This window comes from Paenibacillus qinlingensis, assembly GCF_031455095.1.
Lineage (GTDB): Bacteria > Bacillota > Bacilli > Paenibacillales > NBRC-103111 > Paenibacillus_E > Paenibacillus_E qinlingensis_A.
This window is the reverse complement of the sequence record NZ_JAVDSB010000001.1, coordinates 518,498-633,840: the sequence shown is the minus strand read 5'-3', so window position 1 is coordinate 633,840 and position 115,343 is coordinate 518,498. Positions and strand designations below refer to the sequence as shown.

General features: G+C 45.0%; 106 protein-coding genes and 1 pseudogene (2 of these 107 running past the window's edge). 22 read left to right on the top strand and 85 right to left on the bottom strand.

The features are described from left to right. The 17 genes from xseA to J2736_RS02605 form a co-directional block, all read right to left on the bottom strand. Positions 1-447, bottom strand: partial view of an exodeoxyribonuclease VII large subunit gene (xseA, locus tag J2736_RS02685; RefSeq protein ID WP_310223282.1) — the 5' end (the start) only. It extends 924 nt beyond the left edge of the window; 447 of the gene's 1,371 nt are visible here — the first part of the coding sequence; the start codon lies at positions 445-447; its stop codon lies off the left edge, out of view. 7 nt (positions 448-454) lie between these two features. Beyond that, positions 455-1,321 (bottom strand): bifunctional methylenetetrahydrofolate dehydrogenase/methenyltetrahydrofolate cyclohydrolase FolD, encoded by an 867-nt coding sequence (folD, locus tag J2736_RS02680; RefSeq protein WP_310223280.1) that lies wholly within the window; start codon positions 1,319-1,321, stop codon positions 455-457. 68 nt (positions 1,322-1,389) lie between these two features. Beyond that, positions 1,390-1,851: a transcription antitermination factor NusB gene (nusB, locus tag J2736_RS02675; protein ID WP_310223278.1), complete on the bottom strand. Its 462-nt coding sequence runs from the start codon at positions 1,849-1,851 to the stop codon at positions 1,390-1,392. 120 nt (positions 1,852-1,971) lie between these two features. Further along, the gene (locus tag J2736_RS02670) at positions 1,972-2,199 is read right to left on the bottom strand and encodes a DUF2273 domain-containing protein (protein ID WP_310223276.1); all 228 of its coding nucleotides are present in this window, start codon (positions 2,197-2,199) and stop codon (positions 1,972-1,974) included. 14 nt (positions 2,200-2,213) lie between these two features. Then, entirely contained in the window at positions 2,214-2,774 is a 561-nt protein-coding gene (gene amaP, locus J2736_RS02665) for an alkaline shock response membrane anchor protein AmaP (protein WP_310223274.1), read from the bottom strand. An 85-nt stretch (positions 2,775-2,859) separates the two neighbouring features. Further along, a complete protein-coding gene (locus J2736_RS02660; RefSeq protein WP_310223273.1) occupies positions 2,860-3,273 on the bottom strand; it encodes an Asp23/Gls24 family envelope stress response protein in 414 nt (137 codons plus the stop codon). 147 nt (positions 3,274-3,420) lie between these two features. Beyond that, positions 3,421-4,779 carry an acetyl-CoA carboxylase biotin carboxylase subunit gene (accC, locus tag J2736_RS02655; protein WP_310223271.1) on the bottom strand — a complete coding sequence of 453 codons (1,359 nt, stop codon included), beginning with the start codon at positions 4,777-4,779 and terminating at the stop codon, positions 3,421-3,423. 66 nt (positions 4,780-4,845) lie between these two features. Further along, on the bottom strand, positions 4,846-5,343 hold the full coding sequence (accB, locus tag J2736_RS02650) for an acetyl-CoA carboxylase biotin carboxyl carrier protein (RefSeq protein WP_310223269.1): 498 nt from the start codon (positions 5,341-5,343) through the stop codon (positions 4,846-4,848). Between the two features lie 157 nt (positions 5,344-5,500). Then, positions 5,501-6,244 (bottom strand): SpoIIIAH-like family protein, encoded by a 744-nt coding sequence (locus J2736_RS02645; protein WP_310223267.1) that lies wholly within the window; start codon positions 6,242-6,244, stop codon positions 5,501-5,503. An 82-nt stretch (positions 6,245-6,326) separates the two neighbouring features. After that, the gene (gene spoIIIAG, locus J2736_RS02640; protein ID WP_310223265.1) at positions 6,327-6,968 is read right to left on the bottom strand and encodes a stage III sporulation protein AG; all 642 of its coding nucleotides are present in this window, start codon (positions 6,966-6,968) and stop codon (positions 6,327-6,329) included. A gap of 4 nt (positions 6,969-6,972) precedes the next feature. Then, positions 6,973-7,719, bottom strand: a complete 747-nt coding sequence (gene spoIIIAF, locus J2736_RS02635) for a stage III sporulation protein AF (RefSeq protein ID WP_310223263.1) — start codon at positions 7,717-7,719, stop codon at positions 6,973-6,975. Between the two features lie 13 nt (positions 7,720-7,732). Further along, positions 7,733-8,932, bottom strand: coding sequence for a stage III sporulation protein AE (gene spoIIIAE, locus J2736_RS02630; RefSeq protein ID WP_397340153.1), 1,200 nt, complete (start codon positions 8,930-8,932; stop codon positions 7,733-7,735). 25 nt (positions 8,933-8,957) lie between these two features. After that, a complete protein-coding gene (gene spoIIIAD, locus J2736_RS02625; RefSeq protein WP_310223261.1) occupies positions 8,958-9,347 on the bottom strand; it encodes a stage III sporulation protein AD in 390 nt (129 codons plus the stop codon). A gap of 9 nt (positions 9,348-9,356) precedes the next feature. Continuing rightward, positions 9,357-9,560, bottom strand: coding sequence for a stage III sporulation protein AC (gene spoIIIAC / locus J2736_RS02620; RefSeq protein WP_056614718.1), 204 nt, complete (start codon positions 9,558-9,560; stop codon positions 9,357-9,359). A gap of 56 nt (positions 9,561-9,616) precedes the next feature. Continuing rightward, on the bottom strand, positions 9,617-10,141 hold the full coding sequence (gene spoIIIAB / locus J2736_RS02615; protein WP_310223257.1) for a stage III sporulation protein SpoIIIAB: 525 nt from the start codon (positions 10,139-10,141) through the stop codon (positions 9,617-9,619). Between the two features lie 15 nt (positions 10,142-10,156). Continuing rightward, the gene (gene spoIIIAA / locus J2736_RS02610) at positions 10,157-11,125 is read right to left on the bottom strand and encodes a stage III sporulation protein AA (RefSeq protein WP_310223255.1); all 969 of its coding nucleotides are present in this window, start codon (positions 11,123-11,125) and stop codon (positions 10,157-10,159) included. A 72-nt stretch (positions 11,126-11,197) separates the two neighbouring features. Next, positions 11,198-11,461 carry a YqhV family protein gene (locus J2736_RS02605; RefSeq protein WP_310223253.1) on the bottom strand — a complete coding sequence of 88 codons (264 nt, stop codon included), beginning with the start codon at positions 11,459-11,461 and terminating at the stop codon, positions 11,198-11,200. Positions 11,462-11,593: 132 nt separating this feature from the next. On the opposite strand from J2736_RS02605, the gene comA reads away from it, so the two are divergent. The 3 genes from comA to J2736_RS02590 all read left to right on the top strand — a co-directional run bounded on the left by comA (position 11,594) and on the right by J2736_RS02590 (position 13,662). Further along, the gene (gene comA, locus J2736_RS02600) at positions 11,594-12,397 is read left to right on the top strand and encodes a phosphosulfolactate synthase (RefSeq protein ID WP_310223250.1); all 804 of its coding nucleotides are present in this window, start codon (positions 11,594-11,596) and stop codon (positions 12,395-12,397) included. Between the two features lie 3 nt (positions 12,398-12,400). Continuing rightward, the gene (locus tag J2736_RS02595) at positions 12,401-13,120 is read left to right on the top strand and encodes a 2-phosphosulfolactate phosphatase (RefSeq protein WP_310223247.1); all 720 of its coding nucleotides are present in this window, start codon (positions 12,401-12,403) and stop codon (positions 13,118-13,120) included. 77 nt (positions 13,121-13,197) lie between these two features. Next, positions 13,198-13,662: a DUF441 domain-containing protein gene (locus J2736_RS02590; protein ID WP_310223245.1), complete on the top strand. Its 465-nt coding sequence runs from the start codon at positions 13,198-13,200 to the stop codon at positions 13,660-13,662. A 9-nt stretch (positions 13,663-13,671) separates the two neighbouring features. Here the strand turns inward: J2736_RS02590 and J2736_RS02585 are convergent, their stop codons facing one another. From J2736_RS02585 to J2736_RS02565, 5 genes are all read right to left on the bottom strand, one after another. Next, complete coding sequence (locus tag J2736_RS02585) at positions 13,672-14,928, bottom strand: aspartate kinase (protein WP_310223243.1); 1,257 nt, start codon at positions 14,926-14,928, stop codon at positions 13,672-13,674. Between the two features lie 132 nt (positions 14,929-15,060). Beyond that, the gene (gene efp, locus J2736_RS02580; RefSeq protein WP_171630165.1) at positions 15,061-15,624 is read right to left on the bottom strand and encodes an elongation factor P; all 564 of its coding nucleotides are present in this window, start codon (positions 15,622-15,624) and stop codon (positions 15,061-15,063) included. 15 nt (positions 15,625-15,639) lie between these two features. Then, positions 15,640-16,713: a M24 family metallopeptidase gene (locus tag J2736_RS02575; RefSeq protein ID WP_310223240.1), complete on the bottom strand. Its 1,074-nt coding sequence runs from the start codon at positions 16,711-16,713 to the stop codon at positions 15,640-15,642. Between the two features lie 60 nt (positions 16,714-16,773). Beyond that, complete coding sequence (gene aroQ / locus J2736_RS02570; protein WP_310223238.1) at positions 16,774-17,205, bottom strand: type II 3-dehydroquinate dehydratase; 432 nt, start codon at positions 17,203-17,205, stop codon at positions 16,774-16,776. A gap of 79 nt (positions 17,206-17,284) precedes the next feature. After that, positions 17,285-17,818, bottom strand: a complete 534-nt coding sequence (locus tag J2736_RS02565; protein WP_310223236.1) for a YqhR family membrane protein — start codon at positions 17,816-17,818, stop codon at positions 17,285-17,287. 157 nt (positions 17,819-17,975) lie between these two features. Here J2736_RS02565 and J2736_RS02560 point away from each other — a divergent pair, with 157 nt between their 5' ends. Next, complete coding sequence (locus tag J2736_RS02560) at positions 17,976-18,866, top strand: DUF1385 domain-containing protein (protein ID WP_310225162.1); 891 nt, start codon at positions 17,976-17,978, stop codon at positions 18,864-18,866. Continuing rightward, positions 18,863-19,120: a hypothetical protein gene (locus J2736_RS02555; protein ID WP_310223235.1), complete on the top strand. Its 258-nt coding sequence runs from the start codon at positions 18,863-18,865 to the stop codon at positions 19,118-19,120. Before J2736_RS02560 ends, J2736_RS02555 begins: the two co-directional genes overlap by 4 nt. Before the next feature lie 2 nt (positions 19,121-19,122). Here J2736_RS02555 and J2736_RS02550 read toward each other — a convergent pair whose 3' ends face one another. Next, positions 19,123-20,097: a patatin-like phospholipase family protein gene (locus J2736_RS02550; RefSeq protein WP_310223234.1), complete on the bottom strand. Its 975-nt coding sequence runs from the start codon at positions 20,095-20,097 to the stop codon at positions 19,123-19,125. A 108-nt stretch (positions 20,098-20,205) separates the two neighbouring features. Further along, positions 20,206-20,631: a transcriptional regulator MntR gene (gene mntR, locus J2736_RS02545; protein WP_068668379.1), complete on the bottom strand. Its 426-nt coding sequence runs from the start codon at positions 20,629-20,631 to the stop codon at positions 20,206-20,208. 158 nt (positions 20,632-20,789) lie between these two features. On the opposite strand from mntR, the gene splB reads away from it, so the two are divergent. Continuing rightward, positions 20,790-21,851: a spore photoproduct lyase gene (gene splB, locus J2736_RS02540; protein ID WP_310223231.1), complete on the top strand. Its 1,062-nt coding sequence runs from the start codon at positions 20,790-20,792 to the stop codon at positions 21,849-21,851. A 3-nt stretch (positions 21,852-21,854) separates the two neighbouring features. Here splB and J2736_RS02535 read toward each other — a convergent pair whose 3' ends face one another. The 8 genes from J2736_RS02535 to J2736_RS02500 form a co-directional block, all read right to left on the bottom strand. Then, positions 21,855-22,568: a cytochrome c biogenesis CcdA family protein gene (locus tag J2736_RS02535; protein WP_310223229.1), complete on the bottom strand. Its 714-nt coding sequence runs from the start codon at positions 22,566-22,568 to the stop codon at positions 21,855-21,857. A gap of 3 nt (positions 22,569-22,571) precedes the next feature. Continuing rightward, the gene (locus tag J2736_RS02530) at positions 22,572-23,372 is read right to left on the bottom strand and encodes a metal ABC transporter permease (RefSeq protein WP_310223227.1); all 801 of its coding nucleotides are present in this window, start codon (positions 23,370-23,372) and stop codon (positions 22,572-22,574) included. A gap of 53 nt (positions 23,373-23,425) precedes the next feature. Continuing rightward, complete coding sequence (locus tag J2736_RS02525) at positions 23,426-24,205, bottom strand: metal ABC transporter ATP-binding protein (RefSeq protein WP_310223224.1); 780 nt, start codon at positions 24,203-24,205, stop codon at positions 23,426-23,428. A 23-nt stretch (positions 24,206-24,228) separates the two neighbouring features. Continuing rightward, positions 24,229-25,143, bottom strand: coding sequence for a metal ABC transporter substrate-binding protein (locus J2736_RS02520; RefSeq protein ID WP_310223222.1), 915 nt, complete (start codon positions 25,141-25,143; stop codon positions 24,229-24,231). Positions 25,144-25,314: 171 nt separating this feature from the next. Continuing rightward, positions 25,315-25,737 carry a hypothetical protein gene (locus J2736_RS02515; RefSeq protein ID WP_310223220.1) on the bottom strand — a complete coding sequence of 141 codons (423 nt, stop codon included), beginning with the start codon at positions 25,735-25,737 and terminating at the stop codon, positions 25,315-25,317. Positions 25,738-25,857: 120 nt separating this feature from the next. After that, a complete protein-coding gene (gene metG / locus J2736_RS02510) occupies positions 25,858-27,861 on the bottom strand; it encodes a methionine--tRNA ligase (protein WP_310223218.1) in 2,004 nt (667 codons plus the stop codon). A 406-nt stretch (positions 27,862-28,267) separates the two neighbouring features. Further along, the gene (gene yidD, locus J2736_RS02505) at positions 28,268-28,492 is read right to left on the bottom strand and encodes a membrane protein insertion efficiency factor YidD (protein WP_310223216.1); all 225 of its coding nucleotides are present in this window, start codon (positions 28,490-28,492) and stop codon (positions 28,268-28,270) included. Positions 28,493-28,583: 91 nt separating this feature from the next. Further along, a complete protein-coding gene (locus J2736_RS02500) occupies positions 28,584-29,168 on the bottom strand; it encodes a transposase (protein ID WP_310223215.1) in 585 nt (194 codons plus the stop codon). A gap of 605 nt (positions 29,169-29,773) precedes the next feature. Here J2736_RS02500 and J2736_RS02495 point away from each other — a divergent pair. From J2736_RS02495 to J2736_RS02485, 3 genes are all read left to right on the top strand, one after another. Continuing rightward, a complete protein-coding gene (locus J2736_RS02495; protein WP_310223212.1) occupies positions 29,774-30,415 on the top strand; it encodes a DsbA family oxidoreductase in 642 nt (213 codons plus the stop codon). 75 nt (positions 30,416-30,490) lie between these two features. After that, a complete protein-coding gene (locus J2736_RS02490) occupies positions 30,491-32,584 on the top strand; it encodes an LTA synthase family protein (RefSeq protein ID WP_310223210.1) in 2,094 nt (697 codons plus the stop codon). A 60-nt stretch (positions 32,585-32,644) separates the two neighbouring features. Then, complete coding sequence (locus J2736_RS02485) at positions 32,645-33,022, top strand: YmaF family protein (RefSeq protein WP_310223208.1); 378 nt, start codon at positions 32,645-32,647, stop codon at positions 33,020-33,022. A 1-nt stretch (position 33,023) separates the two neighbouring features. Here the strand turns inward: J2736_RS02485 and J2736_RS02480 are convergent, their stop codons facing one another. Beyond that, entirely contained in the window at positions 33,024-34,001 is a 978-nt protein-coding gene (locus J2736_RS02480; RefSeq protein ID WP_310223206.1) for an aldose 1-epimerase, read from the bottom strand. A gap of 13 nt (positions 34,002-34,014) precedes the next feature. After that, complete coding sequence (locus tag J2736_RS02475) at positions 34,015-34,938, bottom strand: CPBP family intramembrane glutamic endopeptidase (RefSeq protein WP_310223204.1); 924 nt, start codon at positions 34,936-34,938, stop codon at positions 34,015-34,017. A 146-nt stretch (positions 34,939-35,084) separates the two neighbouring features. On the opposite strand from J2736_RS02475, the gene J2736_RS02470 reads away from it, so the two are divergent. Together J2736_RS02470 and J2736_RS02465 are read left to right on the top strand one after the other, a co-directional pair. Beyond that, positions 35,085-36,434, top strand: coding sequence for a sensor histidine kinase (locus tag J2736_RS02470; protein WP_310223202.1), 1,350 nt, complete (start codon positions 35,085-35,087; stop codon positions 36,432-36,434). Between the two features lie 26 nt (positions 36,435-36,460). Next, complete coding sequence (locus tag J2736_RS02465; protein ID WP_310223200.1) at positions 36,461-37,150, top strand: response regulator transcription factor; 690 nt, start codon at positions 36,461-36,463, stop codon at positions 37,148-37,150. A 30-nt stretch (positions 37,151-37,180) separates the two neighbouring features. Here the strand turns inward: J2736_RS02465 and J2736_RS02460 are convergent, their stop codons facing one another. Then, positions 37,181-38,026, bottom strand: coding sequence for a YitT family protein (locus J2736_RS02460; RefSeq protein ID WP_397340210.1), 846 nt, complete (start codon positions 38,024-38,026; stop codon positions 37,181-37,183). 231 nt (positions 38,027-38,257) lie between these two features. On the opposite strand from J2736_RS02460, the gene J2736_RS02455 reads away from it, so the two are divergent. Continuing rightward, entirely contained in the window at positions 38,258-40,375 is a 2,118-nt protein-coding gene (locus tag J2736_RS02455) for an LTA synthase family protein (RefSeq protein WP_310223198.1), read from the top strand. Positions 40,376-40,448: 73 nt separating this feature from the next. Here J2736_RS02455 and J2736_RS02450 read toward each other — a convergent pair whose 3' ends face one another. Then, positions 40,449-41,468: a Gfo/Idh/MocA family protein gene (locus J2736_RS02450; protein WP_310223196.1), complete on the bottom strand. Its 1,020-nt coding sequence runs from the start codon at positions 41,466-41,468 to the stop codon at positions 40,449-40,451. A gap of 57 nt (positions 41,469-41,525) precedes the next feature. Next, positions 41,526-42,296, bottom strand: a complete 771-nt coding sequence (locus tag J2736_RS02445; protein ID WP_310223194.1) for a sugar phosphate isomerase/epimerase family protein — start codon at positions 42,294-42,296, stop codon at positions 41,526-41,528. Positions 42,297-42,426: 130 nt separating this feature from the next. Between J2736_RS02445 and J2736_RS02440 the strand changes: the two genes are divergently transcribed. Both J2736_RS02440 and J2736_RS02435 read left to right on the top strand, forming a co-directional pair. Then, positions 42,427-43,221 (top strand): AraC family transcriptional regulator, encoded by a 795-nt coding sequence (locus J2736_RS02440; protein WP_310223193.1) that lies wholly within the window; start codon positions 42,427-42,429, stop codon positions 43,219-43,221. 204 nt (positions 43,222-43,425) lie between these two features. Continuing rightward, the gene (locus J2736_RS02435; protein WP_028554145.1) at positions 43,426-43,653 is read left to right on the top strand and encodes a hypothetical protein; all 228 of its coding nucleotides are present in this window, start codon (positions 43,426-43,428) and stop codon (positions 43,651-43,653) included. A 55-nt stretch (positions 43,654-43,708) separates the two neighbouring features. On the opposite strand, the gene J2736_RS02430 is transcribed toward J2736_RS02435, so the two are convergent. From J2736_RS02430 to J2736_RS02395, 8 genes are all read right to left on the bottom strand, one after another. Then, positions 43,709-44,221, bottom strand: a complete 513-nt coding sequence (locus tag J2736_RS02430) for a DinB family protein (RefSeq protein WP_310223188.1) — start codon at positions 44,219-44,221, stop codon at positions 43,709-43,711. A gap of 827 nt (positions 44,222-45,048) precedes the next feature. Next, positions 45,049-47,244, bottom strand: a complete 2,196-nt coding sequence (locus J2736_RS02425) for an alpha-galactosidase (protein ID WP_310223186.1) — start codon at positions 47,242-47,244, stop codon at positions 45,049-45,051. Positions 47,245-47,390: 146 nt separating this feature from the next. Beyond that, entirely contained in the window at positions 47,391-47,678 is a 288-nt protein-coding gene (locus J2736_RS02420; RefSeq protein ID WP_028554142.1) for a ferredoxin family protein, read from the bottom strand. Beyond that, positions 47,675-48,985 carry an FAD-dependent oxidoreductase gene (locus tag J2736_RS02415; RefSeq protein ID WP_310223183.1) on the bottom strand — a complete coding sequence of 437 codons (1,311 nt, stop codon included), beginning with the start codon at positions 48,983-48,985 and terminating at the stop codon, positions 47,675-47,677. The genes J2736_RS02420 and J2736_RS02415 overlap by 4 nt, the downstream gene beginning before the upstream one ends. After that, positions 48,982-50,100, bottom strand: a complete 1,119-nt coding sequence (locus tag J2736_RS02410) for an electron transfer flavoprotein subunit alpha/FixB family protein (protein WP_310223181.1) — start codon at positions 50,098-50,100, stop codon at positions 48,982-48,984. Before J2736_RS02410 ends, J2736_RS02415 begins: the two co-directional genes overlap by 4 nt. A 24-nt stretch (positions 50,101-50,124) precedes the next feature. After that, positions 50,125-50,958 (bottom strand): electron transfer flavoprotein subunit beta/FixA family protein, encoded by an 834-nt coding sequence (locus tag J2736_RS02405; protein ID WP_310223180.1) that lies wholly within the window; start codon positions 50,956-50,958, stop codon positions 50,125-50,127. A gap of 299 nt (positions 50,959-51,257) precedes the next feature. Next, positions 51,258-52,931, bottom strand: a complete 1,674-nt coding sequence (locus J2736_RS02400; RefSeq protein ID WP_310223178.1) for a DUF4091 domain-containing protein — start codon at positions 52,929-52,931, stop codon at positions 51,258-51,260. 38 nt (positions 52,932-52,969) lie between these two features. Beyond that, positions 52,970-54,103, bottom strand: a complete 1,134-nt coding sequence (locus J2736_RS02395) for a Gfo/Idh/MocA family protein (RefSeq protein WP_310223176.1) — start codon at positions 54,101-54,103, stop codon at positions 52,970-52,972. 146 nt (positions 54,104-54,249) lie between these two features. Here J2736_RS02395 and J2736_RS02390 point away from each other — a divergent pair, with 146 nt between their 5' ends. Further along, positions 54,250-55,146, top strand: a complete 897-nt coding sequence (locus J2736_RS02390; RefSeq protein WP_310223174.1) for an AraC family transcriptional regulator — start codon at positions 54,250-54,252, stop codon at positions 55,144-55,146. A gap of 84 nt (positions 55,147-55,230) precedes the next feature. On the opposite strand, the gene J2736_RS02385 is transcribed toward J2736_RS02390, so the two are convergent. The 9 genes and pseudogenes from J2736_RS02385 to J2736_RS02345 form a co-directional block, all read right to left on the bottom strand. Next, positions 55,231-55,668 carry a GNAT family N-acetyltransferase gene (locus J2736_RS02385; protein ID WP_310223172.1) on the bottom strand — a complete coding sequence of 146 codons (438 nt, stop codon included), beginning with the start codon at positions 55,666-55,668 and terminating at the stop codon, positions 55,231-55,233. A 44-nt stretch (positions 55,669-55,712) separates the two neighbouring features. After that, the gene (locus J2736_RS02380) at positions 55,713-57,332 is read right to left on the bottom strand and encodes a beta-galactosidase (RefSeq protein ID WP_310223170.1); all 1,620 of its coding nucleotides are present in this window, start codon (positions 57,330-57,332) and stop codon (positions 55,713-55,715) included. A 5-nt stretch (positions 57,333-57,337) separates the two neighbouring features. Beyond that, entirely contained in the window at positions 57,338-59,368 is a 2,031-nt protein-coding gene (locus tag J2736_RS02375; RefSeq protein ID WP_310223168.1) for a beta-galactosidase, read from the bottom strand. Positions 59,369-59,385: 17 nt separating this feature from the next. After that, positions 59,386-60,963, bottom strand: a complete 1,578-nt coding sequence (locus tag J2736_RS02370) for a response regulator (RefSeq protein ID WP_310223166.1) — start codon at positions 60,961-60,963, stop codon at positions 59,386-59,388. Beyond that, positions 60,956-62,737 (bottom strand): sensor histidine kinase, encoded by a 1,782-nt coding sequence (locus J2736_RS02365; protein ID WP_310223164.1) that lies wholly within the window; start codon positions 62,735-62,737, stop codon positions 60,956-60,958. Before J2736_RS02365 ends, J2736_RS02370 begins: the two co-directional genes overlap by 8 nt. A 149-nt stretch (positions 62,738-62,886) precedes the next feature. Next, positions 62,887-64,617 (bottom strand): extracellular solute-binding protein, encoded by a 1,731-nt coding sequence (locus J2736_RS02360; RefSeq protein ID WP_310223162.1) that lies wholly within the window; start codon positions 64,615-64,617, stop codon positions 62,887-62,889. Between the two features lie 84 nt (positions 64,618-64,701). Next, on the bottom strand, positions 64,702-65,592 hold the full coding sequence (locus J2736_RS02355; protein WP_310223160.1) for a carbohydrate ABC transporter permease: 891 nt from the start codon (positions 65,590-65,592) through the stop codon (positions 64,702-64,704). Positions 65,593-65,633: 41 nt separating this feature from the next. Then, complete coding sequence (locus tag J2736_RS02350; protein ID WP_310223158.1) at positions 65,634-66,599, bottom strand: ABC transporter permease; 966 nt, start codon at positions 66,597-66,599, stop codon at positions 65,634-65,636. A 176-nt stretch (positions 66,600-66,775) separates the two neighbouring features. Further along, positions 66,776-68,101: pseudogene (locus tag J2736_RS02345) on the bottom strand (MFS transporter). A 186-nt stretch (positions 68,102-68,287) separates the two neighbouring features. Here J2736_RS02345 and J2736_RS02340 point away from each other — a divergent pair. The 4 genes from J2736_RS02340 (at position 68,288) to J2736_RS02325 (ending at position 71,666) form a co-directional block, all read left to right on the top strand. Then, complete coding sequence (locus tag J2736_RS02340; protein ID WP_310223156.1) at positions 68,288-69,052, top strand: sulfite exporter TauE/SafE family protein; 765 nt, start codon at positions 68,288-68,290, stop codon at positions 69,050-69,052. A 188-nt stretch (positions 69,053-69,240) separates the two neighbouring features. Further along, positions 69,241-69,642, top strand: a complete 402-nt coding sequence (gene panD / locus J2736_RS02335) for an aspartate 1-decarboxylase (protein WP_310223154.1) — start codon at positions 69,241-69,243, stop codon at positions 69,640-69,642. Further along, positions 69,635-70,387, top strand: a complete 753-nt coding sequence (locus J2736_RS02330) for a YheC/YheD family protein (RefSeq protein WP_310223151.1) — start codon at positions 69,635-69,637, stop codon at positions 70,385-70,387. The genes panD and J2736_RS02330 overlap by 8 nt, the downstream gene beginning before the upstream one ends. A gap of 34 nt (positions 70,388-70,421) precedes the next feature. Then, positions 70,422-71,666 (top strand): threonine synthase, encoded by a 1,245-nt coding sequence (locus J2736_RS02325; RefSeq protein WP_310223149.1) that lies wholly within the window; start codon positions 70,422-70,424, stop codon positions 71,664-71,666. A gap of 116 nt (positions 71,667-71,782) precedes the next feature. Here the strand turns inward: J2736_RS02325 and J2736_RS02320 are convergent, their stop codons facing one another. The 5 genes from J2736_RS02320 to J2736_RS02300 form a co-directional block, all read right to left on the bottom strand. Continuing rightward, entirely contained in the window at positions 71,783-72,421 is a 639-nt protein-coding gene (locus J2736_RS02320; protein ID WP_310223147.1) for a hypothetical protein, read from the bottom strand. A gap of 108 nt (positions 72,422-72,529) precedes the next feature. Further along, positions 72,530-73,396, bottom strand: coding sequence for a DMT family transporter (locus J2736_RS02315; RefSeq protein WP_310223145.1), 867 nt, complete (start codon positions 73,394-73,396; stop codon positions 72,530-72,532). Between the two features lie 36 nt (positions 73,397-73,432). Beyond that, entirely contained in the window at positions 73,433-75,649 is a 2,217-nt protein-coding gene (locus tag J2736_RS02310) for a GDYXXLXY domain-containing protein (RefSeq protein WP_310223143.1), read from the bottom strand. Between the two features lie 85 nt (positions 75,650-75,734). After that, the gene (locus J2736_RS02305) at positions 75,735-77,555 is read right to left on the bottom strand and encodes an ABC transporter ATP-binding protein (protein WP_310223141.1); all 1,821 of its coding nucleotides are present in this window, start codon (positions 77,553-77,555) and stop codon (positions 75,735-75,737) included. Continuing rightward, complete coding sequence (locus J2736_RS02300) at positions 77,521-79,293, bottom strand: ABC transporter ATP-binding protein (protein ID WP_310223139.1); 1,773 nt, start codon at positions 79,291-79,293, stop codon at positions 77,521-77,523. The genes J2736_RS02305 and J2736_RS02300 overlap by 35 nt, the downstream gene beginning before the upstream one ends. A gap of 182 nt (positions 79,294-79,475) precedes the next feature. Here J2736_RS02300 and J2736_RS02295 point away from each other — a divergent pair, with 182 nt between their 5' ends. Continuing rightward, positions 79,476-79,682, top strand: coding sequence for a YrzA family protein (locus J2736_RS02295; RefSeq protein WP_310223138.1), 207 nt, complete (start codon positions 79,476-79,478; stop codon positions 79,680-79,682). A 1-nt stretch (position 79,683) separates the two neighbouring features. Next, the gene (locus J2736_RS02290; protein WP_310223136.1) at positions 79,684-80,598 is read left to right on the top strand and encodes an AraC family transcriptional regulator; all 915 of its coding nucleotides are present in this window, start codon (positions 79,684-79,686) and stop codon (positions 80,596-80,598) included. A gap of 22 nt (positions 80,599-80,620) precedes the next feature. Here J2736_RS02290 and J2736_RS02285 read toward each other — a convergent pair whose 3' ends face one another. The 25 genes from J2736_RS02285 to J2736_RS02165 all read right to left on the bottom strand — a co-directional run bounded on the left by J2736_RS02285 (position 80,621) and on the right by J2736_RS02165 (position 112,848). Further along, positions 80,621-81,580, bottom strand: coding sequence for an acetylxylan esterase (locus tag J2736_RS02285; RefSeq protein ID WP_310223134.1), 960 nt, complete (start codon positions 81,578-81,580; stop codon positions 80,621-80,623). A 33-nt stretch (positions 81,581-81,613) separates the two neighbouring features. Further along, positions 81,614-83,260 carry an AGE family epimerase/isomerase gene (locus J2736_RS02280; RefSeq protein ID WP_310223132.1) on the bottom strand — a complete coding sequence of 549 codons (1,647 nt, stop codon included), beginning with the start codon at positions 83,258-83,260 and terminating at the stop codon, positions 81,614-81,616. A gap of 206 nt (positions 83,261-83,466) precedes the next feature. Next, positions 83,467-84,582: an alanine dehydrogenase gene (ald, locus tag J2736_RS02275; protein ID WP_310223130.1), complete on the bottom strand. Its 1,116-nt coding sequence runs from the start codon at positions 84,580-84,582 to the stop codon at positions 83,467-83,469. Positions 84,583-84,704: 122 nt separating this feature from the next. Then, a complete protein-coding gene (locus tag J2736_RS02270) occupies positions 84,705-86,360 on the bottom strand; it encodes a PucR family transcriptional regulator (RefSeq protein WP_310223128.1) in 1,656 nt (551 codons plus the stop codon). Between the two features lie 219 nt (positions 86,361-86,579). Further along, positions 86,580-87,857, bottom strand: a complete 1,278-nt coding sequence (locus J2736_RS02265) for a hypothetical protein (protein WP_310223126.1) — start codon at positions 87,855-87,857, stop codon at positions 86,580-86,582. A 102-nt stretch (positions 87,858-87,959) separates the two neighbouring features. Next, complete coding sequence (locus tag J2736_RS02260) at positions 87,960-90,824, bottom strand: Ig-like domain-containing protein (protein WP_310223124.1); 2,865 nt, start codon at positions 90,822-90,824, stop codon at positions 87,960-87,962. Positions 90,825-91,084: 260 nt separating this feature from the next. Further along, complete coding sequence (locus J2736_RS02255) at positions 91,085-92,245, bottom strand: DUF2264 domain-containing protein (protein WP_310223122.1); 1,161 nt, start codon at positions 92,243-92,245, stop codon at positions 91,085-91,087. Continuing rightward, positions 92,238-93,359: a glycoside hydrolase family 88 protein gene (locus tag J2736_RS02250; RefSeq protein WP_310223120.1), complete on the bottom strand. Its 1,122-nt coding sequence runs from the start codon at positions 93,357-93,359 to the stop codon at positions 92,238-92,240. Before J2736_RS02250 ends, J2736_RS02255 begins: the two co-directional genes overlap by 8 nt. A 457-nt stretch (positions 93,360-93,816) precedes the next feature. Further along, a complete protein-coding gene (locus tag J2736_RS02245; RefSeq protein ID WP_310223118.1) occupies positions 93,817-94,599 on the bottom strand; it encodes an SDR family NAD(P)-dependent oxidoreductase in 783 nt (260 codons plus the stop codon). Positions 94,600-94,751: 152 nt separating this feature from the next. Beyond that, on the bottom strand, positions 94,752-95,837 hold the full coding sequence (locus J2736_RS02240; RefSeq protein WP_310223116.1) for a Gfo/Idh/MocA family protein: 1,086 nt from the start codon (positions 95,835-95,837) through the stop codon (positions 94,752-94,754). Between the two features lie 179 nt (positions 95,838-96,016). Then, positions 96,017-96,682 carry a hypothetical protein gene (locus J2736_RS02235; protein WP_310223113.1) on the bottom strand — a complete coding sequence of 222 codons (666 nt, stop codon included), beginning with the start codon at positions 96,680-96,682 and terminating at the stop codon, positions 96,017-96,019. 99 nt (positions 96,683-96,781) lie between these two features. After that, positions 96,782-97,747, bottom strand: a complete 966-nt coding sequence (glpX, locus tag J2736_RS02230) for a class II fructose-bisphosphatase (RefSeq protein WP_310223111.1) — start codon at positions 97,745-97,747, stop codon at positions 96,782-96,784. A gap of 46 nt (positions 97,748-97,793) precedes the next feature. Beyond that, the gene (locus J2736_RS02225) at positions 97,794-98,597 is read right to left on the bottom strand and encodes a pyruvate, water dikinase regulatory protein (RefSeq protein ID WP_310223109.1); all 804 of its coding nucleotides are present in this window, start codon (positions 98,595-98,597) and stop codon (positions 97,794-97,796) included. Positions 98,598-98,613: 16 nt separating this feature from the next. Continuing rightward, entirely contained in the window at positions 98,614-99,249 is a 636-nt protein-coding gene (locus tag J2736_RS02220; protein WP_310225158.1) for a helix-turn-helix transcriptional regulator, read from the bottom strand. A 210-nt stretch (positions 99,250-99,459) separates the two neighbouring features. After that, complete coding sequence (locus J2736_RS02215; RefSeq protein ID WP_310223107.1) at positions 99,460-100,002, bottom strand: chromate transporter; 543 nt, start codon at positions 100,000-100,002, stop codon at positions 99,460-99,462. Between the two features lie 18 nt (positions 100,003-100,020). After that, on the bottom strand, positions 100,021-100,665 hold the full coding sequence (locus tag J2736_RS02210; RefSeq protein ID WP_310223104.1) for a chromate transporter: 645 nt from the start codon (positions 100,663-100,665) through the stop codon (positions 100,021-100,023). Between the two features lie 145 nt (positions 100,666-100,810). Then, positions 100,811-101,725: a DMT family transporter gene (locus J2736_RS02205; protein ID WP_310223102.1), complete on the bottom strand. Its 915-nt coding sequence runs from the start codon at positions 101,723-101,725 to the stop codon at positions 100,811-100,813. A gap of 80 nt (positions 101,726-101,805) precedes the next feature. Then, positions 101,806-102,309, bottom strand: a complete 504-nt coding sequence (locus tag J2736_RS02200; RefSeq protein WP_310223100.1) for a hypothetical protein — start codon at positions 102,307-102,309, stop codon at positions 101,806-101,808. A gap of 232 nt (positions 102,310-102,541) precedes the next feature. Beyond that, the gene (locus J2736_RS02195; protein ID WP_310223099.1) at positions 102,542-104,092 is read right to left on the bottom strand and encodes an ABC transporter substrate-binding protein; all 1,551 of its coding nucleotides are present in this window, start codon (positions 104,090-104,092) and stop codon (positions 102,542-102,544) included. 80 nt (positions 104,093-104,172) lie between these two features. Further along, positions 104,173-105,072 carry a carbohydrate ABC transporter permease gene (locus J2736_RS02190; RefSeq protein ID WP_310223097.1) on the bottom strand — a complete coding sequence of 300 codons (900 nt, stop codon included), beginning with the start codon at positions 105,070-105,072 and terminating at the stop codon, positions 104,173-104,175. Between the two features lie 23 nt (positions 105,073-105,095). Beyond that, on the bottom strand, positions 105,096-106,040 hold the full coding sequence (locus J2736_RS02185) for an ABC transporter permease subunit (protein WP_310223095.1): 945 nt from the start codon (positions 106,038-106,040) through the stop codon (positions 105,096-105,098). Positions 106,041-106,232: 192 nt separating this feature from the next. Beyond that, positions 106,233-108,569 carry a helix-turn-helix domain-containing protein gene (locus J2736_RS02180; protein WP_310223093.1) on the bottom strand — a complete coding sequence of 779 codons (2,337 nt, stop codon included), beginning with the start codon at positions 108,567-108,569 and terminating at the stop codon, positions 106,233-106,235. Positions 108,570-108,600: 31 nt separating this feature from the next. Beyond that, on the bottom strand, positions 108,601-110,682 hold the full coding sequence (locus tag J2736_RS02175; protein ID WP_310223091.1) for a right-handed parallel beta-helix repeat-containing protein: 2,082 nt from the start codon (positions 110,680-110,682) through the stop codon (positions 108,601-108,603). Between the two features lie 108 nt (positions 110,683-110,790). Further along, positions 110,791-111,936 (bottom strand): glycerate kinase, encoded by a 1,146-nt coding sequence (locus J2736_RS02170; RefSeq protein ID WP_310223089.1) that lies wholly within the window; start codon positions 111,934-111,936, stop codon positions 110,791-110,793. A 30-nt stretch (positions 111,937-111,966) separates the two neighbouring features. Then, a complete protein-coding gene (locus J2736_RS02165; protein ID WP_310223087.1) occupies positions 111,967-112,848 on the bottom strand; it encodes an NAD(P)-dependent oxidoreductase in 882 nt (293 codons plus the stop codon). A 184-nt stretch (positions 112,849-113,032) separates the two neighbouring features. Here J2736_RS02165 and J2736_RS02160 point away from each other — a divergent pair, with 184 nt between their 5' ends. Beyond that, positions 113,033-114,565: an MDR family MFS transporter gene (locus tag J2736_RS02160; protein ID WP_310223085.1), complete on the top strand. Its 1,533-nt coding sequence runs from the start codon at positions 113,033-113,035 to the stop codon at positions 114,563-114,565. Positions 114,566-114,625: 60 nt separating this feature from the next. Here J2736_RS02160 and lacZ read toward each other — a convergent pair whose 3' ends face one another. Beyond that, a protein-coding gene (gene lacZ / locus J2736_RS02155) for a beta-galactosidase, LacZ type (RefSeq protein ID WP_310223083.1) crosses the window boundary here: on the bottom strand, positions 114,626-115,343 show its end. Its footprint extends 2,435 nt past the window's final position; only the last 718 of its 3,153 coding nucleotides appear in the window; the start codon falls outside the window, past its right edge — the gene reads right to left on this strand; it ends in the stop codon at positions 114,626-114,628.

Genomic DNA, 115,343 nt, shown 5'->3' with positions numbered 1-115,343 from the left:
CGGAGACGTGATCACGCCAATCGCGCGCGGAAACCGTGGAATCGGTTTCTTGCGCTCTGGCGCGAACAGCCCCTCGCCTTCGAGCTTCTTCTTTAGCTGCTCGAAAGCCAAATACAAGCTGCCGATGCCGTCCGGTTGCATCGCCGTCACATAAAATTGATAAGCACCGTCTCGCTCATAGACAGAAATGTTCCCCCGAGCAATGACTTTAGTGCCCTCTTTCGGAATAAATCCCAGCTTCTGATTATGCGAAGCAAACATGATGCTTTTCAGCCGGCCATCCGCATCCTTTAAAGTAAAATACATATGACCACTAGAATGATGCGTGAAGTTAGATATTTCACCCCGCACCCACACATCCTGGAGACGTGAATCTCCTTCCAGCAATAGCTTAATATAACGATTTAAGTCCTTAACGGATAAAATCTTCGTCTCATTTCTAGCCATAAGCTGACTATACGCTCACATTCGCATGAGCTGCACGGCTAGCCGCATCAACGGTATTGCGAAGGAGCATCGTAATCGTCATTGGCCCCACACAACCTGGAACAGGTGTAATGGCACTTGCAATCTCTTTCACAGCTTCAAAATCAACATCACCCGTTAACTTACCATCAGCAGGGCGGTTCATCCCCACATCAATTACGACAGCACCCGGTTTCACGTGATGTGCTTTAATCAAATGTGCTTTACCAACCGCGACAACGAGAATATCTGCTTGTTTGGTAATCTCTTCCATGTTAGGCGTGCGGGAATGTACGACAGATACCGTTGCATGCTCACGAAGCAACAACATCGCCATCGGTTTCCCTACGATATTACTTCTGCCCACAACAACCGCATGCTTACCAGCGATTTCAACACCCGTCCGCTTGAGGATTTCAATGACACCATGTGGCGTACAAGGCTTCATGCCGTCTTTACCGATCATGAGGTTGCCCACATTCACCGGATGGAAGCAATCCACATCCTTCGTTGGATCAATTTCATCTACAACCGCTTCTTCATTGATATGCTTTGGTAATGGTGATTGAACAAGAATGCCGTTAATGCGAGGATTGTTGTTAAAACCATGGATGAGTGCAATTAATTCTTCCTGTGTCGTCTGTTCAGGCAGGCGGTGTACTTCGGAATAGATGCCGACATCATCGCAAGCTTTCGCTTTGTTTCTCACATAAACTTGTGAGGCTGCGTCTTCACCAACAATAACAACGACAAGACCTGGTTGGTTTCCCTGCGCTGTAAGCTGCGCTGCATCAGATCTGATTTCTTCACGAATAGAGCTCACGAGTTCTTTCCCATTAATAACTTGTGCTGACATGTTATTTCCCCCTTAGCCATTTAAGCCATACCTATATGAAAAGTGAAGTACTACTTGCTTCGATTAACTCACTGTGTTCGCAAAACCTTTTCTTTCAGTTCATCAATTTCTTTCAGCATCTTCCCGAGCACACCGTTAACGAATTTCCCTGATTCATCCGTGCCATAATGCTTAGCCAAATCAATCGCTTCATTGACAACAACCTTTGGCGGCACATCATCACGATACAACATTTCATAAGCACCAAGGCGCAGCACTTCCCGATCAATCCGAGACAACCTGTCCATTGCCCATCCTTTGAGGTACTCCTCCAACAACTCATCGATACTTACTTTATTCTTGTAAGTTCCTTCAACAAGCTCAACAATATAGACCGGATCTATCTTATCTCCGGAGAAATCCAACTCCGATTCATTATCATGCTCAGCTTCATGAATCGCGATTTGAACAGCCTCCTGAGGAGTAGCCTCATTCATTTGGATTTGGTATAAGCTTTGTATAGCAATTTCACGTGCAACTCTGCGTTTCATTCTGTTCCTCCTAAGCGTCTCGCTCGTGCAAAACGACCTTCTCCTAAAAAACTCTTTATCCTAGTATACGTCAAAATAGAGCCAATCCAAACAAAAAAATCCATGGTTGAACCAGGGATTTTAGCGAAACATTCTCCATTTTTGTGTGAGATAGCGCCAAATGTCTTCCAGCATGACGAAACTTTCCTTGCGATCCAACTTATTTCCAACATAAAAACCGATAAGAACAATAAATCCAAAGATCAGCATATCCCAAAATCCGAAGAATAAATAAATAAAACCGAAGAATATTCCTGCTGTCACTCCGATTACTTTGCCCCTATGGAACTCCCATAGTTCATTCCACATATGTGGATTCACCTCTATTCGACCCGGCTTTTAAACGTTGGGGCAGATTGCACGATGTTCGCTACAAATACGGTTACGGAAGCTACAGGAATACCGGTAATATCTTCTATGTAACTTTTCACTGTACCTTGCATGTCTTCAGTCAATTCCGGTATCGAGCTTTCTCCATCTACAATGGTTCGAATCGTAATTTCTAACCCAGATTGATTCACTCTCACGCGTGCACGCAGATCCTTCGCACCTTTCGTACGACCAGCCGCTTTCAATGAAAGGTTTTCAACCGTCTCGATGGAAATTCGAATATCCCCAAAATCAGTGCGTTGATCAATCGATGGCGCTTGCGAGCGTCCGCGGCGAAGCGTTACGATTAGGAAACGAACAGAAATTAGCAGCATAACCAAACTAATGATAATGCCCGGATAAGCATAGCTCTTCTCGTAATAAAAATGGCTAAGCGTACTACTTGCTTGATCAAGTGGGATCCAGCTAGATGCTGTGAACAATACAAAGATCGATGCGACGAAAATAATCAGGCTATAGAAAAGTAGTAAGAGCCTGTCCACAATTTTACCCACTACGCTTGTCCCCTTCCTAAGTTAGAGGAAACCCCCTGCAACCTGTAGGGGGTTTCAATTGATCCATATGGCTCAGCATTACCGCCTATTTTACACGATGGGTAGCCGCTGGTTCTTCGTCAACCGGTTTATCCGCCTGCTTAAAATGCACATCATGAATATGAACGTTAACCTCAACAACATTAAGACCCGTCATTGATTCAATGGCCATTTTCACATTATTCTGAATATCACTCGCAACTTCAGGAATACGATTTCCATACTCAATAATGATGGAGACGTCAATGGCAGCTTCACGTTGTCCGACCTCTACCTTTACGCCTTTGGACAAATTCTTGCGCCCAAGTAATTCAGCAATGCCGCCAGCTAATCCGCCACTCATCCCCGCTACACCTTGCACTTCCACCGTTGCCAAACCGGCAATGATTTCGATAACCTCGGGGGCAATCTGGATGCTGCCCATGTCTGTCTTGACGTAATCCGGAGCGATTGTGCTCATTGTGGCACCTCCTAAAAATTTGTGGAGCAAATTTAGTTATATAAGCTAAAAAGTTTGGGCCAGCTCATGCTGGCTTTGAAATAAATGGGATAAGCCATCTTAATTTATTAGTATAACATTTCGGTAAAAATATGACAAATGATTGTCTTACGATTCTGGATCGTTCACATCGTGCTCTTCTAAGAACTTAATATCATGGTCACCTTTGATAAATTTCTTATGTTCAAGCAACTTCAAATGAAACGGTATCGTCGTATTCACACCATCAACTGCGAACTCATTAAGCGCTCTTTTCATACGGTTAATGGCTTCTTCACGTGTGCTTCCCCAAACGATCAACTTCGCGATCATGGAATCATAATGCGGCGGAATCGTATACCCTGGGTACACCGCGCTATCCACGCGAACACCGAATCCACCAGGCGGCAAATAAAATTTCACTTGGCCAGCGGATGGCATGAAGTTCCGATTCGGATCTTCTGCATTGACACGGCATTCGATTGCCCATCCATTAATGCGAACGTCCTCTTGTGCGAATGACAACGGATTGCCTTCAGCCACGCGAATCATTTCTTGAATAATATCGATCCCCGTAATCATCTCGGTTACTGGGTGTTCTACCTGAATCCGGGTATTCATTTCCATGAAGTAGAAATTACCATCTGGACCCAACAAGAATTCCAGCGTTCCCGCACCAGAATAATTCACAGCTTTCGCCGCACGTACCGCTGCTTGCCCCATCGCTTTACGTGTTTCTTCCGTTAGAATCGGACAAGGCGCTTCTTCAACAAGCTTTTGTCTACGACGTTGTACGGAGCAATCACGCTCGCCTAAGTGGACGACATTGCCGTGTTTATCAGCTAAGATCTGGATTTCTACATGCTTCATGCCGGTTAAATACTTCTCCAAGTAGATACCTGCATTTCCGAATGCGTTCTGAGCTTCTTGTTGAGCAGCTGTAATCTGCTGTACAAGCGTTTCCTCGTTCTCCGCAATACGGATACCTTTACCCCCGCCGCCAGCTGTTGCTTTAATAATAATTGGATAGCCGATATCACGTGCAATGACAACAGCATCCTCAATATCCTCAACTAAGCCATCGGAACCCGGAATAATCGGAACTCTCGCTTCTTTCATCGTTTGCTTCGCAACCGCTTTATCCCCCATACGAGAAATCGCATCTGGCGATGGACCAATAAACGTGATGTTGCAGCTTTCACAAATTTCTGCGAAGTCCGCATTTTCAGCTAGGAAGCCATATCCTGGATGAATAGCATCACATTCCGTCAACGTTGCTACGCTCATCAAGTTAGTGAAGTTCAAATAGCTGTCTTTGGATGCTGTAGGCCCAATACAATAGGCTTCATCCGCCAATCGAACATGCAGGGCATCTCGATCAGCTTCTGAGTATACAGCTACCGTATAGATGCCAAGTTCACGGCATGCACGGATAATACGAACTGCGATTTCTCCACGGTTCGCTATAAGAATTTTATGAAATTTCATGATTTGCCCTCCTAAGAGCTCTTCGTGCGAAAAGCTTACGCTGTCAGCATAAGCTTGCACACGCAACTACTCCGGTCTAACCAAAAATAAAGGTTGTCCATACTCTACTAGCTGTCCGTTCTCAACGAGAATCTCAACGATCTCGCCTTTCACTTCAGCTTCTATTTCGTTCATTAATTTCATAGCTTCCACGATACATACAACACTTTTATCCGTTACTTTAGAGCCAATGCTTACGAATGGCGCGGATCCTGGAGATGCAGACTGATAGAAAGTCCCTACCATCGGAGATACAATCTTATGTAAAGATGAATCCTCTTGTTTGGCTTGTCCGTTCGCATGAACTGGTGCTTCAAGAGCAGCAGATGCTGGCGCCGGGTTAGCATAGTTAGGTTGACCAATCGGTGCGTATGTGTGTTGAACTGGGGCGGATACATAAAGAGGCTCCGCTTTATTCGGCTTACGAATAGAAAGGCGTGCACCTTCATTTTCAATTTCAAGTTCTTGTAAAGAGGATTGATCGACGAGTTTAATTAACTCTTTGATTTCACTCAATTTAAACATTCAAGTCACTCCTTTAGACGTTGGTGAATCCTTTAAAAATGCGTTTTCATAGCCGCAACGTATGTATTATACCCATAAACGCACGAAATGGAAAGAGTCCAGTTTATCCGGACCCTTTCCATTGGCAATTTGAGAAGCGAAAACTTCACTAAAATCCCTACGGACGAACGTATTGGATCTTGATGTTTTCTGGCGTTGCTCCTAGTTCTTTCACAACCATATCCACGATGGAAACACCTTGACTTTTCTCCAATTTATCAGCTTGAACAGTTACTTTCCATTTACTTCCATCTTGATTAATGACCGCTTGCGGGAAGTCTTGAATGAGCATATCTTGCAGATTTTCGATTTTCTCTTGCAGATCTGTTAGAGCTGACAAATCGTTCGTTGCTTTTGCTACGGCTTCAGGCGTTTTCTTGGAATCCAAAATGATGTTCATTAAGTCTGTCGAAACTTTGCTGAAGTAGTTATTTTGTTTGACTTGTTCATTCGTGAAATAGTCGTTAGCTGATGTTGTTTTGGCTTGCTCCTCAACTTGTTTCAATACTTGATCGTCTGTTTTGGATGTCGTAGTCGTTGTTTTTGTCGCGTCTTTTGTCGTAGTTTTGGAGCTATCTTGTGTCGTTGTTGCCTTCGTATCTGTTTTTGTTGAAGTTTGCGGCGTTGTTGCTTTCGTGTCGGATTGTGTCGTTGTAGCATTTGTTGCTTTAACATCTGTTTTGGCACCTGTGACCGGATCCAATTGCGTCATATCAATTTTTACTTCTTGTGACTTTGAAACCGTCTCCGTTGATGCTAGGTCTAGTTTGTTAACATCTTCAGTGAACAGATAATACGCGGAGAGTACCACCATCAAGCTAAGCATAGAAACGAGCCAAATTGTTTGTCTTTTTGCATTCATTGTTTATTCCTCCTCAAAGTTTTTCGCCAGAAAACTGGCAGCGTAAGCATAAGCTTTAGAATAGTTGAATGATTTCCTGCTCTTATTCCCCTGTTTTGCGTGGTAAAATCGAAATTTTACTCGCTTGAACGTCCATTCCTCGCTCAACGGCTTCCATAATCATCTTCTTCACCGTGAGATTTTCTGCCCCTTTTGCAACAACGATGACACCTCTAATTTTCGGTTTAATGTATTTGAGCACAAGCGGCTTCTGGTCACCTGACACTTGATATATAACGACTTCACCGCTTCGCGTTACCTGGGATATATTGCGCGTTGCCCCGCCATTGTCGCGTTCTGTCGTCATGGATTGATTATCGTTATAATTTTTGTCAACGGTCATTTCCTCCGTAGATTCAATGGTAACGAGTACTTCCACCTCACCGACACCCACAATCTTTTGTAGGATGCTTTTCAATTGGTCTCCATAAGCTTGTTCGTAATCATGAAAGCTTGCGTTTTCCTTTGATGAGCTTCCCGCAAATGTTTCTTTAGTCTCTACTGGTGGAGACGCCCTGCCTGTGCCAATGGGATCCAGATCTTTTACATTTATAAAGGCATTGATTATCATTAGCGCGGCTCCTAAAAGCCCAACCATGATGATCCACAGCAACGTATTTTTACGTTTAGGTCCACCTGGTCCGCCGCCGAATTTGTGCTCCATCCATTGCAGCAATGTTCCCATCGATTCACCTCGCCATCCATCCTTTGCTTTGTGCTGCTGCGATCTCGATTTTGGCAGGATCAACTAGCCAATTGCGTGAAATCCCTTGCTTGAGTCGATCCTTCTCTTGCTCACTTGGCGTTACTGCTGAGCTTGCCTGTGTATCGCCCTGTGTACTTGCCATACGATCTTGCCCACTCGCTGCAGATCCGATTTTAATTGGATCTACGGGCTTAACAGGTTCCATGGCAGCTATGCTTTTACTTCCGGTTACCGGTTGTTGTCTTTTCGCTTCTATATCATCAAGGGTCACCTTCACACTTAAAATGCTGGGCTTCCCGTTATTGTCTACCTGCACTTGCACTTGTACATTCTCGATTGGCCATTCCGTTTGTTTCTGAACGTCTTCTTTGATCAATGCTGCTAATTGGGTCTGAACCACTTGCTGTGTTTTCTTTTGCTCGGCATCTTGAATTTTAGATGCATCCTTTGTAATAGCTTCTAGCGACTTCATCTGTGTCTGACTTCCAAAGCCTCCAGCCAACATCGTTTTCTCATTCTGCGATTTCTCTGCTTGGCTTAACAGCTGATCCATGTTCCATTCCTTCTGGAACAGCTGAAGCACTGGGGTAAGCAGCGTTAAGAGAATAAAAAGACTCAAAACCGTCTTCACGTAGCGCTGCATCGTATTGCTTGGGAGCAGAAGATCAACAAACGTCGCGAGCATAATGACCATAATGACGGTTTTCAGCCATCCTGCTAACCAATCCATCGCCTGGCTCCTTTCATCTCATCATGACGGAGACATTGCTAATCGTGATCATGATGGTCAGGGCAAGAAAGAACATTAAACTTACTGCCGCTAATGCTGCAAAAACGTAAATTAAGCTTTTACCAATGGTCTGTAGACAAGCTATGATCGGACTGTCGCCTAAAGGCTGCATCAGTGCCGCTGATAAGTTGTAGATGAAGGCCAGGGTTAAGATCTTAATAGCTGGGAAGGCGCATAGGAGAACGAGGATGACAACTCCTACAAGTCCTATCGCATTTTTGACTAATAAAGATGCTCCGATCACGGTTTCTGAAGCATCCGAGAACAGTCGCCCCACGACCGGCACGAAATTCCCGGTGATGTATTTAGCCGTTCGTATCGCAACCCCATCTCTTACAGCTCCTGCCGTGCCTTGAATGGAAATGACGCCAAGGAAGACAGTTACGAATACGCCTAGCATGCTTAAACTGACGGTACGGAGTAGATTAGCCAACTGTGTGACCTTAAACTTATCGCTGAGTGAACTGACAATGTGCAGCACAGCTGAGAAAAACAAGAGTGGGAAAACAAAGACATAAATGGCTGTTCCGACCGAGTGGATCATGAACACGATCAGCGGATGCAGGATCGCTACTGAAGTCACATTCCCCATGGAAGCTAATAAAGTCAGTAACAAAGGCATTATGGCGAACATGAACTGAATCATGGATGAGATCGCTGCCTTCGCATATCCGATAGCAACACTGAAGCTGTTGATGGCAATGATAATGAGTACCATATAGGTAATCGTGTAACCTAATTTACTAACCGTATTTCGTTCAAAGGAGCTTTGCAGTGTTTCAAGAATCATACTGAATACGGTCAAGACGACGATGGAAGCAAGTAATTTGCCATTGATAATTATTTCATGGAACACATAACTCAGAAGGCCTTTGAAAATACTCTTCATGCTGATGCCTTTGGTCCCCATGAGCAGCTCCATGAAGGTTGGCGGCTTGTTTTCAGGGAAATAGCCTCCATATTCCTTCATCAGCTTATCCCAATATTGCTCGACCGGTTCCGTATTTAAGCGGTTGGCTTGCTCTTGGATAATGAGATCCGTAGGCGATTCAGCAGTTAACGAACCCGAAAGTCCGAGCCAGAGGCCCATTGTTAAAATAAATAATAAGATCCACCGGTTGTTCAGCTTCTGCTGCGAATAAAGTAGGGGCATTCGTGTCACTCCTTAGGTGAATCTTCTAAGCAGGGAGCAATTTAACCACAGTCTCGATGATCACTGTTATGATGGGAATGGCCATGACCATGATGAGCACTTTACCTGATAGCTCAATTTTGGAGGCGATAGAGTCTTGACCTGCATCTCGAACGATCTGTGCGCCAAATTCGGCGATATAGGCGACGCCTATTATTTTCAGTATCGTTTTGAGGAACACGATGTTCACGTTCGACTTCACTGCTATATCCTCAAGGACTTGGATAACCGCTGAAATTTTGCCAATTAAGAACAAAAAAATCACAATGCCTGTAAAGGCGGCTAATAAAAAGGCAAACATCGGTTTCTGTTCCTTGATAATGAGTGTCAGTATCGTAACGATGAGTCCTAGTCCTACGATTTGGATGATTTCCATCAGACCACCTCATTGGAATAGGAAAATAGTTTTGATTTCTTTAAACAAGTTATCTAACATACTGACGACCATAAAAAGCACGACCACAAAGCCAATGACCGTGACCCAGTGTGCCATATCCTCTTTTCCCATTTGCTTCAACACCGAATGGATCATAGCAATGATGATTCCGATGCCGGCGATTTGGAAAATGGCATTCACATCTACATTCATTCCTGGCACCTCACTCCGCCTTCAAGGAACTTGTCATGCACGGATAAATGACCCTACTAATACATTAAAATCACGACTAACGCGCCAATTAGGACACCAAGGCTTTTCCACATTTTCTCGTAGCGTTGCTGCTCGTCTCTAGCATCCGATTCTTCGGATTGAAGTTGGCTGATCGCAAGTCGCAAGTGCTTGATTTGGTCACTACGATCTGAAAGCCCCAGCACTGGCCCCAGTTGAAGAATAACTTCTTGTTCGGCTTGTCGCATGGAGGTTCTCGCCCAGACTTCCTTCACCGTCTTTTGCCACAAGTCTTTGGTCGACTCACCTTCACTTCCTAATAACCGTTCCGACATTAATCGGAATAAGGTAGAAAGCGGCTCAGTTACTTGCTTGCTTAAGGAAGCAAACGCTTCTGGGAGAGGCGTAAGCGCGTATGCAATTTCGGTTTCCATTCGGCCAAGTGCTCCGATAAGAGCGCGGATTTGCTTGGGACGTCTTACATAATGGGCAGCCTGCAAAAAGCCATACATGGAAGCTGCACTAAAGATTAGAACTCCACCTATAAATTTCAGCATCTCCATCGTCCTTTGCTTTCGTCATCCATCCCCCATTGCCTTACCTTGTTGATCCAGGATCCGAAAGGAAGCTGAACCACCTCTTCTTCTCTGGAGGATCACATATTTCATAAACACACCCTCCTCCATCAATTGGCGAAGTACGGGGCGTCTACGGATATCCTCATAGTTGGCGCCATGTGCGGTTGCTAGAACACGAATCCCCGTGTGCAGGGCTTCATGGATCGCATCAGCATCCTCAGATCGACCAATCTCATCCACGATGAGGACTTCGGGTGATAGGGATCGAATCATCATCATCATGCCTTCCGCCTTCGGACAACCGTCTAACACATCTGTTCGAGGGCCTAAATCGAATCTCGGCACTCCTTTGACACAAGCAGCGAGCTCGGAGCGTTCATCAACGATTCCTACTTTTTTACCTGAGAGCGAGCTATTTCTAACTCCCCACTCCCCCCGGCTAATCAGTCTAGCCAGATCACGAAGCAATGTGGTTTTGCCTTGTTGCGGCGGCGAAATGATCAGGGTGTGATGAATGTTTCCCATGTTCTGATCAACCAGTTGCGGTAAGATCTCCTGACCAACACCTTGAATCTCGCGCGCGATTCGAATGTTAAAGGAGCTGACATCTCGGATTTGCTTCACTTGGCCTTGGTCAAGAATCGTTCGCCCAGCCAGTCCAACTCGATGACCGCCTGAAACGGTGATATATCCTCTTCGCAATTCTTCTTCAAAGGTGTAGAGTGAATGATTCGTCAGCATCTCAAGTAAGGTTAGGCAATCTTGCCTCGTCGGTTTGTAAGCCAATGCTTCTTGCGTGATCATTTGCCCACGCTCGCTTACGAAGGCATAGCGGTCAGCCCAACTGATTTCAAGGGGACGCAACTCTCTCACCCTGATTTCTTCTACGCTAGCTTGTACGTTCGGCGGGAGTTCGCTAAGCATGAATCGGATGTTCTGTGGCAACAAGTGTGAAATACTCGCTAGCATGGGTAGACAGCCCTCCAAGTTGTCCAGTCTTCTATATTTATTTCTATGCTTACTAGAAAGAAATATGACCGATTACTTTTTAATAATCCCAATAAACAGACAACTGACACCAGCAATGATCCATAACATCTTTCCATATGATAGTTTTTCAGCTATGCCTACTAATCCAATCGTTGTGGTAGTTAATAGTACTAGAGGGCCTACTAGTGCTAGAGCCGAATTCACCAGCAACGCTTTCTCAATCGTAGCCAGCCGGAGCATGAGTATGGCTGCAATGATTTCGATAGTTCCCGACATCATACGTAAGGAAGCCATCGTAAGTACGATTTTGTTCATGAACAAACACCTCCTTTTTCCCTACCTTATGCGAGCTCGTCTCATTTTAGGCATGCTGGGCACCTCCATTTGCGCTCATGCATATGCTGTACACATAATTGATCCTTCGAAGGACAGTGAGGAGAAATACCGATGGAAGTGACCTCTCAATTAAAATGGAACCCCGTTCTAGCCGACCCTACAGGAAGAAGGCAACTGAAACCAAGAACGTTGGGGAAAACGATGGTGATGGATAAAGGGCTCGGCATGCTTGCCTTTCAGGATTTACTTCATACCTCTCATGCACATGTCGATATGATCAAGCTTGGTTTCGGTACATCACCGCTCTATCCACAAGCTGTACTGCGAAGCAAAATAAACCTGGCCAAAGAGAATAACATCCTTATTTATCCGGGGGGTACTTTTCTGGAAGTAGCCGTGCGCCAGGACGCGGTAGATTCTTTTTTTTGCATGATACGTGCGCTCGGCTTTAATAGCGTTGAAATATCTGACGGTACCATTCAAATGGATCGTAGAACGCGAAATGAGCTGATTATCCGAGGATTAGACGAAGGATTGGAAGTCATTACGGAGTATGGAAAAAAAGGTTGGGGCTCGTCCATTGAATTATCTGAATTAATAGAGACTGTTCTCATCGATACAGAATTAGGTGCTTCCCTTGTAACGATTGAAGCGCGTGAATCGGGTATGGGGGTTGGCATTTTTGATGGGCAGGGGAAATGTAAGGATGAAGAGCTGAATCGTGTGCTTACATCTATTTCAGGAGATCAGCTCTTGTGGGAGGCGCCGCTCAAATCGCAGCAGGTTCACCTGATTAACTCCCTTGGACCTGATATTCATTTGGGCAATATATCACCTGATGAGGTCATCGCGTTAGAAGCTTTGAGGAGAGGACTGCGTTCTGACACGTTGTTCTTAGGTACCAGAAAGGATTAACACATGCATATCGAGGTGATCGCAACTATCTGCGAAGCAAGAAGTGACGAGTTTCTTCATAAGACCGTCATTGTCGTTGATGTCTTACGTGCGACAAGTACAATCATTACCGCATTGATGAATGGCTGCAAGGGCGTAGTCCCTGTTGAAACTGTAATAAAAGCAAAGGAATTAGCTCGTGAGGGCGATTTACTCGGCGGGGAACGCTATTGCAAGAAAATTCCAGGTTTTGATTTTGGCAATTCGCCTCTGGAATACTCTAGGGAAGCCGTACAGGGCAAACGTGTCATTTTGACGACCACAAATGGCACAAGAGGGATTCAAAAAGCGACGAAAGCCGATCGTGTGCTCGCTGGGGCCCTAATCAATGCTAAAGCCGTTGCTGAAGCAGCCATCGACTTGAAACGGGACACCGTGATCGTCTGTGCGGGTACGCAAGATGTATTCTCATTGGAGGACGGCATCTGTGCCGGTCTCATCTTGGATGAAATCGCAGCCATCCTTGGTGAGAGTCAGATGATGACGAATGATTTTGGCTTAGCCATGCGCGGCAGTTATCTGGAAGCCAAAGACCGACTATTAGCAACCTTGCTTGCCTGTACGAATGGTAAAAAAATGAAAAAGTCCGGCTTCCTCGCGGACGTCGAACTTTGTGCCAAAGTCAATACAACGGATTGTGTGCCCGTTCTTGAACATGATCAGATGGTGCTCTATCAACGATAGACGGCCCATTCGTTCTAAATACAAGCCCCCTTCATAGACTAGATTGACGACACTGAAGACGACGAGGGGTTTTGCTTATGAACGGTGATTTGCTATTGGTGATTCTAATTATCATAGGTCTGATAGGTCGCTCGCCAATTATTACAACCGCAGCTTGTCTTTTACTTGCCGTTAAACTAATTGGTCTTCAGCGTTATTTCCCAACCATGGAGCGCAAAGGACTAGAGCTTGGCTTGCTGTTCCTGACAATTGGTGTGTTGATTCCTTTTGCCAGTGATCGTATTTCAATGAAAGATATTCTCTCCGTCTTTACGACTTGGCCCGGAATCATTGCCCTGCTTGGCGGCGCGATTGCGACTTATATGAACGGAAAAGGTTTGGAACTACTAAAAGTAGACCCACAATTAATTGTGGGTCTTGTCCTTGGTTCTATATTTGGCATCTTATTTATGCGCGGCATTCCGGTAGGTCCACTAATGGCTGCTGGAATAACGGCATTTTTATTGAAGCTTGCTTATTTTATTGCGGACAAGTTCCACTAGTTGTCAGAATTATCTACGATCTTCTGGACCACCAACGAAAGCTTGCTCTGCAGTGTCTAGGCCATATGCTGTGTGAAGCGCACGAATGACATCTGTTAATCTCGAATTGTCAATTACGCATGACATTTTGATCTCGGACGTGCTTACCAAAGAGATCGTTATCCCAAGATCGGAAATGACTTTGAACATGGTTGCAGCAACACCTGGTGAACTTACCATGCCTGCACCAACAATGGATACTTTGACAAGATCAACTTCGGAAGTCACTTCACGGTAACCAACTTCAGCGCGAAGTTGCTCAAGAACGTCCAGAGCTTTCTCACGATCCGCTAGGTTCGTTGTGAAAGAGAAGTCGGCAGATCCGTTAATCACACCGCTTTGAACGATGATATCAACGTCAATTTGCACTTCAGCAAGTGCTAGGAAAACCTTCGCAAGTTGGCCTGGCTTCTCAGGAACACCCAGAATACTAATTCTTGCTACATTTTTGTCATAAGCGATGCCACGAACGACGATTCCTTGCTCCATCACTGCTTCCTCCTTCACATTGGTGCCTTCATTGTAATTAAAGCTTGAACGTACCACGAGGGTCACGTTGTAATTTTTTGCATATTCAACTGCACGAGGATGAAGGACTGCAGCCCCTAGGTTGGCTAGCTCCAACATCTCATCATAGGAAATTTCGGCAAGCTTTCTGGCTACTTTGACAATACGAGGATCCGTAGAATAAATGCCATCAACATCCGTATAAATTTCGCAAAGATCTGCTTTTATCGCTGCTGCAAGAGCAACAGCTGTTGTATCTGAGCCGCCGCGGCCCAGCGTCGTAATTTCACCAGCTTCTGTCATGCCTTGGAAACCAGCTACGATGACGACATTTCCTTGTTCAATCGCATTCAGAACGCGCTGTGGTTGAATATCTGTAATCCTTGCTTTACCATGAACAGGCTCCGTAAAAATGCCACTTTGCCACCCGGTGTACGAAACCGCTTGTTCACCAAGATTATGTATGGCCATTGATAAAAGCGCTACGGAAACTTGCTCGCCCGTCGTCAACAACATATCCATTTCACGAGCCGGAGGGGCTCCATCGTAAATTTGCTTGGACAAGTCGATTAAATCATCCGTTGTATCTCCCATCGCAGATACGACTACAACACAGCTGTGTCCAGCTTGTTTACGCTCTACGATTCTTTTTGCAACTCGTTTCATTCGCTCCGCATCACCGACAGAGCTACCGCCAAATTTCATCACTATAAGAGACAAAGCTGACCCACTCCTAACACATACTAGTGCATAACAATTCAATATTATAGCATATAATTGGCGGACTGTGGTAAGAAAAGAAAAAAAGCCTTTCGAACTCATACGAGTCAGAAAGGCTTTGTTGATTAATGATTAGTTGCTCGCGCGGGAAAGGTATTTACCGTCATCTGTATCAACGGAAAGAACATCGCCTTCGTTAATGAACAGCGGCACCATCACATTAAGACCTGTTTCCACTTTCGCATTTTTCAAAGCACCTTGTGCAGTGTTTCCTTTGACACTTGCATCTGTTTCAACAACTTTCAAGTCAACGCTCTTCGGAAGGTTAATCCCTAGAATTTCACCTTGATAGCTCATGATTTTGATGTTCATGTTTTCTTTCAGGAAATTCAATTCCCATTTCAATTGCTCATGAGCAAGGGAAATTTGATCGTAAGTCTCCGTATCCATGAACGTGTACTCGTCGCCAGCAGCGTACAAGTATTGCATTTCGCGGTTCTCGATGTGAGCACGTCCAACGTTCTCACCAGCACGGAAAGTACGTTCAACCGTGTTGCCGTTACGAAGGTTTTTCAGCTTGGAGCGCACGAATGCTGCGCCTTTACCTGGTTTTACGTGTTGGAAATCTAGAACTGTAAAAATGTCATGCTCAACTTCAATCGTAAGACCTGTTTTAAAATCGTTTACTGATATCACTTGTAAATCCCTCCGCTAGTCAATGATAAGAAAATCTTTGGTAGAATGTGTAAGTATTTTAATGCCTGTCTCAGTAATTACAACGTCATCCTCAATTCGAACTCCACCAAAATCAGGGAGATAAATACCAGGCTCGACGGTAACAACCATACCAGGTGCTAAAATCGTTTCTTCGGTTTTCGACACGCGAGGTGATTCGTGAACCTCCATCCCTAACCCGTGTCCGGTCCCGTGACCGAAATAATCGCCATAGCCGCGCTTTACAATGACATCGCGAGCGAAAGCATCGCCTTCTCTGCCTGTAATGCCCGGTTTGAGGTTAGCCAAGCAATGCAATTGCGCTTCTAGGACAATATCATATATCTCTCTATGCTTGTCTGTCGGCTTTCCTAGCATAACCGTTCTTGTGATGTCAGAGCAATAACCTTTATAATACGCTCCAAAATCCAATTTGACAAATTCGTTTATTTGGAGAATACGATCACTTGCTTTACCATGCGGTAATGCAGAACGTTCGCCAGACGCCACAATTGTCTCGAAAGAAGTTGAGGTTCCTCCATTTTTACGAATGAACACTTCAATTTCAAGCGCGATGTCTAACTCTTTGACACCTGGTTTAATAAAGTTAAGGATATGTGAAAAGGTTTGATCGGCCAAATCTGCCGCTTCTTGCATCACTTGCAGCTCAGCTTCATCCTTCACCATACGAATCAATTCAACAAGACGGGACGTCGGAACAAACTCGATGCCTGGCAGACCTTGTTGATAGTTCAAGAAATCACCGTAAGACACATCGCTTTGTTCGAAGCCTAATTTCGTGATACCTTGCTTCTGCAAGAGCTCAGTAACTGTCTCGATCGCCTTTGCCTTATGTTCAACCACTTCAAACAGTTTGGCTTGCTGCGGCGCTTGTGTCATATAACGGAAATCTGTTAATAAAATGGCACGGTCTAACGTTATAAGTACATAGCCAGAAGAGCCTGTGAAACCAGATACATATGTACGGTTATATGCGTTCGTGATGAGTAGCGCCGGTAAATCCTGCTGTTGCATAACCTCGCGAAGACGTTCAATACGTTTCTCCTGCATCCAAATCACCATTCCTTCTTAAAGTTTTGCTAGAGCAAAACGATCTTCGTAAGCAAATGCTTACAGATGGGGTAGTAAAGCTCTTAGGCCAAGCGCATAACTGTCAGCGCCAAATCCACAAATTTGACCAATCACAACGGGTGCGATGACCGAATGATGACGGAATTCTTCGCGTTTATGAATATTCGAAATATGAACCTCTACCGTCGGCAATTGAACTGTAGATAAAGCATCACGGATAGCATAGCTGTAGTGAGTGAAGGCACCAGGATTAATCAGTATACCGTCCTTCGTACCGTACGCTTCATGAATTTTATCAATAATCTCGCCTTCATGGTTAGATTGGAAGCTCTCTAATTCAAGTGAAAGCTCTGTTCCAAGCTCGTGCAAACCCTCGATGATTGAGGAAAGTGTTACCGTTCCATATACGCCAGGTTCACGTATGCCAAGCATATTCAAATTCGGACCATTCAAAACTAGAATCCTTTTCAATTGGAAATCCTCCCGCAACAATCGTCATTGACAATTAGCCCGTTTCAGCTAATTAACCTTTGATATTTTACCATAAGTTTCATGTCTTGGGTATAGCCTCTGAAGATCTAACGCTTGTATATTCAATAGCAATGGAATACCCAATAAACATCCCCCATACGAGGAATAAACAAACTTCGCTTATTATCGTATTTAGGTCTAACTCTGTTATCCAAAACACCATTCCAGTAATTGGACCTACGATTAAATAAATAATCGCCCACCAGAGCGCCCCATAGCCTATTCCCCAGAAAGGACTGCGCAGTTTCCACATGGTCACCATATATAGGAAGGCCGCAACTATTGAAAATAGCGCAAACGCAATCCACCCCGTAAACAATCCCATCCACGTGTTAAAGAAATCATGTTTGAAAAAAGGTTCAACAAGAAAACCAATACCTATCGTTGTAAACTTAAAATAATTTTCGACAATTTTGAGAGCACCCCAAATTAGCCCAGCAAAAAAACCGATATATAACACAAATACCCAGCGATTTGTCTGCTTTCTCTTTGCGGCATGCGCACTGCTCATCTGCGATCTTCCTTTCTCTACCGATACGGCTTGTCTGATCATTGGCAATCATAGTATGTTCTGTCGCTATCGGTAGCATTCAACACCTGAATCCGTTACAATAAGAAAGTGAGTAACTGAATTCGAGAAAGATGAGAAGGTGAATCTTGTGGCAGAACAAAACAATATATACGGAGGACAAGCCGTCATCGAGGGCGTCATGTTCGCAGGAAGAAATGTGCATGTAACCGCTGTGCGCAAAAAGGACGGTTCTCTTGATTTTCTAGAAGTACCTAAGAAAGTGATTCCATGGGTTCAAGCACTTAAGAAAATTCCTTTTATCCGAGGAATTGTAGGAATTGTTGAGTCCAGTGCCAAAGGTGCGCAGCATCTGAATTTCTCCGCCGAGTCATTCGCCGAACAAGAAGGTGATGCTGAAGCGACGAAGAAGGAAGAGAAATCAGGCATCTTCTCTAACATATCTATGTTTTTAGGCGTAGCCTTCGTTGGTGTCCTGTCTTTTCTGTTTGGAAAATTTATTTTCACCTTAGTTCCGGCTATTATTGAACAGTTTTTGTTTCAAAACGTATTTAGCAATCAAATTCTTCATAATCTTATAGAAGGTGTAATCAAAATTATTTTGTTGGTGGGGTACATTTACTTCATCTCACTTACACCTATGATTCGCAGATTGTTCCAATATCATGGCGCAGAACATAAGGTCATCAGCGCTTATGAAGCTGGCATGGAATTAACCGTCAGCAACGTTCAAAAATTCAACACACTTCATTATCGATGCGGCAGCAGCTTTATCGTTTTCACCGTTTTAATCGGGGTTGTTATTTACTCGTTCCTACACTATGACGGAATGGTCGAGCGCATTGTACAACGTCTAATCTTGTTGCCACTGGTTATCGGTGTTTCTTATGAGGTATTACGATTCACAAATTCACTACGTGAAGTACCTGTTCTTCGCTATTTAGGCTATCCTGGCCTTTGGCTGCAATTGCTTACAACCAAAGAGCCTGAAGACAGTCAAGTTGAGGTGTCCATTGCATCATTTAACCGCATGCTAGAAGCGGAAAAACGAATTATGGAGGGACGGGTATGAGAAGAAAGTTTTCCCCGATTGAAATTGCTATAGGAATTCTGATTGCCATAGGCTTAATCGTTAGTCTGCGTGTATTATTCATTCCTATTCTTGTGCTTGGGGCAATTTTTCTATTGTACAAATTCCCACCTTCCCGCTGGAAGAAACCATCCATGCCCCGCGGGGCTGCTAAAGGCAAAACAAAAAACGCGAAATTCCGCGTCATCAATGGCACGAAAGATGCCGATAAAGATGATTTACCAAAATATCACTAAAATTACGATTTTTTAAGTGGCGGACGCATGACAAACTTAGCGTAATTTTCTTCATAAGTGCTGGCGGACCAGCCTTTGAAGTAAGCATTAGCTGCTAGGTAGCCCGATTCATACAGCGACATGCTTAACTCTTTCGAAATGTTAAACTGCGTGTTGCCTACACCTAGCGTTGGAATTTTGACCGTGCGGAAGCGATTCTTCTGCTCAATGTAACGTTCATCATGCGCGCTCAGCATCGTACTAAAAAGCGCCTCTAACATCGTAATCGGTCCCCGGATCGTATGTGTAGGCGTATCGCTCTTCCCAACAAGTTGGAAACCAATGACGGGCACTAACTTCGTGGTAGACATTTGCTTGTCGAACACCCATAACGGAAAGTTGCTTAGCAATCCACCATCCACGATATAATTAAACTGCTCTGAGAAAGGCTTAGCCTTCTCGGAGCTTTTTATATTTCGGCGAATTCGCACAGGATCGAAGAAATAGGGAATGCTCGTGCTCATTCTCACCGCCTTGGAAACCGATAGTTTCCCAGGCTCGATACCATATTGGGCAATATCATTAGGCAGTACTAGCAGCTTGCCTTGTGTAATGTCAGAAGCAATAATTCGGAGCTGATTAGGTGCCAAATCTCCAAAAGTGCGAATACCTTTCGCCGCTAGCTGTTGATTTACCCAGTGTTCCAGGGCTTCACCCGAATAGAGACCTTTCTTAATCAACAAACGTGCCGCAGGGCCAATTATCTTCGTATTGAATATAGGGGAGCGCTGCATAAACGATTTAAAAGGTGCTCGCAGGATCAACTCCCTCATCTCTTCGCCCGTGTATCCTGCCGCCAAGAAGGCGGCTACAATCGCCCCAGAGCTTGTACCGGCGACTTCATGAAAGGTATATCCTTGCTCGTTGGCTGCACTGACACCTCCGGCCAAAGCAATCCCTTTGACACCACCACCTTCAAACACACCGTTAATCTTCATCCGCTGCATCCTCCCCTAACTCTCATTCATAGGGCTTCTTAGGTATGTATGCAGGAGCAGTTTGTTTCTATGCGCAAAAAAAAGACAGAGCCCGTAAACGGACCCTGCCTAATTCTCAGCCTCTAATTCTTTTCGAACATTCATAAGTTCATCCGCGCGATTTGGATCTCTTCGGAAGTATTCCAATAAGGTTTCAATGCAAGTAATTGAATCCCAGCTCAAGTGGTGCTCAATACCTTCGACATCCTTATATATATTGTCCTCATGGACACCAATTGTCGTAAGAAAATTTTCCAACAGCTCATGCCGATCCATCAAACGCTTCCCCATCTTCTTCCCTTTTGGCGTAAGGATGAGGCCGCGATACTTTTCATAGATTAAATAATTATCTTTATCTAATTTTTGAATCATTTTAGTTACGGAGGAGGGGTGCACTTCAAGCCCTTCAGCAATGTCGGAAACACGAGCGTAACCTTTCTCATCGATAAGCTTGTATATTCTCTCCAAATAATCTTCCATACTTGGCGTAGCCATTGCTATATTTCCCCCTGCTGTGCATATTTCTAAGCCATACTGCTTTCCTATCATAATCCATCTACCCAGATGCGGTCAAATCTCCCATGTTTCCTTAGCACATCTCTTTGGCACACTAAAATAATAGTTTGTTATCCAGCAATGTGAAGGAGGCCCTTATGGCTACAGAATTGCTTACGAGACCTCAACCCAGTACGACCATTTTCGTACCAGAGCTTGTTTATTTTGAACCAGATGCCTTGAATTATCCGAAAGGTAAGCAGATTTATGAATGGGCGAAGCAAGAAGGCCTCGAGATTCATATGACGACGTCCCATAATCAAATCCGCGATTTGCCTGGCGAAACTGAACTAGATAAATATCGGATTGCTAAGCGAACGTTAGTCGTCGGTATACGAAAAACTTTAAAATTCGAGACTTCCAAGCCGTCTGCCGAGTATGCAATTCCTATTGCTACAGGCTGTATGGGACATTGCCATTATTGCTATTTACAAACAACCATGGGTGCCAAGCCTTATATCCGTGTCTATGTCAACATCGACGATATCCTCGGGGCAGCTAAGCGTTATATTGAAGAACGGGAGCCAGAAATCACACGTTTCGAAGCCGCGTGCACCTCAGACCCTGTAGGGCTTGAACATATTTCAGGCTCGCTAAAACAATTAATCGAGTTTATGGGTGAGCAAGAGCACGGTCGTCTACGGTTTGTCACGAAGTATCATCATGTTGAGCCTTTGTTAGATGCAAAACATAACAAGCATACCCGTTTTCGCTTTAGTGTGAATGCCGACTATGTTATTAAAAACTTCGAGCCCGGCACGTCTCGATTTCATGAGAGAATTGAAGCGGCAGGCAAAGTAGCCAAGGCCGGATATCCGCTTGGTTTTATCATTGCTCCAATCATTTGGCATGAAGGCTGGGAAGATGGCTACGCTACGTTACTTGAGAAGCTGTACAATACCCTTCCAACAGAAGCTACGGAAGATCTTACCTTTGAAATGATTCAGCATCGATTCACGAAAACAGCGAAGAATATTATCGAGAAGCGTTACCCGAAGACGAAGCTAGAAATGGATGAAGAGAAACGAAAATACAAATGGGGTAAATACGGGAAAGGTAAATATGTATACAAAGATGAACAAGCTATCGCATTGAGAGAATTTATCACGGAACAAATTTTCGAAAAATTCCCTCAAGCGAAAATTGAATACTTTACTTGATTCTTAAAATTTCAAGAAATCCGGTGTTATGGAATTCAACCAAAGTGTAATTTGTGTCATTTTACCACTATAGAGAAGAATAGCGATAACGATCATCAACCCGCCACCGATTTTCATCAGCAGGTTAGAGTAACGTAGAATCCATTTGGTTGAACCGATGAAAAAGGAGAGAACGAAGAAAGGAATTGCAAATCCGAGTGAATAGGCTGTGGTTAGTTGAACCCACGTTCCTGGCTCTGTTGCCGCTAAAGCAAGAATAGCTGAAAGAATTGGACCAACGCAAGGAGACCAGCCGGCAGCAAAGCCCATCCCTACAAAGACTGAGCCCACGTAGCCGGCTGGACGAAATTTAATCGCCAATTTGCGTTCTTTCATTAACCATTGCGGTTGAAAAATACCGAGTAAAAAAAGTCCCATTACGAATATTAAAAGGGCAGCGATTTGGCGAAGCAAGTCACGATAGTCAATAAAGAAGCTGCCAACAAAGCCTGCAGTCAACCCTAGTGCGTAAAAAATGATTGAGAACCCCACAATAAAACTTAACGTGTGCAGCATCGTTTGACGTCTAACTTGTGCAGTAGTTCTCCCTGACTTCAGTTCACTGACAGAAATACCTGTTATGTAGGATAAGAACGATGGGTATAACGGCAAACAACAAGGTGAAATGAAAGAAGCTATTCCCGCCCAAAGGGCGATCCATACATTTACGGAATCCATGCTTTATATCCTCAATCCTCTTTTTAAGATAATCCCTATTAAAATAGCGATGAGGCTCAGTACAACCGTCCCTCCTGGTGCTAGATCCCATACCCCAGCAACAACTAGACCAACGATTACGGCAATTTCAGAGAACAAAATCGCTAAGAAAACGGAATGTTTGAAACTACGAGCAAGTAATAAGCTGCATGCAACCGGAATCGTTAACAAAGAAGACACTAATAGTGCTCCTACAATTTTGATTGCAACAGAAATAACAAGCGCCGTCAGCATCGTAATCATCATATTATAAAACTTCAAAGGAAGTCCACTTACGCTCGCTGCATCCTCGTCAAAAAACATCAAGAAAAACTCTTTGAAATGAAAAGCAATGACACCGATAACTAGCACACAAACCACTAAGACCACCCATAAATCCGTGGAATCAAGCGTGTAGATACTGCCGAACAAGTAACTCATTACATTCATATTAAAGCCTTTGCCTAAGGTAAAAAGAAGCGTAGCCAGCGCGACGCCGCCAGACATGATAATGGCTATGGAAAGCTCTGCATAGGTTTTATAAGCCTTGCGTAGTCGCTCAATAGCAAATGAGGCAAGTAAAGCAAAGACAAGTCCTACCCCTAACGGGTACACATTGATTAAAAAGCCTAATGCTACACCAGCGATTGAAACATGTGCGAGCGTGTCCCCAATCATAGATAACCGTCTTAGAACAAGAAAAACGCCCATTAATGGCGCTGTTAGCCCGATCAATATCCCACCAATTAATGCACGTTGAAAAAAATACTCTGTAAATATGTCCAAATTGTCCGCTCCTTAAAGTTTTCCAAAGGAAAACTGACTTCGTAAGCATAACCTTACTGAACTCCGATCATCTCTCGAATCTGGCCGAGTGAATGCGTTAAATTCGTCTCACGGCAATCCTCGGGATCATGGGTATGCTTCACATAAAACTTGATGCCGCCACTTAATTGTTGGGGCTCTGTTCCCAGATATGACTGAATCATGTCCATATCATGAGATACCATAATGAAGGTCATATGATGATGTTGATGCATATGTTTAATCATTCGAAAGAAACCGATCTGCGTTTCAGCATCAATCCCTACCGTAGGCTCATCTAGGATGAGCAGCTCAGGATTGTTCACAATAGCGCGAGCTAAGAAGGCTCGCTGCTGCTGGCCACCAGAGAGCTGACCTATACGCCGGTCAGCTAAATCCTCGATGCGCATTGCCAGCATCGCGTCTTCTGCTTTTTGCTGATCAGCTTTAGATAATCGGCGATAGACGTTTTTCTTCGTATACATGCCAGAAAGCACGACTTCCCTTACAGTCGCAGGGAATAATGGATTAAAGGCATTCTTTTGTGGAACGTAGCCGATCCGCTCCCAGTCCTTGAATTGACTCAAAGGCCGGTCAAACAAACGGATTTCACCACTTGTTGGTTTCAACAAGCCAACCAGCATTTTCAGAAGTGTCGTTTTACCAGCGCCATTGGAACCAATCACGCCAACAAAATCACGTTCAGACACATCAAACTGAAGATTGTTAATCACGGTCTTATTTTCGTAGGCAAATGATACTTGATCGATTGAAACAATCTTCTGATGGCATAACATACTTTTATTAATCTCCATCTGGGTTACTCCTGACTAACTAATTATTGTAATGCGAGGACTAGATTTTTCAAATTTTTGTCCATAATCGAGATATAATCTTCTCCCGCTTCTTGCTGTTCTTTCGTAAGACCCTCAAGCGGATTAAGTACTAACGTACCGACCTTTGCATCTTTCGCTAACGTCTTTGCCAACTTATCCGATACAAGCTCTTCAAAGAAAATATACTTGAGATTATGATCTCTTATAAAGGTATTGATTTGCTTTAGATCCTGTGCCGTTGGCTCGGCCTCTGGTGATAAACCCATGATAGACATTTGAGTCAAGCCGTAGTCTCTACATAGATATGCAAATGCATGGTGAGATACAGCAATTTCTTTTTTAGCCGTTTGAGCAAGTTCTTTTTTGAATCTTCCATCTAATTCTGATAGTTTAGCGCTATAAGTCTGATAGTTTTTCTCATACGCTTCTTTGTGCGCAGGGTCCGCTTCAATTAAAGCTGTTTTAATATTATTAGCCATTTTCTGTGCATTTAACGGGCTTAACCAAGCATGTGGGTCAAATTCTTTTTTATTTTCATCTGTTGTGATCAAATTAGCACCTTGACTCGCTTCCACGACACGAACAGTCGCTTGGCTTGAAAGGCTTCCAAGAAAATCTTTCACCCAACCTTCAAAGCCAGCACCTTGGTAGACAAAGATTTGAGCACCCGACATATTTTTAATATCTCTGCTCTTTGGAGACCAATCATGTGGTTCAACACCTGCAGGGACAAGATTAATAACATTGACATAATCGCCGCCAATTTGCTTCGTGAAATCATACAAGGGATAAAAACTAGTTACCACGTTCACTTTACCTTCTACTAATCCCTGCTTCGAGCTACTACATCCCGCGATGCAACAAGCAACGATCACCAATAAAACTATGTAGATAAAATGCTTAGCATGTTTTTTCATGATACTAACACCCACTCTAAATCGTAATTTTTTTTATTAACGTTTTGATTATACGAGGTGAGTTTATCTAAGTCAATATATCTAGAAAGGAAAGTCAAAAAAGCCTGCTGCATTGTTCACAGCATGGCCATTTCTAAATTGACTATGATTTTTTACAAGACCTAGCATGTGTTATTCCTCTTCAGAGCCCCCAGAATCCCCTGAACCACCTGATTCATCAGAACCTTGAGAATCGTCGTTTGTTGAGCCTGAATCATCTGAGCCGTCTTGTTCTTTTTTAGCTTCCTTGGCTTTCTGCTTTTCCTCTCCGCTACCTTTTGTTGGCTTGTCTGCCTGTTCTTTCAACTTTTTATAACGCTCTTCCGACTCCTTGATGAGTTTCACATCTTGCGCTTTTTGGTATTCGATGACTTCATTATACATCTGATACTGTTTTTTCAGTTCTTGATCAATCACACTTTCTTTACTTTTAGCTTCAGCCTCTTTCTTCTCTTCTTCCTTTTTCTTCGCGCCTCCACCGAATAACGAACAAGCAGTCAAAGTGATGATCAATATTGCTAAAGTTATCCCTTTTCCTATACGTCGTATAAGCATCTCATTCACTCCGTGGGTTAGTTTCCTTTAGCTTGCCCTTAGTTTATAAAAATACCCTCAACCACAAAAGACCCCTTCCCTAAAATAAAGGGAAAGGGTCATTCTTATGCGTTGGGGCTATTATTTGACAATTGCACCGTTCGGCATGGAATCCGGAACGGTTGCAAGCGTAAGCTGATCGCCATGTGAAGCGGCGAGAATCATCCCTTGCGACAGCTCGCCGCGCAGCTTGGCGGGCTTCAAGTTCGTGACGCAAATAACTTTGCGTCCTGCAAGATCATCCGGCGAGTAAAACTTCGCGATGCCGGATACGACTTGACGCTGCTCGTAGCCGAGATCGAGCTGCAGCTTGAGAAGCTTGTCGGCGCCTTTCACAGGCTCCGCCGAAATCACTTGTGCAACGCGCAGCTCCACCTTAGCGAAATCGTCGATGCCGATTTCTTCTTTGGGCTCCGGCGCGGGCACAGTTGCACTCGCAGCAGCCACGGCAGCTGCTGGCGCTTTAGGCTCGTCGGTGCTTTCAGCAGCACCGCCGCCCATTGCCTCGACGATATAGGCGACTTCTGCCGCTACGTCGAGTCTTGGGAACATCGGCTCTCCCTTTTGCACCTTGGTGCCGGTAGGGAGATGCCCGAAGGTCTGAACGCTCTCCCACGCAGTCAGGCGAGGTAAATCTTCCGTCGCAAGGCCAAGCTGCGCCCAGATTAGTTCTGGCGTCTTCGTCAAGAATGGACGAAGAAGTACAGATGAGATGCGCTGAGATTCAGCCAGCACATACATGACGGAGCCTAGCGTATCGCGCTTGGCTTCATCTTTCACCATCGACCACGGCTGCGTTTCGTCGATATATTTATTCGTGCGGCTGATCAACTGCCACACCGCGGAAAGCGCGATGGAGAACTCCATTTTCTCCATCGATTCTTCGTACTTCGTTACTGTCGTACGAACCGTCTCCAGAAGACTTTCATCAAACTCAGTAGCGCCAGGGACATAAGCTGGGATGTTACCAGCAAAATACTTATCGATCATCACAATCGTACGATTCAACAAATTGCCCAAATCATTAGCCAAGTCATGATTCACACGTTCCACGAAACTCTCTGGCGTAAACGTGCCGTCAGCTCCAAATGGTACTTCTCTCATCAAGTAATAGCGAAGCGCATCCAAACCATATCGGTCAATAAGCGTTACAGGATCTACAACATTACCTTTGGATTTGGACATTTTGCCATCCTTCATGAGCAGCCACCCATGCGCAAACACCTTTTTAGGTAATGGCAAATCTAACGCCATCAACATAATTGGCCAATAAATCGTATGGAAACGAACAATTTCTTTACTCATCAAGTGAACATCTGCTGGCCAGTATCTTTTAAAAATTGACTCATCATCTGACCCATAGCCAAGTGCAGTAATATAATTAGAAAGCGCATCGATCCAAACATAAATGACATGTTTCGGATCGCCAGGAACCTTAATACCCCAATCAAACGTCGTTCGTGAAACAGCCAAATCCTCTAAGCCTGGCTTTATAAAGTTATTGAGCATTTCATTCTTCCGTGATTCCGGTTGAATGAAGTCAGGGTTTTCTTCATAATACTGAACCAGTCTATCTGCATACTTGCTCATCCGGAAGAAATACGTTTGTTCCTTCATCTTCTCAACAGGACGACCACAATCCGGACATTTCCCATCAACTAATTTACTCTCAAGAAAAAACGATTCATCAGGAATACAATACCAACCTTCATACTCCCCTAAATATATATCCCCCTGATCAAGTAATCGCTGAAAAATCTTAGCAACTGCATCTTTATGACGATCCTCCGTTGTACGGATAAAATCATCATAGGAAATATCAAGTTTCGCCCACAGCTCTTTGATGCCGGACACGATATTATCAACAAAAGCTTGTGGCGTTGTACCTTTTTCTTGTGCTTTACGTTCAATTTTTTGTCCATGCTCGTCTGTACCCGTTAAATATCTAACATCATAACCTTGCAAACGTTTGTATCGAGCCATGGCATCACCAGCAACCGTTGAATACGCATGACCAATATGAAGCTTATCACTCGGGTAATAAATCGGCGTGGTAATGTAAAACGTTTTGGATTGTTCAGACATGATCCATTCCTCCATAACTATTAATAGAAAACACAAAAAACCCTCATCCATCTTGGGACGAGAGTTGAACTCACGCGGTACCACCCAGGTTCCCCCGCCTTTCACAAGCTCGGGGCTCAGTAAGTCTATTACGACTTGCCCATTAACGCTGGGACACGAGACCAGCTTACTCTCCGCATCATGGGTGTGAGATATACAAAACACACATGTACCGAGTAGCTCGAAGGTCTATTCTCCGGGACCATATTCCACACATGTTCCTATACCGGCTTTCACCTCACCCGGCTCTCTGTTCATAGGCATCTGAATGTACTTATCCGTTCATCGAAATCAACAATATTTAGCATCTTTAAGCACAATATATCGAAAAAAAGAGTCGCATGTCAAGCGGACAGATTTCTCTAAATTAATTTTTCTTCTTCACAGGCACATGGTCCACACCACCTGGATGAAAAGGATGGCATTTGCAAATTCGTTTTGCCGATAACCAAGAACCTTTCATAGGCCCGTGTACTTCAATTGCCTCAAGCGCATATTGTGAACAGGTTGGATAAAATCGACATGTAGGAGGCTTCAGTGGGGAAATAAACTTACGATAAAAATGGATGGGTGCAAGAAGTACCCGCTTCATCTGTAATCTCCTAATTCTTAAGTAAAATAGTTTCACTAACTATCTTGCCTGAAAATAGGAAACACGTCAAATGCAGCCCTTCCTTATTCCTTCATAACTGAAAACACTTTAAAAACGTCGTATATAAATGAATCGACACCAAGGACTTCAATAATAACTTCCTATTTATTTCAGATATTCTAGAAGCTAAATAAGTTGAGAACTCAAACTGATCCCGTATATTAACTTTAACGTTCGGAACAGAAATCTTAGGCTTCACCTCTTCAGATCTCGCAGCTTTTAGCTTACGAAAAGCCAGTAATCGATTTTCCTCAACTTGGAGTGCATAAGAAATCTTCTGGAGTAGCAGCTTCGCACTCCTATAGTTAATTTGTAAAGTTGCGGATAGAGCATACGCTGTAACTTCCGCTCCAAATTCAAACAGCATCTGAATTGCTCTGAACCACGTTAACAAAGGTAATTTAGATTTATGCATAATCGTGCCGGCTGTAGTCGAAATTTGCATTCTGCACTCTTTGCACTCTAATAATCTGCGTGTTTGTATTTGAAAAGCTTCATGATGATCGCACCGCGGGCAGTGAAATCCATTTGACCATCGTATTTTCATGAGAAGCTCTTCACATTCTACTTCCGTATGACAAGCTGATGCTTCATTTACGATGGATTCAAATTTCATTTTCTCACCCTCCGCTCAGAACTTATGTTCTGTTTTTATTATAACAAACATATGTTCTATTGTAAATGTTTTTTCTATTTTTAGTATTTTTATCCAGACTCATTCAGAGACATCATTACGTTTCAGATTAAAATCTGTGACATATACAAGTCGGTTCTCTAGAACTGAAATTGTCCAAATGTCAAAACAAACATTGTAACAATTTCATGTGCATGATTATTCTTGGAGGGTTCCCCCCTTAAGAACAAGGCAGTCTTGTTTTAAGCAATTTGAGATAATCGGAAGTAAATGTTTCCAAAATCGCGACTTGTAGATATCACAGAAAATTGGGTTTCACGATGTACACCAACTCATTTGGAATATAATGTAAACTCCCTGAGGCTATAAATTTATAAACTGATAGAGTTAGGGTTGGGTTGGGTTGGGTTGGGTTGGGTTGCGTTGCGTTGGGTTGGGTTGGGTTGGGTTGCGTTGGGTTGCGTTGGGTTGCGTTGGACCGGTCGTAGTGACATTGAGCAGGTTTAGGTTATAATGTTGAATGGAGATGAATTGAGCAATTTGGACATTATTTTACTTTTATTTTGGATTGAAGGAGTTTATTCGAGATGAGAATTGAGATATTTCAGGACTTAGTGTGTCCTTGGTGCCGCATTGGGAAGAAGAATTTGATGGATGCCCTACAAAACTTCACTGCCGAACCTGTAGAGATTCATTATCGCGCTTATCAACTTGATCCTTACACACCGGCAGAAGGTGTGGATTTTGAGACGCTCATGCGTACTAAGTTTCGTGCGGATGAAGATAAACTGCAAGCGATGCTTCAACAAGTAACGCAGGCTGGACAAGCATCGGGATTACATTTTGATTTTTCAAAAGTTGCCAAAATGCCAAACACTTTAAAGGCGCACCAGCTTATTGCTATTGCTCCTAACGAAGTCAAAAAGGAGCTTGTTGACGAGCTGTTCAAAGCTTATTTTGAAGATGGAAAAGATATCGGTGATGTGGACTTCCTGCTAGAAGTTGCAGGTCGCCTAGGCATGGATCCGCAGCAAACACGCCTCCGTTTAGTCGCTAAGGAAGGCTTGGAAGGGGTTGAAGATGACCTTGAATTTGCCAGCCAAGCTGGTGTAACAGGTGTTCCTTTCTTCGTTGTTAACCGTAAATATGCATTAACCGGTGCCCAACCTGCAACAACGTTTCTTCAAGCTTTGGAACAAATTAGTGCTGAAAGCAAGAACGAAGCATGATCGAAGATTGCCTATCGCCCGGCATCTCCATTAGGAGAGTCGGGTTTTTATAAGCTAATCAAAGGAGTTTTACAGATGTCTACTTTACTTAAGGTGCTCAAGCAGGTGCCTACTCGCATAATGATTGTAATTCTTCCTTTCATTTTGATGATTATGGTTGAATTTTTGGAAAGGGGCTCCTACAAAGAGCTGCACCATTGGATCACTACTTATCCTTTTGCTATGGTGCTTGCTTATTTTGTTGTTGGGGCTTTGTATTTGTTACTTATTGCAGTGACGGGGCGCACTCGGCTCTCATTCTGGCTCTTGAGTGCTGTTTTATTACCTCTCGGAGCGATTAGCGGCAGCAAGTTAAAGGCGATTGGTTCGCCCTACTATCCATGGGATCTTTATTTTAATAATCAGCTTATGGAGTATGAGAAGTTTTTGAATGGTTATTTAAATAACCGGATTATTGGTTATACGTTACTATTTATCATGGTTGTGGGAATTTTGTTTCATCTTGTATTGCGTAAGCATAAGATTCGGTTTAACTGGATTGAACGCACTATTTACGGTGTAATCGCGCTTGTCATGGCGACCAGTTTGTATATGGATAAACCAATTTCATTTACAAAACTTTATGGGATGTACACGGTACCTTGGGATCAAACGATTACGTATGACGAGAATGGTTATCTGTACTCATCTGTCCAGATGCTTAACTTTCTTAATGTGAAGAAGCCTGATGGCTATAGTAAAAAAGCGGTCACTGGTTTAATAGATCAGATCCCGGATAAACTAGCTGCGAGTGATAAAAAACCGAATATAATCGTTTTGTTGGGTGAATCTTTTTTCGACCCGACAACGATGAAAAACGTAACATTCAGCCGCGATCCGATTCCGCATTTGCATGAGCTTCAGAAAAAATTCACCGGCGGTCAAATGTTATCTCCACAATTCGGCGGGAGTACAGCTAATGTTGAATTTGAGGTGCTTTCGGGGAATTCAATGCGATTTTTCGGGAAATCACCGGATAAGATCATTCCTTATATCGAATATATGAATCACGGAGTAGATTCCTTGGCGAGCATTACAACAAGGCAAGGCTATACAGCAACAGCGATAAACCCATTCTTTAGTTATTTTTTCGATAGTAGAAAGGTGTATAAGCATTTCGGTTTTTCGAGATTTATTTCGAGTGAGTATTTCCCAAATGATTTCTCAGGACCGAATTATGCGGATCATGCTGTTGTGAACAAAATTATTGAGGAAACTGAAAAAAGCAGCGGGCCTGATTTCGTTTTTGCCAACACAATGGAAAATCACCACCCTTATCCTCCTGGAAAGTTCAGCAAGAATACGATTCAGGTTACGGGTGATATATCTGCAGAATCGAAGAGCATTCTAGAAACTTATGCGCAAGGCATCACTGCAACTGACCAGGCCCTGCAATCCCTTGTTGATTATTTCTCAAAAAAATCAGAGCCGACGATCATTTTATTTTTCGGAGACCACTTTCCGTTTTTTGAAGAAGACTACAAAGTATATCGTGATGCCAAATATGTGCTTCCTAACGATCCTGATCTATATACGAAGACGCATTACACGCCGTTTGTGATCTGGAATAATTTTGTGCCATCCGATCAAGAGAAGTTGGATCTGAAATCAAGCCCCTCTTTTTTGGGACCGATGCTGCTGCATTTGGCAGGTATAAAGGGCAGCTATTATACGGATTATTTGTATGAGTTATCCAAGAAAATCCCTGTCATTCCGCCACAAGACATGTGGTCGACATATGGTATTCAAGAGAGTGATCTCGAAGGTTACCAAAAGTTGCAGTATGATAACCTCTTTGGAGGCCGATATGGCTACGAAGCTAAAGGCTACAAGGACACGATCGTTCAGCCTGCTTATACGCTTGGGTACGGTGATCCTGTAATTTCAAAGGTCACTAAGGCTGAGAATAAAATTCTGGTGACGGGTTCTCCCTTCTTTTCGTCTTGTAATGTGTATATTGACGGGACAGAAATGAAATCAAATTTTGATGGTAAAGATACACTCTATGTTGATTTAACAACGAATCCTGCTCTAGAAGCAGGTAAACTCCATCAAGTTGAAGTACGTGTATATGATGATAAAAAGATGAAAATTGGTCAATCCAATCTATATCCACTCCCATCGTCATGACAAAAGCCCCCTATGAATAGGATGAAAGATATCCTACGCTTAGGGGGCTTTTGTGCAGTGATGTTCATTCCACCCGCTCATGTTCACTTCTTCACGACCGTGACTTCGGAAGAACTGGGGCACCACCATCTTTTGCGGCTGTACACCTTCAACGTGAACGGTACGTCATACGACCAGCACGTTCATCAATACCAAGGTATTTCCGGCATTAAGTACGGGCATTACCATGCATTCTATGGCCTCACGGGACCACCTATTGCATTAGCAAACGGGAGTCATATTCATTTACTGCAAGGTCTCTTGGACCAAAATCTTTATAACACGAGTAGAAGAGGCGCTCTAGTGAAATCTGCTCAAATGGAAGGGCTTATTAAGCAGTTGCATCAGCATGCTTATCAAGGCTATTCCTCTCCGGGATTCGGCTATGAACCCTGGTGACTTACATCTTCTGAATATGAATAGCCCAACTAAAGGTGAAAGTTGCTCCTGGCTGAAGTGCTTGAGCACCTGACAGTTCCGCTGGGAATGTTTCATTGAACACGTTCATGATGCTTGTGTATGGTTCCAGTGAAACTGCGTTCGTCCATGGCGCAGTGAATAGTACGTGAATCGGAAATTTATCTCCCATCTCGAAGATAAGCTTCGTCCCTCGTGCCGCATAGGCGATCTCACATACTTGCGGCCCAGGCGCGATGCTGAACATCTGTGAGCCACCCGGATACTCAGGTAGCGACGACACCGTCTCGCCCTTCTGCAAGGCCGCTGTGAGCGCTGTCGGCACGGGTACATCTGCCGCGAACCCACCCGCGGTAAGCGGCCATTCTGCAGCCGCGGGAATGGTTACCCGCACGCGGTCTGCTTCGCCCTCCGCGAACGCGAAGTACGGGTGAAAGCCAAGCGACAGCGGCATGGTCTCGCCGCCACGGTTGGCAATTTCACCGCTGAGCGACAGCGTACCGTCCTTCAGACGGTACGTAAAGCGGAAGCATGCGGCGTGTGGAAAATACGCCAGCATGTCCGGCGTCTCCGCGATGTCAAACTCCGCGGAGACATAAGCCCCGCCAGCCGCGTCCGCGCCGCTGGCGACGACCTTCCACGGCCGCTCGCGCAGCTGGCCGTGGGCGTGATGAGGCTCCCTGTTCATCGGGAGCCGGTATTCGCGGCCACCGAAGGTGAAGGCCGCGTTGTTGACGCGCCCCGGCGGGAACAGAATGGGCACGCCGTAGCGCGAGGAATTGACGCGAAGCTCCGACAAGTCGTCGGGCTTCGCGATGTAGCTCTCGTTCCGCACATCGAAGCGGAACAGGTGAAAGCCGACGGCCGGAATAATTTCGGCCACGGCCTCTGCTTGATGGTCGACGAGTTTGAGCGTCGACTCCCCTTCCCACTCACTATGTATAAGTTCATACTGACTCATTGGTAAATCCTCCTTAAGGCAAATTGTGATGTTTGTTAATTTGAACTGTTTTGTTAAACCGTATGCGGGTTTGATAATAGTTATAAATCATTATGATCCCAAGTACAAGAATAACGCTTGTGATTAGACTTCCCTCTGCCCCAAATGCTCCACCAGATACAACCAGCGCACCTTCGGTTTCTGTCGTTATGAACGACGTCATGGGAATGCCCGATACGTCAAATCCAAATACACAGCCTTGCATGAAATTCCAAGCTAAATGCAGGCCTATTGGCATCCATAGACTGCCCGTAAACTCACGGCATAAGCCCATCAAAAGTCCAGCTAACAAGATATTGATAAATGGAAATGGCGTACCCCACATCCCCGGATTAAAACTATGCAGCAAGGCAAATACAATCGTCGATACGCCAACGGCAACCTTTGGACCAAAGCGATGTTTCACGATACCTTGTAAATAACCGCGTGCAAAAAGCTCCTCATTAAGCGCTACGCCAACAAAAAGTAAAAAGCTTCCCCCAATCGCATGTGCCTTCGTCAAGCTCAGATCCATGTTCACGATTCGAATGCCACCGAACAACCATATCCCCATGCTGCTAATGGTAATCAGAGCAACTCCCCAAACGAAGCCTTCACTTAAACGACGGCCAAATTGCAAGGTATGCAGACCTAAAGACCAGCCTTTTTTCCTCTCAAAGATATAGAAAGAAAAATAAACTCCGCTTACAAAACCTACAATTTGTGCCCATAATGAACCTTTTATAAAAAATGAATCGCTGGTAACAGCCTCTAGACTGATAATGAGATCTGGATTTAATCGGACAGCTATAACAGCTGCAGCAATAGATAGTATGACCGTTATAACAATGATGAAAATAAGGGTTAATAGAACTTTGCCCACAATATGAAGGATAGGGAACGACTTTCGCTTCTTCATTTCAATAACTCTTCACTCCTCTCATTCCATTTCTATTCGTGAAACCCCATCCAAATCCTCCCATTTGCTTCAAAGGAAACTCTTGTGCAAACGATTACGCCATGCCACAATAGGACTATCAAACTGACGCTACGATGGAGGAACACATGCTTTTTGTCTTATTTGCTCTTTGGTTCATTGCATCAGGCTTGCTGATCGTGGATCCCACTTCGCGCACCATGCGATGGATGAGCGCAGTTGCATTTACTGGCGGATCGGGTGCATTAGCTGCCGTCATTTCCGCAGATGTCATGCCATATTTCCAACTCACAGCACCCAATCCGGCACTTAGCGCGTTCTTCTATCGTGTTATGAGCTCCTGCTCATTGCTTTCCTATTATGGCTTGCCGTATTCCTTTGCGATGCTAGCTATAGCCTATCACTCTACTTGGCAAAAGCCTCTCCTGCGAACTTGGCTGCCGCTAGGATTACTTATACCACCAATAGCTTGTTTGATTTTACTACCTGGTTACACCGAAGAAATGCCAATCGATTTCCGCGTCGTAGCGATTTGGGCATTCCCCTATATCCTAATTGGTTCTTTGTTGATTGTCCTCAAAAAAGAGCATTTGCCAGCGATGAAACGGACACATTTGTTCACCTGTCTTGCCTTGCTTCCGCCAATACTATGTGTCGGCGTACTCAACTATGTCATGCCTAGCTTTGGTTTTTATCGTTTGTGGATTTATCACGTGTGGATTCTAGCGTTTGTTGTGCCATTCTTTGTATTCACCTTTTTCAAATACGGATTTCTTGGAATTCGACTGCTTATTGAACGTCGTAAACTAGATTCCACCCTCCGCGCCATCACGTCAGGTACAGCTATTCTTAATCATGCAATCAAAAATGATGTAGGGAAAATGCGGCTCTTTTTAGAAAAAATGAAACAGCACGCCGTTGACACTGGGCAAAACGAACTCATTCAAGATATACACGTTGTAATGAACGCTTCTAGACACATTCAAGATATGATTAGTCGGGTGCATGAACAAACGCAAGAGCTGCCACTGCGCGTCTCACAAGTAAACGTACGTCAACTGATGATCGAGGTCATGGAGCCTCTCGCAGGCTACTTGGAAATGATTCAAGTTCAGCTAGATCTGCCTGAAAAACTCGAACTTCGCCTTGATCAGATACAAGTTGCGGAAACCTTAACGAACATCTTGATGAATGCGATAGAAGCGATGGACACTGGCGGACAACTATCAATTAAAGCTTTTATGAATAAAAAAAATATAGTTCTCGAAATCAAAGATACGGGGATCGGAATGGAAAAATCTGTGCTCAAACAAGCTGTGGAACCATTCTACACGACCAAAAGCAGCAAACGAAACAACTTTGGTCTGGGGCTTGCTTACTGCTACAGTGTTATGAAAAAACATGGAGGAAGCTTGGAAATGAGCAGCGAACCTGGTAAAGGCACAAGTGTCTACCTAACGTTTCCTGGGCAGAGATAAAGGATTAGTAGAGGGGAAGATTTCACATGGAAGCGATTCGTATACTGATTGTTGAAGATGATCTGGATTGGCTGCGCGGGCTTACTGACTATTTGAACCGGCAAGGGGATTTGACTGTCGTGGAGAGCAGATCTACAGCGGAGGAAGCGCAAGCCTTATTTCAACAATCCGCACCTTCGGCAGATGTCGTACTCATGGATATTATGCTGCAAAATGAACCTGCAGGCATCGGACTGGCGGAGCAAGCCTTTTTATCTTGGGGAGCAAAGGTTATTATGTTGACCTCGATGGAGGAGAAAGATTTCATCTTCCGATCCTTCCAAGCCGGGGCCATCGACTACCAAATCAAATCACGATTCGAGGAGCTCCCAGGTATCATTCGCGCGGCACATGCACGCCAATCCACAATAAATGCAGCAGTGGCAGAACAGATGCGTGAGGAGTTCCGCAGACTAAAGCGGCTGGAGCAGCAATTCAAGATCAAAGAAGTTCGTGATCTCATTACCCCAACCGAGCTTCAAGTGCTTGATATGATTGACCAGGGACATACCCAAACGGAGATTGCCAATCGGTTTTTTATTTCATTGCGAACGGTGAAAATCCATGTGGGGCATATTCTAAAAAAGTTGGGGAGTCCGAGCAGCAAGGATGCCGCTCAGCAGTTAAGAAATCTAGGCTTTTTTGAGCGTAGGCCTTCTAATAAAGATAAAGAGTAGGAAGAGAAGAAGGAGAAATCCCACTTCCCTCTAGTGGATATCTCGCTTCTTGAATCTACCGCCTTTTACATCATGGATATTGCCTATCGCGAGAAAAGCTTTGGGATCCAGTCCATCGACAATGGATTTCAGCTTGGCTTCTTCTAGCCGCGTAATCACACAGAAGATCACCTTTTTATTGTCGCCGGAGAAGCCTCCTTCTCCTTCTAAGTAGGTAACGCCACGACCCAAGCGATCCAGAATGGCTTCACCAATTTCTCTGAAGCTGTCGCTAATAATCCATACAGACTTCGACTCGTCGAAGCCTTCAATCGTAACATCAATCATTTTGTAAGCAATGAAATAAGCAATTAACGAGTACATGGCACGATCCCACGTGTAGACAAACCCTGCACTACCAAGAATGAATAAGTTAAAAAACATAACGATTTCGCCAACCGAGAATGGTATCTTTTTCGAGACTAGGATCGCGACGATTTCAGTGCCATCTAAGGATCCCCCAAAACGGATAACCATTCCCACACCAATGCCTAGAATAATGCCACCGAACACCGCGGCTAACAACGGATCGTTGGTAAGCTCCTTTACAGGATGCAGCAAGGCAGTTCCTATTGACATGACTAGGATAGCGAAGAGTGTAGATAAAGCAAACGTTTTACCAATCAATTTATAACCGACAAATAGGAAAGGAATATTTAATAATAGCAAGAACACACCGATCGGCACTTGCGTCAAATAAGATAAAATGATCGAAATCCCTGTGATGCCCCCATCAATGATTCGATTAGGTACCAGAAAGATTTCTAATCCAACAGACATTAAAACCGCACCAATGAATAAGAACAAACCACGGCGAAAAAACGCACTTTTTGTCATTCTACGATGTTGAAGTTGCATAACGGCTTCTCTCTTTAGTTGCAATTGTTGTTTTGATGCCATAATCGAGTCCCCTCCTGCCTTATTTATTGCTTTAAGTATTCTTGATATAACCACCATTTTCCTGCAATCTATCTATTTTTCATAGAGATACCATCGAATAATGTCGAAATGCATGATATAATATCAGATGTTCAAGGACTTTTAACTTATATTTGTACAGGAGAATCTATGAAACAACACATTGAACGTTTACTATTGGTTATTCGGCCGAGATTGCCGCTTCTAGTACTTGCAGTAATCCCTGTACTGATCATGGAGATTTTGAGCCGCGGCAATTATATGGAGATGATGACATGGAGTTATAAACATGTTCTCGAGCTTCTTTTTAATGAATGGATTGTGGTAAGTCTTCTTTTGATATTCATTGCAATTTTTGGCCGAACGAAAATAGCTTACTGGGTGATTTCGGGGTTTCTTATCATCCTTGCGCTCATTAGCGGGGTAAAGCTCAAAATTTTAGGCGTGCCTCTGACGCCTTGGGACTTAGTTGTAGCGGGCGAAGCTTCCGATATGGTGAAATACTTATCTAACATTTTGACATTTAATGTATTATCTGTCATTCTCCTATTTCTTGTAGGAAGTTACTTCATCCTCTACCGTACAACCATGTTTATTAAAAAAGTCGCGTTAAAAGAACGAGGAATTCTTGCTGGCATAGGTTTACTTATGTTTTTGGCAGTATACACAGATTTACCGCTCCCCGTTCAGAAGTGGTTCGGCATTGAAGCCGCTGTCTGGAATCAAGTGCAAAACACCCAATCAAATGGGTATGCCTTAGCAACCGTGTTGAATACCAAAGCCATGTTCTCTGATAAGCGAGAAGGTTACGATGATAAAGCTGTTGAAGCCATCGTGAATGCGTCACCGACACCACCTATTAAAGCTGGTGATTCAACTACACCACCAATAAAACCAAACGTTATTGTCATTTTAAGTGAATCATTCTGGGATCCCACCATTATTCCCGGCGCTAAGTTCAGTAAAGATCCGATTCCATTCTTCCACAAGCTACAGAGGACAGGAACGAGCGGAACGATGCTTTCACCACAGTACGGCGGTGGAACTGCCAATGTTGAATTCGAGGTTTTAACGGGGAACTCGATGCGTTTCCTACCACAAGGCTCCATTGCCTACAATCAATATATTTCAAATGAAGTCGATTCATTAGCAAGTATTTATGCACGTCAAGGCTATACGTCGACTGCAATAAGTCCTTTCTATAATTGGTATTTTAATAGTAACAAAATCTATCAAGATTTCGGCTTTTCGAAGTATATTCCAATTGAATATTTCAAACCGACGTATTCCGGACCTTATATCGCGGATAGTGAAGTTGCTGCTAACATTATACATGCAACTGAGCAAAGCGCAGGATCTGATTTCGTTTTTGCGAATACGATGGAGAATCACTTTCATTACTTCCCTGGCAAGTTCCCTAAAAACACCTTCGATGTAACGGGCAACTTTTCCCAATCCTCGATTGGGATGCTCGAAACACTTGCACAAGGCATTAATGGGTCAGATAATATGTTGAAGGAATTAGTGGAATATTACGAGAAAAAAGGCGAGCCAACGATTATCGCTTTCTGGGGAGACCATCTCCCAGCGCTTGGGGATGATTATGCTACGTATATTGATACGAAATATATCAGCGGCAAAGATGACCCTGATTTCCTGAAAAAGATGTATAGTGTCCCGCTTGTCGTCTGGAATAACTTTGACCATGAGAGCAAAGATAATTTAAATATTAGTCCTTCCTTCTTAGGGCCTTATTTGATCGGGCTATCTAAACAACAAGGCAATTATTACACGAACTTCTTAACGGAACTAGCTAAAAAGTATCCGGTTATTCCTCCTAAAGATCATTTTGCTGAAATGAACATTAAGGAAGATGATTTGAAAGACTACGAAACCTTGCAATATGATATTCTTTTCGGAGACCGTCATGCTTACAAAAACTATTTGAAACCGATTATCGATCCTAAATACATGCTCGGTTTCGGACCTATAAGCTTAGAAAAAGTTGAAGCAGATTCACAAGATATTTCCGGTCGTTCATCCATTACACTGACGGTTTCAGGAAATAACCTTCCCCCACTCGGATATGTGACCTTAAATGGGAAAGCATTACCTACGACTTGGAAAGATGAGCATACGGCTACAGCATTGGTGGAAGGAACTCTACTCAAAACAGGCCTTTGGGACATTCAAGTTCAGGTAAAAGACTCCAAAGAAACCATTGTAGGCAAGTCCAACTCCGTTTCAATTGACATCGGTGGACGTTGATACACTACGAGATCTGGCAGCATGCAAAGAAGCTCACCCCGTAAAGGGTGAGCTTCTTTGTCTATCCTAACAATTATAGATTAATGATTTTACCAGTAGCTTCGGATTCAAATGCCCCCAGAATCACTTTCAATGCTTGGTAGCCTTCTTCACCGGAAATACGAGGTGGTTTGTTATCTTGAATGCTAGTAACGAACTCAGCGACAACTCCGCTGGATGTTTGTTTCTCATTCGTTGCTACTTGACCTACTTTGTAGCGCTCAACCGTACCATTACGAAGTTCAACGATCACTTGATCGTTAGGGTCTGTATCAATTTTGATAACACCATTCTCACACCATAGAACTGTGGAGTTGTCTTGACCTTTGTAGTAAGTCCAGCTTGCTACTAGGGAACCCGTAGCACCGCTTTTCATCCGAAGCAAACAAGTAGCGTTATCATCTACGTCTGTACCTTCTTTGTGAAGCGTACCAACGAAAGCTGCGACTTGAGCAACTTCATCGTCAAGCAACCAACGGATAAGATCAGACTTGTGCACGCCTAAATCGCCCATTGCGCCCATAATAGCTTCTTCCTTGCGGAAGAACCAGCTCTCACGACCATCAATGCTCCACCCTTCAGGACCTGGATGACCGAAAGATGTACGGAAAGTAAGAACTTTCCCGAGTTTACCTGATTCCAAAATTTCTTTCGCTTTCACGTGCGGAGGCATTAAACGTTGGTTGTGACCAACCATCAAGAAAACGCCATTTTTCTTCGCAGCTTCAATCATCGCTTCGGCTTCTGCAGCCGTTGTAGCCATTGGCTTCTCAACAAGCACATGTGCACCTGCGTTAGCCGCGGCAATGGTCATTTCAGCGTGAAGGTAATTTGGTGTGCATACGCTAACTGCGTCAACTTTTTCTGCTTGTAACATTTCAACATAGTTGCTATATGCTTTGCCGCCATGCAGTTGTGCGTAGTGCTCCGCTCTCTCGATAATCGGATCTACGAATGCAACTAACTCAACATTAGCATTTGCTGCATATTCCGGAATATGTCTATGTTTAGCAATAGAACCACAGCCAATAACGGCTACTTTAATTTTACTCATGAGATGAAAACTCCTTCGACTTATAAATATAAAATAGTTATAAAAATAGTTATGAAATTAGTTATGAACGTTTAAGTAATGCTCTTTAACCCAGTTAAAGCTGTTTTCAATACTAGTTAAAGGCGCTTTTTGGCAATGATCTTGCTCAACGACTAGCCACTCGACACCAGCTTGTTCAGCCGCTACGATAACTTTATCTAATGGAACATCGCCTAAACCTAACTCCAAAGTAACGAGTTTACCCTCAGCATCCTTCGTAAAATCCTTGAAATGCACTAAAGGCAGACGTCCTGCATATTTGGCAATGTACGCAAGTGGATCTTGTCCTGCGAATTGAACCCAACATACGTCCATTTCAACTTTAATAGCATCATTATTGGCATACATCGCGTCAAAAACAAACTCATTATCCACTTTGTAATGGAATTCGAAATCGTGGTTGTGATAAAGGAACTGCAAGCCTTGTTTTTGCGTCTCAACTGCAAGTGCCTGGCACTCAGCAATGAGTGCTTTCCATTGGTCCACGGACTCACGCTCTTCCGCACCAACATAAGGGCAGATTGCGTATTTCGCACCGATTGTTTTCAAATAATCGATCTCACCTTGGAAATTATCACGGAATCTTTGCAAGCTAACATGGCTTCCGAAAGCTTTCAGTCCAAGCTCATCAAGAAGACCCTTAAGCTGATCAGCAGGCATATCATAATAGCCAGCAAACTCAACGCCTTCATATCCTAACTTCGCAACATGGCGTAGTGTACCTTCCATATCACGTGCCATATCATCTCTCAATGTGTACAATTGAAGACCAATTCCTAAACGTCCCATTTGTTCTCCTCTTTTCTCATAGTGAAATCGATAATAATAACCTTGACCTAAGTATAGCGAGATTAGCCTATTATGACCATTCACGATATAATTAAAACATCTCTTATTTGGCTACGAAAGGCGAAACTACATGAATGCTGAACTATTAGTTTGTGGGTATTCTTTTCACATGGACCCGTTTTACGTGAGTACCAAATCCGGACTTCAATCTTATCTTTTTCGATTACAAACAGAAGGTACCAGCGAAGCGCTTGTCGACGGCCGCATGATTTCAATAGAAGCTGGTCACTTGCTGCTTTTTAAACCTGGCGATCCCTACGAGCTGCGCATCGGTAACCAACTAACGCCGAATGAAGATAAAATTGCCAGCGGTGACTACTACTTGTTTTGTAAAGGGGAATGGATTGATGATTGGTGGAAACGCAACAACAAACCAACCTGCATGCGCATTGATATCGATCCTCGACTCATCTCACTTTGGCGGCAATTAAGCCTAGAAAAGCGCAGAATGGAAGACGAGAATCCTGAATTAAGCGGCTACTTACTTCAAGCCTTATGCCTATATCTCGAACGTGCCGCAACAGAAACGGTGCAAGGACGTCCTTTTACAGGCACTCGCATGAAACGATTTATTGAGGCACATGCCACCGCTGTATTCAAAATCGAAGATGTTGCAGACCATGTTGGACTTAGTATCTCCCGAGCCGTTCATTTGTTCAAAGAATATTTTGGTAAAACAATGATCCAGTACGCGACAGAAGTTCGCTTATCTAGTGCCGTAGAGCGCATGCATGATAGTTCCATGTCCTTAGAACAAATCGCGCTAAGCTGCGGCTTTGGCTCCTATCCATACTTTCATCGTGCTTTTAAGCAACGCTTCGGGACCTCTCCTAAAGCGTATCGACAGAATATGCAACATACCTAGTACAAATTTTTTGATTAAATTCACACAATATTCAATATTCCTTGCCATTGTATGAAACAAATTCTGCCGCTAAATCGTATTATCTATATACGAAATACATAGCAATCTTCTTATTTGTCTTAAAATTGTAAAACTATTTTAAGGTTCTATTAATAATAATCCGATATGCTAGTACTATATCCAATTCTTAGGATGGTGGAACTCATGAAAATGTTTATAACGATTCATAACAAACCTGTGCCCGTATACTCCGATGAGAAAAATAAAAAGAAATTCAATTTACTGAAGTCAGCACTTGAGGCCAAAGTAACCAAAGGTAGAGCAACACTCAAGAAATGTCTGGATTCAATCATCTCTATCGAGATTGTCGGATGTGAAGCGATCCTTCATTCATTGAATGAACGTGACTCGCTGGCACTATCTCTGTACTAATAGAAAAAGCCTGAAACCCCTAAGTCAGGGATTTCAGGCTTTTTTCTGCTTTGTTTTACAAGTAATTCTTCTCTACAACATGAAGATGATGCTGCGCATGCCCAGCAATGACATATGCGATAGCACGGGCAGAAATAGCGAACGTATTCGCTGTTCCGCGACGAGTCCAAGCTGATTCAGTGATCGTAGGCAAAAGGGCTAACGTAGCCTGTCGTACTGCTTGGAAATCCTTTATCAAATCGACTAAATCTACTTCATCAAACGTTGTATTCGCAATGAAAATATCCTGATCAAATCCTGGTAAATCCGTTGTATCCCCGCGGGCAATGCGTAATAACCTGTAACTCATGATGCGTTCCGTATCCGAGATATGAGCCAGAACCTCCTTCAAACTCCACTTGCCAGGGGCATACCGAGATAAGGCCTGTTCCTCTGTTAATTGTGAAAATAGCGTTACTAGGGCTTTTTCTTGACTGTTCAAAATGGATACATAATCACCATCGGGTACCAATCCAATATACCCCGTATAAAAGGATGCATATTCGTCATGACTCGGTCTCTGTAGCATGTTTGAATCGTCTCCTTTCTTTTAAACAAATATTGGTATGAATTTCTCTATCATATCGCAATATCCTCGCTCTTGCTACCCACGCCTATTTCCCTGAATAGATTTTCTGTGGTATCTGCAAGAACAATCACAAACGGTAAGACCTAATCCCACACCCACCCTTCCAATGTAAGTTCGCCCGAGTATGACTTCGCTACCCTACCGCCTATTTCTTTTAGACTAATTTTCTGTGGTATCTACAAGTATAAACACCAGCCATCAAAAACTCACAACTCCACAATGCAGACCTGATTCTTAGCTTATAATTATAAGCTAGTAACTTAGTAACTACTTACTACTTACTACTTACTACTTACTACTTACTACTTACTACTTACCACTTACTACTTACTACTTACTACTTACTTCTTACTACTTACTACTTACTACTTACTACTTACTACTTACTACTTACTTCTTACTACTTATTTCTTACTTCTTACTTCTAAATACGCAGTACGCAATACACAGTACGCAATACTCAATACTCGCTTCTTTCTTCACTAACCTGTAACCTCTCTATTCTCAATCCACTATGTTACTACTCTGTTAAAAGGTGTTGTAGATATCACAGAAAATTAGTTTCGCCAAAGGATGCTCCCTGACCCAAAAATGCACTTAAAAATTCCACCACTCTCCCAAAACGAGAAAAAGGGAAGTAAGTCGCTTTCAATGACATCGATTTGATAAACAAAGTGAAAATTGAATATTTTGAGCAGCAACTTCAAGAGGTGCGATAAAGCAAAATAAAAACCCATTTCCCTATCATGGGAAATGGGTAACTATGTTTACTGCTGCTTGGCCTCAAGCAGCCAGATTTTGCTTTCAAAGTCGCCATGTAGACCAGCGACAGGCAGACCGGCGTATAACAAATGATCGCCGGGGAACAGCCCTTCTGACCCTTCGATATGATAATCGAAAGCAGGGTTGAGTCCTTTAAGCCGCAAAGTCTTCAGCGGCGCATACGGTTCAGCAAGCACACGGACGAAGACGACCATGGCTTGTGTCTTGTCCTTGGAGACAATCATCCACGCGGTGTCATTCCCCTCGAACGGGCTCAACAGGCGATACATATCGCCAAATTGGACAAGAGGCCGGATTTGTTTGTAGTCGGCAACTTGTCGTTTGACAAGTTCTTTCTCTTCATCGGTGAACTTCGTTAGATCAAGCTCATACCCGAAGTTACCAGACATAGCCACATGGCCGCGGGTTTCCAAGGACGTCATGCGATGAACTTGATGATTCGGCACGGCAGATACATGCGAGCCCATGGAGCTAACCGGGTACACGATGCTAGTTCCGTATTGGATTTTCAAACGGCACACGGCATCGGTATTATCGCTCGTCCACGTTTGCGGCATGTAATGCAACATACCAGGATCGAAACGACCTCCGCCGCCTGAGCAGCTCTCAAACAAGATATGTGGATATTCGGTAGTGATAGCTTCCATTACGCGATATAGACCTAGCATATAACGATGAGCTGTTTCACGTTGGCGTTCTGGCGGTAATGCCGCTGAGCCAATTTCAGTCATATTGCGATTCATATCCCATTTGACATAAGTAATCGGCGCAGAGCTAAGTATGTTGCGCAGCATGGACGTCACGCCTTCACATACTTCTTCACGTGAAAAATCAAGGATAAGCTGCCCACGCCCTTCGGTCCGTCGACGATCCGGTACATGTAAACACCAATCAGGATGTTTGCGGTATAAATCGCTCTCTGGCGATACCATTTCAGGCTCAAACCATAATCCAAATTCTAGCCCAAGCTTATTAACTCGCTCTACCAAATCTTCAAGACCGCCTGGGAGCTTGGCCTTATCAACAACCCAGTCTCCGAGTGAAGTCGTGTCATCATTTCTTTTGCCAAACCAACCATCATCAAGTACGAAGAGCTCAATTCCAAGTTCTTTACCTGCACGAGCGATGCTCTCAATTTTATCCGCGTTAAAATCAAAATATGTCGCCTCCCAGTTGTTAACCAGGACGGGGCGTACTTGATCACGGAACTCACCGCGGCAAAGTCGTGTACGATACAGACGATGATAGGATCTCGACATCTCACCAATCCCTTGAGCAGAATAGACCATTACAGCCTCAGGTGTTTGGAAGTGTTGTCCTGGCTCTAGCAGCCAGCTGAAATCGAAAGGATTGATTCCCATGGATATACGTGCCGTAGCAAACGGGTCCACTTCCGCGTAAGCCGCAAAGTTACCGCTATAGACGAGATTAAAGCCATAAACATCGCCATAGTCTTCATTGGCATCCTTGGCAAGCAAAGCGACAAACGGGTTATGCGAATGACTGCTTGACCCGCGTCGGCTTTCGACGGTCAATTTGCCTGGAGCTAGAGCTCTCTTTTCGATGTGACGCTCACGTGCCCAACTCCCTGAGAGCTGCAGTAGATCCCAATCAGCATGAGAATAATCTACGCTCATACTTAAAGCACGCAGCAACCTGAGATCAGCTGTGCCCTCGTTTACGAAACGGACGGAACGTGTAATTGCCGCATGATTGGCAAAAATCGTATACGACAGAATTGCGCGTAAGTCCGCTACTTTGTCAATAAGCTCAATTTCTAACGTTTCCGCTTCATGTTCATCTTCGACATAGGTTGAAGGCAATCCCTCTAACGCTGGCTTTCCTTTCACGATGCGATGCTTGTCATAAATAAGCTCAGTAATCGTCGAGCCATTAGGCAGCGCCACTTGATAAGCCGGCTCGCGGAAGTCGCTTGTCCCATACGCTGGATACTCCTGTGGTAGTGTATCAAAGGAGATTTTTCTATTCTCTTTTACGGGATTCGGACTGAAAGAAGCACGTTCTTTATATTGAATCACGCTACCAAGTTGGCCCGATCGAATAGGGCGTCCCCAATAAACATGGGCTGGATAGGCATTGTTAATCAGTTGAATTACATAGCTCATATACGAATTGTTTAAATGAAATATCCCTTGTGCTGCTTCAAATGAAATGGTCATTAAAAATCCCTCCTATCGTCTATTATCATATCCAATGTGAAACAAAACTATGGAGAAACTACACCTACATATGGAGGAATGTCGTTTTTTCGCAAAAAATAGAACCTTGACTCTACGCAGTCAAGGTCCATTTTCGCACATCTAGCTTAGCCGTATTTATACGTCATGCCATGTCCGCCCTTCGGGTACACCCAGTCTATATTATACGAAGGACACGCTATGCGGCACGTTCCGCACTCAATGCAATTTTCAAAGGCAACCGTGGTAATTTTAAGTTTCTTTTCCCATTCATAGACATCGGAAGGACAGAAATAATTACAATCCTTGGTGACACAATTTAAGCAGGTTTGTTTATCTTTGATCACGAGATGGGATTTATCATCACATTTGTAACGAATGGTAAACAGTTTATCTGAGATATCACTTTGGCTCATCCGTTCATCGCCCTCCATCCCTTGTAGCCCAGCTTCATCAAGTTCACCGTGCCGCCTGCGGCATTTTTGATAAGCTTCATGGCCATTTTTTGTTTCTCGGCTTTCGTTATTCCGTCCACAAGGAACATGTTATACGCTGCTTCATTTACGGCTCGAGGCAGCCTATCAAATAAGAGCTCAGGATCCTGTTCTTTCAAGAATTGATGCATGCCTTTGTACTTTTGCAAATCCTTGTGAACAAAGGACTCTCTGATCTTATTATCGTATAGATGCATGGTTGGGGCTGTAAAATCTCCACGTGCCTTCGCTTCGATAATAGCTTCTCCAGCTAGTCGCCCCGAGGTCATCGCGAGATTCGTCCCCTCCCGGTGGACAAAGTTAATCAGCTGCGCAGCATCACCACACACGCACCAGCCATCTCCCGACAAGGTTGGTATCGAGTGAAAACCACCTTCAGGAATCAGATGACCGGAATATTCTTTGGTCTCTCCGCCTTGAATCAGCTTACGAATCATCGGATGCTGTTTGACAGCATCGAGTACGGCGTAGGGCTTTACCTTTTTATCACGCAAATGATTCACCATTACACCGACCCCTAACGAGATCGTTTCTTTATTCGTATACAAGAAGCCCATCCCCGCCATGCCGAGCGAGGTTTCACCCATAAATTCAATGGTGACACCTTCATCACCCTCAAGCCCAAAACGGTCCTCAATTTTTTCTCGGGGCAGTGCTATGACCTCTTTAACCGCTAAAGACACCTCATCCGGCATCCATTCCTTATGAATACCCATCGCTTTGCCGAGCAAGGAGTTAACCCCATCAGCAATGACGACAACGTCCGCATATAGATCGCCGTCGTCACGGTCTGTTCGCACACCAACGACTTTATTACCCTCACGAATGACATCCAGTGCCACTGTTTCGTAAATTGGAATTGCGCCCGCCGCTACCGCTTTTTCAGCGAACCATTGATCGAATTTAACTCGCAAGCCAGTAAAGCAGTTATACGGCTCCTTGTAAGCTTCATTCCGATGGCCGAAGGTCACCATGGACTCTTTGCCCATCATCCAGATCCGCTGTTCAACAATGTAGCGTTCCATGGGGAAGTTTTTTTCCGTCCAAAACTCAGGTACTAGCTCCTCAATCTGTTTGCGGTAGAGGACGCCTCCGAAAATGTTTTTGGCGCCAGGAAACTCGCCCCTTTCGAGCAATACAACCGATAAACCCGCTCGTGCCATGGTTAAGGCCGCAGCAGCTCCGGCAGGACCTCCGCCAACGACGATGGCGTCGAATTTTTCGTTCATTTCGCTTCACTCCTCTCCCGTGCTTCGCTTGCCCCCGTCTGCGTATGGGTGGTGGATGACGGGTGAATGCCGAAAAGTGTGCGACGTTTCTTGAATTCCTCCGTTATGGCCGGGACGATTTTGAACAGATCGCCAACAAGGCCATAATGGGCAAATTGGAAAATTGGCGCCTTCTCATCCTTGTTGATCGCGACAACCACGTCGGCATGGCTCATCCCGACCGTGTGTTGCACAGCGCCAGAGATGCCGATGGCAAAGTAGAGCTTCGGCCGCACCGTGGCGCCCGTCTGCCCCACCTGATGCTCATGGCTGATCCAGCCAGCATCCACTGCAGCGCGGGACGCGCCAACGACACCGCCGAGCGCATCCGCAAGCTCGGCAAGCAGCTTGAACGCATCGGGGCCGCCTAATCCGCGGCCACCCGCTACGATAATCTCGCAGTCCTCGAGATTCAGTTTGCCTGTTTCGCGCAGAAAATCGAGCACCTGCGCGTCAATCTCTTCCTCGCGCATCGTGGCCTCGATACGCACGATCTCGCCTTGGCGCGCTGCGTCCTTCGGCAGCGCCTGAAACACACCGGCTCGCGCTGTGGCCATTTGCGGCCGGTACTGCTTGCAGAGGATGGTGGCCATCATCTTCTCGGAGAAAGCCGGACGGCTGGCCAGCAGCAGCCGTGACGGGGGCGGCTCCACGTCGAGCTGCGTCGTGTCGGCCGTCAGCCCCGTCGGCAGGTGCGTAGCGATTGCACCTGCGAGGTCACGGCCCGTCGCTGTCGCGCCGAACAGCACGATCTCGGGCTTCGCATCCTCGATCAGCTTCAAGCAGACCCGGCTGTATGGCCGGGTCCTGTAATCGCGAAGCTCCGCGGCTTCGCACAGGTAAACCCGATCCGCGCCGTAGGCCACGGCTTCATCGGCGAGTTGGGCAACATTCTCGCCGATGACGAGCGCCATGAGCGGCGCTTCCAGCTTGGCTGCCAGCTTCTTGCCTTCGCCTAGCAGCTGCCAGGATACCTTTTTCGCAATGCCCTCGCGCTGCTCAACTACGATCAACACCCCACGATATGCCGACCAGTCCGGCATCGTCGGATCTATCTGTTCTGTTTCTTTTGCCATCGTGTTATCCTCCGTTCCTATCGATCAAGTCCACTCCAACAAGGCCTGCATGTCCTTCGTTAATAGTTGATCGGCTAGCTGGGCTGCGCCCGTCTCTGGGCTATCAAATGTGATCATATTGGTTTTGACAGCTTTAATTTCTGGTACCCACGTTTTGGCAACAATCGTTGGCGAGCCCTTAAGTCCAATCTTTGCCCGCTCCAGATCTGGAAAATCTGCCGTTGTCCAAACGGTAGGCTTATATCTAGCCGCTCGAATCATCCCAGGCAGCGAAGCGCGTCTCACTTTATTTAGTTCCTTCAACGCTGTAATCAGGACAGGCATGCTTGTCTCAACCACTTCGATGCCATCTTCTAATAGTCGGTGTACGCGTACTTTTCGATTGGCTTCATCTACTTTTACGACTTTGTTCACATAGGTTAGCTGTTCCAAATCTAATCGACAGGCTACGCCTGGACCGACTTGTCCCGTATCGCCATCTAAGGTTTGCTTGCCGCAAAAAACGATATCCACGGGTCCCCATGTTTCGGCAATTTTCCGAATGGTTCGTGCAACGACGTAGGAGGTAGCCAGTGTGTCCGCCCCGGCAAAACCACGGTCAGTTACCAGTACTGCATCATCAGCACCTAGCGATATGCATTCCTTAAGCCCTTTCTCTGCTGGTGGCGGTCCCATGGTCACTACCGTGATGCGCGCACCTTGTTCATCTTTAATACGCAGTGCCTCTTCCAAGCCATGCATATCATAGAAATTCACAATGCTGGGTACACCTTGACGAATGAGCGTATTATTTTTGGGATCAATGCGAATTTCTCTAGAATCCGGAACTTGTTTAATACAAACGACAATATGCAGCATCTCTGCACCCTCCTATTTCTACGGGGAACTGGCTTGCATTTTTTGACAATCGCCTTGTCACAGCCTGTCATCATTGTGAAATTTGTCACGTAAATGTCGATGAGTAATCGCTTTCAGTGCATCACATGACATGATGAACCAGCATAAAGATAAGAATCTAACACAGTATATGCGTCAGCGCGAGGAACTTGACTAAACCAAGAAAAAATAAAGAGCTCAGCACATTTCCACGCAATAAAAAAGACTGTCAAGGCAGGCTTAAGCACCCGTCCGACAGTCTTCCCATTTTCATTCACTTCTCAACTATTGTTACTAATCGCCTGATTAATTCTCTCCCTCACCTCGAGCATCCATGCTGTGCTGCGGGGATAAACAGAGAACGTGATTGGCTCAGTCAAGCCTTCTTCTATTAGTGCAATCGTGCTTTCTTTACCAATCAACGTTTCCAATAATTGCAACGCCCTCAAATCTTGCAGCGCTTCAAAGAATACTTCCATCCGAATCGACTCTATGGGTCCCGTTTCACCAGGATAAACAAGGTAGCTATCGCCCGAAGCAAACGCATGCAAAGCATCCGTTACTTGAAAGGGATTCAACGGTTTAATCGCATATTGGGAGTAATAGAAATTGTATCCCCAATGCAGAAATCCTTGAATACCGTACTTATACAGCTGCAGACCGAGGATTCGGTTACGTGCGGAAGGCATGTTAAAGAAACGATTCGACACTTCTTTATATTGTACACAGCAATAATATGTCCATAAATCAGGGACACCCGCTTTTAAGAAGGGCTCAATATGATCATTCGAGGGAATCGGCTTTTGGACAATGCCTCGTTCATAAAAGGATATGTCCGTCAAGGCATCGATTATCGGATATTCGGGAGGCAGAAGCTTCCGTACAAGATCACTTGCTTTCTTGTATGATTCGAAATGTGCCTCCGTAGGCTCATCTGACACATGGAAGTAACTGCAAGAAGCGATGCCAAGTTTTTGGATAGCACGATCTAGATCAGGAATGAACTGCTCTAAAAAGTGCGCATAGGCTTCCCCAGCGGCATCCGTTTCCCAACCGAAAATACGCTGCTCCACCCCATTCAGAGTTGCCATAATTTTCGGCGTATGCTTAGCTCCCCATTGGGTGAACAAGTGTGAGAACTCGAAGTATTCAACCCCTCTGCTCTGGCAAAGGGCAACCCAACGCTCGAGATTGGCATAATCAAAGGCATACGTGGTCTTACTATCAATACTCCTCCCCTCCACAACTTTCACACCAATCAGCTGCACGGTCGGTCGTTCCCCACCTACTGCGGTATCCAAGGGAGGCGTAAAGATCGGAGTCAGTATCATGTTAATGCCATGCTTAACAGCCGTTTCGATGAACTGACCGATGCGATGCCAATGCTCCTCACTAAATACAGGGACCTTGTAGTGTGTCGCAAGGCAATCAACGTGAAACCACTCTGTATGAATCAGCTTTTGCTTCGGCAGAGTCGCTTCAAGTATAGTTAGCTCCAACACTTCCTCACCAAGCAGTTCCCCTTCTGGCGAATTAAAACTTACATTTACTTTATAGGTTCCAGCCAGTGTAGTAGCATCCACATCAACATGCATCCAAATTGCTCTCCATTGGCCCGGGAGGGACGTCACAGTCTTCGCTTCAAGCGGGTACAAAGGATCCGGGTACAAACCAGCTGTTGTCCGCAACACATGGGAATCATGGTCAGCGTAACAAGGCATTTCAGATGGCACAAGACCTACAGTGCGTGTTGTAAAAGGAACCCCTAGTGTCGAATTAACTTCAACACGAATGTTTTTCAGTAAGTGATCTGAGGTGTATGCAACTTGGAAAGCGAAGGTTTCTCCTTTCAGTACCGATGCTTGTTTAAGCGCCCCTTCGCTCGGAGCTTCATCTGCAAAAACTTTGGATAACGAACTCAAGCTTATGGTTTGGAAAGTTACCTTATTGTCCATTGATTACATGCCTCCAATATTCGTTATAAACCATTTCCTTATTCCCATTTCAAAGATTGGAAAGTCCCCGTTTGTGCAGACTCCTGTGCTTTCATGCACATGAGAGCACTCATCAAACCGTCATCCAGCGTCGAGATGGAGCTCGCTTTCTTTTTCATAACTTCTGTAAAATTACGTGCCAGCTTCGCATCACCGCCAAAATGGTTGCTGCCAGCGGCAAGATCATACGTCTCTACACGGGCTGTATGGTGCATATGAACTTTGACTTGACCGGTATAGAAATCGAAGTCCACAGTCCCCTTATACCCCATGAATCTCGCACCCCGCGCAGCAGCGCCTTTGCGAATAAAAAAGTTTTGCGAGTATGACATATGCATACCGCTTTCATATCGGAACAGTGCACTACCTGAATCTTCATTGCCTGTGTCTTCCGCATAACAGCAATATTGCCAGGTCGGATCCAGCCCTTCCACTGTTCCAACCGTGCTCTCCAAACAGATGCGATTGTCTTCACAATCCACACATTTGAGTCCAGCAGATTTGTTTCCTTTGAAAATTTGCTTGGAAGTCATCGCACAGACAGATACCGGCGTCTGCCCAAGAACGGCTTGGATATAATCGAAATCGTGGGTTGCTTTTTGCAGAAAAAGCCCCCCGGTCTCTTCCTCATTTCGATACCAGCTTTGGAAATAGACACGCCCATAAGGCACGTTATTGATCGCTTGAACATGTTCAACCGTACCGATCTTACCTGATTGCACGATTTCTTTAACTAGCTCCACAAGAGAGGTCACTCGTAATGGAAAAGATACGACAACAGGTGACGTGGATGCTTCGTAACCCTGTTTTAAACGAAGGAGATCCTCGTAGTTCGTCGCCACCGGCTTTTCGATATAGAGCGGAAGATTATGCTGCAGTACCTTCAATCCCATCGTTGTATGCAAATTACAGCGCGTGCCAATCATAACGCCGTTAAGCTGCTCTGCTGCAAACATTTGCTCTGGCGTATCATAATAATGAATGTGATGCCAACCTTGCTCATCCAATTGAGCTTTAACCGCATCTTTCCGTATGTCTACAATTGCCGCAATTTGGCAGTCCACATCTGCCTTCATGACTTCTTTAATTACACTACTTATTCTATGGCCATACCCAATTACACCAATCTTCATGTTAGCTCCCCCTCGAACTTAACGCTATCCTGATTATAAAAGATGTTTCTTTCCTTTTCTTTGTCCTGAAAGCCGATTTTTTTGTAATTTCGACTGTGTTATGATAGATACAAAAGCTATGCAACGACCTGCCAGGAGTGACCCCCATGACGATAAGTGAAACGAATACTACCGAGTATCGGCGGACGCATTTGAAGATGAGTATTGTGATCCAAAAAGTCATTACCATGCACTACTTTGAGTATGGGAAGGATTTTGTGTTCGATGGCGAGAAGCATGATTTCTGGGAATTTCTCTATGTCGATCGTGGAGAAGTCGAGGTACATGCGGATGATGATCGCTATTTACTTAAACAAGGCTCTATCATCTTTCATAAGCCCAATGAATTTCATAGTTTTTACGCAACTAAAGGAAAAGCTCCTAATTTAATTGTCATGACATTCGATTGCCATTCGAAAGCGATGCAGTTTTTTGAGCGTAAAGTGCTGCATCTTGAAGATGAAGAGCGTAATTTACTCGCCCAAATTGTTCGTGAAGGACAACAAGCCTTCGAGTTCCCCTTCGGTCATCCCCTTGTGAGGAGGTTAGATGCACCTGTTGGCAGTGAGCAAATGCTGCAAAGCTATTTGGAAATTCTTTTGTTACGTTTGCTTCGCAAATCAGCTTCTCCGGAAGCGGAAACGCCTCTCTCAACAGTCGCTAAGGAAAAGTCGACTCATGATTTGACCAGTAAAGTTATGAGCTACATGGAAGACCATATCGATACTCATCTTACCTTAAATGAAATCAGCCAAGTATTCTGTGTAGGTAAAACACAGCTCAAAGACCTTTTTAAAAAACATACGAACTATACCCTCATGGAGTATTTTGCTAAATTGAAAATCGATCAAGCCAAAATTATGATTCGCGAGGAAACCTATAATTTCACCGAGATTTCCAGGCAACTGGGCTTCAGTTCTGTGCATTATTTTTCCAAGGCTTTTAAGAAAGCAACCCTGATGAGTCCTTCTGAATATGCAAGAACAGTGAAATCCCGCATGTAAGCACTTATCTTCCTTATAGCCAAAAAAATCCCGAGCAGCTGCATGTAGCAGTTCCTCGGGATTTCTCGTTAACTCACCTTTGTATTACTCGTCTTCGTCTTCTTCTTCAATCTCGTACGTGCACAGAAACCGCTCTACACCCGGATATTTCTCACCTAGACTACGAATCACGAATCCAACGTTGCGGTAAAATTGCACAGCCTCTTCATCGGTTTCCACCGTTATCCGAACTGGCTGCATATCATCAATAATTTCAAGTAACATCCCGCGTCCAAACCCTTCTCCTCTGCTCTCAGGTTCAACAGCGAGATGACGAAGTGTCATTTCTTGCTTCTCATTCAGCTCAAAGCCGATAATTCCGACAGGTAAACCTTCCGACTCATAGGCAAATAACCATGTGTTTTCATTATTTTCATATTGGCTCAGGGCTTCTTGCAGACTTTCAGGATCTGGAAACACACTATAGCCAAGTAATTGTTGAATATCTCCCTCATGCAGGCGGGATTTCACATTTAACAGCACGTACACTCACTTCTTTCTATATTCGTATATCTACCCATAATCTACTAACTTGGGCATGCTGTCAACTTGCTAATCACTTCTCGCCATTCTTCCGGCGAACTGTCTCTAGCAATAAGCCATGATTTCCCTTTCCCCGTCTCATGCACAAGCACGATCGGTTGTGTGATGTCCATTACATCAGTCACAAAGTTATTCGGTTGCCAATCGAAAAGCGCTCTAAAGAGCTTAGGTACTTCAGTTAAAAATACATTGGAAGCATTTTTGCGGAAAACATCGGTTGTAACAACTAACTTCCCACCATTGTGCACATACCTAATCAACGCCTCTTCTAATTCTGCTTCGTATATAATATGAAGCGGCAGAATCAGCAGCTCGTAGTCCTTTATCTGTCTTGGCGTATATACCACATCCACTTGCTTATTCAGCTCGAATAGCGGGCGATAGACGTTTTCCACGACATAATTGGCATAAGGCAGCCGATCCGAAACGGAGATCTGATAACTCCATGAGCTGTCAAAGTGATAGTACAGTCCGATAGTGGGCGCGGTTTGAAGCTCAGCTTCGACTTTCGTCGTAGGTGCCTTCGTATAGCGCTGAATGACGTTGTAATTGTACGTAGGTTCACCTGTCATGGTGAGCAATTCTTTGCCGCCTCTCCCTTGTTCTTGCCCCCAGGGAAATGGCTTCATTTTGAAAAGGAAAAACCGCTCACACCCTCGCTCCTCAATGATCCGCATATCCCGCTCCAACTGAGCAGCACCTGCGCCGTATTCCATCATCCAGAAAGGTTTATTACGTACACTGCGGCTCGCATCCGAATAGAAAGCAATTTCATGCGGTTTATCACTGTATATATCCATGCCGACAACATCTAGCGTAGCGAACATGTCGACCCAGTTGATATTATCTCCCCAACAAAACATGAACCCATTCGTTGTAATCGGGCGATCTCCGATATACGGGCGAAGCACACGCTCCTGCATGCGTGCATATTGAACCAGTCCTTGCGATGAAAATCTCGCAAATTCCAGCTCAAGGCTGGAATGCGGCCACATCATCACATCACTTTGAATCGGGGCAGGCAATGGGATTTGCGCCCAGGTCTGATAGTGTTGGGACCAGAACACCGTACCCCAAGCCTCGTTTAATTGCGAGATCGTCCCGTATTTATCAGCCAAATACTGCTGAAAAGCTTGCTTCGCGCAATCGCCGTAATCATATTTGGTTTCACCGCCAAATTCATTATCCAACTGCCATGCGATTACATTCGGATGTTGTCCGTAACGTTCAGCCATCTTACTAACCATTCGCTCTGAATAGATCAAATAGTTGGATGAATAGTACGAACGATGCTGCCTGGCACCGAAGCCTATAGTCTTGCCACTTTTATGCACAGGCAGCACATCTGGATATTTTTCAATTAACCAAATCGGCGGACAAGCTGTCGGTGTACAGAGTACAACCCCTATGCCATATTTAGCAGCAAGTTCTATTGACTCGTCCAGCCATGTCCAGTTATATAGGCCATCTTCAGGCTCCAGTGTTGACCAAGCAAATTCGGCAACTCGAATACTAGGAATACCTGCTTCTTGGAGCTTCTTATAATCAATCGGCCATTGCTCCGATTTCTCATGCTCAGGGTAATAGGCCACTCCGATTTCCATACCATTTATCCCTCCATTGTAGCACTGCGATAAGACTCAGCTCCACACAAAATCATGACTCCATTTCCGCCAAGTTCCGTTACCCCGTGAAGCTCCTTCTCGGATAACAGATCATACTTGGGATTAGCGATCTGTACGTGAACAGGCTCTACTGAATGATTGATAACAAACGTATACGCCTGCCCTCCTTTGAATCTGGATACAATCTCAACGCGAGGTGAGTCCGTTACGATGCCATCACCTGACATGGCCAGCTCTGCATCTCGACAAATTGCACTGAAAATGTCATCTCGCAGCTTGGCATCTAGCTCCGTACCAATGTAGTACGCCTTTCCTTTGCCATACTCATTCATCGTCACCGCTGGACAGCCAGAGAAATAATCTTCACTGAAGGTAGCTAAAGCTTGTGCACCATGCAGTTCAATAACATCGAACCAAGTCCTCCCGTGATAGATCTCTTCATTTCCAAGCCTTCGAATTCGACGAAACTCTTCTTTCCCTAGAACGCCATATTCTTCTACGCTGATTCCTAGTAAGTCTGAGAACTTCCCAGGAAGTGTGAGCGCTTCCATGCGATTATGCCAATCCTTAGCGCCAGCACGGTAATCCAGCACAATAATGCCTCCTGCATGAACATATTCATACACTTTTGCCACGAGCTCATCGGTCGTCATTATGAAATGAGGGAGAACAAGGACCCGGTATCCAGAAAAATCAGCTTGAGGTGCAAGGATATCTGTTGCGATCTGATGGTCATACCAATAGTGATAATAGCTCTTAAAATGGTCCATGTATGTGTAGTCCATGATATGTGGTTGAATTTCGAACACCCATTCATGGTCATAGGAGCGAATCATTGCCACCTGAGCTTGATTAACTGAGCCCTCCAATGATGGCCAAATTCTAGTCAACTCGGATCCGACCTGTTGCACCTCCCGATACTTCCTCCCTGCTTTACCATCATGCGCCAAAATACCATGCCAATATTGCTCCGCACCAAATAAGCAGCCTCTCCAACGGAAATACAAGATCCCATCTGCGCCATGAGCAATCGACTGGTACGTCCATCTGCGCAATTCCTGCGGTTTCGGAGTTGGAAACATGATGTTTCCGCCAGGCTGGCCGCTTTGGTGTTCCATAACCCAGAAGTTCGTCCGTTTCAGCCCGCGCGTTATATCATGCTGCATGGCCGCAAGCGCTGGATCGACTTCTTTGGTAAACATTAAGTTCGGATAATTATCCCAAGAAACAATATCCAAATCCTCAGATAAATCAAATGCATCAATTTCATTAAAAGCACCCATCATATTGTGCGTGATTGTCGCTTGCGGCGCATATTGCCGAATGAGATCTGTCTGAAACTTCTGGAACCGGCAAACAGCATCCGAAGCAAATCTACGATAATCCAGCACTAAGCCTGGGTTATGGAGCGGAAACACCGTGTACGCTGGTACGATGACCTCTTCCCACTCATTGTAGATTTGACTCCAAAACACAGTGCCCCAACATGCATTCATATGGTCAATTTCTTGATATTTGTCCTTCAGCCATAGCTGAAATTTGGTTTTGCAATTATCACAATAACAGCGCGTCGTCTCGTTACAGCCGAATTCATTGTCAATTTGCCAGGCGACGACACGTGGATCATTGCCGTACCGCTCGGCCATTTTGCCCACAATCGTTGAGATATAAGGCAAATAATTGTCATTGCTATAACAATAATGTCGTCGATTCCCATAGCCACGAACATCCCCATACATATCACGCATATATAGATCAGGGTGTTGATCCATCAACCACTTCGGCGGCGTTGCTGTCGGCGTGCCAAGAATAACCTGAATACCTTCCCCAGCCAAAATGCCGATTATCCGATCTAACCAAGTGAAATCGAAGCTACCCGCCCTGCGTTCCATGCGCGACCAAGCGAACTCGCCTATTCGGACAATGTTAATTCCCGCTTCTCGCATCATCTTCGCATCGGTCTCCCAACGCTCCTCCGGCCAATGCTCCGGATAATAACAAACTCCGAAATACATTCTGCTCCTCCTATCTGCTAAACTGAGGCTCTAAATTCCCCCGCGCTGACGCCCGTATAGTTTTTGAACCGTTTATAGAACCAGTCCAACTCTCCAAAGCCAACCTCTTGGGCAATTTCATATACTTTTTTGTCCGTGAGGCGTAACAATTCTTTGGCTCTCTCCATACGTAGTTGCAACATATATTCATTAAAAGAAATATTCGCATTTGCTTTAAACAGCTTCCCTAAATAATGAGGATTCATATAAACCTGTTGTGCTACGCTCCGCAAACTAATCTGTGTATGAAACTGTTCCTGAACCAGTCTTTTTACGGTATCAAATACTTTATTCGGCTGCTGATCTTTCATGCGATGTAAGAGTTCTAAGACAGCCATACACTTGTCTGCAATGAATTGGTAGAGATCATCACTTGTTTTACTCCGCATGACAAGCTCATAATCGCCTAGCTTATCATCGAACAAGAGCGTTTGGCTTGCTCCAGCATCCTTCACGACATGAGAGAGCTGAAGAAGAATCTCTAAAACATTTACTTTAATGGCCTTTTCTGACAAGAGGCCAGATTTGAACACTTCTTTCAATTGTACAAGCGCTTGTTGCACCTGACTCGACTGTAAGGTTTTCATGGCTTCTATCACATTCACTTCCATGGAATGACACAAATGAGCTTGATCCAAATCTTCTATGGGTTTGGCAGGACTGGTTAAAATCGTATTATGCCCGTTCAGAAACTTCCCATCTAATGCTGCTTCAGCGGATGTAAATGACTCTGCTACTCGTCCCCAAGTCCTTACGGGTTGACCAACACCGATACTGACCGTTTCTTTGACAAATTGTTGGATAGACACGCAAAGCTTTTCCGCCAAGGAAGTTGGGCTAGCCTCACCCTGCAGGCTTTCCTCAGAATGAAGAATCAACAGCGTATATCGTTCCTCCGACTCTTCAAAAACAAAGCCAGCATCACCGCAGATTTCTTCAATGATGTTGCGAATTGCGAATCGTTTTAGTTCCATCTCTCGGTCAGTCAAGTAGGTATGAAGCGCATGGATGAAATCCATCTCTACTAACAAGCAGCAGCTAGAATGCCAATGTTCAGGAATACCCAACAGCTTCGTCTGCTCCTCAAATTCCAGCCTTTTCACTTGGCCATGCACCCAGCGTTTGAAGAATTGATCTCTCAGCGCCGATACACCTAAATTTAATTGTTTACTCGTCTTGTATTTGAGATCTAAATGATCTTTGACCTTGTTCAAGACAGCAACTAGATCATCTTCATCCACTGGCTTTAGCAAGTAATCCTGAACGCCAAGCTTCAGACCTTGTCTGGCGTACTCAAAGTCACCATATCCTGTGAGAATAACCACGGCAGCATCCGAGAACTTTCGCAGTTCTTCTATAAAGGGCAATCCACCCATAACCGGCATGCGAATATCTGTAATGACGAGTGAATAGTAATGGGTTTTCATCATCTCTAGAGCTTGCTGGCCATCTTCGGCTTCCCCTTTAATCTCATATCCGTATTTCTGCCAATCGAGTAAATAGGTTAAGGATGCGCGAGCGATCGGCTCATCTTCGACAATTAATACATCATACATCGGTATCACCTCTTTGGAGTGGCTGCTCTGGAATGATCATAGTTACCTTGGTACCTTGGCCCTCTTCACTTTCAATGAGCAATCCGTACGCTTCCCCATACAGATCCCGCAAACGCCGGTGAACATTCTGTAAGCCGATATGCGCATCGCGCGAAAGCGTACTATCTTCTTGCAACCATCGATGGATTTCGTCTAATCGCTGGGCTGATATGCCCAAACCATCATCTCTAACTATTAGATGTATATGACCATCAATAAATTCGCCGCTGATCCATATCTGGGAGCTAGCTTTTTTGAGTTCAATCCCGTGCGTAATCGCATTCTCCACAAGTGGCTGCAAGCATAGCTTCGGAATCGTCATCCTCATCATTTCAACAGGAATTTGAATATCAAACACAAATTTATCCACATAGCGATAGGATTGCAGCTGCAAATATATTTCAATAAACTCAATTTCCTCGGTTAATGGAATCGTTTGTCCGCCACTCTTGAGCATCATCCGAAATGACTTCGCCAGTAGTCCAACAAGCTGCGCGTTCTCCCGATCACCTGCAATCAGTAACTTCCCACGAATCGTATTTAAAATATTGAATAGAAAATGCGGCTTAATCTGTGCCTGCAAGGCATACAGCTCAACCTCTTTCGTACGAAGCGCTTGTTCCTGGCGATCAATTTCCGATTGATAGCGCTCGTTCACTAGCTGACCTAACCGCTTCACCATCACATTAAAGATTTGACCAAGCTGGGCCACTTCATCTTTTCCTTTCACTTCAATGAAGCTTTGGAAATTATCCTTGTGAACACGTCTCATTTTGATCGAAAGCTCCGTAAATCGGCGTGTTAGCCCTAAGGAAAAAGCAAAAATCAACGCTGCCGAAATCACACAGGCAATGATAAACAATCCGAATGATAAGGATTTCAGTTGGTTGATTTTGGGCATGAGTTCTGTGACCGGAATAAGTGTAATAACTTTCATCCCTTTAACCACATTTCGGGAATTCAGCGTTTGGTAAAGAACCTCATAGGTCTCTTTGCCATCTTTATATTGAAGCTTGCCCTCAGCAGATGTTTGAATTTGCTTAGCAAACGAAAGTTCATCCAGATGTTTAATCGGGTTGGCATCCGAGCTATCAATAAGTACGACACCATCCGGCATTGTGAAAATAAAACGTTTCCCTTTGCTCTCTTCGTGAATGAGTTCATTTAACACACTGACATTCACTTCAATCGACACGACAATTGGGGAGTTCGGATCCTGCTTATTTAATCTTTTGCGTAAGCTGAATACACGTTCCACTGGAAATTCATTCATATAAGAAGCTGTCCAATAGGCACCAAATGGGCTTTGGATGACAGCCTGATACCAATTACTCGACTTCACATCGTTATCAATTAAATGAAAATTTGCGAATACAAATGAAGGATTGTCCGTGTATATGATGAGACGTGATACATTTTGGGTTATCTTCACGGCAGAATCTAAAGGCTCAAAATTGGCAAAATACTCATCATACGCATCCCGCAAATCTGGAAAATGCCTCATCAACATATCTTGCAAGGAAGTATTTAAATACAGGGTATTGGCAATATCCTCATACGAACCTAGTTTATGATCTAGGTTAACACGAACTTGTGACAGCGACAGTGTTGCATTCTCAATAATGTTATCAAAGACAAGATCGCTGCTCCGTTTGACTAGTACATATGTCAAGGAACCCAGGAGAACCAGCATAATAAGTAAATGCGTTATGATAAGCTTTGTGCGGATTTTCATGGTTCTGATCCCCTCGACGCCTCTTGATTAGACGGTTCTTCCCGCCTTCTATGGTAATTCGATATGGCACCAGCTTCCCCTTCATCTCATAGCAAACTCCCTATCTTAGAGCAAGATAAGGAGTTTGCCATTATCCAACTCAACCTTTCTTACTTCCCTAATTTCTTCTGATAGCCAGCATTAAAATCAGCCCACAATTTTGTGAAATCTGCCTCATATGCGGCTAATCCATCTTTGGCAATCGTATCTTTCATGAGCTGCCAATTACTTTCAAACTCTGCTGCATCTTTGGACATCACAACTTTAGGCACTAGTTTACGCCAATCACCACTAATTTTTTGTTGGGGAACCTTCGTGCTATCTGGTGGCGTTAGCTGCCATAAATAACCAGGCACTTTCTCAACTGGCGGCAGGAAGTCTGCCCATACTTTCTTACCGTATTTCGCCAATACTTCCTTGGTCATGGCGTCATAGTTCGCTACAACAGAATCTCTTGTCACTGGTGTCGCGTAGTCGCCATCTCCTAGTTTTGTGCCATTACCCAACGAGAACCAGTCTCCTGCTGTTCCACTGCTGACACTTTTAAGTCCCGATTTATATGCATAGTCAGGATCCGCTGCTACTTTGGCAATTTTGTCCTTCGTTTCTTGACGTTTGCCGTTAACGACTTCGTAATCTGAACCCTCAATACCCCAATGCGTCAAAATTTGCCCTTCATCCGAGAACAGATAATCGATGAATTGAATGATTCGCTCAGGGTTTTTCGCATTCTTTGTAATTACCCACTGACCCGTACCCCCGCCTGTTGGTGTAATGGTATTATTGTGATCCACCGTTCCTTCTTTAAAATAAACCGGAATATGTGCGTAAGCCCGTTCTGGTTTCCCCGCAGCTCGCAGTGATTTCTCTGTATCACCAACGACCCATGACGGTGCAAATGCAGCGAGTACACGCCCTTGCGCCATTTTGGCTCGCATGCCATCCATGTTGAGTGAGAATGTTTCCTTATCCAAGAGACCATTCGTGTACAATTTATTCAGAAATTGATCATACGTTTTGGCATCATCCGAAAGCGGGTTATACGTCACCTTACCGTCGGCAGCGATACGGAAGTTGCCATGATCGGGTAAGCCCGCAGCGAAGGTGATGGGATTGTTAAATTGTGCATCCATAATCCAATCGGCCATAGCCGCTGAATAGCCAATCGTCTCTTTCCCATCAATTTTAGGATGGTTCTTCACGTAATTACTGATGATGTCATATAGTTGATCCAATGTTTTAATTGTCGGATAGCCTGCTTCTTTCAACACATCATATTGAATGATAAAGTTCGGCGAGGCATCGGGTGAAGCTTCTTTGTTCAGAAGCACACTGGATATCGAATCGATTTTGCCATCCTCAGACTTTAAAAGATTAAAATACTCGCCATACTTTGCTTTAATATTCGTGCCGTATTTATCGATCAAATCATTTAATGGAATGATAGCGCCAGCATCCTTGTATTTCTTGATATGCACAGGATCCAAAGGAATAATATCTGGATAATCTCCACCAGCCAACCAAATGTCCCACTTCTGTTTCTCGTCGCCTACGATTAAATCATATTTTAGTGAAACGCCTGTTTTCTCCGTAAGCTTCTTACTAACTGGGTTATCCCATGAGATCTTGTTGTCCGCTGTACTCATGGAGAAGGTAACTGGGGTTACATTCGGTTTCTGTGAGGCTGCTGCAGTTGCCGCTGCTGTGCTTTCCGCTGTTGTTGCCTTTGGCGTAGCGGTTTCTGTATCCGTATTGGAAGACGTGCAACCAGAGAATGTGATTGCAGCCATACAACTCACGGAAAGGAATAGGAAATGACGGGCACTTTTCTTTTTAATCATAGGACACCCTCTCACTTTAAAATTAGTTTTCTATCTGCGGAATGTCATTTCCGTCTGTAATTTCATTTGGTATTGCTCCGTGTCTTATTCTTTCATCGCAGCGATGGTTATTCCTTTAACGAAATACTTTTGCAGGAAGGGATACACGAATAGGATTGGTAAAGTGACAACAATGGTTAATGCGGCACGAATCGATTGCGGACTCAGTTTCGCTACGTTATCAGCCCCCATCTGTGCGGTTGTCGTTGCTGACTGTGAAACCGATTGCAATAATACCTTCATGAGTTCATATTGTAAAAGACTTAATCCCTGATCACGACTCGTGTATAAGTAATTATCAAACCAAGAGTTCCAATGCTGTACGCCAATAAATAAAGTAATCGTTGCAATGACAGGTAAGCTAATCGGAATAATAACGAGGAATAATGTTTGAAATTCATTGGCACCGTCGATTCGTGTAGATTCCACAACCCCCTCCGGCAGTTGCTCGAAATAGCTTCGCATAATAATGACATTATAGACACTTACGAGAATAGGCAGAATGTACACCCAGAAGTGATTCATTAAACCCAAATTCTTAATTAACAGATACGTTGGAATCAGTCCACCATTTACATACAGGGTGATAACGAAGAATACGTTAAACGATTTGCGGAAGATGAACTCCTTGCGACTAAGAGCGAATGCGATCATCGCAGTGCAAACCACACCTAATACGGTACCAACTACGGTCCTCGTTATGGAGATAACAACAGCCATGTATAAATTTTTGTTACTGAACACGTATTCGTAATTAAACGTTGAGAACTTTCGCGGAAACCAAGTCACGCCTCCCTTTATTAAGTCCAATGGTTCATTAAAGGAAATCGCCAGCAGATGAATAAATGGGAAAAGCGTACAGAATCCAAGAGCTGCTAGAAATAAATAATTACATATCGAGAAGACATCATCACTGAACGCACGGTGCCGAAGCATGAACAACCTCCTAACAAATCAACGACTTGCACCTTCTTTTTCTAGAACAACCGACTACCCTCCGTCTTCCGCGCTAAGAAATTTACCGATACAACCAGAGTAATGGCGACGAGCGATTTGAACATACTAATGGCAACACCATAGGAGAAATCACCAATTTCTGTTGAATAGCGCAGCGCATAAAGATCAAGGACCTCTGAACGGCCGATGACCACAGGGTTACCAAGCAAATATTGAGCTTCAAACCCACCTTGAATCGTCCAGCCAAGGGAGATAATAAGCAATAGGATTGCTGTAGGCATAATGCCTGGCAGAGACACATATCTCATTTTTTGAAACCGAGTTGCCCCATCGACATCTGCCGCCTCATAATGCTCCGGGTTCAAGCTGGCAAGCACCGCTAAGTAGATAATTGTGCTCCATCCTAGCTCCTTCCACAAGTTGGCCGCGGTTTGGATGTACCAGAACAGCCCCTCATTCGCCATAAAATAAATCGGTGAATCGATGATCCCCAGCTTCATCAGAAACGTATTGACCATACCGCTATCTGGTGATAAAAAAGTCAGCAGGATGTTAGCAATGACAACCCACGAAACAAAGTGCGGAATATACGTTATGGTTTGAATCGTCCGCTTGAATGCGGTTACACGAACTTCATTTAATAACAAAGCTAGGGTGATAGCCCCGACAAAGCCTGTTAACAAGTTCATGATAGACATGACCATCGTATTTCTAAGTACGTAATAGAAATCTTTGTCCTGAAAAAGCTGCTTGAAATTGTCCAACCCTACGAAAGGACTGTGCCACACCCCTAACCCGAGCTTATACTTCTGAAACGCCATGATCCAACCCCAGAGCGGGCCATAAGCAAATATCAAGGCCCAGATAATGAAGGGCACTGTCATGATTAATAAATATCTCTGCAAATACAGCGTGCGTCCTAATGACCTCCGATGACCCTGATTAGTTCCGACTGTTGACTGCGGTTTTGTCATGATTTTTCCCATCGCGACCTCCTTCCTTACTTCTTCATTATGCGCCCAGAGTGTGAAGCCAACAACCTTACAAACCTCAGTTGACGACCCTAGAAATGAGAGTAGTTGCTCTTTTTATTAATTCAAGGCTCTTCTATTTATAAAAAAAAGCTGCCCGAATTAATCGGACGGCTTTCTGTGAATCGGTATTATCCTGACAATGACTCTTCTCGCACCGAACGTATCGCTAGAGGAACCGCAAATGCCACTAACGTAGCGATCAAACCATATACAAACATGCCATGAATCCCCGTATAGAACACATCCGCTTTCGTCACAATCGACCCCATCACGGTGACACTAACTGCTGTACCGATGTTCCGCGCGAACAGCTGTAGTGAGGTTGAAATCCCCTTTTGATGTGCTTCCACTAACTGTTGAGCACCGATTGTTGATACCGTAAACAGCAGTCCAAACGAAAGTCCTAACATCGTAAGTGCGCTGAATATGTATCCAAAAGAGGTCCCTTACTCAATTAAGAAAAGCATTACCGCGGTTACGACAAGCAATGCGTTCCCCGCTAGCAGCAACGGCTTGTAGCCGAAGCGTATCACCCATTTCCCGCTAGGGACGGCAACTGCCATCCACCCGATGGATGTACCCAGTAATGCAATCCCGCTGATGAACAGAGAGTGCCCTTGATTCTGCAGAAATAAGGGAATAAAACTGGACGTTCCGAAAAGCGCCGCACAGCTGAGAAAAGAACCGCCTATCATCAAGGCCACGGGCCTATTTCGCATTAGCGTCAGTGGAACAAGTGGGGCAGCATGCCCTTTTTCATACAGGAAAAAGACAACTAGCAGCAATACACCAACGCCTCCATACACAAAGGTATAGGAATCGACCACCGTTATTAGTAATAATGACGAAATCCCCGCCGCAAACAGGAGTGCGCCCCAATAATCGATGACGGCTTTCTTCGGTTGATAGACTTCTTTGTATGGCAACAAGGCTAATAAGGCAATCAGACAAATCGGGACGTTTACGAAGAAAATCCAGCGCCAGTTCAAATACGTTACAAAAAATGTGCCTAATGTTGGTGCTAAAATTGCGGATAACCCCCACATGCCCGTGAAAAAAGCTTGCACCTTGCCTCGTTGCTCCACCGGATAAATATCGCCGGCAATAATGGATGGGAATGGCATCATCACCCCTGCACCAATCCCTTGAATCGCTCTGAAAATAATGAGCTGCACCATGCTGTCTGCTAAACCGCAGAGAACTGAGCCCCCAAGAAATAAGAGAATACCCGCCGCATAGATGCGCTTGCGCCCAAATAAATCCGACAATCGTCCTGCCAAAGGAGCAAGTACGGTAGAGAGCACCATGTAGGAAGTAAACGCCCAAGCATACAGGCTGTTTCCACCAATGTCATTCACAATGATCGGCATAGTTGTATTAGCAATTGTCGTATCCATAGACGCGACTAACATGGCCAATACGATACTGACCATCACAGTAGTTCGATTACGCATGATTTTTCCTCCCAAAGCTAACTTTGACACGTCTACCCATTGTACCTGATTCCAGATTTGAAGAATAGCACGATATTTACTTAAAGGACAGGACGAGCTTGGAAAATATATCTTTACAAATCATAGACATGGGAATAAAATTAATCCAATGTGTTTAGTGGGTAATTGAAAAGAGGACATGACAACATGACTTTGAGTATTATTCTAATGGGTGTAATTGTTGGGTTTCTGGTCGGAATGACAGGTGTTGGCGGCGCTTCCTTGCTGACTCCCATCTTAATTTTAATTGGCATTCACCCTTCCATTGCTGTAGGTACAGACCTTCTTTATAACTCAATCACGAAGTTGTTCGGAACGATCCAACATTGGCGGCAGAAAACAATTGATTTTAAACTGGTCAAAATGCTTGCCCTAGGCAGTCTTCCTGGGGTTATACTCGCGGTCGTGTTCCTGAAGGTGTTCGATTCTTTCTTCGACAATCAAGAAGTCATTATCAAGCATGCACTTGGTTATGTATTAATTCTAGTTGCCTTCGCAACGTTGTTTAAGGTGTTCTTCGGACACCGTATGAAAGAAAATCGTTGGCAGCTAAAATCACTCGAAGAGAAACGCTGGCTCACGATTATCATTGGTGCGGTTCTTGGCTTTATTGTTGGTCTTACGTCTATTGGCTCTGGATCCCTATATGCCATTGCTATGCTTTACTTTTTCCGAATGATGCCTGCACAGCTCGTAGGGACAGATATCGCGCATGCCTTCCTACTCGCCTCAACAGCAGGAATTCTACATGCTAGCTTGGGAAATGTGAATTATACGCTCGTCATTAATCTACTCATCGGCTCGATCCCTGGCGTACTTCTCGGAAGTATGCTTGCAACGAAAGCACCTACTAACGTACTACGTACGATTATTGCCAGCTTAGTATTAATTAGTGGATTAAAATTAATCTAACTTTGGAAAGCAGAGCCTTGAGCTCTGCTTTTTTATTTTACCTCGCGTTTCCCGGGAAATAATGCGAGTACGCCGTCAAAAGATTAGCCTATTTTTTGCTAAAAATAGCCTCATGCCTACATCGTGATCCTTGACACTCTCATACCCTGTGAAGAACAACATGTGATTATAAAGGAGCGCTACTGCACATGCAGCGACTAATGTGTAAAGGGAAGATACATCGTGCGACTGTGACGGAAGCCGATTTGGATTATGTAGGCAGCATTACGATTGATGGATTACTGATGCGCAAAGCGAATATTTATCCGTATGAAATGGTGCAAGTCACCAGTCTCCGTAATGCAACACGATGGAAAACCTATGCGATTCCTGCACCAGAAGGTTGTGGCAAGATCGGTTTGAATGGTCCCCCCGCCCACCTCTTCTCTCCGGGAGACCTCGTAATCATTCTCAGCATGGGGCTAATGAACGAAGAAGAAATTCGCTCACTTAAGCCGCAGGTTGTCTTCGTTGATGAGCATAACCAACTTCTTCAAGTAGAGGAACATGATCTAGTTATACAAAGGCAAGAAGAGAAAGCGTATGAGTAAGAGTCATCTTTCCACAAGTAAATGGACGAAATATAAGCTGCTTCGCAAGTCCAAAAAACTTCAAGCTGCGCTGCCAGAAACGGATTGGTTGAGTGTGAGCAGTTTCTGGCGTATGCTGCCCAAATATGGGCAACTCATCTTAAAACCGACTGGCAGCTATGGCGGAAGTGGTGTCCTTCAGGTCAAAACCTCAGGTAACTCTGCTTATGAGGTCCAGGATGGCGCAAAACACCGAACATATCATGATCCTGAGGATCTGAATGCTTTTATTAAGAAAAAAGCAAATAAAAACTACATCGTGCAACAACGTATTCATCTAGCAACCAAGAATGGACGTCCTTTTGATCTGAGAGTGATGGTTCAACGGCATAGCAAATCACCCTGGCAAGTAACCGGCATGTTGGCGAAAGTGGCGGGTAAAGGCTATATCATCACCAATATTCGTAGAAGCGGGGGCCGTGTTGTTACGGTAGAGAGTGCGCTCCGCGGCTCAGAGCTTAAGGACATGCCGACATCCGAGCTGCTTGCGGAGCTGCACAATGTTGCCCTGCGATCAGCCGAGCAGTTAGGTCCATCCTATCGTTGGGTCAAAACAATGGGCATTGATATGGCCTTTGATAAACAAGGGAATGTATGGATTATCGAAGTAAACTTTGCCCCGATGCTTGAATTATTTCTAAGGCTGCCTACAAAAACTGCCTTTCACAAAATAAAATCATTTCATGTTCGCAGGAAACAGCCATGACCGTTCCTGCTAGAGACGCTGAGGAGGCCCACAAATGAAACAATGGGAGCTGCAATGCTCACGATGTTCTGCAAGGCTGCCCTTCCGCTATCAAGACATGAAATGCGCATGCGGCGGCACGTTATTGGTTGACTATGATCTCGAACACGTTGCCAAGACTTTTACGAAAGCTTCTCTACAGCTCCGTTATCCCTCCATGTGGCGATATCAGGAGCTGCTTCCCCTACAGGATAAGGCCAGTATCATCTCCTTAGGTGAAGGCTGGACGCCACTGTTACGTATGCCGACCTGGGAGAGCAAATTATCACTCAAACGTCTGTGGATTAAACGAGAGGAACAAAATCCCACAGGCAGCTTTAAATCGCGCGGATTTTCAGTAGCCGTGTCTTTATTAAAAGAAGCTGGGGCAACGAAAGCCGCTGTTCCCTCCAACGGGAATGCTGCAGGGGCTTTAGCCGCGTATGCAGGAAGAGCTGGTATTCAAGCTTTTGTGTTCATTCCTATGGACTGTCCTTCCCTCATTGTCGATGAGTGCCCTTTGTACGGGGCAACGACAGTGCTGGTCGATGGCTTTATTCATGATGCCGCTGCAATCATTGAGTCGGGCCGCAAGGAGCAAGGTTGGGTGAATGTCGGGACTTTGAAAGAACCTGGCCGAGTTGAGGGTAAGAAAACAATGGGCCTAGAGCTTGCCGAGCAGCTGGGATGGACATTCCCTGATGTGATTATCTATCCCACAGGCGGCGGTTCGGGCATTATAGGTATGTGGAAGTCCTTCTTAGAATTGAAGAAACTCGGCTTTATCGAAGGCGATATGCCTAGATTCGTCTGTGTGCAAGAGTCAGGTTGCCAACCCATTGTCGATGGTCTAGGTCAACCGATGGCCGTGACGCCAACGCATGACAGTGATGCTTCGTTGGCTCCGGAGCCGCACAAAATCATCCCCAACCCGACAGGAATGCGCGTACCAAATCCCCCGGATTTGGAGTTGCTTCTGTCGATTGTGAAGCAAAGTGGCGGAACCGCTATCGCGGTTTCCAAAGAACAAATTGCCCAAGCCACGCAAAGCTTGGGGGCAGAGGGCATTTCCTCTTCCCCCGAGGGCGCAGCAACCTGGGCAGCGATGCTAGTCCTTTGTGACACAGGGTGGCTTCGCTCCACCGATTCTGTGGTATTATTCAACACTTCCCATGCGATGAAATATGCGAAGTTGGGTGCCAGCGCAGCGATTCCGATCATAAAGACTTATGAGGAGTTTATGGTATATCGGAATATTTGAAGAGATACTTGTAACGGTGATTAATACGCGGCTGAGACGGCTATTTGCGATGTCTCACAGCCTACATGGTCTACCAAAAAAATCGAGCCACCCAAAATGGGTGGCTCGCATAGTAACTAAGTATTTACTTGACCTAAATTATTTTCCTCATACAATCGGTACATCGCTTGAATCAGGGGTTCTGCAGGGTCACGATTCAGTAAATATAACGTCATTAAATATTGCAGGGGTAATGCACATGTATTATTGCCATCCTCTACAGCTACGAAGCCAGCCTCAAGTACGGGGCCATGCTCCTCATGCAGCTCTAGATCTACATAAATCTTCTGTTCAGGGAACTCCTCACGTACGGCAGCCGCGCAATAAGGAACAATATGCTTGTCCAGTAATTCTTTGGCTTCATCTTCGGATTGCGGTGGATTCGGAAGCAGATGACTCTCGTCACTTCTCAATAAATCTACGAAGAATGAGGACAACCATAATCCTGCATTAGGGTTCGTTTGGAAATTACGCATAATTTCATTCAAGAAAAATCCGCAAGCTGTGGACTTCTCGTCTTTTTTGAGGGTAAAAGCAAACATCGGACCGTAAGTCGGGTTATTCCCAATTTGCCCATCGACTTCATATTCAGGGAATTGTTCTTTCACAATCTCTTGGATATGTTGAAACCATGTAATAATGACTTGGGCCTGATCACGTTCCGGATCATGTTCAATCTCTTCGGTTGCTTGTGTTTCGATATCTTTGTCTGTCATTGTCGTATAGCCTCCTGAATCATTCTTAATGGCACGAATATTCTTATTGTAACGCATTTACGCCAGATCAGAAAGTATATGTTGTAATTTACATGATGAATTGCGAATTTAAGAAGCAACAAGCTTCATCATAAGGATGCCAACCATCGCTATCGCTAAGCCGGACTGTTCGAGCTTTGAGAATTTGTCCTTCAAAATAAATCGCGTATACAACAAGACGATCAGCACATTCAGGGCAACTACGGCAGAAACCAGACCCGTAATGCCATTTGCAAAACCATGAATAATAAGAATCATTCCCATGACATTCGTAATGCCAACCGCCATACCAAATAGGAACGTCTTTTGTTCTGTCCACGAGCTTCTTGCTGAAGATTGTTCATCACCTTGCTTCTTATCCCGCCACCACCAGATGCCAAAGCAAATCGTGCCTGTCGTAAACATAAAGAACAAGGTCGGAAATAACGACGCGTGTACAAGTGTTGTCCATTTACTGGACAAGTCATTGGCCGCAAATAAAAGGAGAGCAATCACGCCCCATCCCGCGCCTTGAAGGTTTTTCAACGTAATATCATTGGAATACCTGACGAATAAAATACCTATCACAATAACGACAAAAGCAAACAGCTGAAGCAAGTTCAGCCGTTCACCCCATAGTACATATGCAAATAATACGACCACCACCGATGGTAAACCTGTTAAAATCGCAACTAACGAAGCTTTGCCCACTGCGAAGCCTTTGAACATGCTGGCGTTAGCTCCGAAGGAGAACAACCCCATTTGAATCCCAATCAGTGCGGTGGTTTCCCACTGTGCTTGCCAGATTAGTGCACACACAAAACTTACAATGGCCCCCATAGCAAACGTGCCGCAAAGCAAAACATTCCGATTCAGCGATTGCTGACTTGACCAATGATATAAAATGCCTCGCAGCCCAAAGCATAGTGCCGCGAGGACGGAAAATAACAGCCACATGATGTTCGTTACCTCATTCTTTCTATAAATGCTGACTTATTTCTCTGTTAAACGTACGAGTATCGCATCACCATTTGTCGAGACTTTTACTTCCGCAAATTTGGCTTTTTGTTCATACTCTCTACCCGTACCCTCTGGGATGAAGAAATTCTCGATACCGTATACGATCCCTTCGTATCCCTCTCTTTCACCATTCAACCGAATTTCCTCAGGAGAGAGCGATTCGCCTGGTTTATACTCCCTGCGGAACTCATACACTTCCGAGTTCCCACTTGGCGCAAGAACGACGGCTACTTTTCCTTTACCCGTCCGTTCTTCCAGGTTATTTTGATACATTGGCGGCAATGAAATGGTGTAACGAAGCCGTACATAGTCACCTTGAATCAATGAGCGAGGATCCAGTGGTTCCAGTTGCAACTTAATCAGCTTGCCATGACTAAGAAGATATTCGCTTTTGCCAATTTGTAAAGACATAGCCCCCACTTGCAATAAGATCAGTAAAGCAATGAGCCAACGATTTGCTCCATATACAGGAAGCGGATGCGATGCCGCGTCTTCTTCGGGTTTTTGTCTCTTTTCAAGCCACACCGTGATCCCTAGAATTAGAAGTCCGATAATCGCGAAGCTAATGGATTTATGGAGCAGCTTCCAAGCCAAATCGTAATATTTGTACACGAGGAAAGCAATCCAGAAGCCCATGGACCAAGCGTATACCCATTGAACTTGAAGCTGTCTGCTTATCACAATCGCTGCGAGAACCAACAAAAAGAACAGCACATTCGTGAAGTAGTACCAGCCCGACTCGGTCAGGAAAGTTAATGCGAACAGGGCTAACAAGAAAGCTGGAAAACTGCTATAGAGGACGGGTTCCCGGTACTCAACTTGACGTATGAGTTGCCCGCTGGCAAAAAGCAAGAAGAGCAAGCCAGACAATATACTCAGCACAGTAACTCCACTGTTGATCCAGTCAAACAAGACAAAAGCTACAATAATAATGGATGCCGCGAAGAACAGAATCCGTGTAACCAATCCTTCAAGATAAGCAAATGCAATCAGTGTTAAAGCTAAAAAAATGAGCAGCATCGAGGATTGCTCTGTCACAATGGCCGCACCAGCACCGAGCATAAGTCCACTCAACAGAATGGTAAAACGGGCCAGCACATTGAATTTTTTCGCAGCTAGCATACCAATTACAGCCACGAACCCATATCCAATCAGAATATTGGCAGGATCGTCAAACCCAAGAACAACCGTTACGAGTCCAATCAACGTAAAGCAACCTAGCAACGAGCCGATGATAATGAGGGAAACCGTCAGCACGCGAACGACCCACTTACTGAAATCTCCATCGCTTTTGGCAGCCGAATCGACTTCCACTTCGCTTCCTGTTTCTATTCCCTTAGAAGCAGGCTTCCAGGCGCGCACATAGTTCATAAACATCACATTCGCACCGATAAACACAATGACGAAAAGCAAGCTCACTATGAAGAAAAGTTCATTGTGGTACTCAATAATCAGTTCAATGTACTTCGTGGTGATCGCGGCTGAAATCCACAAACCAGCGAACAGCAGATACACTTTATTCTGTGTCCGATGCGCATACATGACAGCTGCAGCCAATACCGCAATGAGCGGCAGGTTCATCCAAATGCCATAGTTCTCGAACGTGTGGGATACGGACATGATAATGAATATACATATTGTTGCTTGAAAGGTCACCCATTTGAGAAATGGTGCATGTATTCGGCCCTTCTCAAACAAGATGAACAAGAACCCGTTCATAATCGCTAGCCCTAACCAGATAAGGAGTGTAGCTCCCTCGGCTTCGAAATAACTGCCCCATTTGGGAAAGAAGAACAAACCATAAGCAAGGTGGCCAAGGATATAGCTCAACACATAGTAAGGCTGCCACCTTGTTAAGATCGCGTACAGCAGCGCTGGCACAAACCACACGAGAAACAAACTATAGCTGTCTGCATGCGAATTGTAGGTCTGACCGATCAACCCAACCCCAACACCGAAGGATATACAACTGGCAAATAGACTTAATTTACTTAAAAACTCTCTTCCGACATGGCGTGAAAGCCACACGGATAATCCATAGAACCCCACTATGAGTACAAATATCGGAATAAACTTCTCGAATCGGTTTAACATCGCCCAGTTCGAAGCAAAGAAGTAACCGATCGCAGTTAAAAGAGCACTAGCCCCCAATATATATCCCAATTGGATCATGACTTTATTGGTTTTCATGCTGTTCATCTCCTCTCTTCCATACTTCTAATTGTACAGGAGATCACTGATTTGAGAAGTACTATCTATTCCTAGTACCTGATCATTAGCCTATGGATGAAATGCGGCCTTCTGTTTCGTTCCCCTTCGTTTGCGTTCCTTGTGAATGCTGAACCAATTGCTCATAAAAGCCTTGAAAAGCAAGCAGCTCCGTATGTGTACCTTCTTCAACAATTTCCCCATGACTCATCACAATAATACGGTCAGCGTGCATAATCGTAGAGATCCGGTGAGCAATGACTATCGTCGTTCTTCCTTCAGCAACAATATGCAATGCGGTTTGAATGAGTTGCTCGGTTTGTGAATCCAGATTAGCTGTAGCCTCATCTAAGATAAGTACTTTAGGCTGGAATACGATGATACGGGCAAAAGAAATCAATTGCCGTTCCCCAGCGGACAAACCGCTGCCTCGCTCTGAGATCCGTGTTTCATACCCATCCTTCATCCGGGAAATGAGTGCGTCTGCACCGACTAACTTACAGGCTTCTATAACCGTTTCTGGCAAAATCGTAGGGTCGAACATTCTTACATTTTCCAAAATGCTCCCAGCATATAAATAAGGCTCTTGTTGGACCAAGCCAATCGTTCGATGGAGATCCTTCTGTGAAATGTCTCGAATATCCACACCATCAATCCGGATGCTACCTCCTTGAACATCATAGAAGCGGCAAAGCAGGCTAATGAGAGAGCTTTTACCTGCACCCGTGGTACCAACAATACCAATCATCTCGCCTGGCGCGATGTGCAACTGAAGATCTTCTATGACAGCTGTGTCTTTCTGATAACCGAAGTGTACATGATCAAAATGGATATCACCTTTCACATCGTCCAGCGGGACCAGCTCTGAAGCCTCTTTGTCTTTCACTTCAGGCTGCGCCGCAAAAATGTTCCATATCCGAGTCATGGACACTTGCGTGGATTGTAAGGTATTCCATTGCTGCGTAATATTATTGATCGGCTGAAAGAATTGCCTAATATACGTAATAAAGGCGTAGAGCACCCCAAATTCAACCGCTTTGTCGAAGACGGCAATACCGCCAATCCAAGTAATAAAGGCAATCGATAAATTGCCTAAAATGTCAAAAGATCGGTTGAATAACACATTCGTTCGAACCTCTCTCAGATTCGCTCGGAAATAGCTAGTATTCTTATCCATGAAGCGACTCATCTGTTCTTTCTCTTGATGGAACGCTTGAATCAGGTGCATGCCTGATAAATTCTCCGCTGTGAAAGCAACCATTTGAGACAATCTCGAACGTGAAAGTTGATAGGTTTTGCGCATGTATTCACGGAAGCCCACCGCGATAAGCAGGATGATGGGAATCACAATCATACTGTACAGCGTCAGTGTCGGATCCAAATGGTACATAAGAACAACGATGAAAATTAATGTCATACTATCACGTACTAAGCTTAGAAGCACTTGCGTAAAGAACTGGTTCAAAGTTTCCGTATCGCTAGAAACGTGAGTGATGAGGCTGCCGCTTGGCGTTTTATCATAATAAGACATGGATTGCTTGAAAATATGTTGAAAGAGATCCTTGCGGATTTTAGCTACAATGCTTTGACCTGCGAACTGCAGCAAATTATTTTGTATGTAGCTGAAGAACATACTTGAGATGGATAACCCCCCGTACATCACACAAATCATAATCAGGGCACTGAAGTCATTTTTACCGATCATCAAATTATCATCAATCGCAATTTTGACCAAATAAGGTTGAAATAAATCTGCCGCGATACCTAGGAGCGCACACACAATGACTATAGCAAATGTGAACTTATGCGGTTTGGCGTACTTGGCTAACGCGCGAAAGGAGGCTTGCGTTTGCTTAGGCTCTAGTGGAGGTTTCGTCTGTTTGAACATCTTCGTTGCCCCCTTCCTGTATCGCATATAGCTCTGCATACAAGCCTTCTTGCATAAGCAGCTGATCATGCGTGCCACGTTGCACAATTCTTCCTTCATGCAGCACAATGATTTCATCGGTATGTTTCAGTGCCGAGATACGGTGTGCAATCCAGATGGTCGTTTTATTCGACCGCTCCTGTCTGATCGCATCAATAATGTGCTTCTCTGTCACGGAATCTACCGCACTTACGCTGTCATCTAGAATCATCAAAGGTGAATCCTTAATAATCCCTCTTGCTAAGCTCGTTCGTTGGCGCTGACCACCTGATAAAGTGACCCCACGCTCACCGAGCTTCGTCTCAAATTTCTCTGGGAATGATACAATACTGGATAAAATCTGCGCCTTATTGGCGGCATGTTCCACTTGTTCGATCGACGATTCCCTTTTGAAAAAGGCAATATTATCCCGAATCGATGTGCTGAACAGAAATCCCTCCTGCGGCACGTAAGCGATTTGATTGCGCAAGCTTTCAAGCGTCACATCACGGATATCACAATCGCCAATCCACACGGTCCCTTCCGGCGGATCATAGATACGCAGCATGATTTTCATCAAGGTGGACTTCCCGCTTCCCGTTTTACCAATAATACCAATCGATTTGCCTGGTTCAATCGTCAGTGAGATATCGTGCAGCACTTCATCCTCATCATCTGGATAAGAGAAGGACAAATGTTCAATACGAATCTCTTCCTGCTCGAGATGGGTAGGCTGGGCAAGCTCCGTCTGTTTGATTTCCGATTCCATCGTTAACAGTTCATTCACCCGCTCCAAGGATGCTCGTGAACGCTGCAAGGCATTAATCACACGTCCGATTTGCTGCAAGGGATTGACCATCATCCGAATGTACAGCGTTAATTCAACGAAATTACCGATTGTAATCCTATCGTGAATGGTCAAATAGCCCCCGAAAGCAATCGCAACAATTAGCGATACCGCACCCAGAAACGGAATGATGGCTTCAAACAAAGAAGAAAGCCGCACTAATCGTAATTGATTGTCTCGAATGCGATCAACGGTTTCACTGAATCGGCCGATCATAATCGGTTCCACAGCAAATTTCTTAGCTACCCGAATGCCGCCGAATTGCTCTTCTGCCGACTCCGTCATCGATCCTAATGCTTCTTGAACCGCTAAGGACCGTTCCTTAATAATGGGTTGAAATTTAACAGATAAAATAGGAATAAGTACTAATGGTATGATACTGATTAGGATGACATACAACGGAATGGAACTAAATAGCATCGAAAAAATAGCGGCAGTGATTAAAATAATGGAGTTTACAACTTGGTTGATGCCCATCGAGATCGATTCTCGAATAACCGTGACATCATTCATTACATAACTCAGCAGCTTGCCAACGCCATTCTTCGAATAAAATGTAGCTCCCAAATGGGTGAAATGGTCAAACAAGCGATTTCTCGTTTCGAATTCGAAGCGACGCCCATTCCGCATGATCATGTATTGCCCAATCGCACATAAAACACCAAAGGTAACCCCGATGACGAGCAATTCTAGACTGTACTTCGTAATTAAGCTTTTACTGAGCCCACCCTTTTGTAGCTGATCCGTAAACATCCCCAGTAATTTGGGGTAGAACGAGTACACAATATTCCCTACCGTAATAGAGAGTGCGGCAATGACATACAACGGCCATTTCCTTAATAAGAAATCAACTAATAACCGTGTAGGTTTCAAACGACATCACTTCCCATATCATTTTTGACTGTCTTGTAAGGCTTTGCCCATGTATTATAAACGTCCGATCCTATGCAATTCACAGTATACGCCTATTCAGTTGCACTTCCTATATCAAAAATTGACGTTATAATAAGAGAAGTCGTCATAAATTTACATTCAACCGAAGGAGGCGCAGGATCATGGACTTTATTTTAGATCGTATTGAAAATAAAATTGAATTTTTTCAAGCCTACGACATGAAAACACTCGAAAAGAAAATTAATGACCAAATTGACAATAACAAAGCGCTCATGCTGGATGTTTATGCCATTCAGCATCACATTGTGTTCGACCCGAATGCAGGTAAAATGCTGTACAGTGCTGTTATTCACTTCAAAGTGAAATAAGATGACGATTAAGCGAAGCATTATGGAGTCGCCGGGCCACCTCTATTTCCTTCCTGAATTGCCCTTTTATGTGAATCGTGTACATGAAACTTTTGATCTACAGCAGCATACGCATGATTTCATCGAAATTAGTTATGTCGCCGAAGGAAGCGGTTCCCATTATATTGACAATGTCAGTATGCAAGTAACCAAAGGAGACCTCTTCTTTTTGCCAGTTGGCATTTCTCATGTGTTCCGACCTTCCTCAACGAATCAAAAAAAACCGCTCATCGTATATAACTTTATCTTCACACAAGCTTGGATGAACCAATTGCTTCAGCATGCTGCAGCAATGGGAGATCCCGATATGCAGCTTTTTTTTCAAAAAGCAACGGAAACGAATGATGAAGTAGAATTTCTTTCTTTTCATGAACAGAACGGTGAATTCCAATCTCTATTTGAGCGATTACATTTCGAGTATAATGCTCGCCGCGCAGGTTTTATCACCGTTATGCAAGCATCTGTGCAGCAATTGCTCGTATATATGCATCGTGAGAAGCTGGATCAGCATCCACAGGTTCCTCAAGCCAATATGAAAAGCATCGAGCATATCTTGGCTTATATTCGGACAAATTGCAGCCATCCGATCACCTTAGTTGAAGCAGCGGCCAAGCTATCTCTGAGTGAACGCCAGCTCCAACGTCAGCTGAAAAAGCTCACAGGTATGACCTTCACCACATATGTTCAGCATGCGCGATTGGAAGCTTGCTGTCAGTATTTACGCGAGTCATCAGACAAAATTAGTGATATAGCCGCACTTGTCGGTTATCAAGACATGAAATTCTTCAATCAGCTGTTCAAAAAAATGATCGGCGTCACACCGACCCAATATCGCCAGCAGCAAGCTGAGCGCAAAAAACCACTCGCATCAATTTGAATGGGAGTGGTTTTTTTATTTGTTAAAGATCCATCATGAATCGGAAAGTCAAATCATTAAAACCTGGCAATCCTTCGTGCCCAAAATCTGGGAATATTTCCAGCTTTTTATTCGCCGTGATTTTATTATACGCTGCAAATTGGGTAGACGGCGGGCATACCGTGTCCATGAGACCTACGGCCATCATCACATCGCCCTGAATCCGATTCGCTAAGTTTTGGATATCGATATATCCCAATTTCGTAAAATATTCTTCCTCGCGCTTATGCTGCGGGTCATGACGACGGAAGAAATCTTTCAATTCTAGGTAGGCATCCTTTGCCAAATCCATTTCCCATACGCGTTTGTAATCACTGAGGAATGGGTAGACGGGTGCCAATTTCTTGATCCGTGGTTCCAGCGCCGCACAGGCAATCGTCAATGCCCCGCCTTGTGAGCCTCCCATCGCACCTACACGTGTCGCGTCAACTTCAGGCATGTTCATGGCAATCCCTGCAAGCTGTGCGGTATCCAAGAAAATATCACGGAATAAGAGCTGATCTGGATGATCATCTAAACCACGAACAATGTGTCCGCGTAAAGTTGTCCCTTTGGTTCCGCCAACATCTTCAGAGAATCCACCTTGACCACGACAATCCATGGAGAAGAACGAATACCCAAGAGCTGCGTAAGACAACTTATCATTCCAGTCTCCAGAATTACCTGAATATCCATGAAACTGAACAATCGCTGGATGAGGTTCAGTCACGTTCTTCGGGCGAATGTACTTCGCGTAAATACGAGCACCTTTCACACCTGTGAAATACAGATCAAAGCAGTCCGCATACGGCACTTGAAAATCACTTGGGCGAAGTTCAATTTGGGGATCTACAGCTTTCATTTCAGCGATGGCACGTTCCCAGTATGCATCAAAGTCATCGGGTCTTGGATTTCGCCCTTCGTACGTGAGCAACTTTTCTAATGGATAATCAACTGCTGGCATGTGAACATCCTCTTTTCTATCCTATGTATGAATTTAAGCGACCGTGTAGGAAGTGAAATCTACTGCTTCACCATTTACAAGTGAAGTAATTTCCTTCGTTGGATCGCCGCTTACTAACAACGTATCATTCGTTAAAGACGTATATGAAAGGATATTATTTTCACCAAAGTGAGGTTGCTTAGCTAGCATGAGATCGGCAAAATGGTGAACATCGCGAATGCCGTGGGACTCCGCTTCTGCCAGATCGATACATTCGACGACGACTGCATTCTTTCTCCCCTGGCTAGTTACAAAGCAGCGATCCTCAAGAATCTCACGCTTATACGGTTGCTGAATAAATACGGCCAAGTAAACATTAGCAAACCGACCAAATAGTCCAGTTGGTGACTCCACCCACTCACCAAGCGGTAAGCACCCTTTGATATAGCCCGGTTGGTTCTCTGGTATGTCATAAGTCGCCATAATTACATGCCTATGAAAAAGCACTTCTGTGTATTCGCTCTGATGGCGTAAATCTCCTTCTGGCTTCTCCAAATCCGGATGGAAAAAATAAGCATGATTCACACCTTCCAAATGATCGAGCGGGAAAGCAACGTCCCAGCGGTGCTGCTCGTTATCAAATTCACGGATTCGCTCCCACATACCACCGATTGCATAATTTTCTGTGATATATACATAGCTGTGAAGATGATCCTGCTCATGCTCCGCTTGTCCAATTTGTTTGGGAACTTGTCGTTTAATTTCTACAGGAGTTGACCTACGCTGCAGAGCAGTTTCAAGGCAATGTGTTGGTGCTTCATACACAAGGAAACCTGCATATTCCGTTCTTGGCATCGGCGCTGGCAGCTTGAAATCTCCGAATTGTACGTAATCGTGCAACACATTCGTATCTCTCGGCATATCATGCGGCCAAATCCGAGCATGCGGACCTACCCATGCGCCACCTAAGTAGTACGTCGCACGTTCATTCCATAAGTAGTCCAACATCTGAGCTAAATCACTGCGAATTTCTTCATCTTGCGTCAACTGCCACGCACAGGTAAAAGCCTGCACCCAGTGCCAGAACCATGGCAGTCCTCCGTACTCCGTCATCCCTTTGGATGTTACGCGTTCGAGCGTAATACGCAAGCTTTCGTGCCCATCCTTGATGAGATCGGCATCCCCGTACCGTTGTCCCAAAATTAGCTTAGCAGCAGTATATTTTGCTTCATGATGGCCGTAATTTGTAACCGCTTTCCGGTAAAAGTTACTTTGATATATATGGCGAAGCGTATTATCAAAAGCGGTACGGAGAGCCTCACTCAGTTGCCCCTGATAGCGCTGGGCAAAGTAAACCATCAAGCTCCCCATTAACTCGACAGGTAATGTATTCTTGGACGCCTCTTGAGGCGTTGGTCTCAGATTAAGCGGCCAATGACCGTAGGTGCTGCTAGCAGGATCCTGATCTTGAATTCCTAGTAAGTTCAGGAACACGCGCTCTGCTTTGTCCTTTGCCTCTTTGCGATTACCTTCGAAAGGAATTGCTGCATCCACGGAAGCGGCAAATAAATAGGAGGCATAATAGAAATTATCCCGAACGTCTCCTTCGAAAAGAAAGCCATTGCTCAAAATAGGCTGTATATAAGCAGCGGCTGCAATGCTGGCAATGATTTCTACTTGTCGTTGCTGTATCGTCGTCAAATTGTCATCTCCTATTGAAAAGCTCATAAGGCTTTTTGTTTCATAGCAAATCATTAATCTTGTTGAAACGTTTCACTTTTATCATTTTATAGTCTAATACATATAGCGTCAATGTGAAGTTACCGGGTTGGATTTACCCATATCGAGATGCTTAATGGGAACCAAAAAAACCTCCACAAACTCGTGGAGGCCCTTCATCTCTTTTTTTACTGAATCAATGAATAGATATCGGTATACGTATATCCGTGTGCTTCTGCTACAGCTTGATACGTAACATGTCCCTCTGCAACGTTGATCCCCTTAGCAATCGCCTTGTTGTCGAGCGCTGCACGCACGAAGCCTTTGCTGGCGATTTGAAGTCCGTACGTCGTTGTGACATTGGTCAACGCCAAGGTAGAAGTGCGCGCCACTGCTCCTGGCATGTTCGCAACGGCATAATGGATAACACCATGCTTTACATAGGTTGGTTGATCATGTGTAGTAATACGGTCAATCGTCTCGATGGAACCCCCTTGATCAATGGCAACGTCAATAATTACGCTGCCTGGGCTCATCGTTTTCACCATATCCTCCGTCACTAGACGCGGAGCACGAGCACCAGGGATTAGTACCGCACCGACTACCAAATCCGCTTTACGCACAACCTCTGCAATGTTATACGGGTTGGACATGATCGTTTTGACACGTCCCTGAAATTGATCATCCAATTGACGCAGGCGATCCGCATTCAAATCAATGATGGTCACGTCTGCACCAAGCCCTATAGCCATTTTGGCTGCATTGGCACCGACAATCCCGCCGCCAATAACGGCTACTTTCCCCGGTTCAACGCCCGGGACACCCCCTAGCAGGATGCCTTTGCCGCCATGCGCTTTCTCCAAAAAATGCGCACCAATCTGCACGGCCATGCGTCCAGCCACTTCGCTCATCGGCGTTAACAACGGTAAACTGCCATTGTCGAGTTGGATCGTTTCGTAGGCGATGGCTGTTACTTTTTTGCTGACCAACGCATGTGTTAATTCCGCCTCAGGAGCCAGATGTAGATACGTGTACAAAATCAAGCCTTCATGAAAATACCCGTACTCCTCAGGGAGCGGCTCTTTCACTTTGACTACCATATCAGAGGACCATACTTCTGCTGCTGTTGCAACAATCGTTGCTCCTGCTGCCATATAATCTTCATCCGCAAATCCAATGCTGTGCCCAGCTGATGTTTCTACCCGTACTTCGTGACCTGCTTTGATGTATGATAGCACCGAGCTCGGTGTCATGCCTACACGAAACTCATTATTTTTAATCTCTCTAGGAACGCCAATATTCATGCCCCATCAACCTCTCTTGAGGACCCCCTAACACAAGGATCGCTCTCTACTTGACTCCAAGTATAAGAGAGAAGCGGCTCCGTTCCATTAGACATTTTGTCAAAAAATAAACAGCTTTTTTTTCACAATTTCTTCTCTGGATGCAGTAGTTGATAGGCACGGATGGCTACTTGCAGCGCTAATCTTTTCTCCGAATTCATATAATCTGCGCCTAGCAGCTCTTCAATTTTGTCCAAGCGGTAGTAGAGGGATTGTCTCACGATAAAAAGCTGCTGCGCAGCGATTTGCTTTGAACCATCATGGTCGAGATACACTTTAAGGGTTCGCAGCAGCTCACTGCCTTTTTGACTATCATGCTCAAGAATTGGACCGAGGTAGGAGCGAATAAATGATGCGAGAATCTCCTTGTCCGCAATATGAAATAACAACTCAAATACACCCAGTTCATCATAAAACATCACGTTTTTCTGCTGAAGTGTGACCGTTAAAGATAAGGCTTGAAGCGCCTGTTGATAGCTGCGATGCGCTTGTAGGAACTTTTGATTCGGCAGGCCAATCCCGATTTTCAATTGAATTCCCTCATTCTCTTTCATCCCTCTAATCAACTCACACACATGCTTCAAACGCTCCTTAGCCGCCTTCTGGGGTGCCTTATCGAACGCGACAACGACGAGTCTATTGTGTTTCAAGGTGATTAAGGGGTGAAATAGCTGACCCTCAAAAATCGATCGTGCGGCTAGCGACAAGTGCAATCCCGCAGATTCGATGCCCTCATCTTCTGTGGCTCCACCATCCTCATGCTCCTGGTCAAATTCGATCAAAATCACCCGATAGGTGAATGCGTTCAACCGCCTAAACTCAGCGCCAATCAGCCCCTTAATCTGCTCCTCATCATGAATGCGCATGTGCAATAAATCGTCGACCCATAGCGTTTGGGAGTACAATTTCCGCTCTTCCATATACCTTTTGCGCAACAAATCCTGCGCGATGGACAGGGATGCGGAGTCCAAAATTAAATACTCGTACTCCTGTGGCTTTCGATCTAGCACGAGCAGAATGTGTGCCCAGGTTTTACCCATAGCGCCTACAGGTTGCACAATGACCGTGCGTCCTTCCACTTCTTCATGAAACGGGCCCACATTGGGACCATCATTTCCACTTTCTATGCTGCGTCTTGCAAGAAAGGCCAGCCATTGGGCGGACTCCTTTTTCCCAAGCGGCGGCGTAAACTTTGGCGGGACATCCACAGGGGCATAAATGACCTGTCCTTTGGTACTGCTTTGCAGTAAAGCTAATACATGCGTGACACCTTGCGAAGTTAAGGTCATCCGGTGAAACTCACGCGAGATTTTCTCCAAATCCTGAAGCACCTTATGTTGTTGATTAATAATATGAGCATGAATATCTTGCGTGATCGTAATAAATCGAACCGCCTCTGAGAAGATAATAAGCGGGAAATCGTGTGCCTCTGCTGCATCCATCCAAGCTTGTGGCACTGAACTTATATAATGTCCCATCTCGATGCAGAGACAGGTTACATTTCTATGGATTAATTGGTTTAAATAGGTCATGAATAAATCGGTATCGTTCTTGAAAGCCGCACCTGTGGTAAGAATCATCTCACCACCTTGCAGCAGCTGTTCAAACTGTATCACTTCTATAATGTGAACCCAACGAACTAATCGGCCTAAGCCTTTTGCGCCAGCCGCGATGTAAGCATGTTGAAAAGAAGGCCGTTCCAGTACCTCTTCGACGGTTAATTGATAATGTTGATGCATCCAAACTCACTTCTCTCTACGCAATCTACGATTTAAAATGAAAGTTATCCACAACATTTGCCAAAGAGTATTTGTGGATATCAGAATGATGTTCTTACAAGGAAGGTTTCATTTTAAGTGTACACGAAAATTAGATGGGTTCCAAAGTCATCGCAAATAAAAACACCGCCAGCTCAGACAAAATGAGCAAGCGGCGTATATTTCACGCGTACGATAGATCTATGACGATTCCAGCGAATTTCTAATTTGAAGTACATCTTCGTTCGTCTGACGAACCAATTGGGTGAACTCCTCATAGGGTTCATCAGCAAGATCGAGCAGCCCGTAGTTCCCAATCAAGCCTTGGGGATTGCCATAGTCGTACATGGCGAACCAATGTGTTCCCACAACAAAAGGCATGCGAGCAGCACCTTCCACAAAGTTGCGATACGTTTCGCCTCTGCGAGATTGGGACCGTACTAGGACATTCCGAGCACCGTTGGTATTCATCAAAAATCCTGCTTCCGCGCCTGCACAGAAGCTGAATTCCGTTATCATGATTGGCAAGCCTGTGCGCTCATGAATATAACTCATCCACCGTTCAGGCAGGTCGAAACTGTAAAAGTTCAGCGTAATCACATCTGCGTAGTCTTTCATGACATCAAAAACAACCTCTGGTGTGCTTGTACCCACCATCCTGTCCCCTAGGTTAAGCCTGCTTGGATCATATCGCTTGAGCGCATTGGATGTCGTTGTATAATAAACCTCGGCAATCTCCCGAAGGAAAGCCAATTTATCCGCTTCCAGCGCTTCTGGATGATCCGCCCGGTAAACCGCAATATGCGCCAAGTCCTCAAAATCTGTATACTCCGATCCCCACGTCTCATTCAATCTCTCAATCGAACTGTGACGTTCTCTCAGTGTCTTGATCCAGGCCAATTTGCCATACCCACTTGCCGGCTGTTCCAAATAGTCATCGACTAGACTCGTTTCATTAGCCCCATTGCCTGGGTCATTGTTGCCCCATTTGCCGCCATGTCCCCACCAGTGAATTTCATTATCGGTATAATAACCAATAACACCTGGATCGTTCAATAGTGCTTCCCCGCGGCCGCTCATAAAGCAATCCAAGCATGCGCGTTCCACGGAGGCATGAAATTTGGGGTCGAATACGTCAGGGAATCCCGTTCCCCAATCTGTGTTCACCTTTGGCGCAAACCTGGACATACGGATTTCAACTGTTTTCGGCTTGCCGTTTCCCCAATAATAAGGTTCATGCCAAGCCCCCAGTGTATTGAATCCGAACTGCTCCACCTGGCTCAGCTTTTCCTTGGCCCATTCGGGAAACCATTCTCGATTCCCGCCGTATTTTTGTACCAGATTTGTTTTCAACCAATGAGCCTGATCCACGATCTGATTATGCACACCATTCACACCAAGGGAATAAAAAGGTTGATCTTGCGGCGTTATGAACGACCAGTTCCCGTTTTTTTGCGCTACTTGATAAAAATTACCCATGATACCCCTCCTTAGATTATATTCCGTGTCATTCATGAATCAAGCCGTCCCGCCTTCGCAGAACAGCTTGATCTTACTTCCATGTGGTCTATGACCTTGTCATCATGGCAAAAGACCTATTCCCTGGTACGGCGATGTCGCATCCAGTCTGAAATCCTCCTTCATCGGTGTTTGAAGACTCCATGTGCTAGGATTTGTAGCGGGATTCTTTCCTGTATGGGTTCCCACTTCGATATTTTTGTACAAATTCCCTGTCGGGAAGTCGTACACATAATCCCCATCCTTAAAATAAATCGGGACTGCATATAAATCCGAGTAATCATCCCATCTTTCTATCAAGCTCCAATCAAACGTAGAGGAAAATGGCGTTACATCCTTGAATATTACCGGAGCCAAGTTGGCTACGGTCGTGTTACCTGATGCGGAAATGTTTCCTACAGTCCCATTGTTTCCTGCAATGCTGTCAATGAACACTTGCCCGCCATCTCGGGTATTGTTCGTGAAAACCATCGGATTGTGCGTATTGTCCGATACATAGAACATTTTGTTCGAATTCACATGTCCGCCAGGAAGTTCATCGTACTGGAAATGGATTTGTCGAATGACATTATTTTCAAACCTGAATTTTGTAGCATAATTGGAAGCTGTATCATGAATATAGGCAAGAATATCCCGGCTATGGGAGAAGTAATTGTCATGCATCAACACTTCATCCATAGGATTTGGCGTTTCACCCGGAGCCGCAGATAATCTTACCGAGAACAAGCTGCTGGCACCACCAATAAACACGTTGTTATAGATCTCTGCGCTTCCGGTTCGTTGACTATATTGGAATACGCCGTCTTGCCAAAGCTGAAAAGGATTTTTCCAATCTAAGGAGTTCATGACGACTACATTGTTATGAACCTTAATCCCATCTCCCATATTGGATAACTGAATACCCTCCGTACCTGACCTCAGCACCCGATTATTATAGATTTCCAAATTGGTGAAAATATGCTGCTTACTGAGATCACTGCTCGTATTGCCGATGTACATTCCTTCTGATTCCGAATCATGGATGTACATATCATGGATTTTTACGCCATCCATCGTAGCCGTAGCCACACCATCTGTTTTAATCAGCAAGCCAGCAAAACCAGCATGGGCGACCTCGATGTGCGAGAGCTCAAAATTCGTCGCATTCTTACTGACACTGATGCCATTAGAAGTATTGCGGCCGACTTCTATACCATATAGGCCTGTTGAGGAAGTCGCATAGTTCCCATTGAGATGTCCCTGGAAATTGACGTGCCCTGTTTTTAACGCACTGTCATATTTACCAGTCAAAATCCAGTTCTTACCCCCTTCGATGGAAAGGGTATACGAATACGTACCGCTAATTTTCACCTGCCCGCCATAGTTCGTGATCATTAGGGGATTGCTTGCGGTTCTTTGCGGAAGATTGCCTAATTTCACATATTGATAGTTCCCAGCAGGTATATAAAGCCGCTCTAGCGTCTGCCAGTTGACAGTCGGAAAGGCACTCTGTAAGTCAATGTAATAGATGGAGGAAGCCCCTTGAACAGGTAAAATGAATTGGCTGTATTGGGAAATAGCTAACTCTATCTTTCCGAATACACCTGATCCATCCTGTGCGGTTGCCTTCACGGTTACAGTGCCATCCGATACAGCTGTCACCAAGCCCGTTGAATTTATTGTAGCGCTTCCAGTTCCGTTCGTAACGGACCAAGTTACATTTTTATTCGTCGCATTAAAAGGCTGCACAGCAGCTGACATCTGCAGTGTACTGCCAGTTAAAATGCTGGTAGCTCCACCTGCCCCTGTTAATGTAATGCCGCTTACAGGACGATTAAGTGCGTCTTGGATGCCGTTTCCATTCTCGTCGATCCACCCTAAGATCGTGTATTCACTAGCTCTATTAGTCATCGTAAGTGGCGAACGGGCCAACAAGTACCTCGCTTTTGGTGCAATAGGATTGCTGATAACATCATTATCTTTTATCCATGGGGTTGTTGTTCCGGTGGAAAGGTTTAGTGCGCTATTGAAGTTGATTTGCGTTTCCGTGAAACCGCTGTCATTAATAGTGTCAATATCATCATCCCACCAAAGAGACGCGTAGGGCGTCTGATTACCTGAGCTTGAAGCTCTGTACTTCGTCCACGTTGAAGTTATTCTTACCTTGTTCCAGTCCACGCCAAAATCAATATAACCAACCCTGTCGGCATAGGCCGGCGCATCAACGACTGAAACACCTCCCGTAGGCTCTCCGGTTAACGGATCGAGATTTGGTTGTCCGTCAAAGGCATTGTTCATAGGAAAAAACTGACTGCCACTCGCTTGCCCGGCCACTGCTGGGGGGATAACTCTAATGGCCTCATCGACGAGATAGCCCACAATGGCATATTCACTTGCACGATTGGTCATGTTGATGGGAGAGCGGAGCATGAGATAGCGTCCCATCGGAGTAATCGGGCTAGAGCTAACGTCATTATCTCTCAGCCAAGGTGTTGTCGTCCCCGTGTTGGCTAGACCCTGTACACTGTTAAAATTAAAGTGCGTTTCGGTTAAACCACTGTCATTCGTCGTGTCGATATCATTGTCCCACCAAATTTCGGTATACGGGGTCATGTTACCGACGCTTGAAGCTCTGTACTTGGTCCAAGTCGACGTGATTCTTATATTCGACCAATTCGGGCCAAGATCCACATAACCGACTCGGCTAGTGCTATAAGCTGGCGCATTGTTCGTCCCCGGACCTCCTGTCGGGGCTCCAGTCGTATCCAGAACGATATCTGGACTGTCAAAGGCATAATCCAGTGGAAAAAATGTACTTCCCGTCGCCGCACCGGCAGCAGAAGGTTTAATAATTTGCCCTTCACCGCTTGCCATTGCAGCACTTCCAACAAGCAAAAACACAAACAACATCATGAAACCAATCAACGTGCTTGTCACCAATCTTTTCATCCACGACATACCTCCTCATCGAGATTACCATGTATACATAACCGCTTTCGCGTGTCATGTCGCGTAGATCGGGGAGACGCCCTCTTCGTAACTCTAATTGTAGGGGTCACTTGTACGTCAGACAATGAGGCTATCTCCCGATTTGCATAGTCATCGAACGGTTTTTACATGTATTTTTGAAAAACAACCTTGCAGCCTTCGATGTGATCACAAAAAGCACGTACCCATCCCAACGGGACGTGTACGTGCTATACATACATTTATTCGTATAACGCGTGATCGATAGCCACTGTCTTGTGGGACCACACCTGCTGGGAAGTCCACGGCACATCAGCACCTTGCCAGAACTCATCATGGGCTGGCAATCCAAGTGGAAGGAATACCGCAGAACATAGGTACAAGCTTCCTGTCGAGATGTAAGGCTCGCCCAGCTCCGGTTGGTGCCCGCACAGACCGATACGCAACCATCCGGCATCATCAAAGGTACCTGGCGCTTCGATCAATCTGCGAATGACAGCCGTCAATGCGCCGCGTACTTGAGCTGGCGCAACCTCTACGGGCAGCTCACGACGATGCGCCGTCTGAGCAAGCGATTGAAATGCGCCGAAGCGGTATGCTAATGACCGGCCAATCGCTGGGAACGTACCTTCCGGAGAGATCATGCGCTCCTGAACGGCTGCATAACGTTGTGCGCGTTTCAGGATGTTCTCTCGCATTTTGCCCCAATCCGCATATAACGCATGTACATGCTCAATGATATCCACCATCATTGGTTGAATAACAAAGCTATTGTAGTAATCCGCATGATAGTCTACGCCATCCCCATACATGCCGTCGCCTAGATACCATTGTTCATGCTGCTTTAGTGCAAAGTCAACACGCATATGGTCCCAGTCCTCGCCCATGACACCAAGTGCCGTTTCTGTCATCGCTGCGAAGAGCAGCCAGTTATTAAAGCCTGGCTTGCGTGTCCGCGAGGTTTTCATCGCGGCTGCGAGATTGGCTTGTACACGCGCATCCAAGCTGTGCCAGAGTGTATTCGGTGCACGTAGAATCGCATGAGACAGAAAAGCAGTATCCACGATCGGCTGCATGCCTGTCGCAAAGTTCAAGAAATCCGGAGACTGGGGATCCGTAGCCGCATCCATAGCCTCTCTTGCCAGCTTGCCATATGTCAGGCGAAGCTCTTCTTCCTCGGCATTGGACGCAGGTGTCTCTAGCCATGGCGCCATACCGACGAGCGTACGACCGAACGCTTCGAGATGCGTAAAGGCGCGTTGCTCTTCTTTTTTACATTCCACTGGCATTGTGGCACGAAGTTGTCTAGTTGCTAGCGCCTTAAGGACAGGATCAGCAATGCGAAGCATCGTCTGAAGCCAATAAGCGCGATCTGTTGCCACAGTTGATAGCGAATTACTCATACCAATAACCCTTGAAGCCTTTTTCTAGACGAAGAAGTGCTTCTAAATAGTAGTAGTCGCCCCAAATCACATAATCATCCGGTGCTGCTCCGCCGCGAACACTGTAGGAACCGCGCTCAAGGAAACCTTGTGCATCCGGTTTGCCAATGGTAGCGTAGGACTTCACGAGTCCAGCCATCGAGCGTTGCACACCATTTTCCAAGAATGCACGATCTGGATCATCCCCTGACAAATGCTCAAGAATCTCAAGAGCCCCAGCAGATGCAATGGCAGAAGCAGAACTATCTCTTTTCGTTTCGTCATTAACAGGCGCATTGAAATCCCAATACACAACGTCATCTTCCGGCAGACGTTCAAAGAAGTAACGTGCTAAGCGTTTGGCAGTCTCTAAGTATAATGGGTTTTTCGTATAGTGGTAGGAAAGGGCAAAGCCGTAAATCCCCCACGCTTGTCCTCTTGTCCATGTTGACCCATCGGAATACCCTTGATGAGTTCCTCCATGCAGCGGTTCACCTGTTTCTTGATCGAAATAGAACGTGTGGTACGAAGAATCGTCACCGCGTACCAAGTAACGGCGTGACAGATCCGCGTGGATAACAGCTACATCTTTATATTTTGAATCACCTGTTTGTTCATAAGCCCAGTACAATAATGGCAAATTCAATAGACAATCGATAATGATTCTTCCGCCGTTCTTCTCGTCACCCTCTGGACCCCAAGCTTGAATGTACTGACCCTTCGGTCTCCAACGCTTCATTAACACATCAGCAGCTTGCAAAGTAAGTTGTTTCGCGTTCTCATCCTTTTCAAGGATCCATTGCGCTTTCGAAGACAGGGAATAGAGGAAGCCGATATCATGGTGACCTAATCCTACATTATTTTCAAGTCTTTGTTTAAAGCTTGCAACTGTGCGCTGTGCAGCTTCTTGAAACACTTTGTCCCCTGTGTATTGATAGCCCAGCCACAAAATGCCTGACCAGAAGCCATCCGTCCAATCCGTATTTGGATTCAAATGATAAATATCGTTCTCACTGACATGAGGGAACTGATCCCCGAAACGCTCAATATTTACTTTCGTCTTCTGCAAAGCATCTTCAATAGCTTGTTTCCACATGTTAGAATCACTCCGTATCACTTGTTATAAGTTGCTCAATGATTGCTCCAAAAGCGCGAGCGAGTTAAACGTTTAACACTCACTTTTAGCTTAAATTGAAACGTTTAACCTGTCAAGAGAAAATATCCAATTCGGAGGAACAAATTCGATACAAGCTAGCTTGCAAAAAAATAGGCTTTGCCCACTAAAAAAAAATAGAACCATCCCTATATTTGTTACGTAATACTATTCATGCATGACATTCTTTCAGGGTTAGGGAGGTTTCTTGCTTATGACAATGACATTTGCTTTTCATCCAATCACTTCAATCCGGGACGCTATCTCTGAGATCGTCTGGTATCTGAGAAAGAAGCGTAGAGCTTAAAATCCAACTCCATGCCCTAAGAAACATAGAAGAAGAACAAAGCCTATGGCTTTCCCTTGCGGGAGAGACATAGGCTTTGTTGTCTGTTATCTGCTATAAGGCTGCGCTTTTTCCACCATCAATATTCACGGAGGTTCCCGTCACATACGAAGCAGCATCCGATGCTAAAAAGGTGATGACATTTGCCGCTTCCTCCGCGTTGCCAATACGTCCTAGCGGAATATCGTGCCGCGGATCGCTAGCGAATTCTTCCCAAGTCAAATCTGGAGCAACTCGCTTCCATACCTTCTCGATTTGGTCACTTCGTATCGTGCCAATACATACGGTGTTGACCCGAATCTGTGCGGAACCCAGATCCTTGCTCATCGCATTGGTTAAAGCTAAGCCAGCCGCTCGGCTAACGGAAGTTGGCATGGAAGAAGCTGGTGGCGTCTTTGCTGCGGACGTCGTAATATTCACGATGGAACCACCGCCTGCTTCGCGCATATGTGGAATGGCAAATTGCGAGCAGTGGATCGCTCCGAATAGCTTCAACTCCAAATCTTGACGCCACACGTCCGAGCTTACCTGCTGGAATGGCGCTGCCGAAGAAGTACCTGCGTTGTTCACTAAGATATGTAAACCTCCGAAACGTTGTACAGTCTCTTCAATCGCACGCTGACAATCCGCTTCCGATGTCACATCAGCCTGAATCGTCAGCACGTCACCCTCGGTTAAGTTGGCAATTTGGACAGCCGCTTCTTGAAGCTGCTCGGCATTACGCGCAAGTATGGCCACTTTTGCACCTTCGCGCGATAAGGCAATGGCTGTTGCAAGCCCAATCCCTTTGCTTCCTCCAGTTATTAAAGCGACTTTATTATGTAAGCCTAGTTGCATAGCTTTCGCTTCCTTTCCCTCTATGACAGAATGATTCCTTTATAAGGTTAAGCATACGCTATCTCTACGCCTTTTTTCAAATCCAAGTTAACCGACAGCTATGACAAAAAACCATCAGGATCGATCATCCTAATGGCTTTCCGTCTCATTTCCTATTGATTTAGGTAAACAGCTTTACCCGTACGTGCAGATTCATAAATAGCTTCAAGAATTTGTGATACCACAAATGCTTGTTCTGGTGTTACAACCGGATCGATATCTTGCTCAATGGCATTAATCCATGAACGCATTTCTACATCTGCTGCACTTTCGCTGGCACCGTCATAGAAAGCAACGCCGCCTGCTTTTAAATCAACCTCAGTTGTGAATAGACGACTGTGCTTCTCACCATTGATGCGAAGTCCGCCTTTCATGTCTGCTCCACCTTCGGTACCGCTCAACGAACACTTCGCTTCATCCACTTCAAGCGTATTTAACGCCCAGCTGGACTCCAAGATAATGGTCGCGCCATTCTCCATCACGATCATCCCGAAAGCAGAATCTTCCACGGTAAACTTACTTGGATCCCAAGGGCCCCATGCATTGGCTGCATTTTCTTTTTTAGACAACTCATGATAGGAAGTTCCTAACACAACCTTCGGTTTGTAGTTGTCCATCATCCAAAGCGTCAAGTCTAACGCATGCGTACCAATGTCGATTAACGGACCTCCACCTTGTTTCTCTTCATCTAAGAAAACACCCCATGTAGGTACAGCACGACGACGAATCGCATGCGCTTTAGCAAAATAAATATGTCCTAACTCGCCATCAGCACAAACGTTTTTCAAATGCTGGCTATCCGCGCGGAAACGGTTGTTATACCCAATGGTTAGTTTTTTGCCTGTGCGTTTCGCAGTTTCAAGCATGCGTTTCGCATCCTCAGCTGTTTTTGCCATCGGCTTCTCACACATTACGTGCTTACCAGCTTCGAGTGCTGCAATCGAAATTTCTGCGTGAGAAATATTCGGTGTTAACACATGTACAATGTCGATCGTTGCATCTTGCAGTATTTCTTTATAATCTTCGCAAACTGTTGCGCCTTCAATCCCGTATTTTGCTGCTGCTGTTGCTGCACGCTCTTGGACAATGTCACAAAATGCGACTAATTCAACATTAGCTAGCTTGCTCAAACTTGGTAAATGCTTACCATTTGCAATTCCACCGCAACCAATAATACCGATTCGATACTTACGTGACATGTGAAGACCTCCAGTAGGTTTTGTTCTTACATTCAATGATATGATATCTTGACAACTGCCTTAAATGTTAGCACAGGAAAACGCTTAATTTAAGTCTGAATTTCGGACAAGCCTACTCAGAAAATACGACACAACAAAAATACCAGGAGAGCATCTCCCCTGGTATCTGGATAAACAACTTAGCTTCCACCTGCCCGCTTCTGGGCATCCTCTAAGCAACTCCTGTACAATTGTTCTTCCGGATGCTCCTTTGTTAACTCCTCATAATAGCGAGCCACCTTTTGAAAATAGTACGCATGCACATCCGTAGTCGGAACTAAGCGATGTGGATCCCAGCGATACGTTTCTACGCGATACGCCTGGCCTTTCTCCTTTGTCCATAAGGCAATTTCACAAAGTCCATCGGAGCCGTTTCGTGTGGGCATATCTTCAATTTCCACATGTGAATAGGTCGTGCCAGGAGGAATGACACGTTGGAATCCAGCCTGCGTCCATTGAATAATATCTAATTCCGCAGTCTGCTCACCTGCATGTTCCCAGCCAATAATGACGTCCCAGCCTTCTCTGCGTGAGATCGGCGCTGCTGCAAAATCCTTTACAGCCTGCTCCCTGCCTGTAGAAGCCGAGGCAATCGGGAACCAGTTACCCGAGTACTCTTTCAGGGAGAACAAATATTGACTATCTAAATATCTATACAGAGCTGTAATTTCTTGAAATCCATCCCCATCTACATCGGCATAAAGTATCGCCGCGGGATTTCCCTCCTGCTGCAATACGACAATCTCGGCCTCCTCGGGAATACAGCTGCGGACGACAGAAAGAAAATCAATTGAAGACAAGCTCATCGTTATCCCTCTTTTCGCATCTTCTTTGGCATAAGTATATGCGGAGGGGAACTTGGCACATGAATATCATTTGAAGAGAGGCTTTGAAGCTACTAAGACTTAGGCACTCCCGCGCTGCTCGTTGTGCAATTGATGGACGCATTGGATAAAACGTACGGTCTGCGTTTGAGCTCTCATAACGACGGAATGGGTCTGCGCACGGCCACCCCAGCCATATTTCACACCATGTAAGAAATCACCCGATGTGACGCCTGTTGCTGCGAAGATGATATCGGACTCGCCCACTAGCTCACGCATGCCTAATACTTTCGATGGATCAGAAATGCCCATGGCTAGGCAGCGCAGAAGCTCTTCCTCATTCTCTGGCAGCAACCGACCTTGCAGCTCGCCTCCCATGCAGCGCAATGCTGCAGCCGCAAGCACCCCTTCGGGCGCTCCACCTGAGCCGACATGCAAATCTATGCCTGTTTCGGGAAAAGCGACCGCCATGGCACCTGCCACGTCTCCGTCGCTAAGCAAGTAGATTTTGACACCAAGCTTACGTAAAGTCAGGATGTGTTCGGCATGCCGATTGCGATCCAGAATGGAGACGGTCAGCTCGGAGATCTGCTTTTGCAGCAAACTTGCGGCCTTCTGAATGGTTACCTCCAGCGGATCATCAAGACTCAACTTACCAGCCAAACGCGGCCCTACCGCCAGCTTCGCCATATACATATCCGGGGCATGGAGTAGATTTCCTTTCTCAGCAATTGCGACGACGGAGAGTGCATTATTCCGACCACTGGCCACAATGTCTGTTCCCTCTAACGGATCGACGGCAACATCAAATTCCGGCCCTGCGCCACTGCCTACCTCTTCTCCAATATAGAGCATGGGCGCCTCATCCATTTCCCCTTCACCGATAACAACAGTCCCGCGAAAAGGAACGGCACTGAAATATTCACGCATCGCAGCCGTTGCCGCTCCATCCGCATCGATCTTATTCCCTTTGCCCGTCCAGCTTGCCGATGCAATGGCCGCGGCCTCCGTTACCCGTACGATTTCCAACGACAAGTCTCTATGCATGAGCAACCCATCCTCCCGAAATTGGTTTAATTCGTTATTTGATGCGCTATGATCTTTCCGCCAAGATTAAACCTGCTGTTTCCTCAATTGCTTTCTCACTCACATCAATGACGGAACAACCCAATTCACGATACAATTTCATGGCAAAAGCAATTTCTTCCTCTATGCGATCTTTCGTTGCATATTTAGCACCAAATGGAAGACCCACTGCTTTCAGCCGTTCCGTGCGAATGCCAATTAATTTATCTGTACTCATAGTGAGCCCAACTAATTTTTTGGGATCTAAGTCAAATAAAATACTTGGTGGTTTTACCTCGGGTACTAGGGGATAATTCGATACCTTATAACCTTTATGCGCCAAATAGATGCTAAGTGGTGTCTTCGACGTTCGTGATGGTCCCAGAAGTACGATATGTGCTTGTTTCATTGTGCTTGGATCCTTGCCATCATCACTATTAACCGTAAATTCTACAGCTTCAACCCGTTGATAATACTGTTCATCCAGCTGATACAACAGCCCCACCTTGCGTTTCGGCGAATCCTTGAACGTATCGATAAAGGCTTGCATCATCGGACCCATAATATCAATCGCATTCACATTCAAGCGAATGGCTTCCTGCCGCATCATCTCTCTAAGCTCTGGCAGCACAAGCGTGTATGCAATAAATCCCTTTAATCTAGAGGCTTCTTCTACGATCGCTCGCACTTCATCTTCTGTGCGGATTGAACCATGTCTCTTCACGCTAACCTGACTTGCATTGAACTGTCGAATCGTAGCTTGTACAACCGTATTCGCTGTTTCTCCTACCGAATCCGAACATACGAAAATGGTATGCAGCTTCTCTCCCATGTAAATTCCCCCTGATTTACGTACCCCGCGCTACATCCAGCAGCAATTTGGTCATCGTTGTTTTCGTAATTCGGCCAACCACTTCCAAGCCTTCCCGACCTTCAATTGCATGAACGACGGGCAAGCTGTCGACTTCATGGTGAATCATCTTCCGTGCGGCCTCCACCACACTATCTTCCGGCTTCACTGTAATGATGTTCGGTTGCCTTGTCATTACTAGCGAGACTGGCATCGACGTTGCCGTTGCATGTCCAAGTGTAACCTTAAGTAAATCCTTACGTGAAACAACGCCAGCAAGGGTTCCCTCTTGATTGACAATCATCAGACTCCCTACATTTTCCAGAAAAAGGGTAACGACTGCATCACTAACTGTAACCGTCTCACGAAGGATGACGGGAATGCCCATCACGTCCTTCACCTTCATGGATTCGATCAATTTGAGTGGCGCATGTACGTCGAGTGCTGCAGTACCGAGAAAATAACCTACCTTTGGCTTCGCATCGATATGCCGCAGCATGACTAATACGGCTAAATCCGAGCGAATGGTTGGTCGGCTAATGCCCAACAGCTCCGCGATGCGTTCCCCCGCAATAGGCGCATATTTACCGACAAGATCAATAATTTCTAACTGGCGAGCCGTAAGTTCGATGATGCTTCCCTCCTAATGCCACGTAATACCGTTATATAGTATGTTCTATTTATTATATATTGTATATTATATAACACTTAACTGAAATATAAAGTTGTTTATTGCCTATAAAAGAAATATTTATCACCTATTTCTTATTAAGAGACAAAAAAAAACGCCATTCCAACCTCAACGGTCGAAAGGCGTGTCTTTCTAAACTCCCTAACTCCTTACTTACAAGAAGAACACAATGCCCAACATGCCCGCACAAACGATTACGAGAAGGGGATGCAGCTTGTATTTGACAATGGCGAGGAAAGCTCCTCCTGCAATGAAAAGTGTAGCAACCTGGCGCCAAGAGACGCCAGTGTGTACAGATCCGAAAGAGGTCATGCCAAAATGCAGCGCCGCATACACGATAAAACCAGTCACCACAGGCTTTAATCCATAAAAGGAGGATTGAAACCATGGATGCGAGTGCCAGCGGAATAAGAACGCAGCCACAAGAATAATGACAATTAGCGAAGGAAGTACCATCCCTAAGGTGGCAACTATCGCCCCTGGGACTCCCGCTGTCTCATAGCCAGTTAATGTGGCAGTGTTCGTGGCTATCGGTCCTGGACTGGATCCTGCTAAAGCGATCACATGATAGAATTCATCTACGGTCATCCATTGATGCCGCTCGACCTCGAGCTGGATGACGGGCAGAATGGCATAACCACCGCCAAAGGAGAGGAGTCCAATTTGGAAAAATGTGAGAAATAAATGCAGCAGCATCTGCTAAGCACCTCATCCCTATATGCCATCTGCCATATAAAAATCGGCAGTCTTGTTGTCCTTACTCGTTGGAGGTGGTGATGCGGTATGCATAACGGGCTTGTTCATGCCCCATTTGTATTTCAAATACATAGCAATCATACCTACCACTACACCAAGTATGACCAAGACAAGCGGTGAGATGGGAACCGAAAACATGACAATTACCGTTCCTATGGCTGTCAGAAGTGTGAGCTTGTCTAAGATCGCTGATTTCGCCATTCTGTACGCAGCTGCCGCAATGAGGCCAATAATTGCCGCATGAATCCCATCCATGATGGCTTGCATTTTGGGGTAATGCGCAAGCCAAGCATACAGCAAACTAAGCAGCAGAACGATGAAGAAGGTTGGCAACGTAATTCCAACAATCGCAGCAACTGCGCCCGAGACACCTGCAAGTCGGTATCCGACCAACGCCGACACATTCACACCAACGCCACCTGGAGCTGCGCCAGAAATAGCCAAAAGTTCAGACATCTCATCGTCTGTCATCCATTGTTTTTGAGAGACCACTTCTCGTTGAATGGCTGGAAGCATCGCATAGCCGCCACCGAATGTGAGCGGGCTAATGCGTAAACATACGCAAAATATCGCTATAAGCTTGCTCGGTATATTCTTTGACATAACGCTCAATCTCCCCCTACACTTAATTCTATTTTGAATTAAAGTTGAGAGTAAATCCAATCAATTTTCGTGATCCAATACAAAGAAACTGCTTATAACTCGGAACTTTCACCCAATTAGCAGCTTCATAGCCATTCAGTTTCTTTTATTTTGAAAGAAAAGGGCGAACTTGCTTCTTCATTGCCCTATTGGTCATGTACACGCCTAACACGATGGAGAAGGCACCAATGAAGTGATAAAGCTGCAATGACTCCCCGGTGAAGGTGGTAGCAAAGATTGCGCTAAACAACGGGATGAAATTGAGAAATCCCGCACAACGCTGGGGACCAGCAAGCTCAATCGCTTTATTCCAACTTAGGAAAGCAACGATGGAAGCAAAGATACCAACATAGAATAAACCGCTCACTAAGCCGGGACTCCACGCAACTTGAGGTGCTCGGATCGCCCATTCCATGGTAGAGCTTGGCAGCAATACAACAAGCGCTACTATTACTTGAACTAGCAAAAAAGGACTGGCAGGGAACTTTCCTGCCATCCTTTTCATACCGACTGAGTACAAAGCCCAGCAGATAACGGCGACTAGCATGAACCAATCACCTTGATTGACCGATAATCGGAGAATCGCAGACAAATCGCCCTGACTGATAATCCAGCAAACCCCGACAATCGATACACCGATTCCCGGCAGCGCCCACCATGCGAGCCTTTCCCTCATCACGGCCCAAGTGATCAAAATAACAAAAATAGGGGTCGCCGAATTCATTAATGACGCATTAATAGAGCCTGTATATTGAACAGCAATATAGGTCAGTGAGTTAAATCCTGCTACGCCTGTCAACGAAAGAAATAGCACCATTTTCCAATGGGCAAGAAATTCATGTTTGAGTCGCCAAGCTGCTTGGCCAAAAAAAGGCAGTAAACATAAGAACGCAATCTCCCAGCGGACTGTTGCTAAAGTGATGGGAGGAATTTGCAGAACGAGTGCCTTACCCGCGACAAAGTTACCTCCCCAAAGGCAGGTTGCGAGAATTAATAAGAAATACGGTGAACGTTTCAGCATAGTTGCACTCCTTTAAGATCTTACGAGCTGTTGCGGCACACCAAGTTTACCACCTTCCCGTAGATCTTAACAACCGTGCTTTAGCAATCATCTTCCAGAAAACAAACCTCACAGAAACAACCAAGAGGAATCATTTCGCGCAGATAGCGCATCATACTTTCCTTCTCTGACTCACTCATTTGCTTAAGCGCATCGAAATCAAAATGAATAATACTATGGATCACATCATAATGCTTAAAACGCAAACGACCATAGGGAAACTGTCGATTAATCGCAGCAAGAATACCAAATTGATTCAAGTTCGTACGCAGCGCTGTTTGAACAATTTCGACAGGCACCTCTTCTACTAACGGCACTTTATCTGCGCGAACCGCACAGTAGGCTTTTACTTGAAATGCGACGTAGGGGTACAAGTAAGCGTTTGCATATTTTTCTACATTAAGTGCATCCTGCTTCGTTAGTTGCAAATCCTCTGTCCAAGCATAAATCGTAGCCTTATATTTATCTGAAGTGTGAATTCGGATGTACCTTAAATGGGGAAAGCGAGTTTTCACAAGCTTCTCCGATAATAGCCGTGTTCCCACCAAGATCACCTCTTTCGTTCCTGGGTTGTAGAATTAGTATATGCATGAAAACAAAAACAGCCATCCTTTTACTTTGAAAAGGCAGCTGTCTTTGTCTACTCATCCACCTCATATCGTCATTCCCTCACTCAACTATATTCGGGAACTTGGCCTAATATGATAGACAAGCTATGATAAAAGCCGCCACAAAAGGTCAAATGACCCCGAGTGACGGCTACTGGTGTGGCGACTCTTACAAGCCCTTCGCTTTCAAGAAGGCTTGCCATTGCTTCGTCGTTTCTGCATCAATCTTGTCTTGCCCCGCTGCTTTCAGTTTGTCGATGTATTTCTGCAGTTGATCCGCAGGATCTACGGCACCTGTTTCAAGTGCAACTTGGAACTCGTTATCGACGGCCGTCACGTTGGCAACCTCCGATTTGATGGTGTCTCTGTTCACATCAAAGCCATAAGAGACTGGAACCATGGCGCTTTCGTTCAATTTAATCGTTTTATCCCATACATCAGCCGTTTGCGCACCTTTTAAGTAGGCATTGAATTGATTACCGAACACCCAATCTACATTCGGCGCATACCCAGAATCCTTGATCGGTTCAATATATTTATCATCTTTTTTCGTGTAGTGCTTGCCTTCCACACCATTCGAAATGAGGTTGTATAGCACTTTATCCGTATTCAGTAGATTGATAAACATAAGGGCACGTTCTGGATTTTTCGATGTTTTGGAAATAACCTGCATCGCACTTGCCACACCGGTAAAGTAAGAGTCAGAAATCGGCACATACACGACCGGATTATTGCCGTTATTCGCCATTTCATCCACTTCGCCGCCGGGTTTTGTTGTAAACTCCAGACTGACAGCTACTTTCCCTTTTTTCTTGAGATCTGTGATGTTCTTGACTAGTGGTGCATCCTCATTAATATAGCCTGCTTTGGACCAGTTGTGCATGGTTGTGTAGAAGTCCTTCTTATTCAACAATTGTTGAATTTTCGTGATTGATGCGTACGTTTTATCATCCTTTTTGTAAGCAACCGCAAGTCCATCTGCATTCACCAAATTAGGATCGGTATAGAGGCCCCAAGAATTCATAGCCATGCCAAATGGAATCACATCTTTTTCGTTTGTCTTGATCGTCTTCAAGAAAGGCTCGAGGTCTTTATAGGTTTTAATTGAATTGACATCCAATTTATATTTATCAACGAATTGTTTTTGAATAACAAGACTCTTGGTCTTCGCAGCAATTTGATACACAGGGAAGCCATAGACCTTGCCATCGGTTGCTTTCATATCTGGCCAGAATTTATCAGGAATGTTCTTCCTCGCCTGAGCGGCATTTTTACTGATCATTGCGTCTGTCAGCTCAAGGAGTGCTCCTTTATCAATGTTCGGTTGATAGCCCAGCAGCCAATATTTCGAGCCCCATGCCACATCAAAGGCTTCGCCGGATGCCATAATCGTATTCAACTTCGGATCATATTCATCAAAGGAAAGAGGCTTTAAGTCTACCGTAGCATTGATTTTGCTCTTCACATACTTATTGACTTCCTCATTCACAAGCGCTTGATCTTTACCAGGCGGATTACTTGGATAATAGAATGTCAACTTGACTTCTGGCAGCGTGCTTGGTGCAGGTGTTGCTGGGGTTGCGCTTGTCGAAGTTGCTGGTGTTGTTGCCGTCGGCGATTTCGTTTCACTTGCCGTATCGGTCTTGCATCCAGCTAACACCGTCATACTCAGAAGCATAATGGCTACACTGCTTAGGTACATTTTTTTTCCTTTTTTCAACCTTCACACCTCCATAATAAGTACCCCTAAGTTCATCAGATCCATCAAACCAACCTTACCAACGCAACGCTCACCTCCTCTCAGCTTTTCAATGAACCTACCGTTATTCCTTTAATAAAGTACTTCTGGAAAAAAGGAAACATAATCATCATCGGCCCGCCAGCTACCAAAGCCATAGCCATACGAACAGACAATGTGGGGAAGTTCGCGAACTGTAATTTGCTCGCAGTCTCTGCTAAAGGTGAATTCGCTAGAAACTCAATTTGCGATAAAATACGAACGAGAAGCAGCTGAAGCGGTACATATTTGTTATCATCAATGAACAACAACGCATTAAACCAATCATTCCAATAGGCAAAAGAAATAAATAAGCCGAGCGTCGCCAGCGCCGGTGTTGACAGCGGCACAATAATGCGAAAGAAAATACGAATCTCGCTAGAGCCATCAATCTTGGCAGATTCGATGATTTCCATCGAGATTTTATCGAGATAGCTTTTCATAATAATGATATTGAACGGATTCATCAGCAGTGGAATGATGAGTGCAAGCATGGAATTTTTCAAATGGAGATACTGTGTCATTAGCATATAGAACGGAATCGTGCCGCCATTAAACAATAACGTGAAGAAGATATAGAACGTAAGAGGTCGATGATACCGAAAATCGCGTCGCGACATCGGATAGGCCGTCAGTGTCGTTAACAATAGCGATAACACGGTGCCAACAACCGTAATGACAATCGTAACGCCGTACGATTTCATCCAAATTTCTGGTGATTTCAATACAATTCGGTACGCTTCTAAGCTGAGCTCATTTGGAATAAAACGATAACCGTACTGAATTAAACTGTTCTCCGAAGTCAGCGACACGGCAATAACGAGCACAAAGGGGATGATCATCAACAGACAAATGAGCGTAAAGAATACATGGATATACCAAATCGATGCTGTTTTCACTGGTTTTGCTAGTGCAAGTTCCATAGGACTCCTAAGCCCCTCCCCCATTAAAATAGTGCGTTATCTTTGTCAATTCGGCGAACTGCTGCATTGGCTGACACGATGGTAATTAGGCCTACAATCGATTGCAGAAAGCCTACAGCTGCCCCAGAATTGATGTCGCCGAGCTTCGAGAGCGCACGATACACATACGTATCGATGACATCTGTTGTCGCGAAGTTAGCTCCTACATTATTCGGTACAAAATAATGCAACCCGAAATCCCCGCGGAAAATATTGCCCAAGCCCAAAATAAACACAATGATAATTAATGGTTTCATCAGGGGCAATGTAATTCGAAAGATCATCTGAACGCGTGAAGCGCCATCTAATTTAGCTGCCTCATAATATTCCGTATTAATGCCTACAATCCCCGCGTAGTAGATCAAGGTTGAGAATCCAACACCTTTCCACACAGCCACCACAGGTAAAATAAATAGCCATGGCGTCGTTTCCAAATACCATTTGTGCGGGGATAACCCGAAGGTCGTCAGTAACGTATTGAGATAGCCGCTTTTATGCTCTAAGAAGCCGTACGTAATGTAACCAACTAAAACAAGCGAAATGAAATACGGTAAAAATAAAGTCGTTTGATACACTTTCACCATGCGTCCACTAACCTCATATAACAAAATGGATAAGATTAGCGCCGCCAATGTGCCAAGTACGATATAGGTCATGTTATACAATAAGGTGTTTCGAATAATCCGTAGGGCATCCTGCGATTTAAATAGGAATTCAAAATTTTTGAGCCCATTCCACTTACTCCCCAGAATCCCCTGATCATATCTGAAAAATTTGAAGGCTAGGATGAGACCAATCATAGGGAAATAGGCAATGACTAGTTTAAACAAGATGCCAGGCATCGCGAGCAACAGCAACTCTCGATTTTTGCGCAGATGTTTGAACTCCTGTATGAGCCATCGTTTTTTGATGGGATGTGATTTCCTCATTGTGCTCCTCCTCCATATCCGTATCTTGCCACAAGATAAAGCGTTTACATAGCGTAAGATTTCAGAATTCATGTACAAAACTTATGTACAATGTTCGAATTACTCTCTTTTTTACCATCAAAAAGTGAAAAACCGCCCTTCCAGGCACCAAATGGTGGAAGAAGTGGCGGCTAGTCGTATCCATGATCCCTGTTATGAAATGGATTTCTTCATGCGGTATTCCTTCGGGGTACTGCCGAATTTGGCTTTGAACAGCCGGAAAAAGTAACTGGGATTCGCGTATCCGCATTTTTCCATAATATCTAAGACCGAATGATCCCCATTCTCAAGTAACTGCTGCGCATGTTTGAGTCGAATATCATTGATATACTCCGTTAACGTCAGCTGACAGCTATCCTTAAACAATTTGCCCAAGTAAGCTGATGACAGCTTGACTGTGGAAGCTATGGTTTGTTGGCTGAGGTTAATATCCGCATATTTCTGATGAATTAGTTCTTTGACCGTTTCTAGAATCATGTCATTGCGTTCCACGTTGGACGGTTTCTGACCCTCGCAGATTTGGGAACATAAAGCCAGCAGAGCGACGTATATCTCTTCTAGCGTCTCTTTTTCCTGCGGGATGTGATGAATATAGTCGACGTTGAAGCTCATCTTCGTTACCCGATTCTCCATAATCTCAACGACTGTATATTTGATCACCCAGGCTAGATTCGTTACAGCGCGATGAATATCATGATAATGAAAGGTGGCAAAAAGAGAGAATGCTTTCTCTAGTTCGATACCAGCCTCCGTCATTAAGCCCTTCTTCAAGCTCTCCGATAATTTACGCTCAATCACTTCTGGGATGGATACTCGCTTATTCGCGTTGTTTTCCTTCACCATTTCACTCGTAATAATCGATTTGTAGCCAAAAATAACCGTATACAAGCTGTTCTGTAAAGCTTGGGTATATCCAGATGACAGCTGCGTCAGCTGAGCAATCGGGTCACTAAGCCCACAAGACAGACTTAAATCGTAATACGTCGCAATCGTTTGCTGGATCTCTTCCAGAATGGGAATCATCTGATCCATTTCACTTGTCGTCGCTGTATCATTCCGTGAAACAATAAGGATGACATGATCCCCCCATACCTCCACTGCTTCACATGGATATGTTTTCGACATCATTTCCTGCGCAATATTGGTGATGGCAAAGCTGTGCATTTTCTTTAGGGCAAGGTCTGTAGTACTCGCATACGCTTGAAAATGGTCCAATCGAAGTACACACACAATCGTGTCGGATGGATAGACGATGTTTAAGCGATGCTTTTCAATCAGATGGATCATGTCGTGATGGGAGAACATTTGACCGTCTGTCAGAAATTTGCGGATGTAATACTTATTTACGATGTGCTCGGAACTAATTTCTTGCAAGGTATGGGATAACGCTAGATAATTCTCACTCATGACATGAAGCTCATCCCCTTCGTTACGCCTCGTATGTTCATCACGCGGATGCTGGAAGCGGATGCGGTGCAGCATATCTTCGATTGGGTGATACAATTTATAGGACAACCAGACGGAAATGCCAATGGCGATCAAAAGTAATACACCCGAGACCAGCAGTGATTTGACGCGAGTCTCAGTAACCTCAGCCATCAACTGGTCATACGACTGAACGTACAGGATCGTCCAATTCGGAATGGGATCTGCCATATAGGTAATCATGCTTTTCTTACCGTCAACGTCCCCAATAACAAAGCCAGACGGTTCGTTCGTTGCAAGTTTATGATTCATAATGTAGTTGTGTATGTCGTCTTGCGTCGATGACTGTGCAAAATCACCCAAGGCGTGGGAAGAGTACAAGCGTCCTTCCTGATCCCCCATCAGAATATCACCTTGCGATCGGCTGCCCGTGTCGTTCATTTTCTTCAAACTATCGAATACCCAATCGGATTTGATATAAAGTACGATGGCTGATTCACCGCGTGAGAAGGGTTTTAAGGAGTCGGTTACAACAAAAGCGAAAGCATCGATCTGTCCATCCTCGTGTTCAAGGCTCACTGGGATGAGTCGGGAAGTTTCGTGCATGTGAGAGGGGTCTAGCAGCCAGTCGAAAATTTTCTTTTTGGTCACGCCGCCGTCTAGAAGGAAAGGGCTGGTCGTGCCGTAAATCTCATTTTGCGTATGATTATAAACGACCATGGAATGTAAGAACGAGGAACTGTCCATGATACTGGACATGCGTTGGTAGCTGCGGATTAAATCCATCTTCGGTAAAGTTTCATCAAACATTAATGGAATGAGCAGGTTATCCTTAAAAACGAAGTAGGATAAATGCGTGATGATTTCATTCATATAGGAGAAATTGTATTGCATTTGTGTGAGGATTTTTAGATTGGAATCTTCTTGAATCCGTTTGACTGATTTCTCAAGTAAATACGTATTGGCAAATGAGGAAGCTAAAAGAACAATAACCATCGATAACAGGATAGAGCTCAGTACACGCTGCAAATATTTCTTGGATTTATAGAATCCGAAGCCTTTCAAGACGACCAAGCCCCCTCACATGCTCGCGATATTATTGTGGTCCTATCCGGGCAACATCAATGTCTATCCAACCTAGTGCATAGGCTGGTGAATCCGGTTGGAGCCGCAGCATCCCATCCGTTGACTGGATGAACCTTGGATCTGCAATCACTGTGTTCGCGTCAAACTTACCTCCTAGTAAGGAACGCCATGACAGCCAGTCATAAACATGACGATTAAGTATGTCCGCACCTGATGCTGGTAGAGGGAGCTTGCCAGCAATCTGGCAAATGCCCTTAGCTTGATCTTGCCAATAGAGATTCCCATCCGCTTCAGCAAATTTATCTTCACGCCAGTTGACGAAATAATAGAGATAACCTGAATTGTAAATGAGATTCCCCTTCACCCTGACATCTTTGTTATCTTCGCCTGCCATTTCTTGCGTACCAATCGCAGCAATCGCATCAGGATTCGAGACGAGCAAATTCCCTTGAATGAGGTTACCTATCCCTTTGGAAAAAATAAGCATCCACAACTTACCCTCCCCTGTGGAATAGAGGTGCGTCAACACATTCTGAGTCACGGTAAAGTAATCTGAAGCATCATCCAAATAAATGCCAAAGCCGAAAGAGAAATGAATCCCACTATGGTGTAAGCGGTTCCCATGAATGACATTCTGAGTCCCGACGCCCCATGATTCGATTAAACCGCCATCCTGACTGTCCATCATCACATGTGAAATATCATTATAAGCGATGTGATTATTCCTCGTATGCAGGAAATCCCAGTGATTCTCCCAAGTTACCGGTATGTCGTAAATCGTAGATGGCATGACCTTATGTCGTAAACCTTTCAACGATATACCGTATCGTGGCATATGTGAGATTAAGTTATGCGTGATTTCATTATGTCCGCTTTGATAGAGCAGGATCCCGCAACCGTGTCCAATCAGCTCTCCACCATACCGAATCACATTATTCGTGATCGTATGGTCTTTATTCGTGTACGATGCTGCCGCCGAAGTAAAATGCCCTTGAAGCGGTGAAAATCCAGAAGCACATATGCCCATATATCCCATATGTTCAATGATATTATTGTTAATCTGGATGTTCCTCACCTGTTGATCCAAAAATAAGCCGCAGCTGCCTGAATTAACGATTTGGCAATGTGAGATCTCTATATGAGCCGCGTTCTGCATGTAAATCATGCCTTCACGATGCTCATCCCGCTCTACGTTGCTCAAGCCCTCGTCCGCTTGAATCATTTGATAATCGGACCAGAAGTCCGTGCAGGAGAATTGGAGTCCATGCAAATGAAGATGCTGAATAGGCTCATCATGATTGTTGCTTCTCAATTCAATCAGCCTCGTTACCGTTGGGACAATGACTTCTTGCTGTAACGGTATTCCTTTTTTCGGTTTGTAATAGAGCCAGCCTTCCTTCTCATCCAAGTGAAATTGACCCGGAGCTTGAAGAAAATCGAGAGAGCCTTGGATAAAATAACGCGAACCCACACCGATATCCCAAATCGAAGGGTGCTGGAATTGCACAAATCTTGCATCTACATCGTGTGCGTTCAAAGCCCTCAGCTCTGAAAACCAATTCCACTCCCCTTTTCCAGGCCACAGAAATACCTGTGCTTGAGAGAGATCACTTCCGATTGGAATATCCCCTTCACGGTAATGGATTCCTTCTATATAACCAGCCTCTGGCTCTCCTTCTGCTTGGAAGTAACCCGTTGCTGGCAGGCGTGCTTTCGTGATACGTTCACCATCCGCATATAACGTATGGAAGCCCCTTCCAGTTCCCCACCACGCTCGCCACATGTCTGAGCTATAGGGTTCCCAGTTCGTAATGGGCTTGCCTCCCACGATCGTAACGACTTCACCGGGCACATTGCGATAAGTGACACGGTAACCATTTCTTCCGGAATCTCGCTCATCCAGTTGCCAAGTTGTTTCAACATAATAGGTGCCGCCGCACAAAAACACGATGACATCGTGATTCATCCCGTTTTGGATGCAATTCCGAACTGTCATCTGTGCTTTCGTTATGGTTAAAAACGGCTTTTCTTTACTCCCATCGTGATCATCATTCCCAGTTGTCGCTACATAGAATTGGTCTGCCAATGTCATGAGCTTACTCCTTTATACAACATGATAACCTTATTTATGACTAGGAGCTTGAAGGTATACCTCTTTCGTTCGCTTAAGATCCTCATCTTGTTTATTCGTTGACAGATACTATTCTTCCTTCTTACTTCCAGCCAAAAATGTACGCATCACTTGCTCCGCTTTCTGTGTGAGCAGCTCAGAAGTGCGGCTCATAGCTTCCTGAAGTGTCATCGGACCGTTCACGATGCTGTAAATGCTTGTGATGCCGTATTCATGAAGCTTCTCAATCCCCTGCCCAACGGATCCCGATAACACGATAACTGGCACGCCGAGCTTCGCGGCAGCCTGTGCAATCCCCATCGGAGCTTTGCCAGAGGCGGTCTGTGCATCTGTCCGCCCCTCGCCAGTGAAGACAAGTTGTGCATGCTTGAGATGCTCAGTCAACTTGGTATTCTCAATGACAACATCAATACCTCGCTTCGTGCTGGAGGGGAAGAAAGCTTGAAAAGCACCGCCAAGTCCACCTGCAGCGCCAGCCCCAGGGAGATGATGCACAGCGATCCCCGTATGAGCTTCCATCTGATCAGCCCAATGCGTAAGGGCCTTATCTAGCACTTCAACCATCTCTGGCGTAGCACCTTTCTGCGGCCCAAAGACATGGGATGCCCCTTGCGGTCCAATGAACGGATTGGTGACATCGGAAGCAATCGTAAATGTAGATTCAACAATACGCTCGTCCCAATTGGTGGCATCAATATGTCTAAGATGAGTGAGGGCTTGCCCTCCTGCCCCAATCTCACGCCCCTCTTCATCCAGGAGCCGTAAGCCCAACGCTTGAAGCATGCCGCTTCCACCATCGTTGGTCGCACTCCCGCCAAGGGAAAGAATGAAGGAACGATATCCCTGATCGAGTGCATGCTTGATGAGTTGTCCCGTCCCGTATGTCGTCGCCATTAACGGATTCTGCCCTTCCGCTGGAACGAGCATAAGGCCGGATGCTGATGCCATTTCAATTACGCACGTAACACCGTCTCCGAGAACTCCGTACATAGCCGTTACCTCTTCTTGCAGCGGCCCTTGTACTTGGAGAGTAATCTTCTGGCCATGTGTAGCCTGAACAAGACTATCCACGGTTCCTTCTCCCCCATCCGCGATCGGTATGAGGATCGTTTCTATCTCGGGCATGGCTCGCAGAATCCCGGCTTTAATCGCCTCGGCCGCCCCTTCAGAGCTAAGGCTTCCTTTAAATGAATCAGGTGCGATAATAATTTTCATAGCTCAGCCTCCAGGTCGTTGTATCTAACGTTACTTATTAATTAATTTATACAACGCTTGGGTACCACTTTCCTCTTCGCCCATGGCAGCTAATTGCTCATAAAGTGATTTCGCCAGAGTCAGACCAGGAAGCTCCACTTTCATTTCCTCAGCTGATTGTAAGGCAATCTTCATATCCTTAATAAAATGCTTCACGTAAAAGCCTGGCGCAAAATTATCCGCAATCATCCGCGGCCCCAAATTGCTTAAAGACCAGCTTCCCGCCGCGCCGGTTTCTATGCTTTGCAGCACAGTTGTTGGGTTAAGCCCTGCTTTCTTTGCATAAACCAGTGCCTCAACGACACCCATCATGTTACTTGCAATGGCAATTTGATTGCACATCTTCGTATGTTGCCCAGCACCTGCTTCACCTTGATGAACGATATTCGTGCCGATTTTCTGGAAAATGGGCAGCATCTGTTCGAACGCGTCTCGCGCGCCTCCGACCATAATGGACAATCGCGCTTCTCTCGCTCCAATGTCTCCACCGGAGACAGGCGCATCCAAAGCGAATAGTTGCCGAGTCAGCGCTTCGTTATAAATTCTTTTAGCCAGCGATGGGCTCGAAGTCGTCAAATCGATCAAAAAGCTGCCAGGCTGTGCCATAGCGAGAATCCCATTTTGCCCAAAATAAATGTCCTCAACATCGCTCGGAAATCCAACCATCGTCATGATGATCTGACACTTCTGTGCCAACTCCCCTGGTGTTTCTTGCCATACCGCACCCTTCTCTACAAGGTCTTCCGCCTTTGCCTTCGTTCGTGTATAGACATGAACCTCATAACCTGCTTGAATAAAATGCCCTGCCATACTTTTACCCATAACGCCTGTTCCAATGAGTCCTATGATTGGTTGTACTGAATGTTTTGTCATGTGGTAGTCCACCTTTCACCTGTATCTTCTTTTAAACTTATCACCGTCACACCTTCTGGTCAAACACGGATCTCCAACGAGCAAAATACATCCCTAGGCTGATATCATGATGCACATCTTGCGTACATATAAAAGAGGTGTTTGAAACCCATTCATGTACAAGAAAGTGAGGAAATGTAACGCTATGTCCACCATACAAAAGAATAAAGGTTTAGGCATTGTCCTTTCAGGGCTTCTACTAGGCATTCTTATGGCTTCCATGGATAATACCATTGTGGCAACGGCGATGGGGACCATTGTCGGGGAGCTTGGCGGATTGGATAAATTCGTATGGGTAACCTCCGCTTATATGGTTGCAGAAATGGCAGGCATGCCGATCTTCGGGAAATTATCCGATATGTATGGCCGTAAGAGATTTTTCGTATTCGGGCTCCTCGTCTTCATGTTGGGCTCCATTCTGTGCGGTACGGCTGAATCGATTGTCGAGTTGAGTATGTATCGGGCCATTCAAGGGATTGGCGGTGGTGCCCTTGTACCGATCGCTTTCACGATTATGTTTGATGCGGTCCCACCGGAATCCCGCGGTAAGTTAGGTGGCTTATTCGGCGCGGTATTTGGGATGTCGAGTATATTCGGACCGTTGTTAGGCGCCTACATAACCGATTATATTAGTTGGAAATGGGTCTTTTACATCAACCTGCCCTTGGGTATGGTTGCATTTATATTCATTGCCTTCTTCTATAAAGAATCTGTCGAGCATTCGAAGCAGCGCATCGATTGGTGGGGAGCTAGCCTGCTTGTCGCCGCCATCGTATCGCTTATGTTCGCACTTGAATTAGGCGGCAAACAATATGCTTGGGATTCCGCGTTCATCCTTGGTTTATTCGGCCTATTCGCTGTGTTGACGACCGCCTTTATATGTGTTGAGCGCAAAGCAGCTGAGCCGATTATTTCGTTCGGGATGTTTAAGAATCGCTTGTATGCAACAAGTAATGCGGTAGCGATCTGCAGCGGTGCTGCCTTCATAACGGCGTCCGTGTATATTCCGATATTTATTCAAGGTGTCTTAGGCGGGTCGGCCACAAACTCAGGCTTAGTCTTGCTTCCAATGATGCTTGGTACTGTGGTCACTGCAACAGGCGGCGGATTCTTAATGACCAAATTCAGCTTTCGTTCCATCATGATACCAACCATCGCACTACTCGTTGTCGGTACGCTATTGCTAACGACGCTTTCAGGGGATTCACCTCGGTGGCTCGTGACCCTGTATATGATTGTTATTGGACTTGGGATTGGCGCTTCCTTCTCGGTACTCAGTAATGCGGCGATTTACGTATTTGATGCTCGTCAACGCGGCTCAGCCACTTCGACCTTGAATTTCCTCCGTTCCCTCGGCATGACGCTTGGGATTACGGTGTTCGGAATTATCCAGAGCCATGCTTTTACCAGAAAAATGACAGAAGCTTTCACCGCTAACGGGCAATCGCCGGTCGCTATGCCAGCAGGCGATTCACATACCTTGCTGGATCCCGCCAAGAGGCTCGACATTCCAGCCCCTGTGCTGGACAAAATCACAAGTGCTCTATCCTCGTCTATCGTACTCACCTTCGCTTGGACGATCATACCGGCATCATTAGCGTTGATTTTCGCCTTTGCCATGAGTAAAGAGCAGCTAGATCCTACCAAGGAATTCAAAGGTACGACTGAGCATTCGTGAATAAAAAAAAGCTGTCCTCGAGTAGAAGAATCTACTTACGGGACAGCTTTTTTTGCTTAATTAAATACCTTTAAAGGTAAACGCATATTCATACGTACGGTTAGCGAACAACGTAAACTCGGGATGTGTTCTTGCGCCCCAGCTGTCGTCACCGCCAACGCCCATTTGCTTGTAGTTGACACGTACCACAACTTTATCACTTACAGGCAGCTTATAAGGATGATCATGTGCTTCCAGTTCGAAAGGGGAGTATGGCAGAGCATTGAGCTCAACCGTTGGTAAACCTGCGATACGCAATCCACGCCCCGCTGCATTCGTGAGCGTCGCCCAACGAACATCCGTCTTATTGCCACATTCCTGTGGACGCAAGTACGGAACGAACTGTTCTTCGACAGTTCCGTTATGCAGCGCAAGCTTCGCGCCAACATTGCGATCCCAGTGGTTCTCGTGCGGTCCGCGGCCATACCATGCTAAGTTCTCGAAGGAACTGTCCAATTCAAACATGACGCCAACTTCAGGGATTTCTGGCAACTTGTCGCCAGGTGTTAGTTGCATACGAACCTCCACTTCACCAGAGGTGGAAACGGTGTAAACAAATTGTACGTCGGACACAGGCTGTGTCGCTAACCCAAAGCGTACGCGAACTTCAGCGCGTCCTGAATCCAGCGATTTGGCTTGTAAGGAAAGAAGCTTGCGGCCGCTTCCAGCTCCTTGCCACGGCGCACAACGAATATGATGCTGGTTTCCTCGATCATTATCTGTATATGCGCGCCAGAAG

Excerpts from the sequence above, each read along its gene's own strand:
- accB (WP_310223269.1), bottom strand. The coding sequence starts at position 5,343 with ATGTTTAAATTGAGTGAAATCAAAGAGTTAATTAAACTCGTCGATCAA.
- J2736_RS02425 (WP_310223186.1), bottom strand. The coding sequence starts at position 47,244 with ATGACCATTTCATTTGAAGCAGCACAAGGGATATTTCATTTAAACAAT.
- spoIIIAG (WP_310223265.1), bottom strand. The coding sequence starts at position 6,968 with ATGGGAACATTGCTGCAATGGATGGAGCACAAATTCGGCGGCGGACCA.
- J2736_RS02435 (WP_028554145.1), top strand. The coding sequence starts at position 43,426 with ATGAAAATGTTTATAACGATTCATAACAAACCTGTGCCCGTATACTCC.
- J2736_RS02405 (WP_310223180.1), bottom strand. The coding sequence starts at position 50,958 with ATGCTGCATATTGTCGTTTGTATTAAACAAGTTCCGGATTCTAGAGAA.
- J2736_RS02595 (WP_310223247.1), top strand. The coding sequence starts at position 12,401 with ATGCATATCGAGGTGATCGCAACTATCTGCGAAGCAAGAAGTGACGAG.
- J2736_RS02310 (WP_310223143.1), bottom strand. The coding sequence starts at position 75,649 with ATGAAAACCAATAAAGTCATGATCCAATTGGGATATATATTGGGGGCT.
- J2736_RS02340 (WP_310223156.1), top strand. The coding sequence starts at position 68,288 with ATGACTTTGAGTATTATTCTAATGGGTGTAATTGTTGGGTTTCTGGTC.
- J2736_RS02430 (WP_310223188.1), bottom strand. The coding sequence starts at position 44,221 with ATGCTACAGAGACCGAGTCATGACGAATATGCATCCTTTTATACGGGG.
- folD (WP_310223280.1), bottom strand. The coding sequence starts at position 1,321 with ATGTCAGCACAAGTTATTAATGGGAAAGAACTCGTGAGCTCTATTCGT.
- J2736_RS02355 (WP_310223160.1), bottom strand. The coding sequence starts at position 65,592 with ATGCTTCGGCACCGTGCGTTCAGTGATGATGTCTTCTCGATATGTAAT.
- spoIIIAB (WP_310223257.1), bottom strand. The coding sequence starts at position 10,141 with ATGGAGATGCTGAAATTTATAGGTGGAGTTCTAATCTTTAGTGCAGCT.
- J2736_RS02565 (WP_310223236.1), bottom strand. The coding sequence starts at position 17,818 with ATGATCAGACAAGCCGTATCGGTAGAGAAAGGAAGATCGCAGATGAGC.
- J2736_RS02190 (WP_310223097.1), bottom strand. The coding sequence starts at position 105,072 with ATGGAACTTGCACTAGCAAAACCAGTGAAAACAGCATCGATTTGGTAT.
- J2736_RS02480 (WP_310223206.1), bottom strand. The coding sequence starts at position 34,001 with ATGAGTCAGTATGAACTTATACATAGTGAGTGGGAAGGGGAGTCGACG.
- J2736_RS02350 (WP_310223158.1), bottom strand. The coding sequence starts at position 66,599 with ATGGGAAAAATCATGACAAAACCGCAGTCAACAGTCGGAACTAATCAG.
- J2736_RS02490 (WP_310223210.1), top strand. The coding sequence starts at position 30,491 with ATGTCTACTTTACTTAAGGTGCTCAAGCAGGTGCCTACTCGCATAATG.
- J2736_RS02525 (WP_310223224.1), bottom strand. The coding sequence starts at position 24,205 with ATGGAGATTAATAAAAGTATGTTATGCCATCAGAAGATTGTTTCAATC.
- J2736_RS02575 (WP_310223240.1), bottom strand. The coding sequence starts at position 16,713 with ATGCAGGAGAAACGTATTGAACGTCTTCGCGAGGTTATGCAACAGCAG.
- J2736_RS02475 (WP_310223204.1), bottom strand. The coding sequence starts at position 34,938 with ATGAAGAAGCGAAAGTCGTTCCCTATCCTTCATATTGTGGGCAAAGTT.
- J2736_RS02375 (WP_310223168.1), bottom strand. The coding sequence starts at position 59,368 with ATGTATTTCGGAGTTTGTTATTATCCGGAGCATTGGCCGGAGGAGCGT.
- J2736_RS02605 (WP_310223253.1), bottom strand. The coding sequence starts at position 11,461 with ATGAACAAAATCGTACTTACGATGGCTTCCTTACGTATGATGTCGGGA.
- J2736_RS02470 (WP_310223202.1), top strand. The coding sequence starts at position 35,085 with ATGCTTTTTGTCTTATTTGCTCTTTGGTTCATTGCATCAGGCTTGCTG.
- spoIIIAC (WP_056614718.1), bottom strand. The coding sequence starts at position 9,560 with ATGAATGTAGATGTGAATGCCATTTTCCAAATCGCCGGCATCGGAATC.
- J2736_RS02365 (WP_310223164.1), bottom strand. The coding sequence starts at position 62,737 with ATGAAAATCCGCACAAAGCTTATCATAACGCATTTACTTATTATGCTG.
- J2736_RS02550 (WP_310223234.1), bottom strand. The coding sequence starts at position 20,097 with ATGAAGATTAACGGTGTGTTTGAAGGTGGTGGTGTCAAAGGGATTGCT.
- J2736_RS02290 (WP_310223136.1), top strand. The coding sequence starts at position 79,684 with ATGACGATTAAGCGAAGCATTATGGAGTCGCCGGGCCACCTCTATTTC.
- J2736_RS02185 (WP_310223095.1), bottom strand. The coding sequence starts at position 106,040 with ATGAGGAAATCACATCCCATCAAAAAACGATGGCTCATACAGGAGTTC.
- J2736_RS02210 (WP_310223104.1), bottom strand. The coding sequence starts at position 100,665 with ATGTCAAAGAATATACCGAGCAAGCTTATAGCGATATTTTGCGTATGT.
- J2736_RS02285 (WP_310223134.1), bottom strand. The coding sequence starts at position 81,580 with ATGCCAGCAGTTGATTATCCATTAGAAAAGTTGCTCACGTACGAAGGG.
- metG (WP_310223218.1), bottom strand. The coding sequence starts at position 27,861 with ATGTCTGAACAATCCAAAACGTTTTACATTACCACGCCGATTTATTAC.
- J2736_RS02265 (WP_310223126.1), bottom strand. The coding sequence starts at position 87,857 with ATGGGTAATTTTTATCAAGTAGCGCAAAAAAACGGGAACTGGTCGTTC.
- J2736_RS02320 (WP_310223147.1), bottom strand. The coding sequence starts at position 72,421 with ATGACAGACAAAGATATCGAAACACAAGCAACCGAAGAGATTGAACAT.
- J2736_RS02415 (WP_310223183.1), bottom strand. The coding sequence starts at position 48,985 with ATGAACGAAAAATTCGACGCCATCGTCGTTGGCGGAGGTCCTGCCGGA.
- J2736_RS02255 (WP_310223122.1), bottom strand. The coding sequence starts at position 92,245 with ATGAGTAATTCGCTATCAACTGTGGCAACAGATCGCGCTTATTGGCTT.
- J2736_RS02390 (WP_310223174.1), top strand. The coding sequence starts at position 54,250 with ATGACGATAAGTGAAACGAATACTACCGAGTATCGGCGGACGCATTTG.
- J2736_RS02305 (WP_310223141.1), bottom strand. The coding sequence starts at position 77,555 with ATGTTCAAACAGACGAAACCTCCACTAGAGCCTAAGCAAACGCAAGCC.
- J2736_RS02295 (WP_310223138.1), top strand. The coding sequence starts at position 79,476 with ATGGACTTTATTTTAGATCGTATTGAAAATAAAATTGAATTTTTTCAA.
- glpX (WP_310223111.1), bottom strand. The coding sequence starts at position 97,747 with ATGCATAGAGACTTGTCGTTGGAAATCGTACGGGTAACGGAGGCCGCG.
- J2736_RS02270 (WP_310223128.1), bottom strand. The coding sequence starts at position 86,360 with ATGCATCAACATTATCAATTAACCGTCGAAGAGGTACTGGAACGGCCT.
- J2736_RS02670 (WP_310223276.1), bottom strand. The coding sequence starts at position 2,199 with ATGTGGAATGAACTATGGGAGTTCCATAGGGGCAAAGTAATCGGAGTG.
- J2736_RS02205 (WP_310223102.1), bottom strand. The coding sequence starts at position 101,725 with ATGCTGAAACGTTCACCGTATTTCTTATTAATTCTCGCAACCTGCCTT.
- ald (WP_310223130.1), bottom strand. The coding sequence starts at position 84,582 with ATGAATATTGGCGTTCCTAGAGAGATTAAAAATAATGAGTTTCGTGTA.
- J2736_RS02360 (WP_310223162.1), bottom strand. The coding sequence starts at position 64,617 with ATGATTAAAAAGAAAAGTGCCCGTCATTTCCTATTCCTTTCCGTGAGT.
- J2736_RS02325 (WP_310223149.1), top strand. The coding sequence starts at position 70,422 with ATGAAACAATGGGAGCTGCAATGCTCACGATGTTCTGCAAGGCTGCCC.
- J2736_RS02500 (WP_310223215.1), bottom strand. The coding sequence starts at position 29,168 with ATGAAATTTGAATCCATCGTAAATGAAGCATCAGCTTGTCATACGGAA.
- J2736_RS02170 (WP_310223089.1), bottom strand. The coding sequence starts at position 111,936 with ATGAAAATTATTATCGCACCTGATTCATTTAAAGGAAGCCTTAGCTCT.
- J2736_RS02440 (WP_310223193.1), top strand. The coding sequence starts at position 42,427 with ATGAATGCTGAACTATTAGTTTGTGGGTATTCTTTTCACATGGACCCG.
- spoIIIAD (WP_310223261.1), bottom strand. The coding sequence starts at position 9,347 with ATGGAAATCATCCAAATCGTAGGACTAGGACTCATCGTTACGATACTG.
- J2736_RS02215 (WP_310223107.1), bottom strand. The coding sequence starts at position 100,002 with ATGCTGCTGCATTTATTTCTCACATTTTTCCAAATTGGACTCCTCTCC.
- J2736_RS02560 (WP_310225162.1), top strand. The coding sequence starts at position 17,976 with ATGTTCGCAGGAAGAAATGTGCATGTAACCGCTGTGCGCAAAAAGGAC.
- J2736_RS02330 (WP_310223151.1), top strand. The coding sequence starts at position 69,635 with ATGAGTAAGAGTCATCTTTCCACAAGTAAATGGACGAAATATAAGCTG.
- J2736_RS02395 (WP_310223176.1), bottom strand. The coding sequence starts at position 54,103 with ATGAAGATTGGTGTAATTGGGTATGGCCATAGAATAAGTAGTGTAATT.
- J2736_RS02555 (WP_310223235.1), top strand. The coding sequence starts at position 18,863 with ATGAGAAGAAAGTTTTCCCCGATTGAAATTGCTATAGGAATTCTGATT.
- J2736_RS02445 (WP_310223194.1), bottom strand. The coding sequence starts at position 42,296 with ATGGGACGTTTAGGAATTGGTCTTCAATTGTACACATTGAGAGATGAT.
- J2736_RS02370 (WP_310223166.1), bottom strand. The coding sequence starts at position 60,963 with ATGTATGATGTATTAATTGTCGAAGATGAGCCGATCGCTCGCGCATCC.
- J2736_RS02225 (WP_310223109.1), bottom strand. The coding sequence starts at position 98,597 with ATGGGAGAGAAGCTGCATACCATTTTCGTATGTTCGGATTCGGTAGGA.
- spoIIIAF (WP_310223263.1), bottom strand. The coding sequence starts at position 7,719 with ATGGATTGGTTAGCAGGATGGCTGAAAACCGTCATTATGGTCATTATG.
- J2736_RS02420 (WP_028554142.1), bottom strand. The coding sequence starts at position 47,678 with ATGAGCCAAAGTGATATCTCAGATAAACTGTTTACCATTCGTTACAAA.
- J2736_RS02460 (WP_397340210.1), bottom strand. The coding sequence starts at position 38,026 with ATGACAAAAAGTGCGTTTTTTCGCCGTGGTTTGTTCTTATTCATTGGT.
- J2736_RS02450 (WP_310223196.1), bottom strand. The coding sequence starts at position 41,468 with ATGAGTAAAATTAAAGTAGCCGTTATTGGCTGTGGTTCTATTGCTAAA.
- nusB (WP_310223278.1), bottom strand. The coding sequence starts at position 1,851 with ATGAAACGCAGAGTTGCACGTGAAATTGCTATACAAAGCTTATACCAA.
- J2736_RS02645 (WP_310223267.1), bottom strand. The coding sequence starts at position 6,244 with ATGAATGCAAAAAGACAAACAATTTGGCTCGTTTCTATGCTTAGCTTG.
- yidD (WP_310223216.1), bottom strand. The coding sequence starts at position 28,492 with ATGAAGCGGGTACTTCTTGCACCCATCCATTTTTATCGTAAGTTTATT.
- mntR (WP_068668379.1), bottom strand. The coding sequence starts at position 20,631 with ATGGCTACGCCAAGTATGGAAGATTATTTGGAGAGAATATACAAGCTT.
- J2736_RS02380 (WP_310223170.1), bottom strand. The coding sequence starts at position 57,332 with ATGGAAATCGGAGTGGCCTATTACCCTGAGCATGAGAAATCGGAGCAA.
- J2736_RS02410 (WP_310223181.1), bottom strand. The coding sequence starts at position 50,100 with ATGGCAAAAGAAACAGAACAGATAGATCCGACGATGCCGGACTGGTCG.
- J2736_RS02535 (WP_310223229.1), bottom strand. The coding sequence starts at position 22,568 with ATGGATTCCGTAAATGTATGGATCGCCCTTTGGGCGGGAATAGCTTCT.
- J2736_RS02660 (WP_310223273.1), bottom strand. The coding sequence starts at position 3,273 with ATGAGCACAATCGCTCCGGATTACGTCAAGACAGACATGGGCAGCATC.
- J2736_RS02260 (WP_310223124.1), bottom strand. The coding sequence starts at position 90,824 with ATGAAAAGATTGGTGACAAGCACGTTGATTGGTTTCATGATGTTGTTT.
- J2736_RS02315 (WP_310223145.1), bottom strand. The coding sequence starts at position 73,396 with ATGTGGCTGTTATTTTCCGTCCTCGCGGCACTATGCTTTGGGCTGCGA.
- J2736_RS02485 (WP_310223208.1), top strand. The coding sequence starts at position 32,645 with ATGTTCATTCCACCCGCTCATGTTCACTTCTTCACGACCGTGACTTCG.
- accC (WP_310223271.1), bottom strand. The coding sequence starts at position 4,779 with ATGAAATTTCATAAAATTCTTATAGCGAACCGTGGAGAAATCGCAGTT.
- J2736_RS02520 (WP_310223222.1), bottom strand. The coding sequence starts at position 25,143 with ATGAAAAAACATGCTAAGCATTTTATCTACATAGTTTTATTGGTGATC.
- J2736_RS02495 (WP_310223212.1), top strand. The coding sequence starts at position 29,774 with ATGAGAATTGAGATATTTCAGGACTTAGTGTGTCCTTGGTGCCGCATT.
- J2736_RS02175 (WP_310223091.1), bottom strand. The coding sequence starts at position 110,682 with ATGACATTGGCAGACCAATTCTATGTAGCGACAACTGGGAATGATGAT.
- J2736_RS02465 (WP_310223200.1), top strand. The coding sequence starts at position 36,461 with ATGGAAGCGATTCGTATACTGATTGTTGAAGATGATCTGGATTGGCTG.
- J2736_RS02160 (WP_310223085.1), top strand. The coding sequence starts at position 113,033 with ATGTCCACCATACAAAAGAATAAAGGTTTAGGCATTGTCCTTTCAGGG.
- J2736_RS02165 (WP_310223087.1), bottom strand. The coding sequence starts at position 112,848 with ATGACAAAACATTCAGTACAACCAATCATAGGACTCATTGGAACAGGC.
- J2736_RS02240 (WP_310223116.1), bottom strand. The coding sequence starts at position 95,837 with ATGTCACGTAAGTATCGAATCGGTATTATTGGTTGCGGTGGAATTGCA.
- J2736_RS02455 (WP_310223198.1), top strand. The coding sequence starts at position 38,258 with ATGAAACAACACATTGAACGTTTACTATTGGTTATTCGGCCGAGATTG.
- J2736_RS02250 (WP_310223120.1), bottom strand. The coding sequence starts at position 93,359 with ATGTGGAAACAAGCTATTGAAGATGCTTTGCAGAAGACGAAAGTAAAT.
- panD (WP_310223154.1), top strand. The coding sequence starts at position 69,241 with ATGCAGCGACTAATGTGTAAAGGGAAGATACATCGTGCGACTGTGACG.
- J2736_RS02590 (WP_310223245.1), top strand. The coding sequence starts at position 13,198 with ATGAACGGTGATTTGCTATTGGTGATTCTAATTATCATAGGTCTGATA.
- J2736_RS02235 (WP_310223113.1), bottom strand. The coding sequence starts at position 96,682 with ATGAGCTTGTCTTCAATTGATTTTCTTTCTGTCGTCCGCAGCTGTATT.
- splB (WP_310223231.1), top strand. The coding sequence starts at position 20,790 with ATGGCTACAGAATTGCTTACGAGACCTCAACCCAGTACGACCATTTTC.
- J2736_RS02245 (WP_310223118.1), bottom strand. The coding sequence starts at position 94,599 with ATGCAACTAGGCTTACATAATAAAGTCGCTTTAATAACTGGAGGAAGC.
- J2736_RS02400 (WP_310223178.1), bottom strand. The coding sequence starts at position 52,931 with ATGGACAATAAGGTAACTTTCCAAACCATAAGCTTGAGTTCGTTATCC.
- spoIIIAA (WP_310223255.1), bottom strand. The coding sequence starts at position 11,125 with ATGCTAGCGAGTATTTCACACTTGTTGCCACAGAACATCCGATTCATG.
- comA (WP_310223250.1), top strand. The coding sequence starts at position 11,594 with ATGGAAGTGACCTCTCAATTAAAATGGAACCCCGTTCTAGCCGACCCT.
- J2736_RS02515 (WP_310223220.1), bottom strand. The coding sequence starts at position 25,737 with ATGCTTATACGACGTATAGGAAAAGGGATAACTTTAGCAATATTGATC.
- spoIIIAE (WP_397340153.1), bottom strand. The coding sequence starts at position 8,932 with ATGCCCCTACTTTATTCGCAGCAGAAGCTGAACAACCGGTGGATCTTA.